Source organism: Amycolatopsis sp. NBC_01286 (genome assembly GCF_035982555.1).
Classification (GTDB): Bacteria; Actinomycetota; Actinomycetes; order Mycobacteriales; family Pseudonocardiaceae; genus Amycolatopsis.
In genome coordinates, this window is the sequence record NZ_CP108428.1 from 6,626,386 (window position 1) to 6,741,728 (window position 115,343).

At 72.0% G+C, this 115,343-nt stretch carries 87 protein-coding genes and 3 pseudogenes (2 of these 90 only partly in view); 43 read left to right on the top strand and 47 right to left on the bottom strand.

Annotated features, from left to right (window positions below):
* From OG570_RS31350 to OG570_RS31395, 10 genes are all read right to left on the bottom strand, one after another.
* Positions 1–365: the 5' end (the start) of an ABC transporter family substrate-binding protein gene (locus tag OG570_RS31350; RefSeq protein ID WP_326950396.1), read on the bottom strand. It extends 1,315 nt beyond the left edge of the window; only the first 365 of its 1,680 coding nucleotides appear in the window; it begins with the start codon at positions 363–365; the stop codon falls past the left edge of the window.
* 54 nt (positions 366–419) lie between these two features.
* The gene (locus OG570_RS31355; RefSeq protein WP_326952696.1) at positions 420–2,555 is read right to left on the bottom strand and encodes an ABC transporter ATP-binding protein; all 2,136 of its coding nucleotides are present in this window, start codon (positions 2,553–2,555) and stop codon (positions 420–422) included.
* On the bottom strand, positions 2,552–3,553 hold the full coding sequence (locus OG570_RS31360) for an ABC transporter permease (RefSeq protein ID WP_326950394.1): 1,002 nt from the start codon (positions 3,551–3,553) through the stop codon (positions 2,552–2,554). Before OG570_RS31360 ends, OG570_RS31355 begins: the two co-directional genes overlap by 4 nt.
* Positions 3,553–4,533: an ABC transporter permease gene (locus tag OG570_RS31365; RefSeq protein ID WP_326950393.1), complete on the bottom strand. Its 981-nt coding sequence runs from the start codon at positions 4,531–4,533 to the stop codon at positions 3,553–3,555. Before OG570_RS31365 ends, OG570_RS31360 begins: the two co-directional genes overlap by 1 nt.
* Positions 4,534–4,854: 321 nt before the next feature.
* On the bottom strand, positions 4,855–6,858 hold the full coding sequence (locus tag OG570_RS31370) for a glycoside hydrolase family 31 protein (RefSeq protein ID WP_326952697.1): 2,004 nt from the start codon (positions 6,856–6,858) through the stop codon (positions 4,855–4,857).
* A 10-nt stretch (positions 6,859–6,868) separates the two neighbouring features.
* A complete protein-coding gene (locus tag OG570_RS31375) occupies positions 6,869–7,609 on the bottom strand; it encodes a carbohydrate ABC transporter permease (RefSeq protein WP_326960214.1) in 741 nt (246 codons plus the stop codon).
* Positions 7,610–7,662: 53 nt separating this feature from the next.
* Positions 7,663–8,583, bottom strand: a complete 921-nt coding sequence (locus OG570_RS31380) for a carbohydrate ABC transporter permease (protein WP_326952698.1) — start codon at positions 8,581–8,583, stop codon at positions 7,663–7,665.
* Positions 8,580–9,803, bottom strand: a complete 1,224-nt coding sequence (locus OG570_RS31385; RefSeq protein ID WP_326952699.1) for a sugar ABC transporter substrate-binding protein — start codon at positions 9,801–9,803, stop codon at positions 8,580–8,582. The genes OG570_RS31380 and OG570_RS31385 overlap by 4 nt, the downstream gene beginning before the upstream one ends.
* Before the next feature lie 34 nt (positions 9,804–9,837).
* Entirely contained in the window at positions 9,838–10,845 is a 1,008-nt protein-coding gene (locus OG570_RS31390; protein ID WP_326952700.1) for a LacI family DNA-binding transcriptional regulator, read from the bottom strand.
* A 319-nt stretch (positions 10,846–11,164) separates the two neighbouring features.
* Positions 11,165–11,989 carry an SAM-dependent methyltransferase gene (locus tag OG570_RS31395; RefSeq protein ID WP_326952701.1) on the bottom strand — a complete coding sequence of 275 codons (825 nt, stop codon included), beginning with the start codon at positions 11,987–11,989 and terminating at the stop codon, positions 11,165–11,167.
* Positions 11,990–12,142: 153 nt separating this feature from the next.
* Between OG570_RS31395 and OG570_RS31400 the strand changes: the two genes are divergently transcribed.
* From OG570_RS31400 to OG570_RS31415, 4 genes and pseudogenes are all read left to right on the top strand, one after another.
* Positions 12,143–13,477: a cytochrome P450 gene (locus OG570_RS31400; RefSeq protein WP_326952702.1), complete on the top strand. Its 1,335-nt coding sequence runs from the start codon at positions 12,143–12,145 to the stop codon at positions 13,475–13,477.
* A 73-nt stretch (positions 13,478–13,550) separates the two neighbouring features.
* Entirely contained in the window at positions 13,551–14,642 is a 1,092-nt protein-coding gene (locus tag OG570_RS31405) for an alpha/beta hydrolase (RefSeq protein WP_326952703.1), read from the top strand.
* A gap of 89 nt (positions 14,643–14,731) precedes the next feature.
* Positions 14,732–16,843: a putative bifunctional diguanylate cyclase/phosphodiesterase gene (locus tag OG570_RS31410; RefSeq protein WP_326952704.1), complete on the top strand. Its 2,112-nt coding sequence runs from the start codon at positions 14,732–14,734 to the stop codon at positions 16,841–16,843.
* Positions 16,844–16,991: 148 nt separating this feature from the next.
* Positions 16,992–17,441 (top strand): annotated as a pseudogene (locus tag OG570_RS31415) (transposase); the annotation flags it as partial.
* Between the two features lie 48 nt (positions 17,442–17,489).
* Here OG570_RS31415 and OG570_RS31420 read toward each other — a convergent pair.
* Together OG570_RS31420 and OG570_RS31430 are read right to left on the bottom strand one after the other, a co-directional pair.
* A complete protein-coding gene (locus OG570_RS31420) occupies positions 17,490–18,437 on the bottom strand; it encodes a cold-shock protein (RefSeq protein WP_442788201.1) in 948 nt (315 codons plus the stop codon).
* Positions 18,438–18,690: 253 nt separating this feature from the next.
* The gene (locus tag OG570_RS31430; protein ID WP_326952705.1) at positions 18,691–19,353 is read right to left on the bottom strand and encodes a nitroreductase family protein; all 663 of its coding nucleotides are present in this window, start codon (positions 19,351–19,353) and stop codon (positions 18,691–18,693) included.
* A gap of 233 nt (positions 19,354–19,586) precedes the next feature.
* Between OG570_RS31430 and OG570_RS31435 the strand changes: the two genes are divergently transcribed.
* From OG570_RS31435 to OG570_RS31445, 3 genes are all read left to right on the top strand, one after another.
* Positions 19,587–20,021 carry a hypothetical protein gene (locus tag OG570_RS31435; RefSeq protein ID WP_326950384.1) on the top strand — a complete coding sequence of 145 codons (435 nt, stop codon included), beginning with the start codon at positions 19,587–19,589 and terminating at the stop codon, positions 20,019–20,021.
* A 44-nt stretch (positions 20,022–20,065) separates the two neighbouring features.
* On the top strand, positions 20,066–22,165 hold the full coding sequence (locus tag OG570_RS31440; RefSeq protein WP_326950383.1) for a (Fe-S)-binding protein: 2,100 nt from the start codon (positions 20,066–20,068) through the stop codon (positions 22,163–22,165).
* Positions 22,166–22,228: 63 nt separating this feature from the next.
* Positions 22,229–22,774: an FHA domain-containing protein gene (locus tag OG570_RS31445; RefSeq protein WP_326952706.1), complete on the top strand. Its 546-nt coding sequence runs from the start codon at positions 22,229–22,231 to the stop codon at positions 22,772–22,774.
* Here the strand turns inward: OG570_RS31445 and OG570_RS31450 are convergent.
* Together OG570_RS31450 and OG570_RS31455 are read right to left on the bottom strand one after the other, a co-directional pair.
* Entirely contained in the window at positions 22,752–24,071 is a 1,320-nt protein-coding gene (locus OG570_RS31450) for an MFS transporter (RefSeq protein WP_326952707.1), read from the bottom strand. The two genes, OG570_RS31445 and OG570_RS31450, sit on opposite strands and share 23 nt — an antisense overlap.
* A 105-nt stretch (positions 24,072–24,176) precedes the next feature.
* On the bottom strand, positions 24,177–24,389 hold the full coding sequence (locus OG570_RS31455; RefSeq protein ID WP_326952708.1) for a hypothetical protein: 213 nt from the start codon (positions 24,387–24,389) through the stop codon (positions 24,177–24,179).
* Positions 24,390–24,924: 535 nt separating this feature from the next.
* Between OG570_RS31455 and OG570_RS31460 the strand changes: the two genes are divergently transcribed.
* From OG570_RS31460 to OG570_RS31480, 5 genes are all read left to right on the top strand, one after another.
* Positions 24,925–26,229 (top strand): sugar ABC transporter substrate-binding protein, encoded by a 1,305-nt coding sequence (locus OG570_RS31460; protein ID WP_326950380.1) that lies wholly within the window; start codon positions 24,925–24,927, stop codon positions 26,227–26,229.
* Entirely contained in the window at positions 26,226–27,212 is a 987-nt protein-coding gene (locus OG570_RS31465; protein ID WP_326952709.1) for a carbohydrate ABC transporter permease, read from the top strand. Before OG570_RS31460 ends, OG570_RS31465 begins: the two co-directional genes overlap by 4 nt.
* Positions 27,209–28,039 carry a carbohydrate ABC transporter permease gene (locus OG570_RS31470; RefSeq protein WP_247052525.1) on the top strand — a complete coding sequence of 277 codons (831 nt, stop codon included), beginning with the start codon at positions 27,209–27,211 and terminating at the stop codon, positions 28,037–28,039. Before OG570_RS31465 ends, OG570_RS31470 begins: the two co-directional genes overlap by 4 nt.
* A 3-nt stretch (positions 28,040–28,042) precedes the next feature.
* Positions 28,043–29,488: a glycoside hydrolase family 3 protein gene (locus OG570_RS31475; RefSeq protein ID WP_326952710.1), complete on the top strand. Its 1,446-nt coding sequence runs from the start codon at positions 28,043–28,045 to the stop codon at positions 29,486–29,488.
* A gap of 145 nt (positions 29,489–29,633) precedes the next feature.
* Positions 29,634–30,404, top strand: coding sequence for a hypothetical protein (locus OG570_RS31480; protein WP_326952712.1), 771 nt, complete (start codon positions 29,634–29,636; stop codon positions 30,402–30,404).
* A 93-nt stretch (positions 30,405–30,497) separates the two neighbouring features.
* Here the strand turns inward: OG570_RS31480 and OG570_RS31485 are convergent, their stop codons facing one another.
* Complete coding sequence (locus OG570_RS31485; protein WP_326952713.1) at positions 30,498–31,028, bottom strand: ArsR/SmtB family transcription factor; 531 nt, start codon at positions 31,026–31,028, stop codon at positions 30,498–30,500.
* 76 nt (positions 31,029–31,104) lie between these two features.
* Between OG570_RS31485 and OG570_RS31490 the strand changes: the two genes are divergently transcribed.
* A complete protein-coding gene (locus OG570_RS31490; protein WP_326952714.1) occupies positions 31,105–32,334 on the top strand; it encodes an MFS transporter in 1,230 nt (409 codons plus the stop codon).
* A gap of 3 nt (positions 32,335–32,337) precedes the next feature.
* Here OG570_RS31490 and OG570_RS31495 read toward each other — a convergent pair whose 3' ends face one another.
* The 5 genes from OG570_RS31495 to OG570_RS31515 all read right to left on the bottom strand — a co-directional run bounded on the left by OG570_RS31495 (position 32,338) and on the right by OG570_RS31515 (position 38,407).
* The gene (locus OG570_RS31495) at positions 32,338–34,365 is read right to left on the bottom strand and encodes a YcaO-like family protein (RefSeq protein ID WP_326952715.1); all 2,028 of its coding nucleotides are present in this window, start codon (positions 34,363–34,365) and stop codon (positions 32,338–32,340) included.
* A gap of 267 nt (positions 34,366–34,632) precedes the next feature.
* Positions 34,633–36,069, bottom strand: a complete 1,437-nt coding sequence (locus OG570_RS31500; protein WP_326950373.1) for a DUF1996 domain-containing protein — start codon at positions 36,067–36,069, stop codon at positions 34,633–34,635.
* 686 nt (positions 36,070–36,755) lie between these two features.
* Positions 36,756–37,265, bottom strand: coding sequence for an AAA family ATPase (locus OG570_RS31505; protein ID WP_326952716.1), 510 nt, complete (start codon positions 37,263–37,265; stop codon positions 36,756–36,758).
* Between the two features lie 27 nt (positions 37,266–37,292).
* A complete protein-coding gene (locus OG570_RS31510) occupies positions 37,293–37,778 on the bottom strand; it encodes a hypothetical protein (RefSeq protein ID WP_247052517.1) in 486 nt (161 codons plus the stop codon).
* Positions 37,775–38,407, bottom strand: coding sequence for a sigma-70 family RNA polymerase sigma factor (locus tag OG570_RS31515; protein WP_326952717.1), 633 nt, complete (start codon positions 38,405–38,407; stop codon positions 37,775–37,777). The genes OG570_RS31510 and OG570_RS31515 overlap by 4 nt, the downstream gene beginning before the upstream one ends.
* A 246-nt stretch (positions 38,408–38,653) precedes the next feature.
* Here OG570_RS31515 and OG570_RS31520 point away from each other — a divergent pair, with 246 nt between their 5' ends.
* The 4 genes from OG570_RS31520 to OG570_RS31535 all read left to right on the top strand — a co-directional run bounded on the left by OG570_RS31520 (position 38,654) and on the right by OG570_RS31535 (position 41,934).
* Entirely contained in the window at positions 38,654–39,061 is a 408-nt protein-coding gene (locus OG570_RS31520; protein ID WP_326950370.1) for a pyridoxamine 5'-phosphate oxidase family protein, read from the top strand.
* A 150-nt stretch (positions 39,062–39,211) separates the two neighbouring features.
* Entirely contained in the window at positions 39,212–40,723 is a 1,512-nt protein-coding gene (locus OG570_RS31525) for a GAF domain-containing sensor histidine kinase (protein WP_326960218.1), read from the top strand.
* Complete coding sequence (locus OG570_RS31530) at positions 40,723–41,382, top strand: response regulator (RefSeq protein ID WP_247052514.1); 660 nt, start codon at positions 40,723–40,725, stop codon at positions 41,380–41,382. The genes OG570_RS31525 and OG570_RS31530 overlap by 1 nt, the downstream gene beginning before the upstream one ends.
* Before the next feature lie 120 nt (positions 41,383–41,502).
* Entirely contained in the window at positions 41,503–41,934 is a 432-nt protein-coding gene (locus OG570_RS31535; protein ID WP_247052513.1) for a hypothetical protein, read from the top strand.
* 35 nt (positions 41,935–41,969) lie between these two features.
* Here OG570_RS31535 and OG570_RS31540 read toward each other — a convergent pair whose 3' ends face one another.
* Positions 41,970–42,743: a maleylpyruvate isomerase family mycothiol-dependent enzyme gene (locus OG570_RS31540; protein ID WP_326952718.1), complete on the bottom strand. Its 774-nt coding sequence runs from the start codon at positions 42,741–42,743 to the stop codon at positions 41,970–41,972.
* Between the two features lie 168 nt (positions 42,744–42,911).
* On the opposite strand from OG570_RS31540, the gene OG570_RS31545 reads away from it, so the two are divergent.
* Complete coding sequence (locus tag OG570_RS31545; RefSeq protein ID WP_326952719.1) at positions 42,912–43,376, top strand: hypothetical protein; 465 nt, start codon at positions 42,912–42,914, stop codon at positions 43,374–43,376.
* A 45-nt stretch (positions 43,377–43,421) separates the two neighbouring features.
* On the opposite strand, the gene OG570_RS31550 is transcribed toward OG570_RS31545, so the two are convergent.
* Positions 43,422–43,865: a hypothetical protein gene (locus OG570_RS31550; RefSeq protein WP_326950367.1), complete on the bottom strand. Its 444-nt coding sequence runs from the start codon at positions 43,863–43,865 to the stop codon at positions 43,422–43,424.
* A 148-nt stretch (positions 43,866–44,013) separates the two neighbouring features.
* Between OG570_RS31550 and OG570_RS31555 the strand changes: the two genes are divergently transcribed.
* The gene (locus OG570_RS31555; RefSeq protein ID WP_326952720.1) at positions 44,014–46,785 is read left to right on the top strand and encodes an AfsR/SARP family transcriptional regulator; all 2,772 of its coding nucleotides are present in this window, start codon (positions 44,014–44,016) and stop codon (positions 46,783–46,785) included.
* Between the two features lie 6 nt (positions 46,786–46,791).
* Here the strand turns inward: OG570_RS31555 and folE are convergent, their stop codons facing one another.
* Entirely contained in the window at positions 46,792–47,397 is a 606-nt protein-coding gene (folE, locus tag OG570_RS31560; RefSeq protein ID WP_247064365.1) for a GTP cyclohydrolase I FolE, read from the bottom strand.
* Between the two features lie 105 nt (positions 47,398–47,502).
* On the opposite strand from folE, the gene OG570_RS31565 reads away from it, so the two are divergent.
* Positions 47,503–48,159, top strand: coding sequence for a helix-turn-helix transcriptional regulator (locus OG570_RS31565; RefSeq protein ID WP_326952721.1), 657 nt, complete (start codon positions 47,503–47,505; stop codon positions 48,157–48,159).
* Here the strand turns inward: OG570_RS31565 and OG570_RS31570 are convergent.
* The 8 genes and pseudogenes from OG570_RS31570 to OG570_RS31610 all read right to left on the bottom strand — a co-directional run.
* Positions 48,156–48,896, bottom strand: a pseudogene (locus OG570_RS31570) (sulfite exporter TauE/SafE family protein); the annotation flags it as partial. The gene OG570_RS31565 and the pseudogene OG570_RS31570 sit on opposite strands and share 4 nt — an antisense overlap.
* Positions 48,897–48,947: 51 nt before the next feature.
* Positions 48,948–49,694, bottom strand: coding sequence for a GntR family transcriptional regulator (locus OG570_RS31580; RefSeq protein WP_326952722.1), 747 nt, complete (start codon positions 49,692–49,694; stop codon positions 48,948–48,950).
* Complete coding sequence (locus OG570_RS31585) at positions 49,691–51,202, bottom strand: beta-N-acetylhexosaminidase (protein ID WP_326952723.1); 1,512 nt, start codon at positions 51,200–51,202, stop codon at positions 49,691–49,693. Before OG570_RS31585 ends, OG570_RS31580 begins: the two co-directional genes overlap by 4 nt.
* Positions 51,202–52,023: a carbohydrate ABC transporter permease gene (locus OG570_RS31590; protein WP_247052508.1), complete on the bottom strand. Its 822-nt coding sequence runs from the start codon at positions 52,021–52,023 to the stop codon at positions 51,202–51,204. The genes OG570_RS31585 and OG570_RS31590 overlap by 1 nt, the downstream gene beginning before the upstream one ends.
* Positions 52,023–52,970 (bottom strand): carbohydrate ABC transporter permease, encoded by a 948-nt coding sequence (locus tag OG570_RS31595; RefSeq protein ID WP_326952724.1) that lies wholly within the window; start codon positions 52,968–52,970, stop codon positions 52,023–52,025. Before OG570_RS31595 ends, OG570_RS31590 begins: the two co-directional genes overlap by 1 nt.
* A gap of 73 nt (positions 52,971–53,043) precedes the next feature.
* Positions 53,044–54,330, bottom strand: a complete 1,287-nt coding sequence (locus OG570_RS31600; RefSeq protein ID WP_326952725.1) for an extracellular solute-binding protein — start codon at positions 54,328–54,330, stop codon at positions 53,044–53,046.
* A 134-nt stretch (positions 54,331–54,464) separates the two neighbouring features.
* Positions 54,465–55,028 carry a 3'-5' exonuclease gene (locus OG570_RS31605; RefSeq protein ID WP_326952726.1) on the bottom strand — a complete coding sequence of 188 codons (564 nt, stop codon included), beginning with the start codon at positions 55,026–55,028 and terminating at the stop codon, positions 54,465–54,467.
* A 542-nt stretch (positions 55,029–55,570) separates the two neighbouring features.
* A complete protein-coding gene (locus OG570_RS31610) occupies positions 55,571–56,512 on the bottom strand; it encodes an acyl-ACP desaturase (protein ID WP_326950359.1) in 942 nt (313 codons plus the stop codon).
* A 133-nt stretch (positions 56,513–56,645) separates the two neighbouring features.
* On the opposite strand from OG570_RS31610, the gene OG570_RS31615 reads away from it, so the two are divergent.
* Both OG570_RS31615 and OG570_RS31620 read left to right on the top strand, forming a co-directional pair.
* Entirely contained in the window at positions 56,646–57,662 is a 1,017-nt protein-coding gene (locus OG570_RS31615) for a LacI family DNA-binding transcriptional regulator (protein ID WP_326952727.1), read from the top strand.
* A 203-nt stretch (positions 57,663–57,865) separates the two neighbouring features.
* Positions 57,866–61,954, top strand: coding sequence for a beta-galactosidase (locus OG570_RS31620; RefSeq protein ID WP_326952728.1), 4,089 nt, complete (start codon positions 57,866–57,868; stop codon positions 61,952–61,954).
* On the opposite strand, the gene OG570_RS31625 is transcribed toward OG570_RS31620, so the two are convergent.
* Together OG570_RS31625 and OG570_RS31630 are read right to left on the bottom strand one after the other, a co-directional pair.
* Positions 61,935–62,639, bottom strand: a complete 705-nt coding sequence (locus OG570_RS31625) for a DUF6008 family protein (RefSeq protein WP_326950355.1) — start codon at positions 62,637–62,639, stop codon at positions 61,935–61,937. The genes OG570_RS31620 and OG570_RS31625 overlap by 20 nt on opposite strands.
* A 116-nt stretch (positions 62,640–62,755) precedes the next feature.
* The gene (locus tag OG570_RS31630; protein ID WP_326952729.1) at positions 62,756–63,370 is read right to left on the bottom strand and encodes a LysE family transporter; all 615 of its coding nucleotides are present in this window, start codon (positions 63,368–63,370) and stop codon (positions 62,756–62,758) included.
* Between the two features lie 263 nt (positions 63,371–63,633).
* On the opposite strand from OG570_RS31630, the gene OG570_RS31635 reads away from it, so the two are divergent.
* Entirely contained in the window at positions 63,634–64,428 is a 795-nt protein-coding gene (locus tag OG570_RS31635) for an SDR family NAD(P)-dependent oxidoreductase (protein ID WP_326952730.1), read from the top strand.
* 238 nt (positions 64,429–64,666) lie between these two features.
* Here OG570_RS31635 and OG570_RS31640 read toward each other — a convergent pair whose 3' ends face one another.
* Both OG570_RS31640 and OG570_RS31645 read right to left on the bottom strand, forming a co-directional pair.
* Positions 64,667–66,145 (bottom strand): cellulose binding domain-containing protein, encoded by a 1,479-nt coding sequence (locus OG570_RS31640; RefSeq protein ID WP_326952731.1) that lies wholly within the window; start codon positions 66,143–66,145, stop codon positions 64,667–64,669.
* A 121-nt stretch (positions 66,146–66,266) separates the two neighbouring features.
* Entirely contained in the window at positions 66,267–68,312 is a 2,046-nt protein-coding gene (locus OG570_RS31645; RefSeq protein ID WP_326952732.1) for a phosphocholine-specific phospholipase C, read from the bottom strand.
* A gap of 235 nt (positions 68,313–68,547) precedes the next feature.
* Here OG570_RS31645 and OG570_RS31650 point away from each other — a divergent pair, with 235 nt between their 5' ends.
* The 11 genes and pseudogenes from OG570_RS31650 (at position 68,548) to mmsB (ending at position 81,156) form a co-directional block, all read left to right on the top strand.
* Positions 68,548–68,793 (top strand): hypothetical protein, encoded by a 246-nt coding sequence (locus tag OG570_RS31650; protein WP_326952733.1) that lies wholly within the window; start codon positions 68,548–68,550, stop codon positions 68,791–68,793.
* A 189-nt stretch (positions 68,794–68,982) separates the two neighbouring features.
* A pseudogene (locus OG570_RS31655) lies at positions 68,983–69,831 on the top strand (glycoside hydrolase family 16 protein); the annotation flags it as partial.
* 188 nt (positions 69,832–70,019) lie between these two features.
* A complete protein-coding gene (locus tag OG570_RS31660) occupies positions 70,020–70,943 on the top strand; it encodes a D-alanyl-D-alanine carboxypeptidase family protein (RefSeq protein WP_326952734.1) in 924 nt (307 codons plus the stop codon).
* Complete coding sequence (locus OG570_RS31665; RefSeq protein WP_326952735.1) at positions 70,940–71,911, top strand: endonuclease/exonuclease/phosphatase family protein; 972 nt, start codon at positions 70,940–70,942, stop codon at positions 71,909–71,911. The genes OG570_RS31660 and OG570_RS31665 overlap by 4 nt, the downstream gene beginning before the upstream one ends.
* Positions 71,912–72,354: 443 nt before the next feature.
* A complete protein-coding gene (locus OG570_RS31670; protein WP_326950347.1) occupies positions 72,355–73,386 on the top strand; it encodes a LacI family DNA-binding transcriptional regulator in 1,032 nt (343 codons plus the stop codon).
* Positions 73,387–73,452: 66 nt separating this feature from the next.
* Positions 73,453–75,084: a ribulokinase gene (gene araB, locus OG570_RS31675; RefSeq protein ID WP_326952736.1), complete on the top strand. Its 1,632-nt coding sequence runs from the start codon at positions 73,453–73,455 to the stop codon at positions 75,082–75,084.
* Positions 75,084–75,761 (top strand): L-ribulose-5-phosphate 4-epimerase, encoded by a 678-nt coding sequence (locus tag OG570_RS31680; protein ID WP_326950345.1) that lies wholly within the window; start codon positions 75,084–75,086, stop codon positions 75,759–75,761. The genes araB and OG570_RS31680 overlap by 1 nt, the downstream gene beginning before the upstream one ends.
* A gap of 17 nt (positions 75,762–75,778) precedes the next feature.
* Positions 75,779–77,287 carry an L-arabinose isomerase gene (gene araA / locus OG570_RS31685; RefSeq protein WP_326952737.1) on the top strand — a complete coding sequence of 503 codons (1,509 nt, stop codon included), beginning with the start codon at positions 75,779–75,781 and terminating at the stop codon, positions 77,285–77,287.
* Between the two features lie 28 nt (positions 77,288–77,315).
* Positions 77,316–78,422, top strand: coding sequence for a multiple monosaccharide ABC transporter substrate-binding protein (chvE, locus tag OG570_RS31690; RefSeq protein ID WP_326952738.1), 1,107 nt, complete (start codon positions 77,316–77,318; stop codon positions 78,420–78,422).
* Positions 78,419–79,939, top strand: a complete 1,521-nt coding sequence (mmsA, locus tag OG570_RS31695) for a multiple monosaccharide ABC transporter ATP-binding protein (RefSeq protein WP_326950342.1) — start codon at positions 78,419–78,421, stop codon at positions 79,937–79,939. Before chvE ends, mmsA begins: the two co-directional genes overlap by 4 nt.
* Complete coding sequence (gene mmsB / locus OG570_RS31700) at positions 79,936–81,156, top strand: multiple monosaccharide ABC transporter permease (RefSeq protein ID WP_326950341.1); 1,221 nt, start codon at positions 79,936–79,938, stop codon at positions 81,154–81,156. The genes mmsA and mmsB overlap by 4 nt, the downstream gene beginning before the upstream one ends.
* A 66-nt stretch (positions 81,157–81,222) precedes the next feature.
* On the opposite strand, the gene OG570_RS31705 is transcribed toward mmsB, so the two are convergent.
* Positions 81,223–82,722 (bottom strand): DUF1996 domain-containing protein, encoded by a 1,500-nt coding sequence (locus OG570_RS31705; protein WP_326950340.1) that lies wholly within the window; start codon positions 82,720–82,722, stop codon positions 81,223–81,225.
* A gap of 247 nt (positions 82,723–82,969) precedes the next feature.
* Between OG570_RS31705 and OG570_RS31710 the strand changes: the two genes are divergently transcribed.
* Both OG570_RS31710 and OG570_RS31715 read left to right on the top strand, forming a co-directional pair.
* On the top strand, positions 82,970–83,377 hold the full coding sequence (locus OG570_RS31710) for a YunG family protein (RefSeq protein ID WP_326952739.1): 408 nt from the start codon (positions 82,970–82,972) through the stop codon (positions 83,375–83,377).
* 19 nt (positions 83,378–83,396) lie between these two features.
* On the top strand, positions 83,397–84,143 hold the full coding sequence (locus OG570_RS31715; RefSeq protein ID WP_326952740.1) for a class I SAM-dependent methyltransferase: 747 nt from the start codon (positions 83,397–83,399) through the stop codon (positions 84,141–84,143).
* Here OG570_RS31715 and glpK (OG570_RS31720) read toward each other — a convergent pair.
* Both glpK (OG570_RS31720) and OG570_RS31725 read right to left on the bottom strand, forming a co-directional pair.
* Positions 84,107–86,056 (bottom strand): glycerol kinase GlpK, encoded by a 1,950-nt coding sequence (gene glpK, locus OG570_RS31720; protein ID WP_326952741.1) that lies wholly within the window; start codon positions 86,054–86,056, stop codon positions 84,107–84,109. The genes OG570_RS31715 and glpK (OG570_RS31720) overlap by 37 nt on opposite strands.
* A 46-nt stretch (positions 86,057–86,102) precedes the next feature.
* Entirely contained in the window at positions 86,103–86,855 is a 753-nt protein-coding gene (locus OG570_RS31725) for an IclR family transcriptional regulator (protein ID WP_247052482.1), read from the bottom strand.
* Positions 86,856–87,006: 151 nt separating this feature from the next.
* Between OG570_RS31725 and OG570_RS31730 the strand changes: the two genes are divergently transcribed.
* Genes OG570_RS31730 through glpD form a run of 3 tightly spaced genes read left to right on the top strand, consistent with a single transcriptional unit; the run spans position 87,007 to position 91,067 of the window.
* Positions 87,007–87,825, top strand: a complete 819-nt coding sequence (locus tag OG570_RS31730; RefSeq protein WP_326952742.1) for an MIP/aquaporin family protein — start codon at positions 87,007–87,009, stop codon at positions 87,823–87,825.
* Between the two features lie 13 nt (positions 87,826–87,838).
* Complete coding sequence (gene glpK, locus OG570_RS31735) at positions 87,839–89,356, top strand: glycerol kinase GlpK (RefSeq protein WP_326952743.1); 1,518 nt, start codon at positions 87,839–87,841, stop codon at positions 89,354–89,356.
* A 7-nt stretch (positions 89,357–89,363) separates the two neighbouring features.
* Positions 89,364–91,067: a glycerol-3-phosphate dehydrogenase gene (gene glpD, locus OG570_RS31740; protein WP_326952744.1), complete on the top strand. Its 1,704-nt coding sequence runs from the start codon at positions 89,364–89,366 to the stop codon at positions 91,065–91,067.
* Positions 91,068–91,150: 83 nt separating this feature from the next.
* On the opposite strand, the gene OG570_RS31745 is transcribed toward glpD, so the two are convergent.
* Positions 91,151–92,014, bottom strand: a complete 864-nt coding sequence (locus OG570_RS31745) for an aminoglycoside phosphotransferase family protein (protein WP_326952745.1) — start codon at positions 92,012–92,014, stop codon at positions 91,151–91,153.
* A 91-nt stretch (positions 92,015–92,105) separates the two neighbouring features.
* Between OG570_RS31745 and argG the strand changes: the two genes are divergently transcribed.
* Positions 92,106–93,563, top strand: a complete 1,458-nt coding sequence (gene argG / locus OG570_RS31750) for an argininosuccinate synthase (RefSeq protein ID WP_247052477.1) — start codon at positions 92,106–92,108, stop codon at positions 93,561–93,563.
* An 85-nt stretch (positions 93,564–93,648) separates the two neighbouring features.
* Here argG and OG570_RS31755 read toward each other — a convergent pair whose 3' ends face one another.
* Positions 93,649–94,668 (bottom strand): medium chain dehydrogenase/reductase family protein, encoded by a 1,020-nt coding sequence (locus tag OG570_RS31755; protein ID WP_326952746.1) that lies wholly within the window; start codon positions 94,666–94,668, stop codon positions 93,649–93,651.
* An 80-nt stretch (positions 94,669–94,748) separates the two neighbouring features.
* A complete protein-coding gene (locus OG570_RS31760; protein ID WP_326952747.1) occupies positions 94,749–95,309 on the bottom strand; it encodes a TetR/AcrR family transcriptional regulator in 561 nt (186 codons plus the stop codon).
* 166 nt (positions 95,310–95,475) lie between these two features.
* Between OG570_RS31760 and OG570_RS31765 the strand changes: the two genes are divergently transcribed.
* Positions 95,476–96,009, top strand: coding sequence for a hypothetical protein (locus OG570_RS31765; RefSeq protein WP_326952748.1), 534 nt, complete (start codon positions 95,476–95,478; stop codon positions 96,007–96,009).
* Here OG570_RS31765 and OG570_RS31770 read toward each other — a convergent pair.
* The 6 genes from OG570_RS31770 to OG570_RS31795 form a co-directional block, all read right to left on the bottom strand.
* Entirely contained in the window at positions 95,999–96,871 is an 873-nt protein-coding gene (locus OG570_RS31770; RefSeq protein WP_326952749.1) for a TauD/TfdA dioxygenase family protein, read from the bottom strand. The genes OG570_RS31765 and OG570_RS31770 overlap by 11 nt on opposite strands.
* Before the next feature lie 21 nt (positions 96,872–96,892).
* Complete coding sequence (locus tag OG570_RS31775; RefSeq protein WP_326952750.1) at positions 96,893–97,486, bottom strand: hypothetical protein; 594 nt, start codon at positions 97,484–97,486, stop codon at positions 96,893–96,895.
* 61 nt (positions 97,487–97,547) lie between these two features.
* Complete coding sequence (locus tag OG570_RS31780) at positions 97,548–98,594, bottom strand: GSCFA domain-containing protein (RefSeq protein ID WP_326952751.1); 1,047 nt, start codon at positions 98,592–98,594, stop codon at positions 97,548–97,550.
* Positions 98,591–107,050 (bottom strand): non-ribosomal peptide synthetase, encoded by an 8,460-nt coding sequence (locus OG570_RS31785; RefSeq protein ID WP_326952752.1) that lies wholly within the window; start codon positions 107,048–107,050, stop codon positions 98,591–98,593. Before OG570_RS31785 ends, OG570_RS31780 begins: the two co-directional genes overlap by 4 nt.
* Complete coding sequence (locus OG570_RS31790) at positions 107,047–110,859, bottom strand: non-ribosomal peptide synthetase (RefSeq protein ID WP_326952753.1); 3,813 nt, start codon at positions 110,857–110,859, stop codon at positions 107,047–107,049. Before OG570_RS31790 ends, OG570_RS31785 begins: the two co-directional genes overlap by 4 nt.
* A gap of 228 nt (positions 110,860–111,087) precedes the next feature.
* On the bottom strand, positions 111,088–111,789 hold the full coding sequence (locus OG570_RS31795; protein ID WP_326952754.1) for a S1 family peptidase: 702 nt from the start codon (positions 111,787–111,789) through the stop codon (positions 111,088–111,090).
* A gap of 243 nt (positions 111,790–112,032) precedes the next feature.
* Between OG570_RS31795 and OG570_RS31800 the strand changes: the two genes are divergently transcribed.
* Both OG570_RS31800 and OG570_RS31805 read left to right on the top strand, forming a co-directional pair.
* Positions 112,033–114,849: an AfsR/SARP family transcriptional regulator gene (locus OG570_RS31800; protein WP_326952755.1), complete on the top strand. Its 2,817-nt coding sequence runs from the start codon at positions 112,033–112,035 to the stop codon at positions 114,847–114,849.
* A 94-nt stretch (positions 114,850–114,943) separates the two neighbouring features.
* Positions 114,944–115,343, top strand: partial view of a serine hydrolase domain-containing protein gene (locus OG570_RS31805; protein WP_326952756.1) — the start only. The gene runs 743 nt beyond the window's last position; 400 of the gene's 1,143 nt are visible here — the first part of the coding sequence; it begins with the start codon at positions 114,944–114,946; the stop codon falls past the right edge of the window.

Sequence of the window (115,343 nt, forward strand, 5' to 3'; positions counted from 1 at the left end):
TTGTACTCGACGACCTGCGGGTCGGTGCTCACGAGCTTGACCGACGTGACGTAGTTCGGGTTCTCACTGACCGTCGCGTCGGCGTTCTGCGTGAAGACGTACGGGAAGACCGCGCCGAACATGCTCTGGCCGTCGAGCGGCGTGCCGTCGACCTGGTTGACGTTCCAGTTGTCGGGCAGCTGGTCGACCGGCCACTTGAAGTCGCCGCCGTCCTTGACCTGGTCGAGCGGCTTCTCGTTGATGTCGGCCGTCTTCACGCCCTGGGCGCCCTGGTCCTGGAGCGCGTTGTTCCCGCCACCAGAGCTGCCACTGCAGGCGGCGAGGGCGAGGGTCAGCGCCACCACCGGGGCGATGACGGCAGCCATCCTCCGTCGGTTCATCGGGTACCTCTCTTTTCCTGTGTGCCAAGGGATGCGTGGCTACACGACTTCGCGGGTCTGGGCGTAGTGGCAGGCGACGTCGTGGTCGGCGGCGCGCGGTTCGCGCGGCGGCTCGACCTCGACGCACTGCGTGCGGTCCTCGTCGGAGAGCTGGGCGAACACGAAGCAGCGGGTCCGGAACCGGCAGCCGGACGGCGGGTCCGCCGGGCTGGGCAGGTCGCCGGTGAGGATGATCCGGGTCCGCTCGCGTTCCTTGACCGGGTCCGGGATCGGGATGGCGGACAGCAGCGCCTGGGTGTAGGGGTGCTGCGGCTGTTCGAACACGGTGCGGACGTCGCCGATCTCGACGATCTTGCCCAGGTACATCACCGCCACCCGGTCGGCGATGTGGCGCACCACCGACAGGTCGTGCGCCACGAACAGGTACGACAGGCCGAGCTTCGCCTTCAGTTCATCGAGCAGGTTGATCACGCCCGCCTGGATGGACACGTCCAGCGCCGAGACCGGCTCGTCGAGCACGATCAGCTTCGGCTCCAGGGCGAGCGCCCGGGCGATCCCGATGCGCTGGCGTTGCCCGCCGGAGAACTCCGCGGGGTAGCGTTCGGCGTGCTCGGCCCGCAGCCCCACCAGGCTCAGCAGTTCGGGGATCCGCTTGTCGATCGCGGCCCGGTCGTAGCCGTGCACCCGCATCGGCTCGGCGATGATGTCGCCGATCGGCAGCCGCGGGTCCAGCGCGGCCATCGGGTCCTGGAAGACCACCTGCAGGTCCCGCCGGATCGCCTTGCGGGCCTTGGCGTCGAGCTTCGCGACGTCCTTGCCGAGCACGGCGACCGAGCCCGCGGCCGGGCTCACCAGCTCGAGGATCTCCATCAGCGTGGTGGACTTCCCGCAGCCGGATTCGCCGACCAGGCCGAGGGTTTCGCCCTCGACGATGTCGAAGCTGATCCCGTCGACGGCCTGCACGCTGCCGACCCGCCGCTTGAGGATCTGGCCCTTGGTCACCGGGTAGTGCTTGACCAGGTCCCGGACGTCGAGCACGGTCGTGCGCTCGGCCCGCGGCAGCGCCGCCAGCGGCGGTTCGCCGACCAGCTCGGCGCCGTAGACCTCGGCCGCGCCGGCGTCCGGCCGGTCGAGGACGTCGGTGTGGATGCAGGCCGCGCGGTGCGAGGTGTCGACGCCGGCGTCGGGGCGCCCGGGCGTGAGGGTGAGCAGCTCCGGTTCCGCCGCGGTGCAGTCGTCGGTCACCAGCGGGCAGCGCGGCGAGAACGGGCAGCCCGGCGGCAGGCTGACCAGCGACGGCGGCTGGCCCTCGATCGGCACCAGCGGCTGCTTCTCGTGCGCGTCCACCCGGGGGATCGAGCCCAGCAGCCCGAGGGTGTAGGGCATCCGCGGCCGGGCGTAGATCGTCTCCACCGGACCCTGCTCGACCGCGCGCCCGGCGTACATCACCATCAGCCGGTCGGCGAACCCGGCGACCACGCCGAGGTCGTGGGTGATGATCACGATGCCGGCGCCGGTGACCTCCTGCGCGGTCTTGAGCACCTCCAGCACCTGTGCCTGCACGGTGACGTCCAGCGCAGTCGTCGGCTCGTCGGCGATGATCAGGTCCGGGTCGTTGGCGATCGCGATGGCGATCACCGCCCGCTGCCGCATGCCGCCGGAGAACTCGTGCGGGAACGCCTTCGCGCGCTGCGCGGCGTTCGGGATCCCGACCAGGTCCAGCAGCTCGACCGCGCGGGCGTTCGCCTGCGCCTTGGTGACCACGCCCTTGCCGTGCACCAGCAGGGCTTCGGCGATCTGCGCGCCGACCGGGTAGACCGGGGTGAGCGCGGACAGCGGGTCCTGGAAGACCATCGAGATCTTCTTGCCGCGCAGCCGGGACAGCTCGGTGTCGGAGCGGCCGATGATCTCGCTGCCCTGGAACCGGATCGACCCGGAGATCCGCGCCTGCGGCGGCAGCAGGCCCATCACCGCCAGCGAGGACACGGACTTGCCCGAGCCGGACTCGCCGACGATGCCGAGGACCTCGCCCGCGGCGACCTGGTAGGACAGCCCGCGCACGGCGTGCACCCGGCCCGACTCGGACGGGAACGACACGTCGAGGCCGGCCACCTCCAGCACGGTCCCGGTCGGCTTCCCGGTCTCCGCGCCCAGGGCGAGTGCGGTGCTGCTCATGAAACGGCTCCAGCGGAAACGGTGGTGGTCTTCGTGGCGGCCTCGACGCGCTTGCGCTCCTTGCGCCGCGACCGGCTCGACGCCGGGTCCAGCGCGTCGCGCAGGCCGTCCCCGGCGAAGTTCACCGCGAGCACGGTGACGACGAGGAAGCCCGCCGGGATGTAGAACAGCCACGGGAACGTGCGGACGGCGTCGGACCCGGCCGCGATCAGTGTGCCGAGCGAGACGTCCGGGGCCTGCACACCAAAGCCGAAGAACGACAGCGACGTCTCGGTGATGATCGCGACGCCGACGTTGATCGTGGCGTCGATGATGAGCAGGGAGGCCATGTTCGGCACGATGTGTTTGGCGATGATCCGCCGCGCCGGCTGGCCCATGAACCGGGCGGCCTTGACGAACTCCCGCTCGCGCAGGGTCAGCGTCATGCCGCGGACGATCCGGGCGGTGATCATCCACTGGAACAACGCGATCAGCCCGACCAGGATCAGCCAGGTCTTGCCGCGGAAGGCCGGCGAGAGGATCGAGATGATCAGGAACGGCGGCAGGATCAGCAGCAGGTCGACGACCCACATGGAGATCCGGTCGGTCCAGCCGCCGAAGTAGCCCGCCGCGGCCCCGACGACCGAGGCGACGCCGGTGGAGAACAACGCGGCCAGCAGCCCGATGGTCAGCGACTTCTGCAGCCCGCGCATGGTCTGCGCGAACATGTCGCCGCCGATCTGGTTGGTGCCGAACCAGTGCGAGCCGTCCGGTGGCAGCAGGTACGACGTCGGGTCCAGCTCGTCGTAGGCCCACGGCGAGTACCAGGTGTAGGTGAACGCCAGCAGGTAGAACAGCACGATCAGGGCGAGTGCGGCGACGGCCGCGCGGTTGCGCAGGAAGCGGCGCAGCACGAGCTTGCCGCGCCCGGCACCCGCCGCGGCCGGGCCGGCCGCCAGGTCGACGGGGGCGCCCGCGGGGGTGGCGGTCGCCTCGGCTTCGTTCACGGAGGCGGACATCAGATCCTCACCCTCGGGTCGAGCACGGCGTACAGCACGTCCGACAGCCAGCCGGCGAACAGCACGCAGACGGCGATGAACAGCGTCACCGTCGCCACGATGTTGGTGTCCTGCTTCTGGATCCCGGTGACCAGCCAGTCGCCCATGCCGTACCAGCCGAAGATCTTCTCGGTGAAGATGCCGCCGGTGATGAGCAGGCCGAACCCGAACGCGAACAGCGTCGCCATCGGGATCAGCGCGGTGCGCAGGCCGTGCTTGAACAGCGCGCGGCGCCGGGTCAGGCCCTTGGCCTGCGCGGTCCGCAGGAAGTCCGAGCCGAGCACGTCGAGCATCGCCGAGCGCTGGTAGCGGCTGTAGTAGGCGACCTGGGTGAGCACGATCGCCAGTGTCGGCACGATCAGGTGCTGCACGCGGTCGAGCAGCGCCTCCCCGAAGCCGCCGCTCAGCCCGCTGGAGTTCTCGCCCTGGACGATGAAGAACTGGTAGCCGTCGAGCAGGTTGTCGTTCACCGACTGGGCGCCGGCCTTGAGGATCGTCGCGATCACGAAGACCGGGGTGGAGAGCACCACGAAGGAGAACGTCGTCGCGAGGTAGTCGCTGATCTTGTACTGGCGGATGGCGCTGACCACGCCGACCAGCACGCCGATCACGATGCCGATGGTGATGCCCAGGACGAACAACCGCAGGCTGACGCCCATCCGGCGCAGCAGTTCGTCGGTGATCGGCTGGTCGGTGATGGTCCGCCCGAAGTTGCCCTGCAGGACCCCGCCGAGCCAGGTGAAGAACCGCTCGGGGATCGGCTGGTTCAGGTAGAGCTCCGCGGCTTTGGCGTCGATCGTCGCCTGCGGGGGCGGCGGGTTGCGCAGCTTGAGCCCGTCGAGCGGGCTGAAAGCCAGCGAGGCCAGGGAAAACGCCGCGAACGTGGCGACCAGGCAGAGTGCGATGTAGTTGACGAGCCGGCGCAGGAGGAACCCGATCACCGTGGTCCCGCCTCGCCCGGGGCGGGGAGCCGCCGGTTCCGCGGGCCGCTCGCCCGCCGCTCGCTCGATGGAGTTCTCGTCGAAACCACTTGCCGCTACTGCCCTTCATGAGTCATTACGCCCGTCGTCGGCGCAGCATAAGGGGAGCGGACGGTTCATTTCGCGCCCGGCGAACAATCCGATAGTTACGATCCGGCCCTGAATGTGAGCGTCTCGTTATCTTTCGCCGGATACCCGACGTAGGTATGTAGCGCGTGTCGCGCGCGGGGGTGTAGCGGCCCGATCGGCAACCGGACGAACAGCCTGTAAGGGACAGTGGCCTCAGGGTTTCCCGACGGGCAGGCACGCGTTGTCGCGCAGGAACAGCGGGATGCGCTCCGCCGGAGCGGCCGCCTCGACGCTCGTCCCGCCCGGGTGCCGGTCACCGGTGACCGCGTCCGTCCACAGTGCACCTTCGGGCAGGTACACCGGCCGGCCGGTGGCGCCGGCCTCGAGCACCGGCGCCACCAGCAGGTCCGGGCCCAGCAGGAACTGGTCGTCGGCGTCCCACGCGCCGGCGTCGGCGGGGAAGTCCACGAACAGCGGCCGCATCGGCGGCACGCCCTGCTCGTGCGCCACCCGCATCTGCGCCATCAGGTAGGGCCGCAGCCGTTCCCGCAGCCGCAGCGCGTCCTCGATGGCGGCCAGCGCTTCGGGACCGTACGACCAGGCCTCGTTGGGGCCGCCGGTCATCTCCGGCCCGAACGGCGGGCGCGGGTCGCGGAAGCCGTGCAGCCGCAGCAGCGGGCAGCAGACGCCGTACTGGAACCAGCGGACCAGCAGCTCCCGGTACGCCGGCGCGTCCGGGTCGCCGCCGTGGAAACCGCCGATGTCCGTGGTCCACCACGGGATCCCGGACAGCGCGACGTTCAGGCCGGCCCGCACCTGCGCCCGCAGCGACGCCCAGGTGGCCGGGACGTCACCGGACCACAGCGCGGCGCCGTAGCGCTGGCTGCCGGCCCACGCCGAGCGGCTGAGCAGCACGACCTCGTCGTCGCCCTCGCCGCGGATGCCGTCGTGGAACGCCTGCGCGTGGACCTGCGGGTAGAGGTTGACGACCTCCGGGCCAGGCCCGGCGTGGAAGGCGAGGTTGTGCGGGTGGCCGGGCCGGATCTCCGGCTCGTCGCCGTCCAGCCACCACGCGCGCACGCCCAGGTCGTAGTAGTTCTCCTTGACCTTCTCCCACAGGAACCACCGGGCCGCCGGGTTCGTCGGGTCGTAGAACGCCACCGGCAGCTCGACGTCGAAGCCCTTGTCCTTCCACGGCGCGTGGGCCGCGACCCCGCTCTCGGTGGCGACGAGCAGGCCGTTCTCGTGCATCTCGGCGTGGTTCTCCGACAGCGGGCTGACCGACGGCCAGACCGACACCATCAGCTTGACACCGAGCTTATCCAGCTCCCGCACCATCCCGGCCGGATCGGGCCACTCGGCCGGGTCGAACTTCCAGTCGCCGAGGTGCGTCCAGTGGAAGAAGTCCGCGACGATCACCGACAGGGGCAGGCCGCGCTCGTGGTACTCGCGGGCCACGGCCAGCAGCTCGTCCTGGGTGCGGTAGCGCAGCTTCGACTGCCAGAACCCGGCCGCCCACGCCGGCAGCATCGGCGCGTGCCCGGTCGCGTCGGCGTAGTGGCCGAGGATTTGCCGCGGGTTGTCGCCGGTGGTGACCCAGTAGTCGAGCTGGCGGGCGTCGTCGGCGACCCAGCGGGTGCCGTTGCCGGCCAGCTCGACCCGGCCGGCGGCGGGGCTGTTCCAGAGGAACCCGTAGCCGCGGCTGGACAGCAGGAACGGCACCGACACCTCGCCGTTGCGCTGCACCAGGTCCAGGACCAGGCCCTTCTGGTCGAGCCGGCCGTGCGGGTGCTGGCCGAGGCCGTAGAGCCGCTCGTCGTCGTAGGCCGTGAAGCGCTGTTCGAGCCGGCCGTAACCGTTGCCCGACGGCGTGAAGACCCGGGCGCCGGGCCACCAGAAGTGCGCGCGCTGCTCGGACAGCAGCTCCGCGCCGGTGTCCGTGCGGACGAACCGCAGCTGCGCGTCGACCCCGGTGTCGGTCTCGGCGATCTCGACGAGCGCGGTGAGCGCGCCGTTCACCACCCAGGCGGACCGCCCGTCCGCGCCCGCGCTGCCGGCGGACGGCTTCGCGGGCAGGAGCGCGCCGGGGACGTCGTCGAGGATCCGGTGCCGGCCCACCCGGACGCGCAGGCTGTCGGCGCCCCACGGTTCGATGAGCAGCACCTCGTGCCGGACGCGGACTTCGAGCGAGCGGCCGTCTTCGGTCGTGGCGATCACGGGGGTCTCCTCAATCCTTGACGGCGCCGCTGGTCAGGCCGGCGACGACGTAGCGCTGGGCGACGACGAGCAGGACGGCCGCCGGGATCGCGGCGAGGACGGCGGTGGCCATGACGCCGTTCCAGTCGGCGGACTGGTTGCCGACGAACCGGTAGATGCCCACCGTGATCGGCTCGAACGCCTGCCCGGTGGTGAGGGTGACGGCGAACAGGAAGTCCGCCCAGGCGAACAGGAACGCGAACAGCCCGGCGGTGACCAGCGCGTTGCGGCTGACCGGGAGGATGATCGAGAAGAACGTCCGCCAGTACCCGGCACCGTCCACCCGGGATGCTTCGGTCAGCTCCCTCGGCACGGAGATCATGAAGGCGCGCAACAGGAGTACCGCGAACGGGATGGTCGCGGTGGCGTCGGCCAGCACCAGCCCGAGGTAGCTGTCGATGAGCCCGAGGTTGCCGAACACCGTGTACAGCGCGTTCGCCATCACGATGCCCGGGATCAGCTGCACGATGAGCAGCACGAACACCAGCACCGGCCCGCCGCGGACCTTCAGCTGCGCCAGCGCGTACGCCGCGGGTGCCGCCACCAGCAGCGACACGGCCACGGTGCCGAGCGCGACGACGACGCTGGAGACGAGGTTCGGCCCCTGCGTCGCGAGGGCCTTGCGGTAGCCGTCGAGCGTGCCGCCGACCGGGAAGAACGCCGGGTCCGGCCGCAGGAGCGCGCCGCTGGGCTGCAGGGACGCGTTGAGCATCCAGTACAGCGGGAACAGCAGCACCGCGACGATCACCACGCCGGCCGCGGTCTTCACGCCGCCGCCTCGGCCAGTGACGCCTTCGCCGAGCGCAGGTAGAGCAGGCCGAACGCGGTCGCCACCAGGATCAGCAGGTTGCCGACGGCGGCGCCCTGCCCGAACGCGAAGTCGTGGAAGGACAGCCGGTAGGACCACGTGGTGAGCGTCTGGGTCGCGTTCGCCGGCCCGCCGCCGGTGACGACCATGATGACGTCGAACACCTTGATCGTGTAGACCAGCCCGAGCATCAGCACGATCCCGGTGACCGGGCGCAGCAGCGGCCAGGTGACGTACCGGAACCGCTGCCACGCGCCGGCGCCGTCGAGCGCGGCGGCCTCGTGCAGCGACGCCGGGATCGCGCGCAGCCCGCCGTGCAGGATGACCAGGTTGAACGGGATGCCGATCCAGATGTTGGTGAGGATCACCGCGGGCAACGCCCAGGTCGTGCTGCTCAGCCACGGCACCGCGCCGACGCCGATCAGCCGCAGCCCGGCGTTGAGCACGCCGTGGTCCTGGTCGAACATCCACCGCCACACCGCGCCGCTGACCACGAGCGGCAGCAGCCAGGGGAGCAGGAGCAGCGACCGCAGCAGCGCGCTGCCGAGGAACCGGCCGGCGAAGAACACGGCCAGCGCGAGGCCGATGCCGAACTGGAAGACGAGCGAGCCGGCCGTGAACAGCACCGTGTTGAGCACCGCCGTCGAGAAGAGCGGGGCGGTCAGCACGGCGGCGTAGTCGGCCAGGCCGACGAAGGGCGCTTCGCCGGTGTAGAACGACTTCACCGTGTAGTCCTGAGTGCTCATCACCAGGTTCGCGACCAGCGGGTACCCGAAGAAGACCACGACGTAGACCACGGCGGGCAGCAGGAACGCCCACGCGGTGAACGGGTTCTCCCGCCGCGGTCTTCGCCGCGGCACCGGGGCCGCGAGCGTCACGACCCGGCCGCCTGCTGCGCGGTCCTCAGCGCCTGGTCGGCGGGCAGCTTCCCGGTCAGCGACGCCTGGATCGCGTCGGCCAGCGCCTGCGAGACCTTCGGGTACTTCTCGCCGAGCTCCGCGGTGCGGGAGCGGGCCGAGCCGGCCTCGTCGACGAACGCCCGCATCTCCGGCTGCTCCGCGCCGAACTTCGCGGCCACGGCCGTCTTCGACGGGACGTAGGCGTGGGCCTTGCTCCACTGCAGCATGGCCGGCTCGGCGAGGATGCAGGTCAGCACCTTCCCGGCGGCCTGCTGGGTCGGCCCGCCGGTCACCGGCACCGTGCCGACCTCACCGCCGAGGGCGACCACGGGCTTGGCGCCCGCCTTCGGCACCGGGATCGGCACGACGCCGTAGTGCAGCGACTTCTCGCCGTCGAGCCGGGCGAGGTTCCACGAGCCGTTGACCATCATCGCCGCGTTGCCCGCGACGAACTGGTCGGCGACGTCGTTCTGGTTCCACGTCACCACGGACTTCGACGCCGACCCGCTCGTCACGAGGCCGGTGACGTAGGCCAGCGCCTGCGTGCTCTGCGGCGAGTCCAGCCGGGACAGTTCGGCGCCGTTGCTCCAGAAGAACGGGAGGAACTGCCAAGTGCCCTCCTCCGACGGGATCGCGGAGAAGGCGAGGCCGTACTTGCCGTCCTTGGTCAGCGTCGCCGCGGCGGTCTTCAGGTCGTCCCAGGTGGACGGCGGGCGCACCCCGGCCGCGTCGAGGAGGTCCTTGTTGTAGATCAGCGCCAGGCCGTTGACGCCGGGCGCGGCGCCGTAGATCTTGCCCTGGTAGGTGCCGGCCTTGACGATGCCCGGGTAGTAGCCGTCCGCGGAGATGCCGTAGTCCGACAGCGGGGTCAGCGCGCCGGTGGCGGCGACCTGCTGCAGCGTCGGGTTGTCCGTGAAGAGCAGATCCGGCAGTGTCTTCGAGCTCGCGCCCTGCAGGATCTTCGGCAGCATCTGCGCGGTCGGCACCTTCTGCCGCTCGATCCTGATCCCGGTCCGCGCGGCACAGGCGTCGAGGACCTGCTGCCACGCCGCGGATCCCTGCTCGTCGGCGTAGTAGTCGAGCTCGGTGACCGACGTCGCGGCCGGGGCGTCCGACGGCTGCGGAGCGGGGCTGGGGCTGCAGGCGGCGAGGAGCGCGGCGCTCGCGACCAGCAAAAGGGCGCGACGGGCTACGGACATGGTGATTCTCCTTCGACGGCGGAGCAGAGCCGGGTCAGGTGCGCGGCGCGCCCGTGCTCTCGCGCCGGGTCAGCCGCGGGTCGAGCAGCCGGATCTCCGGCGTGGTGTGACCGCCGAGCCGGCGCATGGTCATCTCCACGGCCTGGGCGCCGACCTCGTCGGCCGGGATGGCGACGGAGGTCAGCGTGACCGGGTGCTGCTCGGCCATGCTGTCCGGGCAGACGGCGATCACCGAAATGTCCTGCGGGACACGGAGACCGCGCTGGCGCAGGTGCGTGAGGAGTCCCGGCAGGACGGCTTCGTTGTGCACGACGAGGCCGGTCAGGCCGGGGTCGGCGGCGAGCAGGTCGTCCACACAGGCGCTCACGGCTTCGTAGGAGTGCGCGCACGGCCGGTTCGTCGCGCGGACGCCCCGGCTCCGCGCGGTTTCGTCGAAGCCCTGCAGGAACCGCGTCGCGTAGCTGGTGCCACGCCGGTAGACGGCGGGGGAGGGGCCGATCAGCGCGACCGAGCGGTGGCCGAGGTCGGCCAGGTGCGCGACGCACGCCGACCCGGCGGCGGTGAAGTCGAGGTCGACGCAGCTCAGCCCGGCCGGGTGGTCGGGCACGCCGATCAGCACCACCGGCAGGTCGAGCGCGATGAGCATCGGCACCCGCGGGTCGGCGGCCTCGACGTCCATCACCATCAGCGCGTCCGCGATCGCCGACGACGCGACCCGCTGCAGCGCGGCGGGTCCCTCGTCCTTGGTGAGCAGCAACAGGTCCTGGTCGTGGGCGCGGGCCGCGGTGACCGCCGCGGCGACGAACTCCATCACGACGGCGACGTTGAGGTCCGTGCGCAGCGGCACGACCAGGGCAAGCACGTTCGTCTTGCTGCTCGCGAGCGCGCGGGCTCCCGCGTGCGGGTGGTAGCCGAGCTTGCGGATGCTTTCTTCGACCAGCCGCCGGGTCTTCGGCGAGATCGAGCGCTTGCCGCTGATCACGTACGACACCGTGCTGGGGGCCACCCCCGCGGCATTGGCGACGTCGTTGATCGTGACCACGGGCGGCCTCCTGGAGACATGGGGCAGGGGAAGAGCGAGTCGAAGCGCATCGACGATGGCACGAAGGTAGGGGAGACCCGCCCGGAACACAAGAACTATTGCCAGTCGGCCAACAATTCGATTCACCTTCGACCTGAGTGTCACACGTCGAATTCGTCGAACACTCTTGCTGTCCGATGTTTCAGCAGGTCGGGGCGGGGTTCTTTGGGAAATCGAGATTACCTGGGAGCGTGCCCAGGAAGACTTGACCTTGCCCGGATCGGGTGCTTATGGCGGCCGCCGATCGAATCGTTTCGACGAATCCTCAGGCGGGTCCGCCTTACAGCGAATCCGGTTTCCGGCCTACTCCCGCGTAAGGCAGGACGTTGATCGCCGGATCGTCGGACATGTCGCCCGCCCCCTCGGGGTTCCACATCGCGCAGCCGACCAGGCCCGGTTCGACCAGGTCGAAGCCGTCGAAGAAGCGCAGGACCTGGTCGTGGGTGCGCGGGAACGGCTGGTTCTGCGGGCTCTGCCGGGTGGTGTAGACCTGTACCGCCTCGTCGAGCCCGGTCGACTCGGTGTCCGCCGCGACGTGCGTCAGTGCCAGGAAGCTGCCGGGCGCCAGCCGTTCGCGGTAGCGGGCGAGGATGCTCACCGGATCCCACTCGTCGGGCACGAAGTGCAGCAGCAGCAACATGAACAGACCGGTCGGCTGGTCCGGGTCGAGCAGCTCGCCCGCGCCCGCGAAGATCTCGTCGACGTCGCGCAGGTCCGCTTGGAGCACCGTGCAGCGGTCGTTGTCCTGCAGCAGCAGCTCGCTGTGCGCCACCGCGACCGACTCCCGGTCGACGTAGACCACGCGGCACGACGGGTCGGCCTGCTGGACGATCTCGTGCAGGTTCCCCACGGTCGGGATGCCCGCGCCGACGTCGAGGAACTGCCGGATCCCGGCGTCGACCATGAACTTCGCCGCGCGCCGCAGGAACGCGCGGTTGAGGCGCGCCGCGTCGCGGATACCCGGCATGATCTTGAGGATCTGCTCCCCGAGCGCGCGGTCGGCGGCGAAGTTGTGGTCGCCGTCGAGCCAGAAGTCGTACACCCGCGCGGGGTTCGGCACCGTGGTGTCGACCTCCGACGGTACCCAGTCCAGTTCCCCGGTCACCCTGACCTCCACCCCTCGCGGATCCGTTGTCGGCATTCGGTTTGCCGGGCATTTCGGTGGACGGCATCCGGTTGACGGCGGAGTGTAGACCCGCTCAGCCGTTCGTGTGGCGGCACTGCCGGTGTTCCGCCCGCCGGTCCTAGGGTGTGCCCGGTGACGAACGACCCGCGCGCCGTCCCCGGTCGCTGGCCGGTGCTCGGGCACACCGTGCCGCTGCTCCGCGACCCGTTGAAGCTGTTCACTTCCCTGCCCGCGTACGGGGACGTCGTCGAACTGCGGCTCGGGCCGCTCCCCGTGCACGTCGTCACCACGCCCGAACTGGCCTGGCGGGTGCTGGCCACCGACGCCGACAAGTTCGACAAGGGCCTGGTCTTCGACAAGATGCGCCCGCTCTTCGGCGACGGCCTGGCCACGTCGAACGGCGAGCACAACCGCCGGCAGCGCCGGATGGTCATGCCCGCCTTCGGCCGGACGCGGATCGCGGGCTACGCCGAGAACACGATGACCGCGCTGGCCGGCGACCTGGCCGGGTCCTGGCGGCCGGGCGAGGTCGTCGAGTTCGACCAGCGGATGCAGGACCTGGTGCTGACCATCGCCGGGCAGACGCTGTTCTCGACCGCCCTCGGCGACGACGTGCTCGCCGAGATCCGCCGCTCGATCCCGGTCATGCTGAAGTACGTGCTGGTCCGGGCGTTCTCGCCGAAGTTCGTGGAACGGCTGCCGATCCCGGCCAACCGCCGGTTCGACGCCGCCGCGGCCCGGCTGCGCGAGGTGATCGGCGCGACCGTCGTCGCCGCGCGGAAGGAGGGCGCCGACCACGGCGACCTGCTGTCGATGCTGCTGGCGGCGCGGGACGAGGACACCGGCGAGGCCATGTCCGACCGGCAGGTGCACGACGAGGTCATCACGATCCTCACCACCGGCGCCGAAACGACCGCCGTGGCGCTGGCCTGGTTCTTCCACGAGCTCGGGCAGCACCCGGACGTCGAGCGCCGGTTCCACGCGGAGGTCGACGAGGTCCTCGGCGGCCGTCCCGCGCGCTTCGACGACCTGCCGGAACTGGTCTACACGCACCAGATCGTCAACGAGATCGTCCGGCGCACCCCGCCGCTGATCCTCATGCGCCGGGCCCGTGAAGACGTCGAACTCGGCGGTGTCGTCATCCGCGCGGGCAGCGAGGTCGCGGTCAGCCAGCACACGCTGCACCGGGATCCGCGCTGGTTCCCCGATCCCGGCCGGTTCGACCCCGATCGGTGGACGCCCGGAGAGACCGCGGAACTGCCGAAGGGCGCGTACATCCCGTTCGGCGCCGGGGCGCGGCTGTGCCCCGGGCACGTGTTCGCGCCGACCGAGATCGGCATCGTCGCCGCGACCATCGGCGCCCGCTGGCGGCTGGTCCCGGTGCCGGGCAAGAAGGTCCACGCGCAGCTCAAGGCCACGATGCAGCCCAACCGGCTGCCGATGACGGTCGTGCCCCGGCGGACCTGACGGTGCCCGATCGGCTACCGGGTGTAGTGTGCCGGGGTCCTCAGCTCGTCACCCGTCCGGAGGGAAGAACGGCGTGAGACTGCCGGTCAAGCTGACGTCGGCGTTGGTCGCCGGCGTCGTCCTGCTCGGGTCCCTGACCGCCGCGGTACCCGCCGAAGCGGCCGCGATCTCCTGCGCCGACACGGATCTGCCGGTCACCGGGCCCGGGCTGCCGCCGCTCGTGCCGGGCGCGCCCGCGTCGGTGCACGGCCGGTTGTGCCTGCCCGCCGGTGCTGTGCCGGACGCCGTCCAGCTGCTCGTGCACGGCGGCACGTACAACAGCGCGTACTGGGACCTGCCCTACCAGCCGGAGCGCTACTCCTACCAGCGCGACATGGCTTCGCACGGCTACGCGACGTTCGCCGCGGACCAGCTCGGCGCCGGCGGCAGCAGCCGTCCGCTCAGCCTGCCGCTGACGGTGCAGGCCGAGGCCGAGGCGCTGCACGAGGTGGTCGGCCACCTGCGCGCCGGGCACGTCGGCGGCGCCGCGTTCGCGAAGGTCGTCATCGTCGGGCACTCGGTCGGGTCCGGGGTCGTCGCCGTCGAGGCGGGGACGTACCACGACGTCGACGGCGTGGTCCTGACCGGCATCACGCACCTGCCCGCGCTGCCGGTGCTGGCCCTGGGCGCGGCGCTCGGGCTGCAGCCGGCGCTGCTCGACGGCCAGCTGGCGCACCTCGGCAGCGACCCGCTGTACTTCACGACGCGCCCGGGTGCGCGGGCCGGGCTGTTCTACGCGGCCGGCGACGCCGACCCGGGCGTGATCGCGGCCGACGAAGCCACGAAGGACCAGGTCTCGGTGCCGGGGATGGGCACGGTGGCGTTGTTCGGCATCGTGCTGCCCGCCACGTGGGGCATCACCGTGCCGGTTTTCCAGGTGGTCGGCGAAAAGGACGCGCTTTTCTGCGGGCTGCTCGCGCTTCGCGACTGTTCGAGCGCGGCGACACTGCGGCCCCAGGAGGCGCCGTACTACCGGGATCCGTCGAAACTGTCGATGTTCGTGCTCCCGGGCGCGGGGCATTCCGTTGCCCTGCACCAAAATGCCGGACTGTACCGGGACGCCACCCGATCGTGGCTGCGTGACCGGATCGGCGTAACCGCACAGGGTTACCACTCGATTGGATGAACACTGATCAGTGCGCGTGACGCCTTTTCGCGCCAAGATATATCGGTTCCCCGAGCCGGAGTGCGCACTAGACCCTTGGACAGGCTGAAGTGACTGCTCCCCATCCCCACGGTGGCGCCCCGCGCGCGAAGCCGTCCGCCGAACGAGCGGCCAGACGGCTCCGTACCCTCGCGCGCAAGTGGGGCTACCTGGTCAGCACCACGGCGTACCTGCCGCACACGCCCGACGAGATCGAGCGGGAGCTGTCGATCCTCACCGGCTGGCTCTTCGAGGCGGTCGCGAGCGACCCGCCGGGTGTCGGCGAAGCCGCGGCGGCGGGCGGGCGCCTGGTCGAGCTGCGCTGCGTCGGCCCGGAAAGCCTGCGCCGCAGCATGGAGGTGCTCGGCAAGGCCCTGCTGCGCGAGCCGGAGCTGCACGGCGTCGCCAAGCTGCCGGAGCGGGTCGTGCAGGTGCTCGGCGCGCTGAGCTCCGGCTACAGCGAAGCGCTGCGCGAGGACATCCAGAAGCGGCAGGAAGGCCTGAGCCGCGCGTTGCTGAAGGTGGAGCAGGAGACCCGGCGCAAGCAGGTCGTCACGCGCGCGCAGTTCGAGGAGGTCTTCGCCGGCTCGGCCAGCGGCGTCGCGGTCAGCGACCTGGACGGCCGGGTGCTGCGCGTCAACCCGGCGCTCGCCAAGACGCTCGGCCGCACGCCGGCCGAGCTCGCCGGGCGTACCCTGTTCGAGTTCGTCCACCCGGACGACGTCGAGGTGCTGCGCGAGGGCTACGCGGACCTGCTGTCCGGCCGGCTGCACCGGCTGCGGGCCGGTCGCCGGCTGGTCGGCCGGGACGGCGAGCCGATGTGGGCCACGTTCGTGGCGGCGGTGGTCCGCGACGCCGTCGGCGACGCCCAGCAGCTGCTCACCCTCGTCGACGACGACACCGAAGTGGCGCTGCTGCAACGGCGGCTCAGCCACCAGGCCCTGCACGACGTCCTCACCGGGCTGCCGAACCGGCAGTTCTTCGGCACCCGCCTGGAGAACGCGCTGCGCGAGGCCGACCAGGCCCGCGGCGTCACGCTGTTCCACCTCGACCTCGACGGCTTCTCGCTGATCACCGGCGGGCTCGGCCAGGACCTCGGCGACAAGCTCCTGCGCGGCGTCGCGGCGAAGCTGAAAGTGGTGTTCGAGGGCGAGGACGCGCTCATCGCCCGGATCGGCGGCGACGAGTTCGGCGTGGTGGTGCGCAACGGCGACGACACCCCGGACGTCGGGACCATGGTCCGCCGGATCAACCACGAGCTCGCCGAGCCGGACTACGTCGACGGCCGCCACGGCGTCGCCCTCTCGGCCAGCATCGGCGTCGTGCACCGGCCGCCGCGCGACATCGCGCCGGCCGAGCTGCTCCGCGCGTCGGACCTGACGCTGCGCCGCGCCCAGCGCGCGGGCAACCAGTGGGGCCTGTTCGACCGCGAGCTGGATCACCGTGACCGCCACGAGTTCGGCCTCGCGGCGTCGATGGCGGGTGCCTGGGAGAACGGCGACGTCGAGATCGCCTACCGGGCGCTGGTGAACCTGGCCGACGAAGACGAGCCGGCCGCGATCGAGGCGCGGCTGCGCTGGACCCACCCGGTCGAGGGCGAGCTGTCGCACGAGACGTGCGTGCGGCTGGCCGGCGAGACCGGGCTGGCGCTGCCGCTGGGCACGTGGCTCCTGCGCACGGCGGCCGAGCACCTGACGGCGGCGGGCATCGAGGTGCCGCTGGTCGTCGAGCTCGGCCCGCACCAGGCCGCGGACCCCGACCTGGTCGGCGAGGTCCGCGGCGTGCTGGCCGACACGGGCATGCCGGCGGACCGCCTCCGCCCCGGCTTCCCGGCGTCGAGCTTGCTCGCCGAGACGGGCGACGCGGTCGACAACCTGAAGGTGCTCGCGGAGATCGGCATCCCGGCCGAGATCCATGCCTTCGGCGCGGCGGGCGACGTCACGTTCCTGACGGACCTCCCGATCCGCACGGTCCGCGTCGCACCGTCCCTGGTGGCGCGCCGCGGTCACCCGCTGGTGGAGCGGTCACTGGCCTCCCTGATCGAGGTGGCCCACCTGACGGGCGCGAAGGTGACGGTGGCCGGCGTGGAGACGCGCGAGCAGGCGGCGTGGTGGCGGGAGCGGGGCGTGGACTACGCGTCGGGCCCGGCGTTCGCCGACCTGCCGGACGGCCTGCGCTCGTAGACCTGGTCTCAAAACTCAAGGGTGTGTCACTGCGCAACCTGCCGGTCCTGGTCGTCGATCGTGAGCAGTCGTGGCGAAGACGACGCAGCAGCGGCGGGTCGAAGACCGGCTCTGAGAGCTGATCGAACCCCTGATCCCGTCCCGACCACCGCTGCACATCATGTTGCCGGCGGCAAACACCCACGACAGCATGCTGTTCGAGCCGCTGCTGGACACGAACCCGACCGTGCGCGGCCACCACGGCCGGGCGGGCCGGCCACGATGCCGACCGGACAAGCTGCACGCCGACAAGGGCTACGACTTCCGCCGCTGCCGCCGCTACCTGACCCGCCGCGGTATCAAGGTCCGTATCGCCCGGCGCGGGATTGAGGGCAAGTCCCGCCTCGGCCGGGTCCGCTGGGTCGTCGAACGCACCATCTCCTGGCTGCTGCGGTTCAAACGCCTCGGGCTGCGCTACAACCGGACCGAACGCACCACGGTGGCTTCCGAGCGCGGAGCAGGTCCTCGGGTCGGCACGGGGCCCCCGTCACCACGAGGGAGATCGATCTCCTGGAGGAGGCTGCAGCCGCGTTGCCGACGGCACCATCGACGGGGATGAACGAGCACTCTCGCCGGGAAGTGATCAGCCATCGGTGGGGCCGCCTCGTCAGAGGCGTTCGATGCGGTCGGCCTGCGGGCCCCGGTCGCTCTGACGCACCGCGTACCGGACCCGGTCACCCTTCTGCAGCGGCTCCGACCCCATGATCACGGACGCGTGGGCGAAGAGATCGTCGCCGCCCGCGTCCGGGGTGATGAAGCCGAAGCCGCGGTCGTCGTCGTAGCGCGCGACGACGCCCTCGCCGCCTCGTGCGGGCACGTCTCGCGCCGCCGGCCCTGCGGCCGCGGCAGGTGCCGACCGCTGCGGCGCCGTCTGGGGCTCGGCGCCCCGGACCAGGTGCACGTCGCGGGCCTGCGGGCCCTTGTCTCCACTGGCCACCTCGTAGGCGACGCGGTCGCCCTCCGCGAGCCACGTCAGCCCCTCGGCCAGGGCCCGGGCGTGAACGAAGACGTCCCCGGCGCCGGAGTCGGGGTTGATGAAGCCGAAGCCCTTGTCCTCGTCGTACCAGGCCACCGTGCCGTCGGCACCGTCCGCGGTACCAGCCGCAGCGGGTGAGCCGGCCCCTGCTCCCAGCGGGATCACGTGCCCGGCCTGCGGGCCGCGCTCGCCTTCGACGATCAGGAAGGCCACCCGCTGCCCCTCGGTGACCACGCCGCCGGTCACGATGGCGGAGCTGTGCACGAAGAGGTCGGCGCCGCCGCCGTCCGGCGACGCGAAGCCGTACCCCTTGCCCGGCTCGTACCAGTTGATGGTGCCGAGCAGGCCCACGGCGCTGCCGGTGGCCGCATCGGCGGTGACGCGAACGCGCAGCGCCTCGGGCCCGCGGTCGTTCTCGCCGACCTCGAACACGACGGCCTGACCCTCGCGGAGCACTTTCGTGCCGCCGTCCCCGACGATCTCGGAGGCGTGCACGAACACGTCCGGCGAGCCGTCCTCGGGCGCGAGGAAGCCGAAACCCCGTTCGGCGTCGAACCAACGGACGGTCCCTTGCGGCATCAAAGACTCCAGGTCGAGAGAGCGGGCACTGGCCCCCAGTCTCTCTGACGGACCTCGGGTCCGTCGGGCCGGGTCCACAGGCGGGCCGTTGGTTCACCTAGCGACACGCCGAGTTCTAAGCGCCAGACCAGGACCTGGCTGGGACTCGCGCGGTGGCGCGGGTGGTCGTGAGTGGCAATTCGGGTTAGAACCCTCATTGCCACTCACGAGCAGCGGGCGCGGCGTTCGCGGACCTGCCGGACGGCCTGCGTCCTCAGATCCGCACCAGCACCTCGTCCAGGGACTTGCGCCGCAGGTCCGGGACCACGCAGTCGTCCGCCGGGTAGCCGACCGGGATGACCGCGAACGCCCGTTCGTTGCGGGGGCGGCCCAGCAGGTCGCCCAGGAAGCGCATCGGGGACGGTGTGTGCGTGAGCGCGGCCAGCCCGGCCACCTGCAACGCCGTCAGCAGCATGCCGACCGCGATGCCCACCGACTCGTCGACGTAGTAGTGCTTGTGGGTGCCGCCGTCCTCGTCGACGGCGAACCGCTGCTGGAACACGACGATCAGGTACGGCGCGTCGGTCAGGTGCGGCTTCACCGCGTCCGTGCCCAGCGGCCGCAACGCGTCCAGCCACGCCTCGCCGAGCCGGCCGTCGTAGGAGATCTTCTCTTCGGCTTCCGCCGCCTCGCGGATCCGCCGGCGCACCGCGGGGTCCGACACGAGGACGAACGTCCACGGCTGCTGGTGCGCGCCGCTGGGGGCGGTGGAGGCCACGGCGATCGCGTCGAGCACGGCGTCCTCGGGGACCGGGTCGGGGGAGAACATCCGGACCGAGCGGCGCTGCTCCATGCGCTGCCGGAGTTCGGCGACGTTCGACGTGGCTTCGGCGGCGGGCAGGCGGGCGGGCCGGTAGGGGACCGGGTGATAGGTCATGCCCGGAATTGTGGCGGGGAACACCCTCGACGCAGCAGGGCCGAACGTACGATTTCCGGCCCTGTGGCGTTCGGCCAGCGGACAGTTAGGGCTGCCTTGCCTCCGATATTACGCCGAAGAGCGCAACAGAAGTGGGCCGTTCGGTCCTGTCGCGTGAAGTGACCCCGTCATTACTCTCCAGTAGAACGAAGTGGTGCCGATCACAGCCGTTCACAGTCGCCGGAGGAGGCCCCATGGCGTCGCGCGTCCGACAACCGGTCTCCGAAGACCGGCGCGATCCGCGGCTCAGGCACATCACCGGCTGTCTCACCTGCACCCTCAAATGCGCCTACTGCGGCCTCCCGGTCCGGCTCGCCGGGCCGGGTGATCACCCCGGCTACGGCGTCGTCGAACAGGTCGCCGGCGACGGGCCCAGCCCGGACCTGGTGCTGCTGCACCGGTTCTGCCGCAGCGCACTCGGCCGCTGCCGGACGCGGGGGTGCGTGCTGCGGCGCGCCCACCTCGGCCGCGCGACGGAGCAGTACGAAACCGGCCGCCGCCGTCCCGGGCGCTACCAGCGCCTCGGCGTCCGCCGGTCGCCCGACCTCGATCTGTACCGGAAACACTGGCGGGTCGCGAAGATGCGGTACGCGTGCAAAGCGTGCCGCTACTACACCGGCTCGCACTGAGCCGTCCCCCAGCGCCTTCCCGCCACGCACGTCACGGAGGACTCGTGCTCGTTCGCCTCATCCTCGGTCTGCTCATGACCGTCGTCGGTCTCGCCGTCGCCGGCAAGCGGGTGGTCTTCCTGTACCACCTGATCAAGGCGGGCCAGCCCGACACCAAACGCTCCGACGACCTGGGGGCCCGCGTCTTCGCGCAGGTGCGCGAGGTGTTCGGTCAGCGCAAGCTCCTGAAGTGGTCCGTGCCCGGCCTGGCGCACCTGTTCACATTCTGGGGCTTCGTGATCCTCGCCTCGGTGTACCTCGAGGCGTACGGCGCGCTGTTCGACGAGCGGTTCGCCATCCCGTGGATCGGCCACTGGGCGGTGCTCGGCTTCCTGCAGGACTTCATCGCCGTGATGGTGGCCGTCTCGCTGGGCGTGTTCGCGGTGATCCGGATCCGGCAGGCGCCCGAGCGCAAGGACCGGGCGTCGCGCTTCTACGGCTCGCACACCGGCGGCGCGTGGCTGATCCTGATCATGATCTTCAACGTCGTCTGGACGATGTTCTTCTTCCGCGGCTCGTCGTCGGCGTCCGGCAACTTCCCGTACGACTCGGGCGCGTACGTCTCGCTCGGCGTCGGGAACCTCCTCGAACCGCTCGGGCACGCGACGACCGAGGTGCTCGAGACGGTCGGCCTGCTGCTGCACATCGGCGTCATGCTGGTGTTCCTGTCGATCGTGCTCTACTCCAAGCACCTGCACATCTTCGTGGCGCCGATCAACGTCTCGGCCAAGCGGCTGCCGGACGCGCTCGGCCCGCTGCTGCCGATGGAGTCCGCCGGCAAGCCGATCGACTTCGAGGACCCGGGCGAGGACGACACCTTCGGCCGCGGCAAGATCGGCGACTTCACGTGGAAGGGCCTGCTGGACTTCTCGACGTGCACCGAGTGTGGCCGCTGCCAGTCGCAGTGCCCGGCGTGGAACACCGGGAAGCCGTTGTCCCCCAAGCTGCTCATCATGGGCCTGCGCGACAACATGTTCGAGGAGGCGCCCTACATCCTCAGCGGCGAGGAGCACGCGGACGCGCGCCCGCTCGTCGGGACCGAAGCCGACAACGGCGTCATCGACCCGGACGTCCTCTGGTCCTGCACCACCTGCGGCGCGTGCGTCGAGCAGTGCCCGGTGGACATCGAGCACGTCGACCACATCGTCGACATGCGCCGCTACCAGGTGATGATCGAGTCGGCGTTCCCGACCGAGCTCGGCGGCCTCTTCAAGAACCTGGAGACCAAGGGCAACCCCTGGGGCCAGAACAACTCCGAGCGGCTGGCCTGGACGAAGGACCTCCCGTTCGACGTCCCGGTGTTCGACGGCGAGCTGGCCGACGACGTCGAGTACGTCTACTGGGTCGGCTGCGCGGGCGCGTTCGACGACAACGCCCGCAAGACCGTCCGCGCCACGGCGGAGCTGCTGCACATCGCCGGCGTGAAGTACACCGTGCTGGGCAAGGAGGAGTCCTGCACCGGCGACCCGGCGCGGCGCGCGGGCAACGAGTTCCTGTTCCAGATGATGGCCCAGCAGACGGCGGAGACGCTCAACGCCGTGTTCGAGGGCCGGGAGCCGCGGCTGCGCAAGATCGTCACGACGTGCCCGCACTGCCTCAACACGCTCAGTCGCGAGTACCCGGACCTGGACGGGCACTACGAGGTCGTCCACCACACGCAGCTGCTCAACCGCCTGGTGCGCGGCGGCCAGCTGACGCCCGTCAAGGCCGCCGAGGACGGCCCCAAGGTGACGTATCACGACCCGTGTTACCTCGGGCGGCACAACAAGGTCTACACACCGCCGCGCGAGCTGGTCGGCGCGACGGGCGCCAAGCTCGAGGAGATGCCCCGCCACGCGGATCGCGCCCTCTGCTGCGGCGCGGGCGGCGCGCGGATGTGGATGGAAGAGCAGATCGGCAAGCGCATCAACCTGGAGCGCGTCGACGAGGCCATCGCCACCGACGCCGAGACGATCGTGACCGGCTGCCCGTTCTGCCGCTCCATGCTCACCGACGGGCTGGTCCAGCGCCAGAGCGAGCAGAAAGCGGAGAACGTCGACGTCCGCGACGTCGCCCAGCTGCTGCTGGAGCGGGTCAAGGCCCCGGAGGCCGCGCCGAAACCCTGACCTTCGCGTATCTTCCGCCCGTTTCCCGGCTCTGTCCGGAGTCGGGGAACGGTGGGAGGGGCGATGGGACAACGGGAAGCGGCGACGGTCGAGACCGTCGGCGGCGCCGTGGCGAGACTGGCGGTGCGCCGCGGCTCGTGGCTGGTCGGGCGCGGGCCGGACGCGCACCTGAGGCTGTACTCGGACCGGGTGAGCCCGCGGCACGCCTGGCTCCGCCGCGACGCGCGCGGCACGTGGGTAGCCGACGCGGGGTCGCGGGCCGGGACCCGGGTCAACGGGGACGCGCTCGCCCCGGGCCGGGCCCGGCTGCTGCGCGACGGCGACCGGCTGGAGTTCGGGCCGATCACCGCCGTCTACAGCGACACCGCGCCGGCGGACGAGGCCGCGCCGCCGGTGTTCTCGAAGGTGGCCCGGACGGCGGGGACCGGCCGGGTGGCGCTGGTGCTCGGGCCGGTCCTGGTGGTGACCGGGTTCGGGCTGGGTGCGTCCAGGCTGCTCCGGTACTTCGCGGCCGGACCGGAGGTGGGCCTGGGCGGCACCCTGCTGACCGTGGGCGTCGTGGTGACGGTGCTCGGACTGGTGCTGGCTAACCGTCCACAGTGGAAGTGATCACCGCGGGCTTCGCGGTGTCCGCCGGCGTCTTGCTCCCGAGTTCCGCGGTCGGCACCCGGTAGGTCTCGCGGGCCGTCGCGGCGGCTGTCGCGGCCACCACGCAGACCGCCGCCGTGAAGATGGAGACGCCCAGCCAGTCCGACTTGCCGGAGCCGATCGCCGCGACCACGCTCGGGGCGAAACCCGCGACCGCGAAGCCGATCTGGGTGCCGATCGCCATGCCCGAGAGGCGGACGCGCGCGCTGAACATCTCGCCGTACAGCGACGGCCAGACGCCGTTGACGCCCGAGTACGCGACGCCGAACAGGACGATGCCGAGCACGAACAGCAGCGCGTACGAGCCGATCGAGATCGACCACAGGTAGGGGAAGATCAGCACGCCGCAGGCGAGGCAGCCGGTGATGAACACCGGCTTGCGGCCGACCCGGTCGGCGAGCCGCGCCAGCAGCGGGATCGCCGCCAGGGCCACGATGTTCGCGAGCACACCCACCCAGAGCATGGGGGTGCGCGCCAGGCCGATCGTGTTGACCGCGTAGCTCAGCGCGAAGACGGTGAAGATCGTGCTGACCGAGGCGATCGTCGCCGCGACGATCACGCGCAGGACGTCGGCCCAGTGCGTGCGGAAGAGGACCGCCACCGGCAGCTTCGCGACGTCGGTGCGGGCGAACACCGGGGTCTCGTCGAGCTTGCGGCGGATGACGAACCCGACGACCACGACGGCCGCGCTGCACCAGAACGGGATCCGCCAGCCCCAGGTCAGCAGGTCGGCCTGGGGGAGCGCGGCGACCGGCAGGAAGATCGCGGTGGCCAGGATCTGCCCGGCCTGCGTGCCGCTCAGGGTGAAGCTGGTGAAGTAGGCGCGCTGTCGCTCCGGGGCGTGTTCGAGCGACATCGAGTTCGCGCCTGCCTGCTCGCCGGCCGCGGAAAGTCCCTGCATCAGGCGGAGAACGACCAGCAGGATCGGCGCGAGCACGCCGACGGTGGCGTAGGTGGGCAGGCAGCCGACGGCGAACGTCGAGAAGCCCATCAGGAGCAAGGTGAACACCAGGACGCGCTTGCGGCCGAAGCGGTCGCCGACGTGCCCGAGGATGAACGCGCCGACCGGCCGGGCGGCGTAGCCGACGCCGAACGTGGCCAGCGCGAGCAGGGTGCCGGTCGCGGGGGAGGAGGCGGGGAAGAAGACCTTGTTGAACACCAGTGCGGCGGCGGTGCCGTAGATGAAGAAGTCGTAGTACTCGAGCGCACTGCCGATCCAGGCGGCCAGCGCCGCCTTGCGGGGCATCGATGCGGTCACGGGGTGCTCCTGACGTCCGTGCTTCATTGCTCAGAGTCGGCGGGGAAGCGGTGCCAATGTACGATCTGGTTAGTTAACACAGAGTGCGAGAAGGTGCCCTGAGTGTCAAGAGATCCTTTTCGGGCGGCTCGTCGCCGGGGCGGGCATGTCGCGGCCGAAGCTCGCCTGGAACTCGGGGCGGTTCGCCGGCCGGAACACGCGGAGCGAGCTGATCAGCAGGTGGATGTCCGGCGGGTCCGCATCCGCGCGGAACCGGCCGGTAACTCTGAACGCACTGGTTCGTACACCAACCCGAAGGGGTGCTCTCGCCCGAGGCATGGTCGTGCTGCAGGTCGCCCGGAATGCCGCGTTACGCGCGAACCCGGTGCCGCACGACCCTGACGAACACGGCCAGTACCCGCATTTCTTCCGCGCTCGCGGGCGCGCGCGTGTTCTGCGACGTGGTCCGGCGTATCAGCGGTTTCGGTGGCGTCGACGCGCCGGTGCGGACGGCCACGCGCCGCGGCCGGCGGCACCCGGTCCCACCAGTCGAAACGCTCGCCGAACCGCCGCCCCGGGGCGCTCCCGGGGCGGCTTTCTTTCGCCCGTACCGCGATATTCCGGCGTGTGGGAATACCCGTTCGGGCCGGTGAAAAACGTCCGGGACGCCTTCCTATTCGGGCGACTTCCGTCACCTTTCTCCCCGGCGCCGGTAACGGTGCGACTACTCCCCGTCAGAGTGCCTGGAGCGATTACAACGTCTTGGCAACCGCCTTGACAGGGCCTGTGGTACGTACCACTCTAACCCCAACATTGGTCTACACCATTTGGGGCGCCTGGCCACCGTGGCCGGGCATCGAAAGGACGGCAACGAGTGAAACGCTGGCTCAAGCTGGCGGCGGGCGCCGCCGCACTGACCCTCGTGACCGCGGGCTGCGCGGGTTCCAGCGGCACCGACACCGCCGCTTCGTCGAGCGGTGCTCCCGCGCAGATCACCGGGGACGTCACGGTCTGGCTGATGACGGGTTCCGCGCCGGCCACGCTGACCGACGCGCTCAACAAGGAGTTCGAGGCCGCCCACCCGGGCGCCAAGGTCAAGTACGAAGTCCAGCAGTGGGACGGCATCCAGCAGAAGCTGACCACCGCGCTGGCGAGTGGCGCTCCGCCGGACGTCATCGAGATCGGCAACACCCAGACGGCGGCGTTCGCCTCGCAGGACGGCGTGCTGACCGACCTGACCGCCGACAAGGACAGCTTCAACGGTGCGCAGTGGCTGAAGGGCCTCGCGGACTCGGGTGCCTACGACGGCAAGACCTACGGCGTGCCGTTCTACGCGGCCAACCGTGAGGTCATCTACCGCAAGGACATGTTCGAGCAGGCCGGCATCACCAAGACGCCGACGTCGAACGACGAGTGGATCGACGCGATCACCAAGCTGAAGACGAAGTTCGGGTCCGACCCCGACTTCCAGCCCTTGTACATGCCGGGCCAGAACTGGTACGCGCTGCTCTCGTTCATCTGGGACAACGGTGGCGACATCGCCCAGGCCGACGGCAAGAACTTCAAGGCGACGCTGGACAGCGCCGGCGCGAAGGCGGGCCTGGACTTCTACAAGAAGCTCGTCGACACCTCCGGCACCAAGGCGCCGAAGGACGCCGACGAGGCCAAGCCGCAGCAGGCGACCGTCTACGGTGCCGGCAAGGTGGCCATGATGATCGGTCTTCCGTGGGAGCTGCCGACCGCGGCCAAGACGGACCCGAGCCTGACCGCCAAGACGGGCGCGTTCGCGATCCCGAGCAAGACCGCCGGCCAGAGCGCCCCGGTCTTCCTGGGCGGCTCCAACCTGGCGATCCCGGCCAACAGCAAGAACGTGGCCGCCGCCAAGGAGTACATCAAGCTGCTCTCCAGCCCGAAGTACCAGAGCCAGCTGGCCGCCGCGGGCGTCGTGCCCGGCACGTCGACCGACCTGACCGGCCTGGACAAGGACCCGCTGGGCACCGTGATGGCGAAGGCCTCCACCAACGGCAAGGCCGTGCCGGCCAGCCCGAAGTGGGGTGACGTGGAGTCCGGCCAGAACCCGGTCAAGGACATGCTGACCGCGTACCTGACCGGCAAGAAGACGCTCGACCAGGCGACCGCCGACGCCAACGCAGCGCTGAACAAGCTCATCGGCGGATGACAGCGACCGCCAATGTGACGATGCCGGCGGGGGCGACCCCGCCGGCATCGCCGCGCGCCACGCGGGCCAAGAAGCGCAGGAAGAGCCGGTTCGGCGACCGGATCCTCCCGTACCTGCTGCTCCTGCCCGCGCTCGCCGCGATCCTCGTGCTGCTCGCCTGGCCGCTGGTCCAGGTGCTCGCGATCAGTTTCCGCAAGCTCGACATCGGCCAGCTGATCTCCGGCAAGACCGTGTGGATCGGCTTCGACAACTACACCAACACGCTGTCGGACCCGGAGTTCTGGACCATCACGGTCCGGACGCTGGTGTTCACCGCGTCCATCGTGGCCGCCACCATCCTCGGTGGCCTGCTGCTGGCCGTGCTGATGCGTCACCTCGACCCGGTCGTGCGGATCATCGTGCAGGTGACGCTCGTGCTGGCCTGGGCGACCCCGGTGATCGCGACGACCACGGTGTTCCAGTGGATCTTCGACGAGCAGTACGGCATCCTCAACAAGACCCTCGACCGGCTCGGGTTCCACAGCTTCATCGGGTTCTCCTGGTTCTCCAGCGGCCCGAGCACGCTGTCGGTGATCGGGCTGCTCATCGTCTGGCAGGCCGTGCCGTTCGTGACGTTCTCGCTCTACGCGGGGCTCATCGGCGTCCCGCGCGAGCAGTACGAGGCCGCCGGCATCGACGGCGCCGGGCCGTGGCAGACGTTCCGCGCGGTCACCTGGCCCGCCATCCGGCCGATCACCACGATGGTGACCTTCCTGTCGGTGTTGTGGGACTTCAACGCCTTCGCCCAGATCTGGGCGATCCGCGAGGGCGGCCCGGACGGCGGGAGCACCACGCTGGCCGTCGTGCTGTACCTCAAGGGCATCGCGGGCAACCACTTCGGCGCGGCGGGCGCGATCGCGACCCTGATGCTGATCGTGCTGGCCCTCATCACCGGCCGGTACATCCAGCTGCTCACCCGGACCAAGGAAGGTGATCTGGCGTGAAGAAGTCGCTGTCACAGCGAATCGTGCTCTCGGTCGTCGGCCTCCTCGTGGCGCTGGCGGTCGTCTTCCCGACGTACTGGATGTTCGTCACGTCGCTGCGCACGCCCGGTGAGATCCTCTCGCCCAAGTACGACCTGATCCCGACGTCGTTCTCCTTCGGCAACTTCGCCACCGCGCTGACCAAGGACAACTTCCCGACCTACCTGCTCAACAGCCTGATCGTCACGGTCGGGTCGGTGCTGTGCGCGCTGGTCGCGGGGACGCTGGCGGCCATCCCGCTCTCGCGGCTGCGGTTCACCGGCCGCAAGGGCTTCCTGGTCCTGGTCATGGTGGCGCAGCTGGCGCCGGTGTCGGCGCTGTTCATCCCGCTGTTCCTGCTGATGCGGGACGCCGGGCTGCTCAACACGCTGCCGTCGCTGCTGCTGATCTACTTCGCCACCACGCTGCCGTTCACGGTCTGGATGCTCTACGGCTTCGTCAACGGGATCCCGTACGAGCTGGAAGAGGCCGCGATGATCGACGGCTGCAGCCAGACCGGCGCGTTCCGCCGGGTGACGCTGCCGCTGCTCGGGCCGGGGCTGGTCACGACGTCGGTGTTCAGCTTCATCACGGCGTGGAACGAGTACCTGTTCGCCCTGGTGTTCATCAGGGACAAGCAGAAGGAGACGCTGCCGGTGTGGCTGGCGTCGTTCCGCACGGCGTTCGCCACCGACTGGGGCGGCGTGATGGCCGCGTCGGTGATCTACGCGATCCCGGCGCTGGTGTTCTTCCTGATCGTGCAGCGCAAGCTCGTGTCCGGCGTGACCGCCGGCGCCGTGAAGGGGTAGCTGTTGTCTTCACCCGAGAAACTCGCCGAGGCCGTCCTCCTGCCCGGGTTCGCCGGGACCACCGCGCCCGGCTGGCTGCGCAGCCGCGTGGCCGACGGGCTCGGCGGGGTGATCCTGTTCGGCCGCAACGTCGTCGACGACGAGCAGGTCGCCGCGCTCACCGCCCAGCTGCGGGGCGAGCGTGACGGCGTCGTCGTCGGCATCGACGAGGAGGGCGGCGACGTGACCCGCCTCGACGTCAACACCGGGTCGTTCGTGCCGGGGCCGCTGGCCCTCGGCGCGGCCGACGACCCGGAGCTGACCACGGCGGTCGCCGCCGCGCTGGGCGAACGGCTCGCGGCCTGCGGCGTCACGATCAACCTGGCGCCGTGCGCGGACCTGACCCTGGCGGCCGAGGACCCGATCATCGGCGTCCGGGCGTTCGGGTCCGACCCGGTGAAGGCGTCCCCGCACGTCGCGGCGTACGTCACCGGCCTGCAGAAGTACGGCGTCGCGGCGTGCGCCAAGCACTTCCCGGGCCACGGCGCGGCGACGGAGGACTCGCACGTCGCGCTGCCGGTGCTGCCGCGGACGCCGGAAGAGCTGCGCGAGATCGAGCTGGTCCCGTTCGCCGCGGCGATCCGGGCCGGCGTGCGCGCGGTGATGACCGGTCACCTGGTCGTGCGGGCCTGGGGCGACGAACCGGCCACGCTCAACCGGGTGGCGCTCACCGACGTCCTGCGCGGCGAGCTGGGCTTCACCGGCGCGATCATCACCGACGCGCTGGAGATGGGCGCGGTGTCCGGCGCGTACGGCCGCCACGACGGCCTCGGCCACTCGGCGGTCCGGGCGCTGATCGCCGGCGCGGACGCGCTCTGCATCGGCGGCGCGGCCTTCGAGGCCGACGCCCTGGACGCCATCAACGCGGCGATCGTGGCCGCGGTGGCGTCGGGGGAGCTGCCCCTCGAACGGCTGGCGGACGCGGCCGAGCGGACGGCCTCGCTGGGCACCGACCCGGCCCCGGCGACGGTCGGCCCGGTCGACCGGCGGCTCGGCCTGGAAGCGGCCCGCAAGGCCCTGCGCGTCACCGGTGAACCGCGGCTGGACGGCCCGCCCCTGGTGGTGGACGTCCAGACCGAGCCGACCATCGCGGCCGGCCCGATGCCGTGGGGCCTCGGCGCGCACCTGGCCGAGCTGGTGCCGGGGACGCGGGCGATCACCGCCGGCCCGGCCGACCTCGACGTGATCCTCGAAGCGGCGCAAGGGTTCTCGAGCGTCGTCGTCGTGACGCGCGAGGCGCACCGGCACCCGCGGGTGCGGGAGCTGCTGACGGCGCTGGGGGAGTCTGCTGTGGACTTCATCCGCGTCGAGACGGGCGCGCCGGGACCGCTCACCGGGGACGGCCCGCGGCTGGACACGTTCAGCGGCTCGTACGTCAGCCTGCGCGCGGCGGCCGAGTACCTGGCCTGAGTTCGCTCCACCGGACAGGCCCCGCCTTCCCCGGCGGGGCCTGTCCCTTTTGCCGTATCTCCACGAGCCGCCCGGGCGTTTGTACGGGGCTTGTACCGGCGCTCGTCACTCTGTCGGCACAACGGAAACGACGGAGGACGGACTCATGAGGATTCGCATCGGCAAGCGGGCGGCCGGGGTGGTCGGCATCGCCGCGGCGATCGTGCTGGTCGGCGCCACCCCGGCGCTCGCGGCCACCGGCACGGTGCACACCGACTCGGGCGCGCCGCTGACCGTGCGCTCGGCGCCGAGCACGGGCGCGGGCTCGAACGGCACGGTCGCCGACGGCACCGCCGTCGACATCGACTGCCAGACCACCGGCGAGTCGGTCACCGGCAAGTACGGCACAAGTACCGTCTGGGATCACGTCCCGAGCGGATTTATCACTGACACCTACGTCTACACCGGCTCCGACGGCCGCATCGCGCCGGACTGCACCGACGTCCCGACCCCGCCGGCGGCGACCTGCTCGACGTCCGGGCTGGGCGACGCGAACACGTGCGCCCAGGCCGTCACCAAGGCGAAGTCGCGGGTGCACACCAACAACGACCCGGCCTACGACGGCTGGTGCGACCGCATCAACGCCCAGAACTACGGCTTCTCCGCGAGCGGCTCGACCACGGCGTACGTGCACTGGACGCAGATCCCCGGCCAGTACAAGCACGCGGGCAGCACCGACGTCCCGGCCGGCGGCCTCGCGTTCTTCTCCAACGGCGGCTCGGGCCACACGATGATCTCCATCGGTGGCGGCAAGTTCCTGTCGAACGACATCAACGGCGCGGGCACCTACACCGAGACCACGATCGCGCAGATCAAGAGCAAGTGGGGTCAGACCTACCTCGGCTGGTCGCAGCCGTGGTTCAAGGTGAACCACTGACCGCCTGACGCGCACCGCGGCAAAGCCGTGAATGCCACATTGACGGACACTAGGTCCCTCGATGTGGCATTCACGGCTTTCGGGTAAAGCGGGTCAGCTGCCGGGTTTCAGGTGGTGCAGCACGAAGATCCCGCCCAGGGCCGGGCGGTCCAGGCGTTCGTGGTCGGTCGCCACGTACTCGTCCAGGACCGCCAGGATGCGCCGGTCCAGCTCCCGGACCTCGTCGGGGGACAGGTGCAGCAGGAACTTCTCGTGCACCGCCACCGACTCCGGACCCGAGGCCCGCAGCTCCTCCTGGAAGATCTCGATCGGCGCGAACCGCGTCTCGGGGTCGGCGCCGGCCAGCGGGCCGTCCAGCCACCACGTCTCGTTGTTCGACCGGTACGGCTTCTCCAGCGCGCCGCTGGTCCCCGTGCGGACCGGGGCCGGCTCCAGCAGTCCGGCGGCGACCAGCTGGCGCACGTGGTGCAGGACCGTGCCGGGATCGCGGTCGAGGCGGTCGGCGAGCTGCTTGTTCGTCAGCTCCTCGACCAGGCACATCCGCATGATCCGCAGGCGCAGCGGGTGGCCGAGGGCCTTCGCCTCCCGCGGGGTCGCCGGCCGCCGCCGGCGGGGTTCGGTCATGAACGCAGCGTAGTCCATCGATCGAGTTCCGACACATCGATGGAGAATTCCCCATCGATGTGTAATCCTCGATCGTATGGAGACGAAGGGCCTGGGCAGCACCTATTGGCGGCTGTGGACGGCGGCGGGGCTGTCGAGCCTCGCCGACGGCGTCCTGAAGGTCGCGTTGCCGCTGGTGGCCGTCGGCTACACGCGGTCGCCGGCCCTGATCGCCGGGCTGGCCTTCGCCTTCACCGTGCCGTGGCTGCTCTTCGCGCTGCCCGCCGGCGCGCTGGTCGACCGGATCGACCGCCGGCGGGCGATGCTCGGCGCGAACCTGGTGCGCGGTGGGCTGCTCGCCGTCGTCACGCTCATGACCGTCTTCGGCGGCGGGTCGATCTGGGCCCTGTACGTCGTCGCCGCGGGGGTCGGGTTCGCCGAGACCGTCTACGACACGGCCGCGCAGTCGATCGTCCCGCAGGTCGTCGGGCGCGAGCGGCTCTCGGCCGCCAACGGCCGGATGTACGCCGCCGAGCAGACGGCCAACGAGTTCGCCGGCCCGCCGCTGGCCGGGCTGCTCGTCGCGGCCGGGGTGTTCGCCGCGTTCGTGACGCCGATGGCGTTGTGGGCGGTGGCCGTGGCGGCGTTGCTCCTGGTGCGCGGGACCTACCGGATCGAGCGGCCCGGGCACACCACCCTGCGCGCGGACATCGCCGAAGGCGTGCGGTTCCTGGTGCGGCACAAGGTGTTGCGGACGTTCTCGGTCATGGTCGGCACCTTCAACTTCGCCACCGGCGCGACCTTCGCGGTGTTCGTGCTCTACGCGGTCGGCCCGGGCTCGGCGATGGGCCTGTCCGAGCCGGCCTTCGGCCTGGTGATGGCCACCAACGCCGCGGGCGGCCTCGCCGGGTCGTTCCTCGCCGAACCGGTGGAGCGCCTGATCGGCCGGATCGGCACGCTCTGGGTGTCCTGGCTCGCCGGCGGCCTGACGATCGGCGTGCTCGCGGTGACGACGAACCCCGTCGCCGTCGCCGCCGGGTTCTTCCTCGGCGGCCTGGGGATCGTGATGTCCAACGTCGTCATGGTGTCCCTGCGCCAGCGCCTCACCCCCGACCGCCTGCTCGGCCGGCTCAACAGCAGCTACCGGCTGGTGGCGTGGGGCACCAAGTCCCTCGGCGCCCTCGCGGCCGGCGTGCTCTCCCAGACCCTCGGCCTGCACGCGGTGTTCGCCGTGATGGCCGTGCTGGCGTTCGCCGTCGTGGCCGGGCTCTCCGTGGTGACGGAGAACGCGCTCACGGCCGCGGAACGCGAAGCCCTGCGCTCGTGAGCGTCACGCGTGCGGGAACGGGAAGACGTTCAGCCGCTCCTCGGGCAACGGCGCCGGCCGCCAGCCGAGGTCGACCGCGGCACGCCGGATCCGCCCGGCGCCCCAGTACGGCGCGCCGGCCGGGAAGCGGGGCACCAGCCCCGGCACGATCGTGTGCGCGGCGTGGAACCCGGCGCTCGCGACGTCCCGCGTGGTCAGGTCGACGCTGATCACCTCGAAACCCCGCTCCTCGACGCGTTCCCGGTAGGCCTTGAGCCCCCGCTCGCCCACCGACGGCAACCCCTCCCACGGGCGCACCGGCAGGTCGAGCACCCACGGCGCCACCCGGGTCACGGCCCGCGGGTCGAGGGCCGCGTCGGCGTGCTGCCGCGCGAACCCGTCGGCGAGCGCTTGCTTGGCCGCCTCGAACGCGTCGGGCCGGGTGGCGGTGCCGATGGACAGCCGGCGCCGGGCCCGGTCGAGCACGGCCGCCGCGACGACCGGGACGCCGAACTCGTTGTCCAGCGGGATCAGCGTGACGTCGTGGGTATCGGCGGTGTCGGCGATCAGCGCGCGGAGCTCGGCCGGGACCGGCAGCCGGCGCAACCGCGGCGTGTTGGCCCACCAGAGCATCGTCGTGTCCTGCTCGAGCACCGCTTCCAGGCCCGAGGTCACGGCGTGTTCCCTGCTCGTCCCCCCGGCGAGGCCGGCGAGCAGGGGATCGGTGAACCGGGCGCCGTCGGGCTCGGGCCGGTCGGAGACGAGGCACGCGGGGACCCACAGCGCCTCCCGCGTCGTGTGGGAAAAGGCTTCGATCCACGCGCATTCCGTGTCGGGCGTCAGCGGCGCGAAGGGAAACCCGGGGACGGCGTACTGCCGCGGTGAGTACAGGTTCAGGCGACGCGGGTCGAGCGCGGGCACGCCCTGCCGGCACAGCCGCAGGTAGCTGGCGTGCCGCAGCTCGCGGTCCGCGGGCAGCCAGCTGCCGCAGTAGCGTTCGACGGCCTTGCCGATCGCGGCGTCGCGGGCGACGTCGAAGTCGTGCCACGACGTGCCGACCGCCCGGCGGTCGTTGGCCCAGTCGGCGACCCGGTGCATGTCGGCGACGTCCACGGCGCACACCTTCAGGCGGGCGGGCAGGCCGGGAGCGGGCGGGATCTCGTGGACGGCGGTCACGATGCCGGTCCGGTCGTCGACGAGCAGGTCCGGGCGCGGGCCGCGCGCCTCGATCGCGCGGGTGCGGTCCGGGAACGGCAAGACGGGCCGGGGGAGCACGCTCAGCCGGACGGGGTCGAGCTCGAGCTCGCCGGTGGTCGTCTCGGCGGGTTCGCCGGCGAGCCAGCGCTCCAGCTGGACGGCGAGCACGGTCAGCATCCAGCGGGCGTCGATCGGGCGGAACCGCCGGCCGGGCGGCGGGTCGGCGGTGGCGAAGGCGTCGATCACGCGCGGGTCGGGGGCCGCGGACCGCCGCCGGTCGAGCACGTCGGCGAAGTCGGGGCCGGGGCCGCCGGGGGTGATCGCGGGCCCGGCGATGCCCTGGCCGCGTTCACAGCGGAACGGCAGCAGCCGTACGCCGCGGTCGGCGCAGAACGCGTCGAGGGCGGTGAGCTCGGAGTACGCCGGGTGGGTGAACGCGGCGACGACGACGGCGTCGGCCGGGTTGACGGGGAAGGGACCGTCGACGTCGGAGAGCGTCTGGACCCGCGCGTACCCGGCCGGGGCGAGGATCTGCGCGAGCGGCGCGGTCAGCTCGGGCGTCCCGGCGATGAGGACGGTGGTCGCGGCCACGCGGCTCGCGCCGTCCGTCGCGGGGCGGAGGCCGCCTTCGTCGGTGAGGACGTCGAGCAGTTCCGCGTAGCCGGGGTTCACCCCGGCGAGCAGCTCGGCCCGGGTGCGGGTGCCGTCGCAGCGCGCGATCCACGCGCGGACCTCCGCGGCCGGCACCGGGATCGGGTACTGGCCACCGTTCGGTGTGATGAGCAGGCACAGGGCCGGCTCGAGGTCGTGGACCTCGACCCCGGTCAGTTCCGGGCGGACGTCGTCGGAAGGCATGGCGGATCCCTTGTCGGAACGGAGCGTGCCGCGGCCCCGGGGGCGGGGGCCGCGGCACCGGGGGAGCTGGGCTGCGACTGCGTTCCCTTCTGTGCGGTTGTGCTGTTGGTGCCAGTTTCGGCCGCGGGCGTGCGCGGTGACGTCTCCTGGAGTGCGATCCGCACGTCCCGGTCCGTGCGGAATCCACGGCCGCCGCGTGCGGGGCGCACGCGAAAGCGCCCCGCCGCCCGGAGTGGACGGCGGGGCGCTTCGGACTGTCCGCTGTGGTCAGGCCCGGCAGGTCCGGCCGCGGTTGACGCAGTTGACCAGGCCGCTCATGATCCGCTGCGACATCACGTTCGCGAAGTCGTCGTGGTCGGAGAGCGGGTTGTGGTGCTCCTGCGGGAAGGAGTCCACTTTGTACTGCTTCTTGACCTGGATGTCGTGCGGGATGTCGTAGGTCAGCGTGATCTGCAGCTGCGGCACGGCCTTGAAGCCCTTCGGGCACCAGCCGGCCTGGTCCGGGAACACGATGTGCGTGCGGTGGTTGGCACTGTCGATGTTCTGCCCGTCCCAGCAGCTCGGGAACGTGTGGATGCGCTTGACCTTGCTGTTCTGCGGGCAGATCGGGTACTTGTCGGTGACGCGGTTCTCGAAGCCGCTGCACGTCCAGCTCGCGCGGGCGTTGGCCGGCCCGTTGGTCGACACCTTCGCGTCGCCGTAGAGCACGCGCAGGAACTTCGGCATGGCCACGACCTTGCCCGTCGGGCTGCCCCGGAACGTGAGCTGGACCTTCTGCGGCCGCTGGATCACGCCGTCGTTCTCGGGCAGCTCGTTGTTCTCGTCCTGGCCCGGCAGCGCGCCGCCCGCGGTGGTGCTCGGCGGGGGAGTCGCGCCGGTGCCCGGGTCCTTGCCCGGCTTCGGCGCGCACGGCGCGAGCCCGCCCAGGTCGCGCGGCTTCTGCGTGAAGCGGCCGATCGCGATGGCGATGCGCTCCAGGATCGCGGCGCGCCGGTCCTTGAGCGGCGTCAGGATCGCGTTGCGCACGAAGTCCGCGCCACCCTGGCCCTGCGTCGAGGCGACGCGCTGGTTGGCCTCGTCGGTCTGGCCGTCGAGCTGGTCCAGGTTGCTCTCGACCTCGGCCATCGCCTGGTCGGGCACGTCCGGCAGCTTGCTGGCGACGTCGGGGCAGGCGACCTGGACGGTCTTCGCCTCCTGGTCGGCCTGGGCCCGGTCGCCGTCCGGCGCCTTCGCGGGCTCGTTCTTCGCCTCTTCCTCGCCGGTGTCGATGCGCACGACCGGCCAGTAGTAGGCGGACTTGTCGCCGTTGCGGCAGGTGGTGCCGGCCTTGACGAGGCTCTTGTTGTTCGAGTCGGCGTTCGTCGAGAGGTTGCCGACGTAGTCGTGCAGGTGCTGGGCGCCGTTGCGGACGCCGGGCTGGGCGATGAAGTTGTCGGGGTTGAAGTGGCCGTTCTCGTTGCGGCCGCAGTCGACGGTGAACGTGCCCGTCGCCGCGCCGCTGACCGGCCGCGGGTCGAACTGGTTCGGCGCCACCTTCAGGATGTCGACGAAGAGCGCGGGATCGACCTCGTCGGCGCTGGCCTGTCCGGTGTTGCCGGTCGTGGTGGCGACGACGATGCCGCCGACGGCCATCGCGAGGGCGAGACCGCCGGTGGCGATCTTCGTTCTGCGCGAAAGCCGATGCCGTCCTTGGGTGCGGGACATGGATCCTCCGGGTGTCGGGCTGGCGGGAAACGCGACACTGACCGGTACGAGCCCAGGGGCGTACCAGTCAGGAAAGGCGTCTGCAGGGGAGGAACGACGACCGGCCGCCCACTGACCCGACATCAGTGGGACGTGTGGTCACCTGCCCGTGACCACGCCGTCGACCGGGTGGTTATCGTTCCGTTATGGACGCTACACCGGGGTTTGACACCGGGCAAGAAGGTGTTTCCGACCATCACGAACCGTCAGGTCCGGTTTCCGTTTCCGTAGTCGGACGTGGTCGTGAATGGTCCCCGGAAATGCGCGAAGAATGGCGTGCGCGAATAGCGCCGTGCACAGGACGCGCTCGCGGCGGCCCGCGGGTGCGTCACGCTGGGTAGCCGTTCGTGTACGCTGGTTGCGCTCTCAAGTAGTTGGTGACGGCGGCCATCCTGGGGCCTGGACCGGGTGGTTGTCCAGCTTCCGGGGGTGTGGCGAAACCCGCGGAAAATTCTTTGAACCGATCCGAACCGGCAGCCGTATCCCTCAGTGAAGCACCTCGAATGCCCGCCGGTCGCCGGCCCGGCGATATCCCTGGTGCACGCCCGGGAAGTGCGTTCAACGGGTGTCCCCGCATTCGGCGACGCTCTTTGTTCGTCGCCGCTCGGGAATTCAGTGCGGCGCCGCCGGAACCGCGGCAATCGACGTCAAGGCCGCGCAGCCGCTTCGATGAGCGCGGCCGCCTCGGCGGCCGACCGCTCGGCGGTGTCGACGACGAGGCGGTCACGCGTCCACGGCTCGTACTCGCGGGCCACGATCTGCGGCCACGTCGGCGGCACGTGGCCGGGGATGCCGGTGTCGCGGGTTTCCGCGCGGCGCCGGTGTTCCACCGGGTCCGAGCAGACGATCTCGGTCTCCAGTACCCGCGCCCGGTGCGCCGTTCCGGTGTCCCGCCAGGCGTTCCGGGTGATCTCGACGGAGTTCACGCACTCGGCGATCACGCTGACGCCGGTCCGCAGCAGGTCCGCGGCGACGTCGTAGGCGACGACGTACCCGACCGGCCCGAGCGGGTTGCCCAGCGGCGTGCTGCGGACGATCGCCTGCTCGATCGTGTCGACGCGCAGGTAGGAGAACCCGGTGCGGCGGGCCAGTTCGGTCGCCACGGTGGTCTTCCCGGACGCCGGCAGCCCGCCGACGACGATCAGCACTGGAGGCACCCGCGCATGATCGCACGGGGCGGCCGGTCAGTCCGGGTACCGCCCGCCGAGCCGTCGCCAGTGCTCGGCCAGCGCCGGCCGCACGGGGGCCGCCAGCACCTCGGCGAGCTGCGCTTCGGCTTCCCGGGCGGTGTTTTCGGCCGCCTTCCGCAGTTTCTCGTCGAGCTGGGCGGCCAGCTCGCCCGATCCCGGGTAGGCCTGCTCGATCAACCGCATCGCGACACTCTCCCGCAGGCCCGCCTGGGCGTCGTCGATGGCGAGCTGGTCGCTGCGCAGGCCGTCGGCCCGGCCCAGGTCGACGGTGTGCCGGGCGTCGAGGACCAGCCCGGCCGGCGACGCCACCCCGTGGCGGACCGCGATCCGCAGCAGATCGGCACCGAAGGCCCGTTCCGCGGGTGCCCAGGGCAACGCGTCCAGCTCGGCCGGGGCGCGCGAGACCGCGTCGCCGGGCGCGGCGCACCAGGACACGGTGCCCGGCGGGCTCAAGCGGTAGAGCATCCGGGGTCCCGTCACGAGGTGGATTCGGCGCTCTTCTTCGCCTGCAGGTTCCGCCGCAGGGTCGTGAGCGCCCGGTGCTGGGCCACGCGGACCGCGCCCGCGCTGCTCAACCCCACCGCCACCGCCGTCTCCTCCGCGGTCATGCCCAGGATGATGCGCAGCACCAGGATCTCGCGCTGGCGCGGCGGGAGCGTGTCGAGCAGGCCGGACGACCAGTCGAGCGCGGCGGAGCGCTGGACCTCCTCGCCCGTCGGGTCGGTGCCTTCCGCGCCCTCCGAGCGGCCGGCGGGCGGCTCCGCGACCGGGCTGGTGCGGTCGCGGGAGCGGCGGCGGTGGAAGTCGGCGATCTTGTGCGCGGCGATGCCGAAGACGAACGGCAGGAACCCGTCGAGCTCGTACCGGTAGCCGGGCAGCGCGCGCACCACCGCGAGCAGCACGTCCTGGGCGCAGTCCTCGGCGTCGGACGAGCCGTCCTGCCACGACCCGAGCCGGCCGAGGCAGTAGCGGAACACGATCGGCCGCAGCTCGCGCAGCAGCCCCGCCACCGCGGCCCGGTTGCCGGCGACGGCCTGCCGGACGAGCGCGGTGTCGAGCGAGAACGTCGCCGCGGGCGGGGAGTCACCCCCGGCGGAATGCGGCGGCATCGGCCTCACCTCTTCCTTCGGACGCACGCCGGCAACGGACGGTCACGACGGTAGGTCGCGCCGCGTGTCCGCCACACCGGCCGGGCGCCCGTGCGGACCCGGGTCTTTCGGCACTGGCGGACGGCGCCGTCGTAGGGGTTTCGGAGCCGGGCCGGGCGTGGCCGGGTCGAACGGCCCTACCGGCGACCCTCGGCAACGGATCACGCTGGTGGCCGGGAATATTCATAGGAGAAGCACAGGGACGAGATGGCTGACGATGTGGGCTTCGGGCTCTTGCTCGACCGGGCGCAGTGCCTCGCGCTGCTCCGGACGGCGAGCCTCGGCCGGGTGATCTTCACCCACCGGGCGATGCCGGCCGTCCGCCCGGTGCGGTTCACCGTCGTCGGGGAGAGCGTCGTGTTCGCCGTGCCCGAAGGCAGTCCCCTCTACGCCGGCGCGCGCGACGCCGTCGTCGCGTTCGAGGCCGACGACTTCGCCGCCGACCTCGGCGCGGGCTGGTTCGTCAGCCTGCTCGGCCGGGCCGGCGAGTTCCGGGACTCCTCGGCCGCCGAGATCGCCTGCCTGTGCCCGTGTCCGTCCCAGGCCGGGCGGCGGTTCCTGCAGATCCCGGTCGAGGCGATCACCGGTCACCGAATGGCCTGCCCGGCCGAGTAACAACGCCGTGGCACCGAACGACCCACCGGATGGACGAACCGGCTTGGGCCGGCACGGGCAGTGACCTGTGGCACCCTTGACGGCCCGGGGAGACCCCCGGGAGTGGGCGACGCCAGCGGAGTCGACAAGAAAGTGGCGGACGAAATCGGCATGCCGGCGATCCTCGCCGCGGTGGCCGGGATCGCGCGGGAGCTGGAGATACCGGCGTTGCTCGAACGCGCGGTGACGACGGTGTGCGAGCTGGTCGGGGCGCGCCACGGCCGCGTCGAGGTGACCGGACCCGAGGGCGGTGTGGCCGAGTACGGCCGGCCAGGTGACGGCACGAGCGACGGCGCGGTCGAGATCCCCGTGCGCGCCGGGCCCAAGACCTTCGGCACGTTCCGGATCGAGCCCGGCGAAGGCGGCTTCGCCGGCCGCCGGCGTGAAGTGCTGGGCGCGCTCACCGCGGCGACCGGGATGGCCGTCGAGAAAGCGCTGCTCGTCGACGGGATGCGCCGCCGCGAACGCTGGCTCGAGGCCTCCTACGACGTCACCAAGGCCCTGCTCGGCGCGCAGGGCCTGCGCGCCACCCTGCGGCTGATCGCCGAACGCGCCCGCGTCGTGGCCGGCGGCACCGGCGGCGCGATCGCGCTGCCCGCGGGGCCGGGCCTGCTGGTGTTCGACGTCGTCGAGCCGCCGGGGGAGGACTCCGACCGCCTCACCGGGCTGACCATCCCGACCGAGGGCACCGCGACCGGGATCGCGTTCACCACGCGCCGGCCGATCGTCGTGCGGGACTACGGCGAGCACGTCCAGAACGAGCAGCGCGACCGCACCGGGCCGATGCCCGCCATGATCAAGGACCTGGACTCGGCGATCTCGGTGCCGCTGATCGTCGGCGAGGAGACCCTCGGGGTGCTGCTCGTGGCGAAGTTCCGCGACCGCTCGCCCTTCACCGACTCCGACGTCCAGCTGGCCGAGACGTTCGCCGGGCACGCCGCGCTCGCCGTCGAGTTCTCCCGGGCGCAGGAGGCCCGCCAGCAGCTCGCCGTCTTCGAGGACCGCGACCGGATCGCGCGCGACCTGCACGACCTGGTGATCCAGCGGCTGTTCGCGACCGGGCTCGGGCTCGAGGGCGTCAGCAGGCTGATCTCGGACCCCGGGGTCGGCGCGCGCGTCGCGGGGTTCGCCCACGACCTCGACGGCACGATCCGCGAGATCCGCAACAGCATCTTCTCCCTGCAGGCACCCGCGCAGGCGCAGGGCAGCCTGCGCGCGGAGCTGCTGCGGGTGGCGGTCGACGCCCGGGACACGCTGGGCTTCGAACCGCGCGTCGGCTTCGACGGGCCGCTCGACGCCGCCGTGCCGGACGCGGTCCGCTCCGACCTGATCGCGTCGCTGCGGGAAGCCCTGACGAACGTCGCCCGCCACGCCGGCGCGACGTCGTGCTCGGTCGAGGTCACCGTGGACGGGCTCGGCACCCGGCTGAGCCTGGTGGTGCGCGACGACGGGACCGGGCCGCCCCCGGGCGCCGGGCGGGTCAGCGGGCTCGCCAACCTGGCGGCCCGGGCCGCGCGGTGGGGCGGGACGTGTGCGCTGGTGGCCGCCGGCGACGGCGGCTCCCGGCTGGAGTGGACGGCCGGGCTGCCGGCCCGGTCGGCCGGCGAACAAGGGACTGCGTGATGACGATTTCGGTGTTCCTGCTCGACGACCACGAGCTGGTCCGCACCGGGCTGAAGACCGTCTTCGAGTCCGAGCCGGACATCGAAGTGGTCGGCGAGGCCGGCACGGCCGCCGAGGCCCTGGTCCGGATCCCGCAGGTCCGGCCGGACGTGGCCATCCTGGACGTCCGGCTGCCCGACGGCCAGGGCGTCGAGGTCTGCCGCGAGATCCGCTCGACGCTCGAGCCGCCGCCCGCCTGCCTGATGCTCACGTCCTATTCGGACGACGACGCCCTGTTCGGCGCCATCATGGCCGGCGCGGCCGGGTACATGCTCAAGCAGGTCTCCGGCCGGTCCCTGATCGACGCCGTCCGCACGGTGGCCGTCGGCGGCTCGCTGCTGGACGCCACGCTCACCGCGTCCGTCATGAACAGGTTGCGGGGGGAGACGGCCTCGGCCCCGGATCCGCGGTACGAGCAGCTCAGCCCGCAGGAGCGGCGGGTGCTCGACCTGGTGGCCGAAGGCCTGACCAACCGGCAGATCGCGGAACGGCTTTTCCTGGCGGAAAAGACCGTCAAGAACTACGTTTCTTCCGTGCTGCACAAACTCGGCGTCGAGCGGCGGACGTCGGCCGCGGTCTACGTGTCCCAACGGCGCAACGAACCGGGACGATCGGGCTGATCTCACGACCGATCGGACGAAACCGGTGGGGCGTCCGACGTATCTGGGCGCGAATGGAGTACACCTGTCGGGGTGACCGCACGGGCCGCACGGGACTCGTCGCGGGGTGGAGGGGACGGCATGTCGGGGTTTTCGAGCGGGGACTACGTCACACAGCAGATCCACGCGCTCGCGAAAGCGGTGCGCGAGGAAGGGGCCGGCGGCGTCGGCACCCACAGCTTCCAGCTGGCCGAGCACCTGGCCGCGGAAGGCGGCGTCCACCGCGGCGACATCCTGACCGCGACGGCGACGCTGCTGGCCATGACGGCGTGGTGCGACGGAGCGGCCGACGCGGCGCTGCGGTTCGCGGAACTGGCGGGCGAGTGCGACGACGACTCCCGCGAACTGGTGACGCACCTGCTGACACTGGAGATCGGCGCCGACCAGGGCTGGCTGCCGGAGGCCCAGGTGGAGGCGCTGCTGGAGTACGCCCGCCGCAACCGCCGGCGCGACCTCGTCACCCGGGTGCAGGCGCTGGCCACGGGCCCGGGAGGCCGGCACCGCCGGGACTAGCGGCATCTCGGCCACCGACCGTTGTCGGACGCGCCCTACCGCTCCGCGTCCCAGTCCACGAGCTGGTCGAAGATCCGCCGGTCGCCGTCGAGCGTGAGGGTGTCCAGCGGAATCCGGCCGTAGAAGGCCAGGACGAGGTCATGGGCCGTGCCCCGGGCGGTCGCGTCCGGGACGTCGCCGGTCGCGGATGCCGGCAGGCGGTCGGCCCGTGCGCCGTCGGCGGCGAGCCGGTGGCGCCAGGACCGGCCCTCGGCGGCGTGGTAGTCGACGACCGCGGGCTCGTGCGGCCAGGCGACCGTTGTGGTGCAGAAGGTGGACAGGAACTCCTCGGCCCCGTCGAGGGCCACCTCGTCCGGCAGCGGCTGCGGCGCGCCCACGGTGACCTGGGCGTCGTAGGTGTGCACCGCGACCTCGTGGAGCTGGCGCCGGGCGACGGCACCACAGGTCCGCGGCGACTGCGTCTTGCCCCACCACGCCCAGCAACCCCGATCCGGCCCGGCCTCGCGCAGCGCCCCGAGCAGCTCCCGCGTCGCCGCGGCCGACCAGGCCAGCAGAGCCTCGCGCTCCCGGGGCGGCGCCGAGGCGTCCCGCGGCGCGGCCTTGGCCGTGGCACCGGGCCCGGCGGCGATGGTGGCCGCCCAGGCGCGGCGGCCCTCGCCCAGGTGCCGCACCAGGTCGAACAGCGTCCACTCGGGACAGGTCGGCACCCGCACATCAAGGCCGGCCGCGGCGCCCACCGCGGCACGGAAGGCCGCCGAGCGTTCGTCGATCAGCCGCAACAGGTCGGGAAAGTCCAGCGTGGTGTGCACGGAGGCTGTCTAGCACCGCGCTCCGGCGCCCGGCCGGCGATTTCCACGGCCGGCACCCTGACCTGCGCGTTGCAGGATTCTCGCAAGGAAGCCTGCACCTCGGTCCGCCAGCCTGACGCCGAGGCCCCGCCTGAACCGGGCGCGGCCCGTCGAGGGTGGAGGTTCCAGGTGCGGATCAAGAGACGGATCGCGACCGCGGTCGCGATCATCGGGCTGGTGGCGACCACCGCGTTCGGTGGCGCGGCCACGGCGTCGGCCCAGACATTCCCGGACAAGGCGCCGCCCGGGTACGCGGGCCCGTTCCCCACCTGCAAGGGGGCCTTCCTGGAGCAGATCGACATTCCGCAGACCACCGGGTACATCAGGGTCTACTACTCGTCCGAGGGCAGCGGCACGTTCTGCGCGATGACCTTCGACAACCTCGACGGCAAGCACCACATCGAGGTGGTCCTCCAGCACGCCGGCTGGACGACCCAGTGGTACGACTCCGACGACGACTACGAAACCTACGCGGGCGGGATCTACGTCTCCGACGCGAACACCCTGTGCGCGAAGGTCTACGGGGAAGTGACCGTGAACGGGGTGCCCCACCCCAGCGGGTGGAACACGATCTGCAAACCACCGGTGGCGTGACCCGAGGGCGCCGGGGTCGCTGATCCCGGCGCCGTCGGCGAGGCGTCAGCTGATCACCACGCAACTCGCGCGGTTCTGCCAGTTGATGCTGCCGAGCCGGAGATCGGCGCTCTGGTCGATCCACGTGCTGCGGGTGCCGCTGCTGGGGCAGTCCCGCGCGTCGTAGAGCCGGACGTCGCAGGAGTGCGCGGTGTGCACCGAACTCGCTCGGTTGTCCCAGCCCCAGCCGTTGAGGTTGTACAGGCCCTCGGTGTCGGTGGTGGACGCCGTGCAGTTGCCGTAGCGGTAGAACGTGATGCAGCTTCCGGAGTAGCCGGTGTTGTCGTAGAGCGTGAACGCGGAGACCGTGCCGTCGGCGTTGCCGACGGCCGTGCACGCCAATGGCGCGGCCGACGCCACCTGGTTCCCGACCGGCCCCACGGCCAGCGCTCCCGCGGCGACGGCCGCCACGCCGAGTACCCGGGCCGCTGCCCGCACCTTCGTACGCATCCTCTGATCCCCTCCCCGCGCCGGCGGTCCCGGCGCAACGTCGAGGTGATCGTGGAGGGCCGATCGTGTGATTTGCTTGCGGAGTTCCTGCATTTCGCCGGTCGAGCGGCTATGCCTGGTTCGGTGGGTCCGATCCGGGGAGGGTTCGGTGACAGTTCTTCGCGTGCTCGGCGAGATCGCCGTCGAGGTCGACGGCCGCCCCGTCGACCTCGGGACCACCCGGCAACGCTGCCTGCTCGCGGCGCTGGCCGTCGACGCCGGCCGGGTCGTTCCGGCCGACCGGCTGGTCGAGCGGATCTGGGGTCCCGACCTGCCGCGCCGGGGCCGGGCGACGCTCTACAGCTACGTCTCCCGGCTGAGGCAGGCGCTGGCCGAAGTGGACGGCCTGGACATCGTGCGGCGATCCGGCGGGTACGTCCTGACGACCGGCGACGACGGGCCGGTGCTGGACCTTCCGCTGTTCCGGGCGTTGTGCGCCCGAGCCCGGACCGAACCCGATCCGGCGGCGGCACCCGGGCTGTTGAGCCGGGCTCTGGACCTGTGGCACGGGGAGGCGCTCACCGGCCTCGACTGCGCGTGGGCCGACGCAGAACGCCGGCAGCTGAGCGAAGAACGGCTCGCCGCGCAACGCGCCCTCGTCGACGCCCGGCTGCGGGCGGGCGAGGGTGACGCGCTGGTCGCCGAGCTCGCCACGCGGGTCCTCGACCATCCGCTCGACGAGCACGTCGCCGGGCAGTACATGCGCGCCCTGCACCAGGCCGGGCGCGGCGCCGACGCGCTGGAGCACTACCACCGGATCCGGACGCGGCTGGTGGAAGAGCTGGGCACCGACCCGGGAACCGCGCTCCAGGACCTGCAGCAGACCCTGCTGAGCACCACGCGCACAGCCGGGGGCACTCCCGCGGTGTGCCACCAGCTCCCGCGAGCACCCCGGCCGTTCGTCGGCCGCGACGACGACCTGGCCCGCCTGGACGCCGTGCTGGACCCGCGCGAGCCCGGCGGCACGGTGGTCATCTCGGCGATCGCCGGTGCGGGCGGCATCGGCAAGACGTGGCTGGCCCTGCACTGGGCCCACCGCCACACCGACCGGTTCCCCGACGGCCAGCTGTACGTGGACCTGCGCGGCTTCAGTCCCGACCACGCGCCGATGGCGCCGGCCGCCGCGATCCGCGGGTTCCTCGACGCGCTCGGGGTCGAACCCCGGCAGGTGCCGATCGACCCGCACGCCGGCGCGGCGCTGTTCCGCAACCTCGTCACCGGCCGGCGGATGCTGCTCGTGCTGGACAACGCCGCGGACACCACCCAGGTCACCCCGCTGCTGCCGGGCGGGGACACCTGCACCGTCCTGGTGACCGGCCGCACCCAGCTCACCGGACTGGTCACCGGGCACGCGGCCCACCACCTCCGCCTCGACGTCCTGACCGAGGACGAAGCCCGCCTGCTGCTCACCAGCCGGCTCGGCGCCGCCCGCACGACGGCCGAAGCGGCGGCGGCGGATCGGCTGATCGCCTTCTGCGGCGGGTTCCCGCTGGCGCTGGGCATCGTCGCCGCGCGCGCCCAGCTGCGGCCGGACCTCCCGTTGAGCGTGCTGGCCGGCGAACTGCGGGACGCCGGGCTCCAGGCCCTCGCCGACGACGACCCCACCGCCAGCCTGCCCACCGTGCTGTCGTGGTCGCTCGACGCACTGGCGCCGGAGCAGGCGAGCGCGTTCGCCCTGCTCGGAGTCGCACCCGGGCCCGACCTCGGACCCGAAGCCGCCGCTGCCCTGCTAGACCGGCCCCCGGCGGACACCCAGCGGATCCTGCGCGGACTGGAACAGGCGTCACTGCTCACCCGGACCGGCCGCGGCCGCTACCGGCTCCACGATCTGATCCGCCGGCACGCCACCCTCACGGCGGCCGGGCTTCCCGCACACGTCCGCGCCGCCGCGCAGTACCGGGTCGTCGACTTCTACCTGCACACCGCGTACCGCGCCGACCGGCTCCTGAACCCGCACCGCGAACCGGGACACCCGGCGCCGGCCGCTCCCCGGCACGCCGTCCCCGAGCTGCCCGACGACGCGGCGGCGCTGAGCTGGTTCGACACCGAGCACGCTTGCCTGCTGGCGGCCCTGGACACCGCGTCCGGGAACCGGCGCCACCGGACGGCGTGGGACCTGGCCTGGGCGCTCGAGACGTTCCACCGGCGGCAGGGCCACCTGCACGACCGGCTCGGCACCTGGCAGGTCGCGATGACGGCGGCCGGGCACCTCGCCGACCCGGCGACCCGGATCCTCACCCACCGCCTGCTCGGCCGCGCCCACGCCGACCTGGGCGCTCACACGCAGGCGAACGTCCACCTGCAGGAAGCACTGACCCTGGCCGAGCGGCACGACGACACGACCAACCAGGCCCACACCCACCGGACCCTCGCCGCCGCGTGGGGCGCGCAAGGCGACCACCACAAGGCCCGCGAGCACGCCAGGCAGGCGTTGCGCATCAGCCGGGACGTCGGCAACCCCGACTGGGAAGCCGGTGCGCTCAACGCGATCGGCTGGTACGCGGCCCAGCTCGGCGCCTACGACGAAGCCCGCGAACACTGCGAAGCCGCCCTGGACCTGTTCCGCCGTCAAGGAAACGCCGAGGGGGAGGCGACCACTTCGGACAGTCTCGGCTACATCGCGCACCGCGTCGGGAACCACGCCGAGGCCGTCGGCCACTACCGCGAGGCCATCGGCCGGCTTCGCGAAATCGGTTCCACCAACGAAGAAGCCGGCACCCTCGACCGGCTCGGCACCGCGTACGCGGCACTCGGACGCCACAGCGAAGCCGCCGAGACGTGGCGGGATGCGCTCACACTCTGCCGACGCCAAGGCCGTGACGAAGACGCCCGGCGCGTGCAGCGGCAGCTCGACGCGCTCGAGCGGACCCCGGTGCGCTGACCGCCGCTAGGCGACGACGCCGGTCAGTGCGAAGAACTCCTGCCGCGTCTTGGGTTCTTCGCGCACCAGGCCGTGCAGCGACGACGTGACGGTGAGCGCGCCGCTCGCCCGGACCCCGCGCAGGGACATGCAGAGGTGCTCGGCTTCGATCACCACGCCGACGCCCTTCGGCGCCAGGTGCTCCTGGAGCCAGTCGGCGACCTGCTTGGTCAGCCGCTCCTGCACCTGCAGGTCGCGGGCGAACAGCTCGACGACCCGGGCGAGCTTCGAGAGGCCGAGGATGCGCTCGCCCGGCAGGTAGCCCACGTGCGCGACGCCGCGGAAGGGCAGCATGTGGTGCTCGCACAGGGACTGCACCGGGATGCTCTTGGCGAGCACGAGCTCGTCGTAGCCCTCGTCGTTGGGGAACGTCGTCAGCTTGAAGTCGCGGGGCCGCAGCATCTCCGCGTAGGCGTTCGCCACCCGCCGCGGGGTGTCGCCGAGGTGCTCCGAGGTCGGGTCCTTGCCCAGCGCCCGCAGCAGGTCGGCCACCGCGCGTTCGGCCGCGTGGAGGTCGAACGCGTCGCGGTCGGGGACGACACCGAGGTGCCGGAGGGGAACCGGTTCGCTCATGGGTTCGGCTGTCACGGGGAGCCCCTTCGTTCTAAAACCAAGTCGTACCGACGTTAGAAGGCCGCCCGGGTTTTCGTCAACGGTTATTTGTTTTAGAATGCGGTGATGCGAGAACCCCAGGCCGGTGCGCTGGCCGCGGTCGCCGCGCTCGACGAGCCCACCCGGCGCCGGCTGTACGACTACGTCGTCCGCCAGCCCGGGCCGGTGAGCCGCGACGACGTCGCCGCCGCCCTGAGTGTGCCCCGGCCGACCGTCGCGTTCCACCTCGACCGCCTGGTGGACGCCCAGCTCCTCGCCGTCGGGCACGAACGCCGCACCGGCCGCACCGGGCCGGGGGCCGGACGCCCGGCGAAGCTGTACCGCCGCTCGGACCGGCAGGTGACGGTCTCGCTGCCGGAACGCGACTACGAGCTGGCCGGCCACCTCCTGGCGACGGCGGTCGAGGAAGCCGGCGAGACCGGTGGCTCGGCCCGGGAGATCCTGGCGCTGCGCGCCCGGGAGCTGGGGGAGCGGCGGGGGGCCGCCGCGGCCGATCTCACGGCGGCACTCGAGGCGCACGGGTTCGAGCCCCGGACCGAGGACGGCGAGGTGGCGCTGGGGAACTGCCCGTTTCACCGGCTGGCCCGGGCGCACCCGGAACTGGTCTGCGAGATGAACCTCGCGCTGGTGGCTGGCCTGCTGACCGGCGTGGGTGCGCCGGAGCTGACCGCCCGGCCCGACCCGCGGCCGGGCCGGTGCTGCGTGCGGCTGACTGCGTCTTAGCTGCGTGCGGCCAGGACGAACAGGAACGCGCCGAAGACGACCAGCGCCGCCGACACGACGCGGTGGAGGTGCTGCTGCCGCAGCCTTTTCGCCAGCCGCGTGCCGACGAGCGCGCCGGCGCCGGCGATGCCGCCGAGCAGCGTGCCGAGTCCGAAGTGGACGGAGCCGTGCGCGGCGTAGCCGAGCGTCGCGAAGCCGACGAGCGGCAGCTGGATCAGCTGCCCGGCCGCGACGGTCGTCAACGCCGGGACGCCCAGCGCCAGCAGCGCCGGGACGAGCAGCACCGGCCCGCCGGTCCCGGTCAGCGCCGAGCCGAACCCGACGACCACGCCGATCGCGATGGTCGCGGCGACGGGCAGGTCGTCGCGCACCCGGGACGTCTTCGCGCGGAACCACAGGTTGTACGCGCCGGAACCGGCCGTCACGACGGCGAGCACCAGCCACAGCACGGCGGCCGGGAGCAGCCCGTTCACCAGCGCCCCGGCGGCCGCGGCGGGCGCCGCGCCGAGGGTGAGCAGGCCGCCGAACCGCCACGGCATGGCCTGCTGGCGGGCGTACCCGAGGGTGCCGACGAGCCCGGTGAACAGGAAGGCCCAGCTGCTGGTCCCGGCCGCGGCGTGGACGTCGAGCCCGCCGAGCCAGGTGAGCGCGGGCGGCAGCAGCACCCCGCCGACGCCGACGGTCCCGATCAGCACCCCGACGGGCACCGCGACCAGCAGGACGACCCACACGCCCCCGACGGTAGTACGGCCCCCGGGACCTGCTTCGCCGAGCCGGTCCGTGACCGCTCAGCCGGAGTCGGCGTCGAACCGCAGCTTCGAGGTGATCCGGTAGCGGTCGCCGCGGTACACCGAGCGGGTCAGCTCGACGATGCGGCCGGCGGTGTCGCGGGTGACCCGCTCGACCTGCAGGATCGGCGCGTACACCGGGACGTCCAGCAGCTCGGCCTGCTCGGGGTTGGTCACGGCCGGTTCCATCGTCTGCTCGGCCTCGGCCACGGTGATCCCGAACCGCTCCCGCAGCAGCCGGTAGAAGTTCCCGGCCTCCATGTCGGCCGGCGCCAGCCCGGGCACGAGCTCGGCGGGCAGGTCGAGGCGCTCGATGGCGATCGGCTCCTCGTCGACGTAGCGCACGCGCGTCACCCGCAGGACCGGCGCGCCACCGGCGACCTCCAGCCGCGCGGCGCGCGGGGCGCTCGCGGGCGCCGTCGTGAACGCGACGACCTCGCTGGTCCAGTTCCCCTCCGCCGGCGGCACGCCCAGGCCCGCGGCGCTGCCGGCGAGCTCCTGGGTGACCTTGTGCGGGCTGGTGAACGTGCCGCGGCCGCGCTGGCGGACCAGCAGGCCGGTGCGGGTGAGCTCGTCGATGGCCGCGCGGACGGTCGGGCGGGACACACCCAGCTCCTGCGCCAGGTCGCGCTCCGAGGCCAGCCCGGTGCCCGGCCCGGCCTTCTCGATGACGTTCAGCAGGTGGCGGCGGACCCGGTCCCGTTTCGCGGTGGGCGGCCGGTCGGGTCCGAGCGCGTCTGCGGTCAAGTTCTCGGCTTTCGGAGTGCGGGGAGCCCGCCCGGGAACCGGACGCGCTCCTTCGGCAGGGCGTTCAGCGCGCGCAGCAGATCCAGGTGACCGGCCAAGCGGGCTTCGAAGTCAGCATAGTCGCGCGGGCCGGGGGACCAGGCCGACTCGGCGAGCGCGCACAGCCGCGGGAAGGCCAGCTGCCGCACGTGGTCGGGGGTCGGCGCGTGCTCGGTCCACAGCTGCGCCTGCGTGCCGATGACGCCGGGCCGGCCGCCGTTGTCCGGGTCGGCGGCGGGCAGGTTCCCGTCGAGGGGGTCGTAGGCGTGGACGTCGGCCAGGGTGGTGACGAGCTCGCGCGGCGGCTCGCCCGGCCCGTCGGTCTGCGGGTAGTCGAAGTAAGTGGACGTGTGCGGCGCCATGATCACCTGGTGGCCGCGGGCGACGGCCTGCGCGCCGTGAGCGGCGTCGCGCCAGCTGGCCACGGTCATCGCCGGCGGCAGGGTGCCCGGCGAGCGGCCCGTTTCGTCCCAGCAGACCGACTGCCGGCCCAGCTCGCCGAGGAACCCGTGCAGCTCGCCGAGGAACCAGGCGTGCAGCTCGGCGGTGTCCCGCAACCCGAGCGCCTTCGCGCGGGCGAGGGCGGCGGGCGCGGTCTCCCACTGCGTCGTCGGGCATTCGTCGCCGCCGATGTGCAGGTGCCGCGAGGGGAAGATCTCCGCGGTCTGCGCCAGGACGTCGCGGCAGAAGTCCAGGGCCGCGTCGTGCATGCCGAGGATGTCGGGGCTGATGCCCCATCCGGTCCACACCGGCTGCCGCCGCTGCGGGTGGTTGCCGAGCTCCGGGTAGGCGGCCAGCGCCGCCCGGACGTGCCCGGGCAGGTCGATCTCCGGCACCACCCGCACGCCGCGGGCGGCCGCGTGGCCGACCAGCCCGCGCAGCTCGGCGCGGGTGTAGAAACCGCCGTGCGGGACGCCGTCGAAGACCGTGCTGCCGGCCGCGCCGACCATCGACTCGCTGCGCCACGCGCCGACGTCGGTCAGCTTGGGGCGGCCGTCGATCTCGAGCCGCCAGCCCTGGTCGTCGGTGAGGTGCAGGTGCAGCACGTTGTACTTGTGCAGGGCGATGAGGTCGACGAACTCGTACAGGAAGTCCAGGGGCATGAAGTGCCGGGCGACGTCGAGCAGCACCCCGCGCCAGGCCAGCCGCGGCCGGTCGCGGATCCGCAGGCACGGCCAGCGGTCCGGGCCGAGCTGCCGCAGCGTCTGGACGCCGTGGAACAGCCCGGCTTCCGCGCTCGCCACGAGCGTCACGAGGTCTTCGGCGACGTCCAGCTCGTACTCTTCCGGCCCGAGCCCGGGCCGCAGGTTCAGCCGGATCTCCGTGCCGTGGCCCGCGCCGAAGAAGCCGGTCAGGAGGTCGGCCGCGCGCCCGGCACCGGGACCGGCGACGACGCGCACGCCGCCGTCGAGCGTGAAGAACCCGTTGTGCCGCACCAGTTCCGCGGGCCGGGGGACCAAGGAGAGCACTAGCCCTTCACCGCGCCCGCGGTCATGCCCTCGACGAGGTGGCGCTGGACGAGCGCGAAGAACACGACCACCGGCAACGCGAACAGCGTCGACGCGGCGATCAGGCCGCCGTAGTCCGTCCCGGTGCTGGTGCTGAACGAGACCAGCCACACCGGCAGCGTGTACCCGGACTGGTCCTTCATGATCACGTAGGCGAACAGGAAGTCGTTCCAGGCCGTGATGAACGCGAACACGCTGGTCGCGATGAGCCCCGGCAGCACGAGCGGCAGCAGCACCGAGCCCATGATGCGCCCGCGCGTCGCGCCGTCGACCATGGCCGCTTCCTCGAGCTCGACCGGGATGCCGTGCAGGAAGCCCCGCAACGTCCAGATCGTGAACGGCAGCACCAGCGCCACGTAGGTGAGGGTGAGCCCGAACAGGTTGTTCAGCAGGTGCGCGCTCTTGAGGCCGAGGAACAGCGGGATGACCAGGGCGGGCACCGGCACCATCTGCAGGATCAGCACGCCGATGAGGAAGCTGCGGCGGCCGAAGAACCGGAACCGCGTCAACGCCGTCGCCGCCAGGAACGCCACGACGATCGCCAGCAGGACCACCGACACCGTCACGACGACGCTGTTGAGGAGGTCGCGGGTGAAGCCCGGTTTCGCGAGCGCGTCGGCGAAGTTGCCGAGGGTGAAGTGCACCGGGAGGAACTGCGGCGTCGGGCTCAGGATGTCGCCGCGCGGCTTGAAGGCCGTGTTCACCATCCAGTAGACCGGGAACACCCACACCAGGCAGAACAGCGTCGCCATGGCGTTGGTCCCGATCCGGCGTCCCCGCATCACAGGTCCTCTCCCGTTCGCACCAGCCGGCGCACGTACACGATGGTCATGGCCAGCAGCAGCAGGACCGAGACGACGGCGATCGCCGCGCCCTGGCCGAAGGAGTTGGTGCTGAAGGCCCGGGTGAAAGTCCAGATCCCGAGCGTCGTCGTGCCCTGGCTGGGGCCGCCCTGGGTGAGGATCCAGATCTGGTTGAACACGGTGAAGTCCCAGATCACCGAGAGGATCGTGACCAGGCCGAAGATCGGCTGCAGGAACGGCCAGGTGATCGTCAGGTGCACCCGCCACGGCCCGGCACCGTCCAAAGTGGCCGCTTCGTAGTACGAGCGGGGGATCTGCGTCAGCCCGGCGTGCAGGGTGAGCGCCACGAACGGCACCGACTGCCACACCACCAGCAGCCAGACGAGCGTGAACGCCGACGCCGGGGTCGTCGTCCAGTCGTGCTGGGTGAAGTCGCCGAGGCCCAGCTGTGAGAGCAGCCAGTTCACCACGCCGTAGCCCGGCTGGAAGAGCCACTGCCAGACCAGGGTGGACGCCACGTTCGGCAACGCCCACGCGGCGATCAGGCTCATCGTGACGGCGACCCGCATCCGGGGCCCGAGCCGCCGCAGCATCAGCGCGACGCCCGTGCCGATCACGAGCGTCCCGGCGACGAGCGCGACGCAGAACCCGACCGTGCGCAGCAGCACCGGGACCAGCTGGTCGTCGCCGAGCACCGCGGCGTAGTTGTCCCAGCCCGCCCACCCGGCCGTGCCGGTGAGCAGGGCGCGCAGGCCGTACCCCTGGAACGAGATCAGCAGCAGCCGGACCAGCGGATACCCCAGCACCAGCCCGAGGACGACGACCGCGGGCAGGAGCAGGCCGTAGGGCAGCAGCGGACGTCGTCGCTTCCGCCGCGGCGCGGGCCGCGGCGCCACGACCGGCGCGGGTCGCTTCAGGACCTTCACGGCGTTCCTCCATCAAGGTGGGTGGGACGCCTGCGGTCAGGGGACGGCAGTCCACCGCGGACGTCCCACCCGGTCACGGGGCGGCGTTGAGCGCTTGGCCCAAGTGGGCGTCGAAGTCCCGCGCCGCGTCGGCCACGGACTTGCGGCCGGTCGCGATGTCGGCGAAGAAGGTGTTGACGGACTTGTCGCTCTCGATGGTCGCCCAGCCCGGGGTGGCCGGCGTGGCGCCGCTCGACTTCGCGGCGGCGTAGAACGCGGCCCGGATCGGCGGCAGCGTCGGCGTCACCTGGTCGATGATCTGCGGCGACACCGGCGTCCAGCCGTCGATGCCGACGATGGCGTCCCGCTGGACGGCCGGGCTCGCCGCGGCCTTCAGGTAGGCGAGGGCGAGGTCCTGGTTCTTGCTCTTCGCGGCGATCCCGAGGTCGGACCCGCCGAGGAAGACCGGCTGGCTCTTGCCCGGCGTCGCGCTGGGGAAGGGGAACGTGCCGAGCCGGTCCTTCAGCTCGGGCTTGTTCTTCAGCACGGTGTTCACGCTGGTGTCGAGGATGGCCCCGGCGCCACCGGCGGCGAACATCGCGGCCTGGTCGGGTGCCTTGGTGTCGACGTTGCGCGACGCGGGCGTCGAGTAGGCGGCCTGGAAGTCCTTCCACGCCTGGAGCCCGCGCTGCGCGGCGGGCGACTCGAGCGCGCCGGCCCACTTGCCGCCGGACTCGGTGGCCAGCTCGCCGCCCGCGTCCCAGACGAACTGCAGCGCGCCGTACCAGTACTGCCCGGGGAAGTGGAACGCGGAGAAGCCCGGTTCCGGGTGCTTGGCCTTGATCTTGTCGAGGTCGGCGGTGAGCTCGGCGAACGTCGTGGGCGGCGCGGCGACCCCGGCGTCGGCCCAGAGCTGCTTGTCGTAGATCACCGCGCGGTTGCCGGCGAACAGCGGCGCGGCGTAGATCTTTCCGTCCACAGTGGCCGGTGCCGCCAGGCCCGGGAGCCAGGTCTGGCCGGCGGCGAGGTCGTCGCGGTGCCCGGTGAGGTCGGCCAGCGCGCCGTTGGCGGCGAACAGCGAGACGTCGGTGTTGCCGATCTCGATCACGTCCGGCGTGGTGTCCTGCGCCAGCGCCGTGCTGATCTTGGTGTTGATGTTGTCCCACTCTTGGATCTGCACGGTCACCTTCGCGCCGGTGGCCTTCTCGAACGCGGTGTTGATCGCGGCGGTGGCCTGGTCGCTCAGGTCGCCGTTCATCAGCCACACGGTGAGCTGCCCGCCACCCGGCGCGGCGGCCGGTCCGGCCGAGGTGCCGCAGGCGGTCAGGGCGAGAGCGAAGGTGAGCGAACCGGCCACGGCGGCCAGGGAGCGTCTGTTCACGGGGGCAACCTCCTCGGGTGGTGAGGAGCTTGCAGGTGACCATTGGTAAAGTCAACGAAGTTAGGTCGTTTGGTCTAGACCTTGTTGTTTCTCGACGTGCAGGTCCCAGCGTTGCGTCGACTGGTGACCATTGGTCACTTCTGAGGATGCTGCGGCCAGGCACCGCGGCCGATGAGGTGCAGGACGAGCGCCGAGACGTTCCACGCGTCGTCGTCCCCGCGGTGGTGCCGGCCCTCCAGGGGCAGCCCGGCCATGGCCAGCGCGCGGTCCATGCCGACGGGCCGGGCCAGCCGGTAGGCGCGCGCGAAGCGGGCCTTCGCGTTGAGGTGACGCAGGCCGAAGGGATAGGTCGCCGGGTCGGCCGCGCACTGGCGCTCGAACTGACGGCGGTCGTAGTCGCCCCAGCTGGCCCAGCCGCGCCGGGTCGTGGCGTGCTCGGCCGCGAGGATCCGGCACGCCTCGGCGAAGCTGACGCCGGCGTCGACGTCGGCCTGGGTGAGCCCGGTCAGCTCGGTGCAGAAAGCGCCGACGGCCGAGCGCTCCGGACGCACCAGGATCCGGTGCCGATCAAGCCGAGCCCGCCGCGCGGGGTCGACGACGGTGAGACCGATCTCGATGATCTCGGAGGCTTGCCCGGCCGGCGGCTCGCCGGCCCAGCACGTCGCCTCGACATCGACGACGTTGAGCAGGGAAGCCACTCCCGCAGCGTATCGGGCGCCCGGCAGGGACGGCTCGGGAAGATCCGCACGTTTCGGAGCCGGGCTGCGCGACGGGTGCGGTCCGGCCGCCGTGGTCGACTGGGCGCGCCCGCCGACGGCCCCGGCCGGGCGGTCGGCCTCGCGGGGGTGGGACCGCGCGGAAAGATCCGCACGTTTCGGAGCCGGGCTGCGCGACGGGTGCGGTCCGGCCGCCGTGGTCGACTGGGCGCGCCCGCCGACGGCCCCGGCCGGGCGGTCGGCCTCGCGGGGGTGGGACCGCGCGGAAAGATCCGCACGTTTCGGAGCCGGGCTGCGCGACGGGTGCGGTCCGGCCGCCGTGGTCGACTGGGCGCGCCCGCCGACGGCCCCGGCCGGGCGGTCGGCCTCGCGGGGGTGGGACCGCGCGGAAAGATCCGCACGTTCCGGAGCCAGGCCGCGCGGCGGGCGCGCGGTCCGGCCGCCGCGCCTCCGCAACGGTGCGGGTGGGGCGGTCGACCGAGACTCGCGGCGCCGCCCCGAAGAGCCCGCCGCCGCAGCCTGCGTCAGACCGCCGGCACTCCACGAGCAGCCGCCCGGGCGGCAGCGGCGTCGCGGCGTTCCTCGAAGCGGGATGCCTGGGCGTTGAGCGTCTTGAGGAAGTCCGCCAGTTCCTGGCGCGCGGTCTCGCCGACCTCGCCGAGGCCGGTCAGGTCGAAGATCTTCCAGTAGCGCAGCAGCGGCATCACGACGTCGTCGTGGTGGATGCGCAGGTCGTAGATGCCCGCCTTGGCGATCAGGGCCGCCTTGCGGACGAAGCTGGGGATGACCGCGCCGGGCATCGCGAAGTCGAGGACCTCGTCGGTGATGGCGCGGACCATGGCGTCGGGGGAGATCTCCAGCGCGGCCTTGACCAGGTTGCGGTAGAAGACCATGTGCAGGTTCTCGTCCGTGGACACCCGGGCGAGCAGCTTCTCGGCCAGCGGGTCCTGCGTGTAGCGGCCGGTGTTGCGGTGCGACAGGCGCGTCGCGAGCTCCTGGAACGACACGTACGCGCAGACGTGCAGCAGCGGCTTGTCGCCGGTCTCGTACCCGGCCTGCATGGTCTCCATGCGCATCCGCTCGAGCTCGACCGGATCGACCGCCCGCGTCACGAGCAGGTAGTCGCGGATGGCGATGCCGTGGCGGCCCTCTTCGGCGGTCCAGCGGTGGACCCAGGTGCCCCAGGCGCCGTCGCGGCCGAAGGCGCGCTCGATCTCGCGGTGGTAGCTGGGGAGGTTGTCCTCGGTGAGGAGGTTGACCTCGAGCGCGGTCCGGGCGATCGGCGTGACCCGCGACTGCTCCGGGTCCCACGCCTCCCCGCCGAGGTCGGCGAAGTCACGCCCCTGGCTCCAGGGGACGTACTCGTGCGGCATCCACTCCTGGGCGGCCGCGAGGTGGCGGTTGAGGTTTTCCTCGACCGTGCCCTCCAGCTCGAACATCAGGCGCGTGCTTTCGGGGACCGGCATTACGAACGTCCTTCCGTCACCTACGCGACCGTAACTTACGGTGCCGTAGGTAATGGCAACGTACGCGGGCCCCGGACGGTTCCCGGGACTGGATATCGTGAACGCGGCGGGGGTACGAACGGGAGGGGGCCAGGTGGCGGAACGGACGCGGCCGGGGGAGCGCCAGCCGAGCCTGGCCGATGTCGCGGGCCTGGCCGGTGTGTCGCACATGACCGTTTCCCGGGTGGTCAACGAGAGCGGACCGGTGCACCCGGACACCCGCGCGCGGGTGCTGGCCGCCGTGCAGAAGCTCGGCTACCGGCCCAACTCGGCCGCCCGGACGCTGGTCACGGGCCGGTCCGGCACGCTCGGCGTCGTCGCGCTGGAGTCCAACCTCTACGGCCCGGCGAGCACCCTCTACGGCATCGAGAACGCCGCCCGCGAGGCCGGTTACGGCGTCGCGATCTGCAGCGTCAGCCGTCCAGGAAGGTCGTCGATCGGCGACGCGGTGGAGAACCTGCGGCGCCAGGCCGTCGAGGGGATCGTCGTCATCGCGCCGCACGTGACGGCGGGGCGTGCCCTGGCGGCGGCGCCCGCGGACATCCCGGTGGTCGCGGTCGGCGGCGGCGAGGGCGCGCCGGTCCCGGTGATCTCCGTCGACCAGTACGACGGCGCCCGCCGCGCCACCGAGCACCTCCTGGCCCTGGGGCACCAGACGGTCTGGCACCTGGCCGGTCCCGAGGACTGGCTGGAGGCGCGCGACCGCGAACGCGGCTGGCGCGAGACCCTCGAACGCCACGACCTGCGGGTCCCCGACGTCGTCCGCGGCGACTGGAGCCCGCGCTCGGGCTACGACGCCGGCCGCGCGCTCGCCGGGGTGCGCGGGCTCGGCGCCGTCTTCTCGGCCAACGACCAGATGGCGCTGGGCCTGCTGCGGGCGTTCACCGAGGCGGGCCTGCGGGTCCCGGCGGACGTCCAGGTGGCGGGCTTCGACGACGTCCCCGAGGCGGCGTACTTCTCCCCGCCGCTGACCACGGTCCGCCAGGACTTCATCGAGGTCGGCCGCCGCACGTTCGGGCTCCTGGAGACCCGCATGGCCGGCGGCGAGATCGGTGCGCGCCACCTCGTGCCCGCGGAGCTGATCGTGCGCGAGAGCACCGGCCCGCGCTGACCCCGGCCCTCGTGAGTGTTCAGGGCGGTTAGAACCGCCCTGAACACTCACGACCTGCGTCCGTCTGCACTACCGACCGACCTCCGGCTTGATCCATCCTGGTGTCGTATCTTGACCGCTTCTGTTGAGGTTCCCTAGCGTTCGTGTTCGATTCTGCGTGAATCCGACATTCTGGTTCACCGTCGATCCAGGAGGACCTCGCCATGCGCACCGCCCGGACGCTGTTCGCCGCCCTGCTTTCGGTCGTCTTCGCGCTGGCCGGGGTGCTCGTCCCGCAGCAGGCGTCGGCCGCGCCGCCGCCGAAGGCCGCCCACACCGTCACCTACGACGGCTACTCGTTCCTGGTCGACGGGACCCGCACCTACCTGTGGTCCGGCGAGTTCCACTCCTACCGGTTGCCCAGCCCCGACCTGTGGCTCGACATCTTCCAGAAGATGAAGGCCGCCGGCTTCAACGCGACGTCGCTCTACTTCGACTGGGGCTACCACTCGCCGCGCCAGGGCGTCTACGACTTCAGCGGCGTCCGCGACCTCGACAAGCTCCTCGACATGGCCCAGCAGGCCGGGCTCTACGTCATCGCGCGGCCCGGCCCGTACATCAACGCCGAGGTCGACGGCGGCGGCTTCCCGACCTGGCTGTCCACCACCCCCGGCCACACCCGCAGCGCCGACCCGGTCTACCTGAAGTACTCCGACGAGTGGCAGACGCAGATCGACCGGATCATCGCGCGCCACCAGCTGACCAACGGCACCGGCAGCGTGCTGGCCTACCAGGTCGAGAACGAGTACTACAACGGCGACGCCGACGGCCGCGCCTACATGCGGCACCTGGAGGACAAAGCCCACGCCGACGGCATCACGGTTCCCCTGGTGGGCAACAACAACGGCACCTTCAACGCCGGTGACGCCGCCCTCGACGTCGACGCCGCCGACTCCTACCCGCAGGGCTTCGACTGCTCCAACCCGGACAAGTGGAACGGCGTCCCGGACATCAGCTACGACCACGTCCCCGGGAAACCGCTGATCACCGCGGAGTTCCAGGGCGGCGCGTTCGACCCGTGGGGCGGGCCCGGCTACGCGAAGTGCGCCCAGCTGATCAACGACAAGTTCGCGAACGTCTTCTACAAGCAGAACATCGCCGTCGGCGCCACCGGCCAGAGCTTCTACATGCTGCACGGCGGCACGTCCTGGGGCTGGAGCGCGATCCCGCAGAACTACACGTCCTACGACTACGGCGCGGCGATCACCGAAGCCCGCCAGTACGACCCGAAATACACCGAAGACAAGCTGATCGGCTACTTCACCCAGTCCGTCGCGCCGCTGACGAAGACCGACGGCCTCGCCGCGGCGCCGTTGACCGACCCGGCGCTCACCGACACCGCCCGGATCAACCCGGACACCCGCACCCAGTTCCACACGCTGCGCCACACCGACTCGACGTCGAACGCGAAGAACACCACGAGCCTGGCCCTCGACCTCGCCGCGCGCGCCGGTTACAGCTACGACGACCGCGCGACCGAGGTCGGCTACACCGGCACCTGGACCCACGCCGGGCCCGAGGTCGACTACACCGGCGGCGACTACCAGCACACGGAGTCGTTCTCCGAGGTCACCGGCGACAGCGTGAGCATTCCCTTCACCGGCACCGGGATCCGCTGGGTCACCTCGAAGGACCCGAGCCACGGCATCGCCGACGTCTACCTCGACGACGTCAAGGTCAGCACCGTCGACCTCTACGCGGCGAGCAAGCAGAACCAGGTCACCGGCTACGAGGTGCGCGGCCTGCCCGCCGGGGCGCACACGCTCAGGATCGCCGTGACCGGGCAGAAGAACGCGCAGGCGACCGGGCCGTTCGTCGTCGTGGACGCCGTCGACCTGCTGTCGGCGAGCACCGACTACTACCCGGTCGTCCCGCAGCAGCCCGGCACCGGACTCACGCTCGACGGGCGCCAGTCCAAGATCGTCGTCGCCGGCTACGACCTCGGGCAGACGCGGATGCAGTACTCGACGTCGGAGATCATGACGTCCGCGACGATCGGCGGCCGCGACCTCGCGGTGCTCTACGGCGACCACGGCGGGCCGGGCGAAACCGTCCTGCGGTTCGCGCAGCAGCCCAAGGTCCAGGTCCTCGACGGCGCCGCCACCAGCACCTGGGACGCCGCCAGCGGCGACCTGCGGCTGAACTACACCCACGACGGCCTGACCCGGGTGCTCGTCACGGCCCCCGGCAAGCGGCCGCTGCTCCTGCTGCTCGCGGACAAGGCGACGGCGGGGACGTTCTGGCGCCAGGACGCCGCCGCCGGTCCGGTGCTCGTGCGCGGCACCGACCTGCTGCGCACGGCGACCGCCCGGCCGGGCTCGCTCGACCTGACCGGCGACACCGGCACCGACGGCGCGTTCGAGGTCTTCGGTGCGGGGAACGTCACTTGGAACGGGCAGCCGGTGAGCACCCGGCCGACGTCCAGTGGCAGCCGCACGGGCACCCTGCCGACGGCGAAACCGGTGACCCTGCCCGCCCTGACCGGCTGGAAGCACCAGCAGGAGTCACCGGAGAGCGCGCCGGGCTTCGACGACTCGGCGTGGCCGGTCGCCGACAAGACGACCAGCAACAGCAGCACCGCCGTCGGCACGAAACCGGTGCTCTTCGCCGACGACTACGGCTTCCACACCGGCAACACCTGGTACCGCGGCCGCTTCACCGGCGACGGCAAGCAGAGCGGCATCACGCTGAACAGCCAGAGCGGGGGACCGGCGGGCGCGTTCTCGGCGTGGCTGAACGGCGTCTTCCTCGGCAGTTCGACGACCCAGCAGCACACCTTCACGTTCCCGGCCGGTGCGCTGCGGGCAGGGGACAACGAGATCTCCGTCCTCACCGTGAACATGGGGCACGAGGAGGACTACGGCGCGGCCAACGGCAGCAAGGCCGCGCGCGGCCTGACGTCGGCGCGGCTGACCGGGTCCGCGCTGACGTCGGTGACCTGGCGGCTGCAGGGCGTCCGGGGCGGGGAGCAGGGCCTCGACACCGTCCGCGGCCCGCTCAACACCGGCGGCCTGTACGGCGAGCGGGCCGGCTGGTCGCTGCCCGGGTTCCCGGACGCGGCGTGGAAGCCGGCGACGCTCCCCGCGAAGGACAGCACGCCGGGCGTCTCGTGGTACCGGACCACCGCGAACCTCGACCTGCCGCGCGGTCAGGACACCTCGCTCGGCCTGACGATCACCGACGACCCGGGGCGGCAGTACCGGGCGCTGCTGTTCGTCAACGGCTGGCAGCTCGGCCAGTACGTCAACTACCTGGGGCCGCAGCACAGCTTCCCGATCCCGAACGGGATCCTGAACCCGAACGGCCACAACACGATCGCCGTCGCGGTGTGGAACCTGGATGGCAGCACGGGCGGCCTCGGGAACGTCACCTGGACGAACTACGGCTCGCACCGCTCGCCGTTGTCCATGCGGCAGAACGCCTCGCCCGGCTACGACGGCCGGTACCCGATGCCGCCGGCACCGACGGCCGCGGTCTCGCTGTCGGTGCCGGACACCGCGACGGCAGGGCAGTCGTTCACGGCGTCGGCCACCGTCCGGGTGCCGGCGGGCGCGCCGCCGGCGTCGGACGTCCGGCCGGTGCTGACCGCGCCCGCCGGGTGGACGATCGGCGCGGCCTCACCGCCCTCGGTCGCGCGGATCGACGGCGGCGCCTCGGCGACGTTCACCTGGCCGGTCACCGCACCCTCCACAGTGGACACGTCGGCGCTCTCGGTGCGCGTCGGCTACCGGCAGGCCGGGCGGCCGGGGAGCGTGACGGACGAGCGGATCGTCGGTGCGGTCCCGGCCGCGCCGCCCGCCGGGCAGGACGCCGTGAGCGACCTGCCGTTCCTGACCGCGGCCAACGGCTGGGGCCCGGTGGAGCGCGACACGAGCAACGGCGAGGCGAACGCGGGCGACGGCAAGCCGATGACGATCGCCGGGACCGCGTACGCGAAGGGCCTGGGCGTCCACGCGCCGGGCGATGTCCAGCTCTACCTGGCCGGCGCCTGCACCCGCTTGACCGCCTCGGTCGGCGTCGACGGCGAAGTCGGCTCGGCGGGCAGCGTCAGCTTCAGCGTCTCGGTGGACGGCACGACCCGGGTGACCACGCCGGTCGTGCGCGGCGGCCAGGCGGCGGTCCCGATCGACGTCGACGTCACCGGCGCGCAGGTCCTGGACCTGCAGGTGACCGACGGCGGCGACGGCAACGGCAACGACCACGCGGACTGGGGCCAGCCGGTGCTGACCTGCGTCACGCCGCCTGTTCGGTGAGGACGGGCGCCGGGCGCAGCGAGTACGTCGCGCGGACCGCCCGGCGCTCCTTCCACAGGTGGTACAGCGCCAGCCCGAAGATGACCGTGCCGATGACGTTCGCGATGAAGTGCCACCAGACGCGGTAGGTGGTCAGGCCCGGGCCCGGGTCGATGAGGCCGAAGAACGTCGACAGGCCGATCGCACGCGAACCGAACGCGACCGACACCGTCAGCGCGAGGTGCTCCAGCCCGTGGATGCCCTGCATCCAGACGCCCATCTTGCCCCAGCGGTGCGCCTGGGTCTTCGTGGCGCGGCGGGTGATCACCATGACGCCGGCCAGCCCGGCGAGGAAGATGAAGTTCCCGGTCAGGTGCAGCAGTTCCATGCCGAAGGTCGGCCGGTTCGGCAGGACCATCTGCAGGCCGTTGGCCAGGCCGGTGCCCCACGGCGTCATCCAGGACGGCGAGTTCGGGTGGCCGAGCCAGTACCCGACCTGGGCGACGTGCTCCTGGAGGTGCCCGAGCTGCCCGATCACCCCGACGCCGATCAGCGCCACCGAGCCGCGGTAGACCCACGGGCGCACCGGCCCGCGGTTGGCGTAGGCCAGGACACCGACGGCCGCCCACATGGCGAGCGCCCACAGCACGATCAGTATCGCGCCGGCGGTGTCCCACCCCGACATCGACGACATGGGCATGGTCATGACGGCCTCCAGTTCCCCCGGTCTCGATCAGAGACTAACCGGACGGCGGCAGCCGAACTTCTTCCACCGTGCCCCCGCAGAATCGGGCAAACCGTTACAGGACAACGCTTTTCGGGTCACGACCGGACAAGCCGGACGGCGAGCGCGGTGATCACCGCACTCGACGCGAGCGCCGTCACGAGCCGGCCGCGCGGCCCGGTCAGAACCCGCCCGAGCAACGCCCCGCCCCCGGCGAGGAGCGCTTGCCAGCTCGCCGACGCGGCGAACGCGGCCAGCACGAACACCGCCTGGTCGAGGGTGGTGACGGCGGTGCCGGCCCGGTCGCCGATCACCAGCGCGGTGAAGTAGACGACTGTGGTCGGGTTGACCAGGGTGATCCCGAGCAGGCCGACGTACGCGCGCCCGGCGCCGAGCCGGGTCACCGGCCGGTCCGCCGTCGGCCCGCGTCGTAGGGCCTGCACGGCGCCACGGACGGCCAGCGTGATCAGGATCGCCGCCGAGGCCAGCTTGAGCGGCTGCGCGATCGGCGTGATCACCCCGGCGATCGCGGCGCCGCCGAGGACCGCGACCAGCGCGTACACGCCGTCGGCGGTCGCGACACCGAGCGCGGCGGCGAGGCCGGTGGTGAGCGACGTCCGGGCGGTGAGCGCGACGAGGTAGGTCGCCACGGCACCGACCGGGATGGCGATGCCGTAGCCGGCCAGCAGCCCGGCGACCAGCGCGCCGGTCACGACGCGAAGGTGTCGGACCTCCGCGGACGGCACGGCTGCTGCTGGACCGGCGCGGCGATCGCGGCGACGGTCGGCAGGAGCGGCATGCGGTGCGTGGTCATGGCGCAGATGGTGGCGCCGATCCGCCGACGACGGCAACCGCTTTTCGCGGCCGTCGTCCGTTCCGGCCGTTCCGTGGGCCGGTTCGGCTTCAGCCGGTGGGCCCGCTGGGGCTGTGCTTCAATCGGCCGGAAGCACGGTGGCGCGAGAAAGGGCTTTCACGCATGCGGGTCGACCTCAGTGGGAAGACGGCACTGATCACCGGGTCCACCCAGGGCATCGGGTCGGCGATCGCGAAGGGGCTGGCCGCCGCGGGGGCGCGGGTCGCGATCAACGGCCGCGGCTCCGACGGCGTCCAGGCCGCCATCACGCGGCTGAAGCAGGAGCTGCCCGACGCCGACCTGGTCGCCGCCCACGGAGACGTCTCGGAGGAGGCCGGCGCGGCCCAGGTCGTCGAGGCCGTGCCCGACGCCGACATCCTCGTCAACAACCTCGGCATCTTCGGCGCCCAGGAGCCCCTGGAGATCACCGACGCCGACTGGCGGCGCTACTTCGAGGTCAACGTCCTCGCCGCGGTCCGGCTCACGCGCGCCTACCTGCCCGGGATGACCGAGCGCGGCTGGGGCCGGATCCAGTACATCGCCAGCGACTCCGCGATCGTGATCCCGGCCGAGATGATCCACTATGGAGTGTCGAAGACGGCGCTGCTCGGCGTCTCCCGCGGGTTCGCCAAGCACGCGGCCGGCACCGGCGTCACCGTCAACGCGGTCATCGCGGGCCCGACGCACACCGGCGGCGTCGAGGACTTCGTCTACGAGCTGGTCGGCAAGGACCGGCCGTGGGACGAGGCCCAGCGCGAGTTCATGAAGAAGCACCGGCCGCAGTCGTTGCTGCAGCGGCTGATCGAGCCCGAAGAGATCGCGAACCTGGTGGTGTACCTGAGTTCGACGTTCGCGTCGGCGACCACCGGCGCGGCCGTCCGCGTCGACGGCGGGTACGTGGACTCGATCGTGCCGTGAGTGCGGTGCCGGGGTACCCCGCGCGGGGGTCGCCCGGTCGAGCGCGCCGCCTGTCGGGATCCGGCCGCGTGGTTCATGATCATCAGTATGGAGCAGACCAGGACACCAGTGGGCGTACGGCGGGTGCTCTTCGGAGCGGTGATGGTCGCGGCCCTGGTGGCCGCCGCCTGGGTGGCGCTCTGGCTGGCGATGCACCTCTGACCGCCGCCGGGCGGTACCCGGCGGCGGTCAGAGGCCGCTACGGGGTGACGGTGATGTTCGTCAGGCCGGACGTCGCGTTCGTGACCGTGTTGGACGCGTACACCACGTTCGGGTTGGCCGCGCACTTCGAGACCGAGCTGATCTTGATCGCGTAGGCGCCGACCCCGCCGAGGTCGGACTTGTTGTTGCGCCAGACGTTGCCGCAGCCGTTGTCGAACGACGGTGACGTGCTGGTGTTGTGGTTCTCGTAGCCGTTGGCGAACACGCCCGGCGGGGCGAACGTGCCCGTGTTGTTCTCGATCGTGTAGCCGATGCCCTTGACGTCGATCCAGGAGTCCGCCGAGTTCTCGCCGGAGATGCCGCGGCCGTCGAAGGTGTTGCCGCGGATCAGCCCACCCGTGGTGCCTTCCTTGACGTCGATCGGCTCGGCCGCGATGAACGGGCCGATGCGGTTGTCCAGCACCTGGATCCGGTCGCCGCGGTCGACGCCGCCGGAGTTGCCGTGGCAGGCCCAGTTCGAGTTGGCCGAGCCGAGGTAGACGCCTTCGCCGTAGCCCGGCTGCACCAGGCCCGTGTAGGTGATGGTCGAGTTCTTCAGCACGCTGTCGGCCGACGAACGCCGGAAGTGCACCGCCTCCTCGTCGACGTGGTTGACGTTCACGCCGTCGATCGTGGTGTGCGGCGAGTTGTCGACGACGATGCCCTTCTTCGCCTCCTGCACGGTGAAGCCGGTCAGGTTCCAGTACGGCGCGCCCGACAGCCACAGGCCGTAACCGGAGTCCCAGCCCGCGGTCGGCACCGGGCAGTCCGGCGCGTCCCCGCTCGGGCCGTCGTTGATCAGGATCGCGCCGGCCGGGCCGGACAGCGTGATCGGCTTCGCCGCCGTGCCCGCCTTCGTCGTGACGAACGAGCCGCGGTACGTGCCGGCCGCGAGCTTGATCGCCTGCCCCGGCGCCGCGGTGGCCAGCGCGGCCTGCAGCTGGGCGGCCGTCGAGACGTTCACGGTGTCACCGCTCGGCGGCGGAGTGGTCGTCGTGGTCGGCGGTGGCGTGGTGGTGCTTGTCGTCGGGGTCGTCGGCGTGGTCGTGACCGGGCCGCCGCCGGCGCACGACGCGCCGTTGATCGTGCACGCGGCGGGCACGCCGGCGCCGGCGACGTTGAAGCCGAAGCTCGCGGTGGCGCCGGGCTTGACCGTGCCGTTGAACCCGGCGTTGGTGAACTTGTAGTGCTGCCCGCTCTGGGTCTTCACCGAGCTCCAGGAGCTGCTCACCGACGACCCGGCGGGCAGGTCGAACTCGACGGTCCAGCCGGTCGAGGCCGCGTCACCGCGGTTGGCGATCGTGTACTCGCCGCCGTAACCGCCGGTCCAGACCGAGGTCTGCGCGAACGTGGCGGACAGGTTCGCCGCCGCGGCCTGCGCGGGGCCGCCGCCGGTGAGCGCGACGGCGGCGACAGTGGCGGCAACGGTTGCGGCGCCGAGGAAAGCGGCACGGCGGAGCGGACTTCGTCGGGACACCCGTGACCTCCGGGAGAGGGGTTACAGCGGAGGTGTTGCGGCGTACACCCGGACTGTCCCTTTATAGGTCACGGATGTGACATGCGTCAACAAACTGAACGCCCATCACGGATGTGAACGACTACCCCGTGACGCTCGGCGCGCCCGTCTCGATGTGCCCGCTGAACCGGCGCAGGAACTTCGGGTCGGCGTCGAGCGTGGCCGAGAGGTCGTACCAGCCGGACCCGTAGCTGACGGCGTTCCAGTCGTCGGTCACCGTCTGGCCCGCGGCCAGCGCGTACGTCCACGGCCCGTCGGTGCGGTAGTGGTTCGCGGTCACCGTGACCTTGACGGCCGTCGTGCCGCCGTTGCGCAGGGTCAGCCGCAGCTTGTGGTCGGCGGTGTAGCCGGCGGTGACGTCGACCCCGGCGCCCGCGCTGTTCGCGTCCCCGGCGAAGACCCAGCGGAACCGGTTCGGCCCGTGCACCGCGACGCCGTACTTGCCGCCGCCGTAGGCCTGGATCCGCCACGTGTCGCTGACCTGCTTGCCCGCGGCGACGTCGTAGCCCCACGGGCCGTCGGTCTGGCCGTCGTTGCGGTACGCGGTGAGCTGGACGGCCGCCGTGCCCTGGTTGGCGAACGTCGTGGTCAGGATCTGGTGGTCGGCGCTCAGCGACGTCGTCACGAGCGGCTGGTAGGGGAGCGCGCGGGCCGGGCGGGTGCCCGCTTCCTGCACCGGCGCCTGCTGCTTCCCGGTCGCCGGCGGCGCGGGTTTCGGCAGCTTGCGCTGGGTGTCGTCGGCCTGCTTGCGCAGCGCCGCGGTGTCGGGCAGCAGCGGGATCCGGACGTCGGTGGTGCCGAAGTCGAAGCAGCCCGTCAGGTCGCCGCACAGCGCCCGGCGCCACGCGCTGATGTTCGGCTCGGCGACGCCGGTCCAGCGTTCGAGGAAGCGGATCACGGACGTGTGGTCGGCGACCTCCGAGCTGACCCAGCCGCCGCGGCTCCACGGCGAGATCACCGTCATCGGCACCCGCGCGCCGAGGCCGATCGGCTGGCCGCCGATGTACTCGCCCGCGGTGCCGGGCGGCGCGATCGGCGGGGCGACGTGGTCGAAGAAGCCGTCGTTCTCGTCGTAGTTGATCAGGACCACTGTGGACTCCCACAGTTTCGGGTTGGCCCACAAGGCGTTCAGCACGGTCTGGGTGTACGCGGCGCCGTCGACCGGCCGCGCCTCCGGGTGTTCGCAGTAGCCGTAGGGCGCGACGATCCACGAGACGCGGGGGAGTGAGCCGCTCGCGCAGTCGGCGGTGAACTCCGACAGGACGTGGCTGACGTCCTTGCCCTTCCCGGAATCCGGGCCCCAGGTCTTGAACACACTGCCCCGTTCGGACAGTTCGCTCGCGTAGTCCTGGTGGTAGGCTTTGAACAGCCAGAGCGGGTTGTCGCCGTAGTCGCCGACGAACGAGCCGCCCGCGTCGCCGACCTCCTTGCTGGCGTACACCTTCCACGAAACCCCGTGCTGCTGCAGGCGTTCCGGGTAGGTCGTCCAGCTGAACACCGGCTTGTAGTCGGCCGGGTTGTAGTTCGCCGGGCCGCCGCCGTGGCCGTCGGCGTCGATCGTGCCGGTGAACAGGTAGAGCCGGTTGGGCGTGGTCGGGCCCTGCACCGAGCAGTGGTAGTGGTCGCAGACGGTGAACGCGTCGGCCAGCGCCCGGTGGAACGGGATGTCCCCCTGGCCGAAGTACCCCATGGTCATCTCGCCCTTGGCGGGGACCCACGCGTTGTTCGCGCCGCCCGCGACGGCCTGGTGCTGATCGGCCCAGCCGTGGCCGAGGTCGCCGAGGTCCTGACCGTCCACCTTGGACGTGTCGACGCGGAAGGGCAGCAGGTACTTGCCGTCGGTGCGGCCGGAGTCGGGCTGGTGGAAGACGTCCTGGCCGTTCGGTTGCACGATCGCCGAGCGGTCGCCGAAGCCGCGGACGCCCTTCATGGTGCCGTAGTAGTGGTCGAACGAGCGGTTCTCCTGCATCAGGACCACGACGTGCTCGACGTCGGACAGGCTGCCGCTCGCGCGCGGTTCGGCGAGCGCCTCGGCCATGCCCGGCGGCAGGGCGCCGAGGGCGCCGGCGGCGGCGACACCGCCGAGGAAGCTGCGGCGGGTGAGTCCGGAGCGGTGCGGGTCGGCCATCACGGGAGCCTCCAGGGGGACCTCGGCGGGGCAGCGACAGCCAGCCTAAGTGATCGAAGCTGTTCGCAACTACCTACGTTCGGACGTAATCGAGCAGCGACTGTTCATGTTCTGTTCGGTTCGCGGTCCCGTCCCGTGACACTTTCCGGTGACCTGGAGGTGAAGCGGTTCGCCGCGGGGAATCTCTCCCAGCACAAACCCCTGGCGTACAGGGGAATTCCGGGAGGAGAGCACCATGAGGAATCGTATCGCCGCCATCGCGGCCGCGGCCGCGCTCACCGTTTCCGCGGCTGTCGGCCTGGCCGCGCCGGCATCGGCGGACCCCGTGCCGGGCAACCCGAACCAGTTCTACGCCTACTGCGCGGTCGACCTGCTCGGCGTGCCGCTCAACTGCGCGTCGACCGACGCCGAGCACGCGTCGCACATCTGCCGGTACGTGGCCACCGGCGTCGGCCTCGGACTGGACTGCATCCAGCGCTGAGCCGCTCCGACCGGCACCGATTGCCCGAAAGTACCCGATGGTCCGGACCATCGGGTACTCGTCGGAAAATGTCCGACCGGTTAGCCTTGTTCTTCGCCAGGCACCCGTGGATACTTTGTTGCCATCCACAACAAATAGGGTGCCGGTGAGCCGCCAGCCGTCGCCCGCGGACCGAGAGGGGCGACAACGATGTCGACCGAGAACTCCGCCCGATGGCGGCGGACCGCCCGCCTGCTGGTGGCGCCCGCGGCGCTGCTCGTGGCCGGCGCACTGGTGGCCGCACCGCAGAGCCAGGCCGCTTCGGCCGTCCCCGCCAACCTGCTCGCCAGCTTCAGCGACGACTTCGACGGCCCGGCCGGTGCCGGCGTCGACGGGTCGAAGTGGGGCCACGAGACCGGGGACAACGTCAACAACCACGAACGGCAGTGGTACACCGACGGCACCGCCAACGCGGCGCTCGACGGGCAAGGCCACCTCGTGATCACCGCGAAGAAGGAAAGCAGCGGGAACAACTGCTGGTACGGGCCCTGCGAGTACACCTCGGCGCGGCTCAACAGCTCCGGCAAGTTCGCCGCGTCCTCCGGGCACATCGAAGCCCGGATGAAGCTGCCGCGCGGGCAGGGCATGTGGCCCGCGTTCTGGATGCTCGGCACCGACATCGGCAGCGCCGGCTGGCCCAACTGCGGTGAGATCGACATCATGGAGAACGTCGGGTTCGAGCCGAACACCGTGCACGGCACGATCCACGGCCCCGGCTACTCCGGTTCGGCCGGGATCGGCGCGCCCTACAGCGGGCCGAACTTCTCCGACGACTTCCACACCTACGCGATCGACTGGTCCACGGACAAGATCGTCTGGTCCGTCGACGGGAACGCCTACCAGACCCGCACGCCCGCCGACGTCGGCGGCAACCAGTGGGCGTTCAACCACGAGTTCTTCCTCATCCTCAACCTGGCGGTCGGCGGCTACTGGCCCGGCGACCCCGACGGCAGCACCCAGTTCCCGCAGCAGCTCGTCGTGGACTACGTCCACGTGAGCTGATCGCGCGGTGCGGGGCGGGCCCTCTGCCGTGCGCGCGGCAGAGGGCCTCCCGCGCCACTTTTGGTACAGAACCGGGACACTTCTGGTTCAGACCTGTCGAACAACCCCGACGGGACGGCGATCTTCTCCGGACAGAGTGATCGGTGTGCGCTCGAGTGGCGCACCCCGGCACCCGGAGGAGATCCATGGCCCGCTTTCGCATCCCGCCCGTCGCCGGCGGCCTCGCCGCCGCGGCGGCGGTGGCGCTCGCCGCGACCTGCTGGGTGGTCTTCCCGCCGTCGGTGGCGGGTCAGGCGAATCCGGCCCGCCCGAACGTCACCCTGGCGCTGCCGTGGCCCGCGGAAGGCCAGGCGAGTGCCGAAGTCCAGGGCCTGGGCACGCTCGGCAGCCGCGGGGAGCGGACGCCGGTGCCGATCGCCAGCGTCACGAAGGTGATGACCGCCTACGTCGTGCTCAAGGACCATCCGCTCGCCCCGGGTGACGCGGGCCCGCGGATCACCGTCGACCAGCAGGCCGAGACCGAGTCGACGTCGGCCGAGGAGTCGTCCGCGCCGGTCCGCGCGGGCCGCACGATCAGCGAGCGCGACCTGCTGGCCCTGATGCTCATCCCGTCCGGCAACAACGTCGCGCGCTTGCTGGCCCGGTGGGACGCCGGGAGCCAGGACGCGTTCGTCGCGAAGATGAACCGCGAAGCCTCGGCGCTCGGCATGACCAGTACCACCTACACCGGCGCCAGCGGCGTCGAAGACTCCACGACGAGCACCGCCGAGGACCAGCTGCTGCTCGCCCGCGAGGTGATGAAGGACGACACCGTCCGCTCGATCGTCGCGACGCCGAGTCTCAAGGTCGACGGCGTGCCGGGCGCGGTCGTCAACACGAACACCCTGCTCGGCCGCTCCGGCGTGATCGGGCTGAAGACAGGCTCGTCGACCGCGGCCGGCGGGGCGCTGATGTGGGCGGCCCGGGCGTCGAGCGGCGCGCTGATCCTCGGGGTGGTGCTGCACCAGAGCCCCGGCGGGACGCCGTCGGCCGGGTTGCAGGCCGCGCTGGCCACCAGCGAGACGCTCATCGCCGCGATCCAGCGGGAGCTCCCGGCGGCGACCCGATGACCGCGGTGACCGAACCGATCACCGTGCCGCCCGCGCCGGAGCGTCGTCCCGGACCCTGGCGACGTGGCCGCGTCATCGCGGTGTTCGCCGTGCTGACGGCGGTGCTGCTGCTCGCGCACCCGCTGGTGCCGAACTGGGCGGGCAACGCCGGTTCGCTGCTGGAGACCGTCCTGCCGTGGGTCGGTTTGCTCGTGGTCCCGCTGCTCGTGGCGGCGCTGATCCGGCGGTCGGCGCTGGCGTTGGTGGCGCTGCTGCTGCCCGCGCTCGTCTGGGGCGCGTCGTTCGGCGGCCGCGTCTTCGACAAGCGGGAGAGCGGCGGGAACTTCACGATCGTCTCGCACAACGTCAACGACGAGAACCCGGACCCGGCGGGCACCGCGCGCGCCCTGGCGGCGTCCGGCGCGCAGGTGATCGCGCTGGAGGAGCTGAAGCGGTCCGAGGTGCCGAAGTACGAAGACGCGCTCGCCGCCGCGTACCCGCACCACTCGGTGCAGGGGACGGTCGGGATCTGGAGCACCTACCCGATCCACGACACGGAACCGGTGGCGATCATGCCGTGGACCCGAGCCTTGCGGACCACTGTGGACAGTCCACAAGGGCCGGTCGCGGTGTACGTGGCGCACCTGCCGTCGGTGCGGGTGCGGCTCGACTCGGGCTTCACGGCGAACGGCCGTGACACCGCACTGGGCCTGCTTTCCGACGCTGTCGCTTCCGACCCCGCCGCGCGCAAGGTCCTGGTCGGCGACTTCAACGGCACGACCGACGACCGCGCCCTCACCCCGATCACGAGCCGGATGCAGGCGGCCCAGGACGAAGCCGGCGACGGCTTCGGCTTCAGCTGGCCGGCGTCGCTGCCGCTGGCCCGGATCGACCAGATCTTCGTGACCGGCGTCCGCCCGGTGGCGGCCTGGACCCTCCCCGCCACCGGCTCCGACCACCTCCCGGTCGCCGCCACCCTGACCCTGTAACCGTCGTGAGTGGGAAACAGTGTTAGAACACTGTTTCCCACTCACGACCGCCGGCCGCGCGAGGCGACCTTCGGTGGGTTGTTCACGAAACCGCGTGATCAGAGCCGGAACTCGCGTGATGGGGCCCGGAACTCGCGTGATCGGAGCCGTGACTCGCGAGTTCCGGCCTCAGCCACGTGAGTTCCGGCCTTGATCACGCGAGATGCGGGTCTGAACACGGCGGTTCCGGCTTTGAACACCGCGGTCGCGGGCCGGTGGTGGTGGGTTCTTCACCGAAAATGCTGGTCGAACGCGTCGAAATCGCCGGTGGACCGGCGGGGCACGTGACGAGACCGTTACGCGGGCCGGGCTTGACCGGACGAGTGTTATCGCTAACACTGACTCCTCGCCGTCACCTGAACGAGTGACGGGGACCACGCCGATGTGGACGAAAGGGGCAGTCGGTGGCCGAACGATCCCGCCCTGGCGGCCCCCTCAACGGGACCCGGCAGCCGAGCCTGACCGACGTCGCCGGCCGCGCCGGGGTCTCGCACATGACCGTGTCGCGCGTCATCAACGGGACCGGCCCGGTGCGGCCCGCGACCCGCGCCCGGGTGCTCGCCGCGATCGAGGAACTGGGCTACCGCCCGAACTCCGCGGCCCGCGCGCTGGTCACCGGGCGCACCGGCACCCTCGGCGTCCTCGCGCTCGAGTCCAATCTGTACGGTCCGGCCAGCACGCTCTACGGCATCGAGAACGCCGCCCGTGAAGCCGGGTTCGCGATCACGATCTCCAGCGTCAGCCGCCCGGGCCGGTCGTCGATCGCGGACGCCGTCGAGAACCTGCGCGGCCAGGCGGTCGAAGGCATCATCGTCATCGCGCCGCACGTCACCGCCGGGCGGGCCCTCGAGGCCGCGCCCGAGGACATCCCGGTCGTCGCCGTCGGCGGCGGGGACGACGCGCCGGTCCCGGTGATCGCCGTCGACCAGCGCGACGGCGCCCGCCGCGCCACCGAACACCTCCTCGCCCTGGGCCACCGCACGGTCTGGCACATCGCCGGACCGGAGGACTGGCTGGAGGCCCGCGACCGCGAGGCCGGCTGGCGCGAGACCCTCGAACGCCACGGCGCCCCGGTGCCCAAGGTCGTCCGCGGCGACTGGAGCTCGCGCTCCGGCTACGACGCGGGACGGGTGCTGGCCGGGGAAAAGGACCTGGACGCCGTGTTCGCCGGCAACGACCAGATGGCCCTCGGCCTGCTGCGCGCGTTCGCCGAAGCCGGGATCTCGGTGCCGCGTGACGTCCGCGTCGCGGGCTTCGACGACGTACCCGAGGCGGCGTACTTCACGCCGCCGCTGACCACGGTCCGGCAGGACTTCATCGAACTCGGCCGGCGCACGTTCGGCCTGCTCGTCGCGCGGATGAGCGGCGGCGAACGGCACGACCGCGCGCTGGTCGCGCCCGAGCTGATCGTGCGCGAGAGCACCGGACCGCGATAGCGGGCCCGGCCGATCCCTGTGTGTCCCCTGCGACTGTTAGCGCTAACAGAAGGAAGTGAACCGGCAGTGTCAGCAGAACCCCTCGTCGTCGGCATCGACTACGGCACGCTCTCCGGGCGCGCGGTCGTCGTGCGCGTGCGGGACGGTGCCGAGCTGGGCAGCGCCGTGACGGAGTACCGCCACGGCGTCGTCGACCGCGAGCTCCCGGCGACCGGGCGGGCGCTGCCGCCGGAGTGGGCGCTGCAGGTGCCCGCGGACTACGTCGACGTCCTGCGCACCGCCGTCCCCGCCGCCCTGGCCGCGGCCGGCGCGAACCCCGCCGACGTCGTCGGCGTCGCCACCGACTTCACCGCCTGCACGATGGTTCCGGCCACAGTGGACGGAACGCCGCTGTGCGAGCTGCCGGAGTTCGCGGCCGAGCCGCACGCGTACGTGAAGCTGTGGCGCCACCACGCCGCCCAGCCGCAGGCCGACCGGATCAACGAGCTGGCCCGGGCGCGCGGCGAGAAGTGGCTGCCGCGCTACGGCGGGCTGATCTCGTCGGAGTGGGAGTTCGCCAAGGGCCTCGAGGTGTTCGAAGAGGCCCCGGACGTCTACGCGGCGATGCGCCACTGGGTCGAGGCGGCCGACTGGATCGTCTGGCAGCTGACCGGCACCTACGTCCGCAACGCCTGCACGGCCGGCTACAAGGGCATCCTGCAGGACGGCCAGTACCCCAGCCGCGACTTCCTCCGCGAACTCGCGCCGGGCTTCGAGTCGTTCGTGGCCGACAAGCTCGACCACCCGCTCGGGCAGCTGGGTTCGCGCGCCGGGTCCCTCACCGCCGGAGCCGCCGCCTGGACCGGCCTGCCCGAGGGGATCGCGGTCGCCGTCGGGAACGTCGACGCGCACGTCACCGCCCCCGCCGCGCGGGCCGTCGAACCCGGGCAGCTCGTCGCGATCATGGGCACCTCGACGTGCCACGTCGTCAACGGCGCCGACCTGCGCGAGGTCCCCGGCATGTGCGGCGTCGTCGACGGCGGGATCGTGCCCGGGCTGTGGGGGTACGAAGCCGGCCAGAGCGGCGTCGGCGACATCTTCGGCTGGTTCGCCGAGCACTTCGCCCGCGACAGCCACGACGAGCTCACCCGGCTCGCGGCCCGGCAGGAGGTCGGCGAACACGGCCTGCTCGCGCTGGACTGGCACAGCGGCAACCGCTCGGTGCTGGTCGACCACGACCTCTCCGGCGTCATCGTCGGGCAGACCCTGGCCACCCGCGCCGAGGACGTCTACCGCGCGCTGCTGGAGGCCACCGCGTTCGGCACCCGCAAGATCGTCGAGACGTTCACCGAGGCCGGCATCCCGATCACCGAGCTGATCGTCGCGGGCGGGCTGACGAAGAACGCCCTGCTGATGCAGATCTACGCCGACGTCACCAACCTGCCGCTGTCGGTCGTCGGCTCGGCGCAGGCACCCGCGCTCGGCTCCGCGATCCACGCCGCCGTCGCGGCCGGGGCCTACCCGGACATCCGCGCGGCGGCCGAGGCGATGGGCTCGGCCCGCTCCGCCGTCTACCAGCCGGTGCCCACGCACGTCAGCGCCTACGACGAGCTGTACGCCGAGTACACGACCCTGCACGACTACTTCGGCCGCGGCGCCAACGACGTCATGCACCGCCTGGCGGCCCGTCGGCGAGCGGTCGCGAAAGGACGGTCCTGATGTCCCTGACCGGCGAAGTCCTCGACACCGTCGCGGAACTGCGGGCGACCGTGGCGAGCCTGCACGGCGAGCTGACCCGCAACGCGCTGGTCATCTGGACCGCGGGCAACGTCTCGGCGCGGGTGCCCGGCCGGGACCTGATGGTCATCAAGCCCTCCGGGGTGTCCTACGACGACCTGTCGGCCGACACCATGGTCGTCACCGACCTGCACGGCGAGCTGGTGCACGGTGACCTGGCGCCGTCGTCCGACACCGCCGCGCACGCCTACGTCTACCGCGAGATGCCGGAGATCGGCGGGGTCGTCCACACGCACTCGACCTACGCGACGGCGTGGGCCGCGCGCGGCGAGCCGATCCCGTGCGTGCTCACGATGATCGCCGACGAGTTCGGCGGCGACGTCCCGGTCGGGCCGTTCGCGCTGATCGGCGACGACTCGATCGGCCGCGGCATCGTCGAGACGCTGCGCACGAGCCGGTCGAAGGCCGTGCTGATGCGCAGCCACGGCCCGTTCACCGTCGGCCGCACCGCCCGCGACGCCGTCAAGGCGGCCGTGATGGTCGAGGACGTCGCCCGCACCGTGCACAAGGCCTTCGAGCTGGGCACGCCCGAACCCCTGCCGCCCGAGGACGTCGACCGGCTCTACGCCCGGTACCAGAACGTCTACGGCCAGCAATGATCTCGATGAGGAGAACGATGACTTCCGCGGCCAAACCGCAGCTCTGGTTCCTGACCGGGAGCCAGGCCCTCTACGGCGAGGAGACCCTCGAGCAGGTCGCCGGCCAGTCCCTGCGCATCCAGCAGCTGCTGGCGGGCGCCGGCGGGCTGCCGGCCGAGATCGTCGGCAAGCCGGTGCTGACCGAGGCGTCGTCGATCCGCCGGGTGCTGCAGGAGGCCAACGCCGACGCCGCGTGCGTCGGCGTGATCGCCTGGATGCACACGTTCTCGCCGGCGAAGATGTGGATCACCGGGCTGGACGCGCTGCGCAAGCCGTTGCTGCACCTGCACACCCAGCTCAACGAGGCGCTCCCGTGGTCCACGATCGACATGGACTTCATGAACCTCAACCAGGCCGCGCACGGCGACCGCGAGTTCGGCTACGTCCAGACGCGGCTCGGCATCCCGCGCAAGACCGTGGCCGGGCACGTCACCGACCCGGTCGTCGTCGCCCGGATCGACGCGTGGGCGCGCGCCGCGATCGGCGCCGCTCACCTGCGGAACCTGCGCCTGGCCCGCTTCGGCGACAACATGCGCGACGTCGCGGTCACCGAGGGGGACAAGGTCGAGGCCGAGCTGCGGTTCGGCGTCTCGGTCAACACCTACGGCGTCAACGACCTGGTCGAGCTGGTCGACGACGTGTCCGAAAAGGACACAGTGGACGATCTGCTCGAGCGGTACGCCGAGGACTACGCCATCGTTCCGGAGCTGGCCGCCGGGGGAGCGCGGCACGAGTCGCTGCGGTACGCGGCGAAGATCGAGGCCGGGCTGCGGAAGTTCCTCGACGACGGCGGGTTCGGCGCGTTCACGACGAACTTCGAGGACCTCGGCGGCCTCCGGCAGCTGCCGGGCCTGGCGGTCCAGCGGCTGATGGCCGACGGTTACGGCTTCGGCGGCGAAGGCGACTGGAAGACGTCCGCGCTGCTCGCCGCGGTCAAGGCGATGGGCACCGGCACCGGGCGCGGGACGTCGTTCATGGAGGACTACACCTACCACTTCGGGCCGGGCACGCCGAAGATCCTCGGCGCGCACATGCTGGAAGTCTGTCCCAGCATCGCCGCGGCGACGCCGTCGTGCGAGATCCACCCGCTCGGCATCGGCGGCCGCGAAGACCCGGTCCGGCTGGTGTTCGACGCCGCCCCCGGGCCCGGCGTCACCCTCGGCCTGGTCGACGTCGGCGACCGGTTCCGCCTGGTGGCCAACGAGATCGACGTCGTCCCGCCCGACGAGCCGCTGCCGAACCTGCCGGTCGCGCGGGCCGTGTGGCAGCCCGCGCCGACCCTGGCGACGTCCGCGGAGTCGTGGATCACCGCGGGCGGCCCGCACCACACCGTGCTCACCCAGGCCGTGGGCACCGAGACGCTGCGCGACTTCGCGAACCTGCTCGGCGTCGAGCTGCTCGTGATCGACAAGGACACCACTCCGCACGGCTTCGCGGACCGCATTCGCTGGAACCAGGCGTACTACCGGCTGGCTCAAGGCTTCTGAAAAGGCTTCTGAGAAAGGAAGAGGAACAATGAAGTTCACCAGAACAATGGCGGGGATCGCCGCCGCGGGGCTCGTGCTCGCGCTCTCGGCGTGCGGTTCGAGCCAGAAAACCGCCGACCAGGCGCCGGCCGCCAGTGCCGGTGGCGCGGCGGGCAGCCTGGTCGGCGTCACCATGCCGACGAAGTCGTCGGAACGCTGGATCCACGACGGTGACAACATCAAGGCCGCGCTGGAGAAGCTCGGCTACAAGGTCGACCTGCAGTACGCCGAGAACGACATCCCGACGCAGGTCAACCAGATCGAGAACCAGATCACCAAGGGCGCGAAGCTCCTGGTCATCGCCTCGATCGACGGCACCGCGATCACCACGCAGCTGCAGGAGGCCGCCGACAAGAAGATCCCGGTGATCGCCTACGACCGGCTGATCCGCAACTCGCCGAACGTCGACTACTACGCCACCTTCGACAACTTCAAGGTCGGCGTCGACCAGGCGAACTCGCTGGTCAAGGGCCTCGGCACCGGCGCCGGTCCGTTCAACGTCGAACTGTTCGCCGGCTCGCCCGACGACAACAACGCGACGTTCTTCTTCAACGGCGCGATGTCCGTGCTCAAGCCGCTGATCGACAGCGGCAAGCTCGTCGTCAAGAGCGGCCAGACCGACTTCGCCCGCGCGGCGATCCTGCGCTGGGACCCGGCCACCGCGCAGCAGCGCATGGAGAACCTGCTCACCTCGACCTACACCGGCGGCGCCAAGGTTTCCGGTGTCCTCTCGCCGTACGACGGCTTGTCGATCGGCATCCTCTCGGCGCTGAAGAGCAACGGCTACGGCTCCGCCGGCCAGCCGTACCCGGTGGTCACCGGGCAGGACGCCGAGGTCGCGTCGGTCAAGTCCATCATCGCCGGCGAGCAGTACTCGACGATCTTCAAGGACACCCGCATCCTCGCCGACACCACGGTGAAGATGGCCGACGCCGCGCTCAAGGGCGGCAAGCCCGAGGTCAACAACACCACCGACTACGACAACGGCAAGAAGGTCGTGCCGTCGTTCCTGCTGCAGCCGGTGACCGTGGACAAGGCGAACTACCAGAAGGAGCTCGTCGACTCCGGCTACTACACGGCAGGTCAGCTGAAATGACCGAACTGCTCGGCATGCGCGGGATCACCAAGACCTTCCCCGGGGTGAAGGCGCTGTCGGACGTCACGCTGTCGGTGAACAGCGGCGAGATCCACGCGATCTGCGGGGAGAACGGTGCCGGGAAGTCCACCTTGATGAAGGTGCTTTCCGGCGTCTACCCGCACGGGACGTACGACGGCGAGATCCACTTCGACGGGCAGCGGTGTGAGTTCGGTTCGGTGCGCGACAGTGAGCGGCGCGGAATCGTGATCATCCACCAAGAGCTCGCGCTGTGCGGGCAGCTTTCGATCGCGGAGAACATCTTTCTCGGCAACGAACGGAACAAGCGGGGCTGGATCGACTGGAACCGCACCAACCACGAGGCCGACGCGCTCCTGAAGCGCGTCGGCCTCGTGGAGGCCCCCGTGACGCCGGTGCGGGACCTCGGCGTCGGCAAGCAGCAGCTCGTCGAGATCGCCAAGGCCCTGTCCAAAGAGGTCCGGTTGCTGATCCTCGACGAGCCGACCGCGGCGCTCAACGACGAGGATTCGGCGCACCTGCTGGAGCTGCTGCGCGAACTGCGGGCCGACGGCGTCACGTGCGTGATCATCTCGCACAAGCTCGGCGAGGTGACCGCGATCGCCGACACCGTCACGATCCTGCGGGACGGGCGCACCATCGACACCCTCGACGCGGCCGGCCTGACCGAGGAACGCATCATCACCGGCATGGTCGGGCGCGATCTCGAGCACCGGTTCCCGCCCCGGGAGCCGGACATCGGCGACGAGGTGCTGCGGATCGAGGACTGGACGGTGCACAGCCCGACGCAGGCGGGCCGGGTGGTCGTCGACCACGCGAACCTCAGCCTGCGCCGCGGCGAGGTCGTCGGGCTGGCCGGGCTGATGGGCGCCGGACGCACCGAGCTCGCGATGAGCGTGTTCGGCCGCTCGTACGGCAAGGACATCTCGGGGCGGGTGTTCAAGCACGGCGAGGAGATCGACGTCCGGACGGTGCGCGACGCCGTCCGCCACGGCATCGCCTACGCCACCGAGGACCGCAAGCGCTACGGGCTCAACCTCATCGAGGACGTCCAGCGCAACGTGTCCGCGGCGGGGCTGGGCAAGCTGGCCAAGCGGGGCTGGGTCAACGAGCACGCCGAGCACGACACGGCCAACGGGTTCCGCCGGGACCTGCGGATCAAGGCGCCGACCGTGCAGAGCGTGACCGGGAAGCTCTCCGGCGGCAACCAGCAGAAGGTCGTGCTGGCCAAGTGGATCTTCACCGACCCGGACGTGCTGATCCTCGACGAGCCGACCCGCGGCATCGACGTCGGCGCGAAGTTCGAGATCTACTCGATCATCAACGAACTGGCCGCGCAGGGGAAGGCCGTGCTGGTCATCTCCTCCGAGCTGCCGGAGCTGCTCGGGCTCTGCGACCGGATCTACGCGCTGTCGGCCGGGCGGATCACCGGCCAGGCGACCCGTGAACAAGCCACCCAGGAACTGCTCATGCACTACATGACGAAGGAACGGGAATGACCACGACCGAAGCGCGGCCCGACGCGCCACCGGTCGAGCACTCCGCCCGGCGGATCTCGATCAACCCGCGCCAGAGCGGCATCTACGTCGCGTTCGCGCTGATCGTGGTGCTGTTCGAGGTGCTCACCGGTGGTGCGCTGCTGGAGCCGCAGAACATCTCCAACATCATCGTGCAGAACTCCTACGTGCTGATCCTCGCGATCGGGATGATCCTGGTGATCATCTCCGGGCACATCGACCTGTCGGCCGGGTCGGCGGTCGCGATGACCGGCGCGGTGTCGGCGGTGCTGATGGTGAACTGGCACCTGCCGTGGTTCCTCGCGGTGCTGATCACGCTCGTCGTCGGCGCCGTGATCGGCGCCTGGCAGGGCTACTGGGTCGCCTACTTCGGGATCCCGGCGTTCATCGTGACGCTGGCGGGGATGCTCGTGTTCCGCGCGCTGACCCTGACGGTGCTGGGCAACCAGGGCATCGGCCCGTTCCCGGACGCGATCCGCACGTTGTCGAACGGCTTCACCGACGGCTACCTGGGCAACATCGCCCTCGGCCCGCTCGGCGGCGCCGACCTGGTGTCGCTGCTCGCCGGGGTCGCGGCCGTCGCCGGGATCGCGTTCACCCAGTGGCGCAAGCGCTCGGCCCGGCTGGGCTACGGCCAGGACGTCGACCCGTTCGCGATCTTCGTGCTGAAGATCGCCGGTGTCGCGGTGATCGTGCTCGCGCTGGTGGTGCAGCTGGCCCGGTTCAAGAACCTGCCGTGGGTGCTGATCCTGCTGGCGGCGCTGGTGCTCGGCTACTCGCTGGTGGCAGGCAAGTCGGTGTTCGGCCGGCACATCTACGCCATCGGTGGCAACCTGCAGGCCGCGACGCTCTCGGGCGTCAAGGTCAAGTCGGTGACGTTCTGGATCTTCGTCAACATGGGCGTGCTGGCGGCGCTGGCCGGGATCATCTTCGCCGGCCGGTTGAACCAGGCGGGCCCGACGGCGGGCGTCAACTTCGAGCTGGACGCGATCGCGGCGGCGTTCATCGGCGGCGCGGCGGTGCAGGGCGGCGTCGGCAAGGTGGTCGGCGCGATCACCGGCGGCCTGATCATGGCGGTCATCAACAACGGGATGTCGTTGATCGGCGCGCCGAGCGAGCGGGTGATGCTGGTGAAGGGCGTCGTCCTGCTGGCCGCGGTGGCCTACGACATCTGGACGAAGCGCCGCGCGGCCTCGTAGCCCCAAAGCCGTGAATGCCACATTGAGGGACGTAGTGTCCCTCAATGTGGCATTCACGGACAGTCGTTATTGCGAGCAGCGGTGGCCGCTGTTGATGCACTTGACGACCTGGTTCATCAGGCACTGGCCCATGACGTTGGCGAAGTCGTCGTGGTCCGAGCGGGGGTTGTGGCTCTCCTGCGGGAAAGCGTCCACTTTGTACTGACCCTTGACCTGGATGTCGTGCGGGATGTTGTAGACGAGCTTGATCACCAGCTGCGGCACGTTCTTGAAGCCCTGCGGGCACTTGCCCTGCTGGTCGGCGAACACGATGTGCGTGCGGTGGTTCGTGCTGTCGATGTTCTTGCCGTCCCAGCAGTTCGGGAAGGCGTGGATCCGCTCGACCTTGCTGTTGGCCGGGCAGATCGGGTAGTGGTCGGTCAGCCGGTCCTCGAACCCGGTGCAGGTCCAGCTCGGCTTGGCGTTGGCCGGGCCGTTGGTGCTCTGCTTCGCGTCCCCGTAGAGGATGCGCAGGAACTGCGGCATCGCGACGACCTTCCGCGCCCCACCACTGGTGAACGTGATGGTCGCGGACTGGACGCGCTGGATCTCGCCGTCGTTGCCGGCGACCTCGTTCTGGTCGTTCACGCCGGGCAGTTCCGCGGCCGCGCCGTCGGTCTGCTTCTGCTGCTTCTGGCCGGCCGACGCGTTCTTGTCGCCGTTGCTGGCCTGGCCGCCGTTGTCGAGACCGCCCTGGCCGCCCTGCTTGAGCGCGCACGCGGCGAGCCCGCCGAGGTTGGTCGGCTTGGCGGCGTTGCGCCCGATCGCCGTGGCGATCCGGTTCAGCACCGCGGTCCGCTTGTCCTTGAGCGGGCCGACGACGGCGTTCTGGACGTCCTGCGGCGTCTTGAGGTCACCCTTGGCGATCCGCTTGTTCGCCTCGTCGATCTGCTGGTCGATCTGGGTGAGGTTGTTGTTCACCTCGTCCATCGCCTGGTCGGGGACGTCTTCGGGCAGCTGGCTCGCGACGTCCGGGCAGTCGACCTGCGTGGACGCGTTGTCCTTGGCCGCACCGGCGCGATCGCTCGCCGGCACACTGGCCGGCGGGTTCGCCTCGGCTTCCTCGTCCTCACCGGTGTCGATGCGGACAACCGGCCAGTAGTAGGCGGACTTGTCGCCGTTCTTGCAGGTGGTACCGGCCTTCGACAGGCTCTTGTTGTTCGAGTCGGCGTTGGTGGAGAGGTTGCCGACGTAGTCGTGCAGGTGCTGGGCACCGTTGCGTACGCCCGGCTGGGCGATGAAGTTGTCGGGGTTGAAGTGGCCGTTTTCGTTGCGGCCGCAGTTCACCGTGAACGTGCCGCGCGCGCCTTTCTGCTGCAGCGCCTTGTTCACGAAGTTGCCGGCGGGGACCTTCGCGATGTCCAGGAAGAACGACGGGTCGGCGGGGTCGGCGCTGGCTTCACCGGTCTTGCCGGCGGTGGTCGCGACGACGATGCCGCCGACGGCGATCGCGAGAGCGAGACCGCCGGTGGCGATCTTCGTTCTGCGGGAGACGCGGTGCCGGCCCGTGGCGGGGGATCGGGACATGGAGTTGTTCACCTCGTTAGGTTTTCCGGGCACGGCGAAGAAAGCTGCGTGCCCGGCTGGGAGAACGCGCGGAACCCGGGGGAGTGGCACCGCACGCGGTTGTCGGGGACCGCGCCCGGTGTCACTGGTTCCGGCATTGGCTGAAACGGCCAGAAGTCGGGGGTGGTTCAAACCGCGATTCCGCCGTTATCGTTTCGTTACCTTGGCTTCGGTCGCTACTGTTGAGGTGACGCGAGCCGGAGGACGGATGACTGCTGTGTGGTCGTTGACCGAGCTGGAGGTCGTGTTCCGGCTGTGCTGGGACGAGCGGACGTGCGATCCGTCGGACACGTGGGATGCGATGAACCCCGCGGGCGGGCACTGCAGCGTCACTGCGATGGCCGTGGCGGAACTCCTCGGCGGCGTCCTGCTCTGCTCGGAGGTGTTCCGGCCCGACGGCGAGCGCGCCGGCCTGCACTACTGGAACCGCCTGCCCAGCGGCCTGGAACTCGACCTCACCCGCGAACAGTTCCGCGACGGCGAGGAGTTCGGCCCGGTGTCCGAGCACGAGCCGATCCGCCGTCCCACCGCCCGGATGGCGACGCGCTACGACCTCTTCGCGGCCCGCGTGCGCGCTCGGCTGGGCAGCTCGGTACCGGAGGGAATCCCGGCCTGAATGGTGCAGGATGGGCCGTATGGCTCAGGGGACGAGTGGATACGACGGTTTCGCCGGGACGTACGCGGTCGAGAACGAGACCAGCCTCATGAACGCCTACTACGAACGACCCGCGGCCCTGGCTCTCGCCGGCGACGTGGCCGGACGGCGGATCCTCGACGCCGGCTGCGGCTCGGGCCCGCTGTTCGTGGCGTTGCGCGACCGGGGTGCCGTCGTGTCCGGCTTCGACCAGAGCGCCGGGATGGTCGAGCAGGCGCGGCAACGGCTCGGTGGCGACGCGGACCTGCGCGTCGCCGACCTGGCCGACCCGCTGCCCTTCCCCGACGCCGCGTTCGACGACGTCATGGCGTCCCTGGTGCTGCACTACCTGGAGGACTGGAAGCCGACGCTGGCCGAGCTGCACCGCGTGCTGCGCACCGGCGGGCGGCTCATCGCGTCGGTCAACCACCCGATGATGGTCAACCTCACGCACCGCGCGGAAGGTCCCCGGCCCGACTACTTCGAGCGCTACACCTGGACCGACGAGTTCGTGCTGCAGGGCCGGCCCTGCAGGATGACGTTCTGGAACAAGCCACTGCACGCGATGACTGACGCCTTCACCGAGGCCGGTTTCAGGATCTCCGTCATCCACGAGCCGCACCCCACGCCGGAGGCGCGGGAGGTGTATCCCGACGACTTCCCGATCCTGGACACCTTCCCGACCTTCCTGTTCTTCGTCCTGGAGGCAGGTCAGAGCCGCAGGCGGTCGCCCAGCTCGCGGATGTAGGCCGGGTCGCCGCTGCCCAGGTCCAGCTGGCGGTGGCGTTCCGCGGCGAACGCCCGGCCCAGTGCCGTCCGGTCCGATGTGGACATCGTGGCGCGCAGGTCGTTCAGCAGCCCGCGTTCTTCGCCGCGGACGTGGGTGTCGACGAGGTTCTCCAGGCGCTGCAACGCCTTCTCGACGTCGTCGGGGTCGAGGGCGGCCAGGAGGTCGTCGGCGAACAGCTCGCCGGGTGCTTCCGGGCGGACGATGCGCTCGGTCGCCGTCGCGTGGGCGACCAGCAGCGCCGCCAGCTCGGCGACCAGGGCCGGGCGGTCGGCCTCGGTGTTGCGCAGGTCGCGGAACAGCTGCTCGAACCGGCGGTGGTCGGCCAGCAGGACCTCGACCAGGTCCGAGCCGGGCGCGACGGCGGCCGGGCCGGGGCGCATCCAGCCGAACGTCAGCTCGACGGCCTGGCGCCAGTGCCCGTACTCGGTGGTGCGCCGCGCCGGGTCCATCGCCGGCAGCCACTGCCCGGCCCGGTGCCAGTTGCGCCGCAGGCCCTCCAGGTCCGGCCAGTACCCGACGGACAGGCCCGCCGCGTAGGCCGCGCCCAGCGACACCGTCTCGGCCACCATCGGCCGGACGACCGGGACGTCGAGGACGTCGGCGACGAACTGCATGAGCAGGTTGTCCGCGGTCATCCCGCCGTCGACCTTGAGCGTCTTCAGCGCCAGGCCGGAGTCGGCGTTCATCGCGTCGACGACCTCGCGAGTCTGCCAGCCGGTGGCCTCCAGCACCGCCCGCGCGAGGTGGCCCTTGGTGATGTACGACGTCAGCCCGGCGATCACGCCGCGCGCCTCGCTGTGCCAGTGCGGCGCGAAGAGCCCGGAGAACGCGGGGACGATGTAGCAGCCGCCGTTGTCCTCGACCGTCCGCGCCAGGGTCTCGATCTCCGGCGCGCTGCCGATCAGCTCGAGGCCGTCGCGGAACCATTGCACCAGCGACCCGGTGACGGCGATCGAGCCTTCCAGCGCGTACACGGCCGGCTCGTCGCCGATCTTGAAGCCGACGGTGGTGAGCATGCCGTGGGTGGACAGCACCGGCGTCGGGCCGGTGTTGAGCAGCAGGAAGCTGCCCGTGCCGTAGGTGCACTTCGCCTCGCCGGGCGCGAAGCAGGTCTGGCCGAACAGCGCGGCCTGCTGGTCGCCGAGCGCGGCGGCGATCCGGATGCCGGGCACGACACGGCTGGTGGTGCCGTACACCTCGGTCGAGGAGCGGATCTCCGGCAGCATCGCGCGCGGGACGTCGAAGAAGTCGAGCAGCTCGACGTCCCAGTTCAGCGTGCGCAGGTTCATCAGCATGGTGCGCGAGGCGTTGGTGACGTCGGTGACGTGCACGCCGCCCTCGCCGCCGCCGGTGAGGTTCCAGATCAGCCAGCTCTCGATGGTGCCGAAGAGGACGTCGCCGCGCTCGGCGCGTTCGCGCAGGCCGGGGGTGCGGTCCAGGAGCCAGCGGATGCGGGGCGCCGAGAAGTAGGTGGCCAGGGGGAGGCCGCACAGCTGCCGGACGCGGTCCGCGCCGGGCTCGCGGGCGAGCTGGTCGAGCATCGCGTCGGTGCGGGTGTCCTGCCAGACGATCGCTCGCCCGACGGGGTTGCCGGTGCGCCGGTCCCACACGACGGTGGTCTCGCGCTGGTTGGCGATGCCCAGGCCGACGACCTGGTCCGCGGTCGCCCCGGCGTCGGCGAGGGCCTGCGGGACGATCCGGGACACGTTGCGCCAGATCTCGGTGGCGTCGTGCTCGACCCAGCCGGGCCGGGGGAAGTGCTGCTGGTGCTCCCGCTGCACGACGGACACGAGCCGGCCGCGGGCGTCGAACAGGATGCACCGGGTGGAGGTGGTGCCCTGGTCGATGGACATCACGTACCGCTGGACCACGGACGCACCTCCTGCACGATCGAGTGGCCGTGCCGGTGCGGCCGGGTCACCATCGGGACGCGCCCAGGTCGCGGGACACCGCGCGGGCCGCGTCGCGGACGTGGCCCAGCAAGCGGGGGGCGGGGCTGCCGTCGGGCTCGCAGATGCGGTCCGCCGCGCCCGACACGCCGATCGCGCCGACCACGATGCCGCCGTGGCCGCGGATCGGGGCGGCGATGCCCGCCTCGTCCGAGATCATCTCGCCGTTCTCCGCCGCCCAGCCCGCCTCGCGGACCTTCGCGCACTCGCGCTTGATCGCCGTCTGGGTGACCAGCGTGCGGCGCGTGTACGCCTCCGTGGTGGCCTTCAGCGTCGTGTCGTAGGCCAGCAGCACCTTGCCGAGCGACGTCGCGTGCAGCGGCAGCAGCGTGCCGACGTCCAGAGTCTGCAGGCTGTCGTCCGGGCGGAACACGTGGTGCACGACCAGCACCCGGCCCTCCAGCGGCGCGCCGATCCGGACGGCCTCGCCGCTGCGGGACGCCAGGGCGTCGGCCCAGTTGATCGCGCGGGAGCGCAGCTCGTTGACGTCGAGGTAGCTCGTGCCCAGGTGCAGCAGCGTGGCGCCGAGCTGGTACTTGCCCGTGTCGCGGTCCTGCTCGACGAACCCGACACCCTGCAGCGTCCGCAGGATGCCGTGCGCCGTGCCCTTGGCCAGTTCGAGGGATTCGGCGATCTCGCCGACGCCGAGACGGCCCGAGCCCCGCGCCAGCAGCCGCAGGATCGCGGCCGCGCGCTCGATGGACTGGATCGGACCCGGCATGCCGGCGACCCTAGCCCGACCGGCCCCGATTCGACAATGTCGAACATCGTCTTCGCCCGTTCGACAATGCCGACCGGCCTCCGTTGACCCGCTGTGACGGGCGGGCTTGGCTGGACGAACCAGGGGGAACTGGTCCTTTGTGGAGGAAGCAATGGTGCGAAACCTCAAGGCCCACGGACTCGCGGGCGAGATGGCTGCGGAGTTCGTGGGGACGATGATCCTCATCCTGTTCGGGTGCGGGGTGGTGGCGCAGGTCGCCGCCGCGGGCATCGGGGACCACGACAGCATCGCCTGGGCGTGGGGCATCGGCGTCACGCTCGGTGTCTACGTCGCTTCACGGGTGAGTGGCGCGCACCTCAACCCGGCCATCACCGTCGCCCTCGCCGTGTTCAAGGGGTTCTCCTGGCGCAAGGTCGCCCCCTACGCCCTCGCGCAGACCGCCGGCGCGTTCGTCGCCGCCATGCTGGTGCGCTGGAACTACACCGAGGTCCTGAACGCCAAGGACCCCGGCCTGACGATCAAGACCCAGGGGGTGTTCTCCACCCTGCCGGGCAACGGCACGCTCCCGGTGGGTGACTGGGGTGCCTTCCGCGACCAGATCATCGGCACCGCGATCCTCGCCCTGGTCATCTTCGCCATCACCGACCTGCGCAACACCTCGCCCGGCGCGAACCTGGCCCCGGTCGTCATCGGCTTCCTGGTCGTGGCCATCGGGATGGCCTGGGGCACCGACGCCGGCTACGCGATCAACCCCGCCCGCGACTTCGGTCCCCGGCTGGCGTCCTGGCTCACCGGCTACGACACGGCGTTCACCGATCAGTACGGCTTCCCCTATTGGTGGATCCCGATCGTGGCACCGGTGATCGGCGCGGTCATCGGCGGCGCGATCTACAAGTACCTGATCGAGCGGTTCCTCCCGACGGACCAGTTCGACACCGTGTCTGCCAAGGACCTCGAGCCCGCTGCCTGAGAAGGGGAACACCATGCCTGACTTCGTCGGCGCCGTAGACCAGGGCACCACCAGCACCCGCTTCATGATCTTCGACCACGGCGGCAACGAGATCGCCCGCCACCAGCTGGAGCACGAGCAGATCCTGCCCAAGCCCGGCTGGGTCGAGCACGACGCCACCGAGATCTGGGAACGTACCCGCTCGGTCATCGCCACCGCGCTCAACAAGGCCAACCTCACCGCGGGCGACCTGGCCTCGCTCGGCATCACCAACCAGCGCGAGACCACCGTCGTGTGGAACCGCCGCACCGGCCGCCCCTACGGCCACGCCATCGTCTGGCAGGACACCCGCACCGACCGGATCGCCTCGGCGCTGGAACGCTCCGGCAAGGGCGACGTCATCCGCCGCAAGGCCGGCCTCCCGCCCGCGACGTACTTCTCCGGCGGCAAGCTGCAGTGGATCCTCGAAAACGTCGACGGCGTCCGCGAAGCCGCCGAAGCGGGTGACGCGCTCTTCGGCACCACCGACTCGTGGCTCATCTGGAACCTCACCGGCGGCCCGGACGGCGGCGTCCACGTCACCGACCCGACCAACGCGTCGCGCACCATGCTGATGGACCTCGAAACCCTCGACTGGGACGACGAACTGCTGTCGTTCTTCGACGTCCCGCGCCGGATGCTGCCGAAGATCCGGCCGTCGTCGAACCCGGGCTTCTTCGGCACGACCCGCGCGGACGGCCCGTTCGGCGGCGAGGTCCCGATCGCCGGCGTGCTCGGCGACCAGCAGGCGGCCACCGTCGGGCAGGTCTGCTTCCGGCCCGGCGAGGCCAAGAACACCTACGGCACCGGCAACTTCCTGCTGCTCAACACCGGCCACGAGCTGGTCCGCTCGAAGCACGGCCTGCTCACGACGCTGTGCTACCAGTTCGGCGACGAGAAGCCGGTGTACGCGCTGGAGGGCTCGATCGCCGTCACCGGCTCGGCCGTGCAGTGGCTGCGCGACCAGCTGGGCATCATCAGCGGCGCGGCGCAGAGCGAAAGCCTGGCCCGCCAGGTCGAGGACAACGGCGGCGTCTACTTCGTCCCGGCGTTCTCGGGGCTCTTTGCGCCCTACTGGCGTTCGGACGCGCGCGGCGCGATCGTCGGCCTGACCCGCGCGACGACCAACGCGCACATCGCCCGGGCGACGCTGGAAGCGATCTGCTACCAGACCCGCGACGTCGTCGACGCGATGCAGAACGACTCCGGCGTCACGCTCGACGTGTTGCGAGTGGACGGTGGCGTCACCGCGAACGAGCTGTGCATGCAGCTGCAGGCGGACATCCTCGGCGTGCCGGTGTCGAAGCCGGTCGTCGCCGAGACCACCGCGCTCGGCGCCGCCTACGCGGCCGGGCTGGCCGTCGGTTTCTGGCGGTCGGCCGACGAGCTGGAGCAGAACTGGAACGAGGACAAGCGCTGGGAGCCGTCGTGGACGGACGACCAGCGCGCGGAGGGCTACGCGGGCTGGCAGAAGGCCGTCGGCCGGACGCTCGACTGGGTAGATGTGGAGTGAGGACAAGATGAAGAGGAACACCACGACACCGCTTTCGCCGGTGTACCGCGCGGAAACGCTGCGCAAGCTGGCCCGCGAAGAGGTCGACGTGCTCGTCGTCGGCGGGGGCGTGACCGGCGCGGGTGTCGCGCTCGACGCGGCGTCGCGCGGGCTGTCCGTCGCGCTCGTCGAGGCGCGGGACTTCGCCGCCGGGACGTCCAGCCGGTCGTCCAAGCTGATCCACGGTGGCCTGCGTTACCTGGAGCAGCTGGACTTCAAGCTGGTGCGCGAGGCGCTCAAGGAACGCGGCCTGCTGCTGCAGACCCTGGCGCCGCACCTGGTCCGGCCGGTGAAGTTCCTGGTGCCGCTGACGCACCGGGTGTGGGAGCGTGGCTACATCGGCGCCGGCGTCACGCTGTACGACACGCTCGGCGGGGCCCGCGCGCTGCCGCGGCACCGGCACCTGTCCAAGCGCGGCGCGTTCAAGGTGGCGCCGGCCCTGGCCGACGACGCCCTGGTCGGCGCGATCCAGTACTACGACGCCCAGGTCGACGACGCGCGCCACACGATGACCATCGCGCGGACCGCCGCCGAGCAGGGCGCTTCGGTGCTGACGCGGGCGCGGGTGACGTCGTTGCTGCGTGACGGCGAGCGGGTCGTCGGCGCGAAGGTCGTGGACCGCGAGAGCGGCGCCGAGATCGAGGTGCGCGCTCGCACCGTCATCGCGGCCACCGGCGTGTGGAGCGACGACATGTCCGAGGCGGCCGGGATCCCCGCGCCGTTCACCGTGCGCGCGTCGAAGGGCGTCCACCTCGTGGTGCCGCGGGAGAAGATCGACCTCGACACCGGGTTGATCCTGCGCACCGAGAAGAGCGTGCTGTTCGTGATCCCGTGGGGCAAGCACTGGCTCGTCGGCACCACCGACACCGAGTGGGACCTCGACCGCGAGCACCCGGCGGCGAGCCGCGCGGACGTCGACTACGTGCTGGAGCACCTCAACGCCGTGCTGCGCACGCCGGTCACGCACGACGACATCGAAGGCGTCTACGCCGGTCTTCGCCCGCTGCTGGCGGCGAAGGCGGCCGCGACGACGAAGCTGTCGCGGGAGCACGCGGTGGCGCACCCGGTGCCGGGCCTGGTGATCGTGGCCGGCGGCAAGTACACGACGTACCGGGTGATGGCCGCGGACGCCGTCGACGTCGCGGTCGAGGAGGTCGGCCGCCCGACGCCGCCGTCGTGGACCGACCGGCTGCCGATCGTCGGTGCGGCGGGTTACCACGAGCTGTGGGACGGCCGGTTCGCGCTGGCGTCGCGGGCGGGCCTGCCGGTGGCGCGGATCGAGCACCTGCTGGGGCGGTACGGCTCGGCGATCGAGGACGTCCTGACGTCGATCGCGGAGCGCCCGGAGCTGGGCGCGCCGCTGCCGGGCGCGGCGGAGTACCTGAAGGCGGAGGTGGTGTACGCGGTCTCGCACGAGGGCGCGCTGCACTTGGAGGACGTCCTCACCCGCCGGACGCGGATCTCCATCGAGGAACGCGACCGCGGCGTCACGGCGGCCCCGTGGGTCGCGGAGCTGATGGCGCCGCTGCTGGGCTGGGACGCGCACCGCCAGTCCCGCGAGGTGACGAACTACCTCGCCCGCGTCGAGGCGGAGCGCACGGCGCAGGAGGCGCCGGACGACGAGGCGGCGAACGCCAGCCGCCTCACGGCCCCGGCCCTCCTCCCGAGCTGACCTGCACCCCCGCACCCCCCCCCGCAAGCTCCGGAAAGCCGTGAAGGCCTCCTTACCGGCTCTTATGGCCGGTAAGGAGGCCTTCACGGCTTTGGACCGCAGCCGAGTTCGGCGAGGACGTAGCGGGCGTTGGCGGAGATGACGGGGTTCGTGTGGCGGTAGTAGGGGAGCTGGATCACGGCCATCGACAGCGCGCGGCCGCGGCCGCGCGCCCAGGCCGCGTCGTCGGCGCCGACGGCGTCGCGGAAGGCCGGGCGCGTGGCCGCCGTGAGCAGGTTCCACGCCGGGATCAGGTCGCAGGCCGGGTCGCCGATGCCCGCGGTGGCCCAGTCGAGGACGGCCGTGAGGTGTCCATTGTGGACCAGCAGGTTGCTCGGCATGAGGTCTCCGTGGACCCAGCCGTTCGCTGGGACCGGGGCGTCCAGGGCCTCGGACCACACCGTGAGGGCGGCTGAGGCGTCGAACGGCTCGTCGGTCCCGCGTAGTTCCTCCACGGCGTCGTGGGTCGCGGGGTCGAGGAGCGCCAAGGGGCCGCCGCGGTAGGCCGGGGGACCGTCCGCCTTCGTGCTCCGCACCGCGAGGACGAACTCCGCCAGCGCCTCCGGGGCGAATGGGTGGCCTTCGACCGCGGGCTCGCCGTTGAGCCACCGATGCACCGCCCACGGCCACGGGTAGCCCTCGCCGGGTTCGCCGATTCCGGCGACGACCGGGACCGCCACCGGCAGGCCGTCGAGCGTCGCCAGCAGCCGCTTCTCCTTCGCGACGTCCGCGGCGCCCCCGGCGGTCCGGGGGAGGCGGACGGTGAAGTCGTCACCGAGGCGGTGGACGGCGTTGACCGTGCCGCCCGACGCGAGCGGCGTGACCGGGAGTGCGGCCCACTGGGGGAACTGCGCGCGCACGAGACGCCGGACGAGGGCGGTGCTGATCGTGGGCTCGTCGGGGTGCATGCCGCTACCGAATCAGCAGGTCAGGCCGGGGTCAACGGGTTTCCGCGACCCCGAATTGCACGATGATGCATCGCCGTGCATAATCATTCGCATGTCCAAGGTGCTCACTTCCCTGCCCGTCGGCGAACGTGTCGGTATCGCCTTCTCCGGTGGCCTCGACACTTCCGTGGCCGTCGCGTGGATGCGCGACAAAGGCGCTGTCCCCTGCACCTACACCGCCGACATCGGCCAGGCCGACGAGCCCGACATCGGGTCGGTGCCCGGGCGGGCCCACGCTTACGGCGCGGAGGTCGCGCGGCTGGTCGACTGCCGGGAAGCCCTCGTCGAAGAGGGGCTCGCGGCGCTGACGTGCGGCGCGTTCCACATCCGCTCCGGCGGCCGCAGCTACTTCAACACCACCCCGCTGGGGCGCGCCGTCACCGGCACCCTGCTGGTGCGGGCCATGCTCGAGGACGACGTCCAGATCTGGGGCGACGGCTCCACCTTCAAGGGCAACGACATCGAGCGGTTCTACCGCTACGGCCTGCTCGCCAACCCCTCCCTGCGGATCTACAAGCCGTGGCTGGACGCCGCCTTCGTCACCGAGCTCGGTGGCCGCAAGGAGATGTCGGAGTGGCTGCTGGCGCACGACCTGCCCTACCGCGACAGCACGGAGAAGGCGTACTCGACCGACGCCAACATCTGGGGCGCGACCCACGAGGCGAAGTCGCTGGAGCACCTCGACACCGGTCTCGAGATCGTCCAGCCCATCATGGGCGTGAAGTTCTGGGACCCCGAGGTCGAGATCGCGGCCGAAGACGTCACCATCGGCTTCGAGCAGGGCCGGCCGGTGACGATCAACGGCAAGGAGTTCGCCTCCGCCGTCGACCTGGTGCTGGAGGCCAACGCCGTCGGTGGCCGGCACGGCCTGGGCATGTCCGACCAGATCGAGAACCGGATCATCGAGGCCAAGAGCCGCGGCATCTACGAGGCGCCGGGCATGGCGCTGCTGCACGCCGCCTACGAGCGGCTGGTCAACGCCGTCCACAACGAGGACACCGTCGCCAGCTACCACAACGAGGGCCGCCGCCTCGGCCGGCTGATGTACGAAGGCCGCTGGCTCGACCCGCAGGCGATGATGCTGCGCGAGTCGCTGCAGCGCTGGGTCGGCACCGCGATCACCGGCGAGGTGACGCTCCGGCTGCGCCGCGGCGAGGACTACTCGATCGTCGACACGACGGGCCCGGCGTTCAGCTACCACCCCGACAAGCTGTCGATGGAGCGGACCACGGACTCGGCGTTCGGCCCGGTGGACCGCATCGGCCAGCTGACCATGCGCAACCTCGACATCGCCGACTCCCGCGCCAAGCTGGAGCAGTACGCCAGCCTCGGCATGGTCGGCGGCACGGCGCACACCCACCCGAAGCTGATCGGCGCCGCCCAGGCGGCCTCGACGGGCCTGATCGGCGCGATGGCCGAGGGTGGCGCCGAGGTGATCGCCTCCCGCGGCAAGGCCTCGGGCGGCGACGAGCTGCTGGACCAGGCCGCCATGGAGTCCGGCACTGACTGACGTGCTGACCCACTGACCTGCTGGCGAGAGAAGAGACCCGGCCGCATCGGTCGGGTCTCTTTTCGTCCGCGGGATGCGTGACTGGTCATTCACTCGACGGCACGAGAACGACCTTGCCCGTGACCGTGCCCGACTCCGCGAGGGTCAGCGCCTTCGCGACGTCCGTCAGCGGGAACCTCGCCGCCACCTGGGCCTTCACGGCACCCGTTGCCGCCAGGTCGAATACCGCCGTGAGGTCCTCCGCCAGGCGGGCGCGGAACTTCGGGAGGTTTCGCTTGCCGCCCCAGACGTTGTAGAAGTGGGTGCGGCGGCGGTTCGGGAGCGCCTGCCACCACAGCAGGCGGCCGACCAGCTTGAGCACCGCCGGGCGCGGGTTGCCGCCTGTGTCCTTCGTCGACGCGCTGCCGTACGCCACCAGCGTGCCGCCCGGGGCCAGCAGGCGGAACGAGTCCACGATGCCGGGGCCGCCGACGTGGTCGAAGACGGCGTCGACGCCGCCGGGCGCCAGCGCGCGGACCTGGGCCGGGACGTCGCCGCGGTAGTCGAGGGCCGTGGCGCCCAGTGCGGTCACGACGTCGGCGTTGCGGGCGGACGCCGTCCCGATCACGTGGATCCCGGCGGCGCGGGCGAGCTGGACCAGCGTGGTGCCGACGCCGCCGCTGGCGCCGTGGACCAGGATCGTGCCGCCCGGCCGGACGCGGGCCTTGCGGTGCAGCATCTGCCAGGCCGTGATCCCGTTGACCACGAACGTCTCGGCGTCGGCCGCGTCCAGCCCGGCCGGCACCGGCACGAGGTCGGCCGCGTCCACGACGAGGTGGCTGCTCCAGCCGCCGATCTTGGTCATGGCGGCCACCCGGCGGCCGACGAGCGCCGGGTCGGCCGCTTCGAGCACCGTGCCGACGACGTCGTAGCCGGGCACGAACGGGAACGACGGCTGGTCGTAGTACTTGCCGCGCCGCATCTGCTGCTCGGCGAACGAGATCCCGCTGGCCTCGACGCGCAGGAGCGCCTGGCCCGGGCCCGGCGCCGGCAGCTCGCGGGTGGTGACGCGCAGGCCGTCCGGCTCGACGAGGCCGGGGAGGACGATTTCGGTGGTCGTGGTCATGGGACTGTCCTTTCAAGGGTGGTGCGTGACTGGTCAATCACTCTTGGGCCGTGCAGAAACTCCCCAGGTGGGGAGGGGATTCAGTGGTGGCGGATGCCGGCGGACAGGACGGCCGTCCAGTCGCCGGGGTGCTCGTCCAGGTCGAGGGTCGTGATGAGGTGGCAGAGCTGGCCGTAGGCGATGAACCGCTGGACCTGCTCGTCCGGCGCGCCCGAGCGGGAGCGCGCGAACTCGGTCACCTTGGCGAGGCCGCGGCGCACGGCGTCGGCGATCTCCGGGGTGTCCGTGGCCGACTGGGCGTGCACCTGCAGCATCAGCAGGTTCCGGTCGGCGATCAGTTCGGCGTAGGCGCCGCCCATCTCGTACAGGACGGCTTCCGGTTCGGCGTCTCCGGCGCGGGCGGCGCCGTTCGAGAGCGCGTGCACGACCTGCTCGTAACACCGGTCGAGCGCCGCCACGAACAGGGAAACCTTGCCAGGGAACAACTTGAACACGTAGGCGGGGGAGATGGCCGCCCGGGTCGCCACCGTGCTGATCGGCGTGCTGTGGAACCCGCTCCGCGCGAACTCGGCGATGGCCGCGTCGACCACGGCGTCCCGCCGGGCGTCCGAGGTGGAGAGGGTGGCACCGCGCTTCGTCATGTGAGTGACCGTACACTCACTCTTCTCGGCAGGCAAGCCGGGTGCCCGGGAACACAGCGACGCGGAGTGCGACGCGTCCGCGGGCACGGCAGGATCGAGGCCATGAGGACCACTGACGGGAGCGCGATCGTCCCGGAACCGCGGCGGGCCTGACCGAGTGTCTACTGTGGACACAGTGGGGCCGGCGGCCTGGCCGGAGCGGGTGGTGGGCGAACTCCTCGACGGCGGCCTGATCGTCGTCCACCACTGGTACGGGCACACGGTCTGGCCGCTGCTGGGGCACGCCGACGTCGCCGCGCTCCACCTGCGTGGGACGCCGGTGCCGGCGGAGACCTGGCGCGCGACCCTGGAACCCGCGCTACGCGACGTCTACCGCCGTGCCTACCCCTACGACGACGCGTACGCGACGGCGGCCGCGGCGGCCGGTGGGTTCGCCCTGGCCCACGGCTACAGCGAAGCCGAGGCCACCGAGTACGGCGAGACCTACGCCGCGACGAACACCGACGCCAACGTCACAGCGCACGCCGACGCCAACGCGGCGGCGAACGCGGCCGCGCTGGCCGCCGCGTTCGCCGCCGAAGACGTCACGGCCTACGCCGCGACCTACCCGGCCGCGTTCGTGCGGGCGTGCGTGCTCGCCGGCGGTCCCGGAGCCCGGCAGCGGCTGGCCGACGGGCTCCGGGCGAGCCTCACCCCTTGAGCGGGCCGCCGTTGATCGCGATGCGCTGCCCGTAGCGGGTGTGCGGGAAGTAGTCGTACACCGCGTGGTGCTGGGCGCAGCGGTTGTCCCAGAACACCAGCGTGTTCGGTTCCCAGCGCACCCGGCAGGCCAGCATCGGCCGGTTCGGCACGAGCGCGAACAGCATGTCGAGCACCGCGCGGCTCTCGTCGGCCGACAGCTGCGGGATGTGCGAGGTGTAGGCCGGGTTGACGTAGAGCAGCTTGCGGTCGGTCTCCGGGTGCCGCACGACCAGCGGGTGCTCGCTGCACGGCGGCTCGTAGCCCGGCGGGATCGGGTGGCCGCGGAAGGCGAGCGCGCCGTCGTGGACCGCGGTGAGCCCGTCCAGCAGCGACTTCATCGTCGGCGACAGCATGTCGTAGGCCAGGTACATGTTGGCGAAGAGCGTGTCGCCGCCGCTGCCGGGCTCCGGGATCTCCGTGATGTGCAGCATCGAACCGAGTGACGGCTCGGCGTCCGCGGTGCCGTCGGCGTGCCAGCCGTTGCCGAACACGTTCGCCGCCTCGGGGCTGGTCGCGACCTCGAGGATGTACGGGTCGCCGTGCTCCGGCGGCGGGTTCACCGGGCGCAGCTCGCCGAAGCTCGCGGCCAGCCGCTTGTGGTCCTCGGCGGTGATGACCTGGTCGCGGAACACCAGCACGTGGTGGTCCAGGAACGCGGTCTTCAGCTCGGTGAGCTGCTCGTCGGTCAGCTCCGTGCCGAGGTCGAGGCCGGTGACCTCGGCTCCGATCACGGGGGTCAGCCCCCGCACCGCCAGCGTCCGGTACTCCCGCGCCGGGCGCGTCGTGATCGCCTTGACGGCGTCGAGTTCGTACTGCTCCATGGTTTCCTTTCCTCCCGGGTCTCAGAGTCCCAGATCGAGCAGTTCGGCCAGGACGATCCGTCCCCAGGCCAGGTTTCCGTGGATTTCGTCGTCCGCTTCGCACAGCTCGGGCCGCTGGAACCCGCTCGTGCCGGTGATCCTCCCGCGCAGGTCGGCCACCTCGACGCCGAGGCCCTCGACCGCGAGGCGGACGGTCTCCTGCGCGGCCAGGAACACCGCGGCGTCCGACTGGCCGGGCACCCGCTGCGGCGGCAGCACGGCGATCACGCGCACGCCGAGGTCGCGCGCGTGGCGGTAGAAGGCGAGCGCGTCGCGGACCGTCGCGAGGACGATCGCGTCGAACAGCGCGCTGCCCAGGAACCCGGGCGGGAAGCCGTCGCCGGTCCGGTAGAGGTGCCAGTTCTCCTTGGTGGCCACGAAGTGCGCGGCGAACCCGAACGTCGTCACCAGCGGGACGCCCAGCTCGCCGAGCCCGGCGACGCCGAGTTCGCCGAGGAAGCCGCGGTAGTGCTTCTCGGCTTCGGGCCGGTGGAACTCGACGTCGGCGTCGCGCGCGGTGAAGAAGCGGTCGGTGAACTCGCGGCCGGCGCCGATCGGGCCGCCGAGGAACGGCAACCCGGCCGCCCGCGCCGCGCGGCCGATCGGGCTCGCGTGGGAGTCGCCGAGCAGCAGGAACCTAGCGGGGGCCTCGGGGGCCGTAGTAGTCGAGGACGGCGTCGTCACAGGCATCTCCTCCCTTCACCCGCGGCGCGCGGCGCTCCTGGACCGGTGCGGTCGCCGGGCCCCGCAGCGCGGCCGTGAAGTGCCCCATCACGAACTCGACGCCCTCGGCGGTGACCTCGCGCAGGTTGGGCTCGTAGAAGCCGCTGCGGAACGGCTGCCCGGCGATCAGCTCGTACGCCGGGAAGTAGTCGACGTGGTCGTGCTCGTGGGCCAGCTGCCCGGCGACGCTCCGCAGCACGGACTTCGCGTGAGTGTTCGCGACGAGCGCGTGCTGCGTGCCCGCGGTGGCCGTAAGCGGCACGGGGGAGACCGTGAGCACGAACCGGAGGTCCGGGTTCACCGCGCGGGCCAGGGCGAAGACGTCGAGCAGGTCTTGGTGCACGTCGGCGAAGGTGAAGGTGCGCAGGGTGTGGCGGGTGTCGTCGAACGTGCCGCGGACCGTGCCCGGGCAGGACGGGTAGACGGTGCCGTCGGCGTCGCCCCAGGCCTCGGTCAGGCCGAGGGTGAAGATCAGGCAGCGGGCCCGGGCGACCCCGCGGCGGATCGCGGCGAGGGTCTCCTCGCGGGCGGCGAACACATCGTCGGCGGAGGCGAACCCGGCGGGCTCGACGGACGGACGGTACGGGTCGAAGCACCGGCCGTCCCCGGTCCACACCGTGTCCGGCGCCTTCTCGTGGCCGAAGGCCCAGGCGAGCCACTGCCGCAACACGGCGGCGGTGTAGATATTGCCGGTGCGGAAGGAGAACTCGCCGAAGTGCCGGGCGCGGCGCTCGTCGCGGGTCAGGCCCGGCGGCGGCGGTTCGGCGTCGAAGAAGTTCATCCCGTGGTCGATCAGCCCGCGCCCGAGCCGGGCGGCGAAGCAGGAGCCCGCGGTGAGCACCGGGTCGTCCTGGCCGATCGCGAACTTGGGCGTCCAGACACCGCCGATCGCGGCGGGCTCCGGTTCGGCGACGGCGGTCCGCCAGAACGCGCGGGCCGGCTGGGACTCGTACGGGTTCACTCGGCTCCGATCGTGATCGCGTCGGCCACGGCGCTGACGTGCGGGGCCCGCACGATGCCGTAGTGGGTGGCGGGCAGCTGCCGCCAGTCGCTCGGTTCGGGCAGGATCGTGTGCCAGCCGTCCGGGTCGGCGGCGGGCGGCAGGCCGGGTTCGACGTCGGCGGCGATCCAGACGTGGCTGGGGGTCGTCGCGAGCTTCGGCAGTTCGTGGCCGGTCATGCTCCGCAGGTTCGCACGGCAGGCGCGGGCGAGGCGTCGCGCGTGCTCGCCCGCCGTGCCACCGGACGCGCCGAGCTCGCGCTCGAACACGGCTTCCAGGCGGGATTCGTCGTAGTCCGCGAAGCTCGCGCCCGGGGCGGGCGGGTCGATCAGGTGCAGCGCCCGCACCGGACGTCCGCCCAGCTCGGCCTCGGCGGCCATACCGGTCGCGACCCACGCGCCGAACGACCAGCCCGCCAGCTGCCAGCGCCACTCGTCGTCGGGGAAGCGCGCCAGCAGCGCGGCGTGGTAGCGGCGGGCGCGCTCGGCGACCGGCCAGCCCGGCGGCTCGGGCCGGCTCAGCGCCGGGTCGGCGATGACGCAGACGGTCAGCTCCGGTCCGAGTTCTTTCACCAGCGGGCGGTACGCGTGGACGTCCCCGCCGACCGGGTGGACCAGGCACACGACGTCACGGCCGGTGCCCTCCTGCCACACCTGGACGGCGACGTCCTCGGGGCCGGCGGCCTCCGACAGCCGGGCCAGCAGGCCGGTGAGCGTCACTTCCGGGCCGAGCCAGGCCAGCTCGAGGTCGACGCCGAAGAGCCGTTTCACCGAGTCGACGACGTCGAGCAGCATCAGCGAATCGGCGCCGAGGTCGTAGAGCGGGACGTCCGGGTCCAGCGCGTCGACGCCGAGCAGCACGCGCACCTCCTCCGCCAGTTCCGCGGCGGGGTCTTCCTGCGGCGCGGTGACGGCGACCGGTTCGCGCTCGTGGAAGCCGCGGGCGTCGGCGAGGTCGGTCGTCGACACCAGGAGCTGCGGGAGCCCGGCGTCAAGAGCACTGGCGAAGACGCGCTTGCCCTCCTCGGCGGTCATGCCGACGGCGAGGTGGGCCTGGTGGCGGGCGTCGGTCCGCAGGGCGGTGACGGCCATGCCGGTGTCGCGCCAGACGTCCCAGCCGAGGCTCAGCCGGACGGTCGGCGCGTCCGGGGCGTGGTGGGCGAGGGCGTCGAGGAAGCCGTTGGCGGCGGCGTAGTCGAGCTGGCCGGTGCCGCCGAACTGCGCGGAGAGCGACGAGCAGTAGACGGCGAGGGCGGGCCGGTGGCGTTCGATGAGCCGCTCCACCAGCAGCGCGCCGGCGAGCTTGGCGTCCTGGCCGGTGGTGTCGCCTCGGGTCGCGATGAGGCCGCCCGCCGCGACCCCGGCGGCGTGGACGATCCCGGCCAGCGGCGTGTCGATCCGGATGTCGTCGGTGGTGAGGTCGGCTTCGAGGAGGTCGACGCGGTCGGCCCACGGCTCGAGCGGTGCGGGCAGGCGCGGGTTGCGGGCGGCGAGCACGACCCGGCCGGTGGTCCTGGTCAGCAGGACCTCGGCGACGGCGGTGCCGATGCCGCCGGTGCCGCCGAGGACGAGGTACGTGCCGTCTGCGGTCCGGCTGCCGCCGGGCGTGACCGGGGAGGTGCTTTGTTCCCACCAGAAGCCGTGCCGGAGGGCGACCCGCGCGGGCGGGGTGGGGCCGGTGAGGAGACCCGCGACCGCGGTGTCCCAGTCGCCCGCGACGTCGACCCAGTGCCCGGGGACGCCGGTTTCCTGCGGTCCGACGGCGGTGACCCCGGCGAGCAGCCCGGCTTCGGGGCGGGTGACGTCGGTGTTCGCGGGCGCGGCCCCGGCGGAGAGCCACCAGGTGCGCAGCTCGCGGGTCCCGGCGGCGCGCAGCAGGGCGGCGGGGGTATCGACGCAGGCCCAGCGCGCGTGGGCGAGGGCGGTTTCGCCGACCGGGCCGCCGATGCCGAGGGGGAGGGTGTGCAGCCAGTCGACGTCCCCGTCGAGGGCGGCGAGCACCTGGCCGAGCTGGGTCGCGTCGGCCGGATCGGCTTCGAAGAGGTCCGGCCCCGGGCGGGCGAACGACGTGGCGGCGTGCACGCGAACGACCCGGGTGTAGGCGGCGTCGAGGGCCGGGGCCGGCAGGGGGCCGTCGCTGGAGATGACGAGCACGCGGTCGACGGGGGTTTGCGCGGGGGTGGCCCGCCGGAGCCGCACCCAGGTGGGCTGGTGGAGCCACTCGGCTTCGGGAAGCCGCTGGACGGCGGGCTTGCGCGGGAAGTCGAAGTCTTCGCGGGCGAAGGAGGGCGGCGGGAAGTCCCACGGAGCCGGGGAAGCGGGGATGCCCCAGTCGACCGGCTCGCCGCGCAGCCAGGCCGCCGCGAGTTCCGCCGGGTGATCGCGCGGTGTGCTCGGGCCCGTGGGCTCTGCTTCGCGTGGCTCGGCCGTGCGCAGCCACTTCACTGCCGCCGACGCGTCGTCGCACGCCGCGGCGATGCGCCAGCGGTACTCCTTCCGGCCCGTCTGCAGGTGGCGCACCACGTCCACAAAGGACTCCGGGTGCGCCTCCAGGTACTCGGCCACCCGCAGGGCGTCTTCGCGCAAAGCCGACGCGCTGCTCGCCGACAGCACGACCACCGGCGCGGGAGCCGGACGGGACACGACGGCCGGGTCCGCCTCCAGGACCAGGTGGGCGTTCGTGCCGCCGATGCCGAAGCTGCTCACCCCCGCCACCCGCGGACCGTCGGGCCACGGCTCCGCGGCCGTCGGCACCCGGAACGGGCCCAGCTCCAGCGCCGGGTTCGGCGCGTGGAAGTCCACTGTCGGCGGGATCAGTCCATGGTGGACGGACAGCGTCGCGCGGATCAGGCCGACGACCCCGGCCGCCGCGCCCAGGTGGCCGATCTGGCTCTTCACCGACGACAACGCGCACTCGGCCGACGGATCCAGCGCCTGCCGCAGCGCCGCGACCTCGATCGGGTCGCCCAGCCGGGTGCCCGTCCCGTGGGTTTCCACGTAGCCGAGGGAAGAACGCCCGGCGCGGCGGAGCGCGGCCCGGATCACCTCGCGCTGGCCGGCCGGCGACGGGGCGGTGTAACCCTGCTTCACGGCGCCGTCGTTGTTGATCGCCGAGCCCGTGATCACCGCGTACACCGTGTCGCCGTCGCGACGCGCGTGGCTCAGCGGCTTCAGCACCACGACGCCGACGCCGCTCGCGCCGACCGTGCCGCCCGCGTCGTCGCTGAACGGGCGGCAGTGCCCGTCCGCCGAGAAGATGTGCTGCGGCCGGTACCGGTAACCCCCGGAAAGGGTGACGTCGACCAGGACGCCGCCCGCCAGCATGACGTCCGCCTCGCCGGTGCGCAGCAGCCCGGCCGCCTGGTGGACCGCGACCAGCGAACTCGAACACGCCGTCTGGGTGGTCAGCGCCGGCCCGGTCAGGTTCAGGTGGTACGCGGCCTTCGTCGCGAGGAAGTCCTTCTCGTGGTGCAGCGCCAGCTGGAAACCGTCCGGCAGCGCGGCCGGGTCGCCTTCGCGTAGCAGCGACTGGAAGTACGTGTCCTCGCCGCACCCGGCGACCAGCCCGACACCCTCGCCCGACGTGATCCCCGCGTGGGCCAGCGCCTCGACGCAGCTCATCAGCAGATGCCGCTGCTGCGGGTCCATCAGCGCGGCGTCGCGGCGGCTGATCCCGAAGTGCTCCGGGTCGAACGCCAAGGGCCCGTCGAGGATGCTGCGCGCGCCGACCAGGCCGTCGGCGGCGGCGAAGTGCTCGATGCCGCGGCCGCCGGACCGCACGAGGTCCCAGAACGCGGCCAGGTCCGGCGCACCCGGCACCCGGAGCGCCATGCCGATCACCGCGATCGGCTCGTCGGCGGCCTCAGCACCGGAAGCCACGGCCGCCGGAACCGCCGCCTCGGACAGCAGCCGCGCCAGGTCGCGGACCGTGACGTGCTCGAACAGGTCCGCCGCGGTGAACCGCAGGCCCTCCTCGGCGCAGCGCAGGTGGAACCGCATCAGCCCGAGGCTGGATGCGCCTGCCGCGAAGAACGTCTCGTCCGCGCCGATCGACGCGCCCGTCACCTCTTCGAACAGCTCGGCCAGCTGCCGCGAGACGCCCGACAGCCCGGACCGGCGGCCGCGGTGCAGCTCCTCGCCGGGCGTCCGCAGCGCGGCTTCCCGGTCGAGCTTCCCGCTCGGCGTCCGCGGCAGGGCCGGGACGACGCGGAAGCGGTCGACGCGCGCGTGCGGCGGCAGCAACGGCTTGAGGTGCGAGGACAGCTCGGCGGCCGACGGCGTCCGGTGGCATTCGAGGCAGGCCAGCAGGCTCTCGCCGTCGTGGGCCACGACCGCGTTGACGACTTCAGGGTGCCGCAGCAGCGCGGCTTCGACCTGCCCCAGTTCGAGGCGGTACCCGCTGACCTTGAGCTGGTGGTCGGCCCGGCCGTCGAAGTGCAGGAGCCCGTCGCGGCCGAAGTGCGCGAGGTCGCCGCTGCGGTAGAACAGCTCCGGCGTCTCGACGAACTTCCCGGGGACGTCCCCGAGGTAGCAGCGGGTCGTCATCAGCCCGCCGATGAGCAGCTCACCGATCCGGCCGGGCGCGCCCGCCGTGCCGGCGACCCGCAGCACCGCGCCCGCCACCGGGCGGCCGATCGCCGGGCGCTCGGGCCAGGTCATCGGGTCGCCGTCGAGCGTCAGCGCGCTGACGACGTGCGTCTCGGTCGGGCCGTAGTGGTTGTGCAGCCGTGCGCCGGGCAGGCCGGCGAACCAGCGGCGGATCGCGCCGGTGCACACGAGCTGCTCGCCCGCCGTGATCACGTCCCGCAGCCGCGACGGGTAGCTCCCGAGCCGCACGCCGTGCTCGGCCAGCAGCTGCAACGCGACGTACGGCAGGAAGATCCGCTCGATGCCCGCGGACTCCAGCTGCGCCAGCAGCGCCGGGACGTCGTGCCGCCACCCCGGGCGGACCGGGTGCAGGCACCCGCCGCCGCACAAGGTCGTGAAGATCTCCTGGAACGACACGTCGAACGACAGCATCGAGAACTGCTGGGTCACCGCGGGCGGCGCCGCCTGCCACTGCACGAGGTTCGCCAGGGTGCGGTCCGGGACGCGCACGCCCTTGGGCACGCCGGTCGAGCCGGACGTGAACAGCGTGTAGAGCGGCCGGCCGGCGTGCCGGGCCGGGACGTCCGGCGCCGGGCCGTCGGAGAGCGTGACGAACTGCCGCTCGATCCCGGCGTCGATCTCGTCGAACGCGGTACCCGGGGCGAGCAGCACACAACGCGGCCGGACCTGGTCGAGGACCTGGCGCAGCAACGCCGGCGGGTAGGCCGGGTCCAGCGGCACGGCGGTGATGTTGAGCCGGGCCAGCGCGAGCAGCGCGACGACGTGCTCGGCGGACGGCTCGAAGTACAACGCGACGTCGGTGGCGTCCCCGGGCAGCACGGCGGCGAGCCGGGCCGCGTGTGCGTCCAGCTCCGCGTAGGTCATGGTGCCCAGCGCCGGGGCGTCCGGGGTCCGCGCGACCTGCCGCGCGAAGCCCTCGGCCATCGTTTCCCAGTCCAGCTGCGCCTCTTCACCACGGCCGTGGTCGGGCAGGCTCCGCCGGTACAGTGCGGCCAGCTCCGCGGGGGTCGCCGGGCCCGCGTCGAGCAGGTCGAAAGCGCGGGAGAACAGCTCGCCGAGCGCTTCGGCCTCCGCCTCGGTGAAGTGGCCTTCGGCGTACTCCCAGAGGCAGTCGAAGCCGCCGGGACGCTCGACCACCGACATCGTCAGCGCGCACTTCGCCTCGGCCGCCTCGATCCACTGTGGACTCACCGTGCAGCCCGGCAGGCTCAACGCGCCGAAGTCGGTGTTCTCCAGCACGAACAGGTAGTCGAACGCCGTGGCGACGTCGGCGAACGCGACGTCCTGCCGGTCGAGCACCGCGCCCGACGCCGTGCCGAGCCGCCGCAGCTGGGGGCGCAGGTCCTCGTCCGGGTCGACGGACAGGGGGAGCAGCACGGTGTTGGCGAACATGCCGACGCTGTCCTCGAACTCCCGGACCGGCCGGTTCGCCACCGGCGCGGCGATCCGCGGGCCGGTCTGCCCGGTGACGCCGTAGAGGCTCCAGGCGAAGACGCCGAGCAGCAGCTGGAACCGCGTCAGGCCCAGTTCGGCGCACCACCGGTCGACGCGCTCGGTGTCGACGGTGTTCCGGCGCAACCGGCCGGCCATCGACGCGGTGAGCGACGGCTGGTCGTCGAGTCCACTGTGGAGCAACAGCAGCTCGTCGCGCTGGGCGAGGTAGGCGGGGGAGGAGAACCACTCCGTCTGCCAAAGAGCGAAATCCAGCGGCGTCCGGGAAGCCGTCGGAGCCGCGCCGGACAGCTCGCGGAACAGGACGTTCAAGGACCAGCCGTCGACCGCGATGTGGTGCAGGGAAAGCAGGAGCCGCTCGCCGTCCCAGGCGGCCCGGAACGGCCGGGGCACGGCCAGGTCGAAGGGTGCGGTGAAGAAGCCGTCCCCAGCCTCGGTCCACGGGTCGTAGGCCGGGCCGGCCACCTGACGCAGGCCGTCGGGCGTCGCCTCGAACGCGGTCCGCAGCGCGACGTGCCGCTCGACCAGGCCGCGCAGCCCCCGGCGGAGTGCGTCAACGTCGACCGGTCCGGTGATCCGGAACGCCAGCGGCACGTGGTACGCCGTGGACGCCGGATTCCGCTGCTGCAGCAGCCAGAGCCGTTGCTGCTCGCTCGTCGCGGGGGCGGACGTCAAGCCCGCCGGAGGCGCGGCTACCGGGTACTGCGCCGTCCCGGCCCCGGCGATCGCCGCCGCGAGGTCGGCGAACGTCCCTTGCCGCACCGCGGAGTGCGGGAGTTCGGTGCCCCACCGCTCCTGGACGGCGAACCGCAGCCGCAACGCCTTGAGCGAGTCGCCGCCGGAGGTGAGCCACGTGTCGCCGGGCCGCGGGTCGCGGGTCCCGAGGACGTCCGCCACGACGTCGAGGACCTCTTGCTGCCACGGCGTCGCGGGTTCGCCGGTACCCGGCCGCCGCCACGGCGCGAGGCCGAGCGCCAGCAACGCGGCCTCGTCGACCTTGTCGTTCGCGGTGCGCGGCAGGGCGTCGACGCGGAAGACGTGGTGCGGGCGCATGTAGGCCGGCACCGACGCGGTCAGGTGCGCGTCGAAGTCCGGGTAGGCCAGGTCCCCGGCCACGACGAACGTGAACAGCTCGACCGGCCCGGCCCCGTGGCGCGCGGCGACGTGGGCCTGCCGGACCGCCGGGTGGGCGAGGATCCGGCGTTCCAGCTCGCCCGGCTCGATCCGGAAGCCGCGCACCTTCACCTGCCGGTCCGTGCGCCCGACGTAGGCGAAGGTGCCGTCCGGCAGTTCGCGGACCAGGTCACCGGTGCGGTAGAACCGCTCGCCGTCGCGCTCGACGAACCGCTGCGCGGTTTCGTCCGGCAGGTTGCGGTAGCCCGCGGCGACCCCGGCGCCCGAGAGGTACAGCTCGCCGTCGACCACGAGCGCGCCGGTGTCCGGCAGCGGCCGGCCGATCGGCACGATGTCGCCGTCGAAGCCGCGCGGGATCGGGTGGCTCAGCGCGAACGTCGTCGTCTCGGTCGGCCCGTAGCCGTTGTGCAGCCGCGTGGCCGAGTCCGGGTTGGCGGCGTACCAGCGGCGGATCAGCGGCGCGTTGAGCTGCTCACCGCCGATCAGCACCCGGGCCACGGTCGAGAAGCAGTCCGGCACCGTCTCGGCGACGGCGTTGAACAGCGACGCCGTGACGAACATCGTGTCGACGCGTTCCCGGACCAGCGCGGCGGCGAACGCACGCGGGTCGCGGACGGTCTCGTCGTCGAGCACCACGCAGGTGCCGCCGGTCAGCAGCGGCGGCCAGACCTCGAAGCTGATCGCGTCGAAGGCCGGGTTGGCCAGGCTCGCGTACCGGGCGCCGGGTTCGAGCCAGGCCGGGTCGGCCAGCCGCAGGATCCCGGCGTCGCGGACCTCGACGCCCTTGGGCCGCCCGGTCGTGCCGGAGGTGTAGAAGAGGAACGACGTCGCGGCGGCCTCGGCCGGTTCGTCCGGGACGGCGGGAGCGGCGAGCAGCTCGGCCGGGGTGAGCGGCGGCAGCCCGGGCAGGCCGTCGTGGACGACGGCGACCGCGCCCGAGTCGGCGATCATGTGGTCCCGGCGCTCCGGCGGGCTCTGCCGGTCGAGCGGCACGACCTGCCCGCCGAGGCGCAGCACGCCGAGCATGACGAGGACCAGGTCCGCCGAGCGCGGCAGGCCCACCGCGACGGCGTCGCCGGGGCGGACACCGCGGCGGGACAACGACTCCGCGACGGCCGCGGCGCCGGCGTCCAGCTCGGCGTAGGTCAGTGCGCGGGTGCCGTCGGACACCGCGACGGCGTCCGGCGTCCGCAGGGCCTGGTCGTGGACGCGGCGGGCGATCATCGGGCCGCCAGCTCGGTCAGCTCGGCGGTGATCACGTCGGCGACCTGCGGGAGGGCGTCGCTCTCCAGCATGTCCCAGTGCCCGCAGTCGGCCGGTTCGATCCGGTACTCGCCGGTCGCGCGGCGGCGCCAGAACTCGTCCGAACCGGGGATCGTGTCCTCGCCCACGGCTTGGACGAACACCAGCCGCGCGGCCGACTCGCCGGGCTCGTGGTCGCGCGCGGTCAGCCGGTTGTGGTTGTACGTGCGGTGGTAGCGGTCGATCTGGGCGTCGTCGATGCCGGGGTACATCCCGTTGAAGCGCACCAGTTTCTCCCGGAATTCGGACGCGGGCACGGGCTCGATCGCGGCGCGCGCGGCCGGGTCGTCGGTGGCGTTGGTGTCGAGCAGCACGACGCTCACCCGCGGGTGGTCCGCCAGCTGCCGGCCCATCTCGTGAGCGATCAGGCCGCCGTACGACAGTCCACAAAGGACCAGCGACTCGTCCGGCCGCGGATCGACGAGCCGCAGGTACTCCGCGGCCATCGCCTCGACGCTCGGCAGCGCCTCTTCGCCGGGGTTGAGACCGGGGGACTGGATGCCGAGGACGCCGGTGTCGTCCGGGAGCAGGGCGCTCAGCGGCAGGTAGCAGAACGCCGTCCCGCCCGCGGGGTGCACGCAGACGACGCGTTGCCGCCCGGCACCGCGGCGGAACTCGATCAGGCTGCCGCCGCCGGGCGGGCTGTCCGCGCGCAGCAGCGCGGCCTGGGCCTCGATGGTCGGGTGCACGATGACGTCGCGGATCGGCAGCTCGCGGCCGAACTCCTCGCCGACCGCGTGGGCCAGCTTGATGGCCGAGATCGACGTGCCGCCGACGTCGAAGAAGTCGTCCGAGATCCCGATCGCCGGGTGCAGCAGCAGTGAGCGCCAGATCCGCAGCAGCGCGAGTTCGACGTGGTCGCGCGGGGCGGCCGTGTTCACGACCGCGGGAGCCATCGAGCGGGCGTGCGCGAGTAAGGCGTCGCGGTCCAGCTTTCCGCTGCGGCCCAGGGGAAGCCGGTCGAACTCGGCGAAGACGGACGGGATCATGTAGTCCGGCAGCCGGTCGGCCAGCGCGGCCCGCCACTCGTGCGGGGTCCGGCCGCCGCCGCCCGCGATCCCCGCGACCAGGCGGGGTTCGCCGGTGCGATCGACCAGGACCGCGGCCTCCCGGACGCCGGGGACGGCCAGCAGCGCGGCCGTCACCTCACCCGGTTCGATGCGGAACCCGCGCAGCTTGATCTGGTCGTCGCGGCGGCCCGCGTACTCGGCTTCGCCGCCAGGCAGCCAGCGGGCCAGGTCGCCGGTCCGGTACATCCGCTCCCCGGGCACGAACGGGTCGGGCACGAACTGCGCCGCCGTCAGGCCGGGCCGGTTCAGGTAGCCGCGCGCGAGGCAGTCGCCGGCGAGGAAGACCTCACCCGCGACACCCGGCGGGACCGGCCGCAGCCGCTCGTCCAGCAGGTACAGCCGCGAACCGGGCAGCGGCCGGCCGATCGGGGCGGGCCGGTCCAGGGGCCGCGGGTCGAAGTGTGCGGTCGCGTACAGCGTCGCCTCGGTCGGCCCGTACCCGAAGCAGATCCGCAGGCCGGGCAGGGTTTCCTCGAAGCGGGCCAACGCGGCTTCCGACAGCGACTCGACGCCGGTCAGCAGCTGCCGCAGCGCGAGCCCGGCGAGCCGTGACGGGTCTTCGTCGATCCAGCGGACGTAGGCGGGCGGCAGGAACGCCTGGACGACGCGGTGTTCACGCAACCACCCCAGCAATGCCGCCGGGTCGGGCCGGACCTCTTCGGGCACCACGTGCAGCACCGCGCCGGTGGTCAGCGGGAGCAGCAGCTCGTGCACGGACGCGTCGAAGCCGATGCTGGACCACGCCGACGTCGGCTCGCCCGGCGTCGCGCCGAACCGGCCGAGCCACTGGTCGAACAGGGCCAGCACGCTGCCGTGGGTGACGGCGACGCCCTTCGGCCGGCCGGTCGAGCCGGACGTGTAGATGACGTAGGCCAGGTCCGCGCGCCCGGTCCGGACGACGGGCCGGGTGGTGGCGTGGCCTTCGGCCTCGACGGCGGTGACGGACAGCCAGCCGTCGGGCCGGTCGAGCGCGTCGCTGAGCACGAACGCCGGGCGCGCGTCCTCGACCATCGCCGCCAGCCGCGCGGCCGGCTGGGCGGGGTCGAGGGGCAGGTAGGCCGCGCCGGCCTCGAGGATTCCCAGCACGGCCACCACCAGCTCGGCCGAACGTCCACTGTGGACGCCGACGACCTGGCCGGGCCGCACGCCGCGGGCGTGCAGCGCGTTCGCCAGCCGGGTGGCCCGCCGGTCCAGCTCGGCGTAGCTGACCGTCTTCCCGTCGCAGACCAGCGCGGGCGCGTCCGGGTGGGCGTCGGCCTCGGTCGTGAACCGCTCGACGAGCCCGCCGGGCCGGTATTCGGGCGCCGGGCCGGTGCTCCAGTTCGCCAGGATCTCGTGGCGCTCGGCGTCGTCGAGCAGCTCGTAGCTCGCGACCTCGTCGCCGGGCCGCTCGGCCAGCTGCGTCAGCAGCCGGACGAGGTAACGGGCGTACCGCTCGGCCGTCTCGTGGTCGAACAGGGCGACGGCGTAGTCGAGCTGCCCGGCGACGCCGCCGGCCTCGTCGGCCAGGGCCAGGGTCAGGTCGAACTTCGCCGGGGCGTACCGGTCGTCGATGGGGTCGACGCCGACGCCGGGCAGCGCCAGGACGCCGTGCTGGGTCGGCACCCAGGCGAACCCGTTCTGGAACAACGGCGTGTGCGCCGGGCTGCGCGGCGGGTTCACCAGCTCGACGACCCGTTCCAGCGGCAGCTCGGCGTGGTCGAGCGCGCCCCGCAGCGTCGCGCGGACCTGCTTGAGCAGGCCGGCGCCGGTGGGGGAGCCGGCGAAGCCGGTCCGCACCGGGAGGGTGTTGACGAAGAAGCCGAGCACACCGGCGTTGACGCCGCCCTTGCCGCGGTTCAGGGCCGGCACGCCGACAACGATGTCAGCCTGGGCGGAAAGCCGCGAGAGCAGCAGCGACCAGCCGGTCAGGATGGTCGAGAAGAGGGTGGTGCCGTGAGCGCGGGCCACCGCTTTCAACGCCGTCGTCAGGTCTTCGCCGAGGCTGATCGGCACCCGGGCCCCGCGGTGGTCCTGCACGGCCGGGCGCGGCCGGTCGGTGGGCAGCTCCAGCAGGGGCGGCACGCCGTCGAGCCGGTCGCGCCAGTACGCCTCGTGCGGCGCCGGTCCCGGCCCGGCCAGCCAGTCCTGCTGCTCGCGGGCGTAGTCGCGGTACTGGCGCGGCTCGGGCAGCTCCGCGGGTTCACCGCGCAGGAGCGCGGTGTAGAGCACACCAAGCTCCCGCAACAGGATCGTGCGCGACGCGCCGTCGAAGACGACGTGGTGGACGGTCATCAGCAGGACGTGGTGCTCGGGTCCCACGACGAGCAGCCGCGCCCGGGCCAGCGGGGCGCGGCCCAGGTCGAACGGCGTGAGCGGGTCGGCGCGCCGCAGCTCGTCGAGGTCGTCGGGCCGGCCGGTGACGTCGGTCACGGTGAGCGGTAGCCCGGCCTCGACGGGCTCGACCACCTGTCCGGGGAGCCCTGCGTCAACGACGATCCGGGTCCGCAGCGACTCGTGCCGGGCGGCGAGCGCGTCGAGGGCCCGGGCCAGCACGTCGCGGTCGAGCGGCCCCCGCAGGGCGAACGCCATGGCCTCGTTGTAGGCCGGGCCGGCGCCGTCCAGCTGGGACAACGTCCAGATCCGCTGCTGCGCGGACGACAGCGGGGCGGGAACCTGCATGGAGGTGCGGCCTTTCCGGACGGGACGGTGCGCACCGGGCCCGCGCGTGCGCCGCTGCATCCGTGGCCGGAAAACGCTGTCTGCCTGTCCGGACAGTTAACACCACACCATCGGGTGAACACGAGTTGTGTAGCAGGTTTGCCCGAACTTCCCCGTGTAGCGGTGTGTTCGCCGGTCGAACCACGCAAAAGCGGCACCTCCCGGGGAGGTGCCGCTTTTTGTGGTGCCTCAGACGCCCGCGGTCGCGGAGATCCAGTCGCGGTACTTCGTGATGTTGATGTACGCGGTGTACGACTGGCGGTCACTCGTGGAGGCGACGCCGACCTGCTTGCCGCCGGCGTACATCGGGCCGCCCGAGTCGCCGCCCGCGGTGATGCCGTCACCGCGGTTCGCGCAGACCGAGACGCCGGCCGCGCCGTCCGGGCAGTCGATCGAGGTGACGCTGACCTTGGCCACCTTCAGCAGCTGCGACTGGCACTCGATCTCGGGCTTGTCGGTGCAGGTCGCGCCCCAGCCGTAGACCTCGGCCTGGTCGCCGACGTTGACGTCGCCTTCGGAGCCGAGCGGCGCGTAGTCCGTCTGCACCTGCTGGTCGATCTGCACCAGCGCGATGTCGGAGTCCGGCGCCTCGTGCACCGACGTCGCGTTGACGGTGGTGCCCTTCGTCTGGTCCAGGTCCCCGACGTGGAAGCTGATCTGCTGGCCGTCCGCGCCCTGGGTGCAGTGGCGCGCGGTCAGGATCCAGTCCGGCGCGATGATCGTCGCGGAGCAGATCTCCTGGCCACCCGCGAACATCCGGGCCGCCGCGTGGAGCGAGTCGGCGTTGCCGCCGTCGATGATGGCCGGCTGGGCGGCCAGGGACGGGGCGGCGGTCGCCAGGGCCGACAGCAGGATGCCGGAGACGAGCACGCCGGTTCGCGCAATACGCACTTTAGGATCAACCTCCATCCGCGGGCGGGGCCTCGCGGTGACGGGCGGTCAAGGACCCACCCACCGTCACCGCTGTGAGTGAATCTCGGAACCCGACGATGGTCGGTAAGGGAAATACGCGACTTTCGTCGTGGGCCGGACGGCGCAGCCTGGGATCGGCAATCGAGTGACATCCGCGCGACGTGCCCGCGATGTCGGCGATTCGCCCACCGGCCCCGCATCGCCTGGCTAAAGTCCGCCGTCGTGGGGGCGGTCGTCGTGATGGGGTACGACATGGGCGCTGAAGTGCGGTTCCACCTGCTCGGGCCGCTCACCGTGACGGTCGGCGGCCGCGCGCTGCCGCTCGGCGGCGCGAAGCAACGGGCCCTGCTGGCCCACCTGCTGCTCAACGCGAACCGGCTGGTCCCGCCCGGTCAGCTCATCGACACGATCTGGCCGAGCGACCCGCCGACGTCGGCCACGGCCAACCTGCAGACCTACGTGTGGCGGCTGCGCCGGCTGCTGCCGGAGACCACCCTGCGCACCCACGGCCCGGGCTACTCGCTGGCCGTCGAGCCCGGCGACGTCGACGCGCACGACTTCGCCCGGCTCGTCGCCGACGCCGCCCGCGCGGCCAAGGACGGCGCCCCCGAGACCGCGCTGACGCTGCTGGCCGAGGCGGAAGCGCTGTGGCGGGGCGATCCGCTGTCCGACCTGCCGACGGCGCCCGCCTGGGACGCCGAGCTCGGCCGGCTCACCGAGAACCGCTTCGCCGCCGTCGAGGAACGGCTTTCGCTGCAGGTGCTGCTGGGCCGCTACGACCCGGCGATCGCCGAGCTGACCGTCCTGCTCGCCGAGCACCCGTACCGGGAACGCCTGTGGCAGCAGTACCTGCTCGCGCTGACGGGCGTGGGCCGCCGCGCCGACGCCCTGCGGGCGTACACGACGGCGCGGGAGCGGCTGGTCACCGAGCTCGGTGTCGAACCGGGGCCGGAACTGCGGGCCCTGCAGGCCGCGATCCTGGCCGGGCGACCCGTGGTGGCGGCCGGCGCCGACGGTTCGGCCCCCTTGCGCCAGCTCCCGGCGGACCTGCCCGACTTCACCGGCCGCGACGACTACGTCCGCGACCTGGAAGCCGCGCTGGGCGCGGGGCCGGCGCCGGTGGTGCTGACCGGCGCGCCCGGCACCGGCAAGACGGCGCTGGCCATGCACGTCGCCCACCGCCTCGCGGACCGGTTCCCCGACGGCCAGCTCTACATCGACCTCGCCGGCACCGGCGCGCCGCGCGACCCGGCCGAGGTGCTCGCCGACTTCCTGCACGCACTGGGCGTCACCGGCACCGCCGTCCCGGCCGGGCTCGGCCAGCGGGCCGCGTTGTTCCGCTCCCGGCTGGCCGGACGCCGGGTGCTGCTCGTGCTCGACGACACCGCCACCGCCGCCCAGGTCCGCCCGCTGCTGCCCGGCGACGCCGGCTGCGCCGTGCTCGTCACGACCCGCGGCCGGCTGCCGGAGCTGGCCGGCGCGAAGCACGTCGAGCTGAGCGTGTTCGGCGAGCGGGAGGCGCAGCGGCTGCTGGCCGGGGTCGCCGGCGTCGACCGGATCGACGGCGAACCGGCCGAAGCCGCAGCGATCGTGGCCTGCTGCGGCTACCTGCCGCTGGCCATCCGGATCGCCGGCGCGCGGCTGGCCGGGCGGCAGGCGTGGAGCCTGCGGACGCTGCACGACCGGCTGGCCGGCGAAGCGGGCCGGCTCAGCGAGCTGCGCGTCGGCGACCTCGGCGTCCGGTCCAGCTTCGAGCTGAGCCTGCGCCAGCTCGACCCGGCCGCGCGGACGGCGTTCTGCCGCACGGCCGTGCTGGGCGCGCAGGACTTTTCGAGCTGGGTGTTCGACGCGCTCCTGGACCGCCGCGGCACGCACGACGTGCTCGACGTGCTCGTCGACGCCAACCTCGTCTCGCTGGTCGGGCTGGACGCGAGCGGGCAGCCGCGCTACCGGCTGCACGACCTGCTTCGCTGCTACGCGGCGGAACTGCTGGACGCCGAGCCCGCCGCGGTGCGCCGGGACGCGCTCGCCCGCGTCCTGTGCGGACTGCTGGCGCTGGCGAAGGCCGCGGCGGCGGCGCTGCCACCCGCGTTCGGCGCGATGACCGGGCCCTCGCTCGGCCCGCTGCCCCCGGACGCGGCCCGGCTGGTGGCCGATCCGCTGGCCTGGTTCACCGCCGAACGCAAGCTGCTGGCCGCCGCGGTCCAGCTCGCCGCCGACGCCGGGCTGGACGAGCTCGCGTGGCAGCTGACCGCGACCGCTGTCCCGTTCTACGACCTGCGCGGCGCCTACGACGACTGGCGGCGCAGCCACCTGACCGCCCAAGCCGCGGCGCGGGCCGCCGGCAACCGGGCGGGCGAGGCGGTGCTGGCCCGCGGGCTCGGCCAGATCGGCGTCTACAACGACGAATACCCCGCCGCCGTCATGGACCTGGAGCGGTCCGCGGCCCTGTTCGCCGAGCTCGGCGACGTCCGCGGCGAGGCCCTGGCGGTGGCCGGGCTCGGCACCGTGGCCCGCATCCGTGACCGGCCGCGGGATGCGCTGGACTGCTACGGCCGGGCCTTGGCCGGCCTGGAGCGGGCGGGCGACCGCAGCGGCGTGGCCCAGATGCGCAACTCCATCGGCGCGGCCCACGTGCGGCTGGCCGAGTTCACCGAAGCGGCCGACTGGCTGGGCCGCGCCCGCGACCTGGCCCGCGAGATGGGCGACGCGCACCGCGAAGCCAGGGTCCTCACCGAGTTCGGCACCCTGCACCGCGACACCGGGCGGCTGCCGGAGTCGCTGGCCTGCCTGCGGCTCGCGCTGGGCATCTTCGAGGACCTCGACGACGAACGCTGCGTCGCGTACGCGCTCCTCGGCATCGCCCAGACGCTCCTCGCGGTGGGCGAGCCGGTCCAGGCACGCGGGGTGTGCGACCGCGCGCTGCGCGTCTTCCGCGAGTCCGGCAACCGCCAGGGCGAGACGACGGGCCTGGCCCTGCTGGACCAGGCCCGGCACCGGCGCAGCCCGGCCCCGGTCGTGAGTGGCAATGCGGGTTAGAACCCTCATTGCCACTCACGACCCGCGACGGCGCTCGGGTGGGCTCCCCGGCTCGCTGGGCTAGCCTCGGGCGACCGCCGACCCGGGGAGCACCATGAGCCTGCGCGAGATCCTGCAGCGGCACGTCGACGCCGGCGCGCTGCCCGGTGCGGTCGGCGTCGTGGCCCGGCCCGGCCACGTCGAGGTCGCGGCCGTCGGCTCGGTCGACGTCGAGGGCAGCACGCCGATGGCCGAGGACAGCCTGTTCCGGTTCGCCTCGCTCACCAAGCCCGTCGCCGCCGCCGCCGTCCTGGCCCTGGTCGACGACGGCCGGCTCGCCCTCGACGACCCGATCGGCCGGTGGCTGCCCGAGCTGGCCGACCCGAAGGTCGTGCGCACCCCGGCGGGTCCCGTCGACGACCTCGTGCCGGCGAACCGGCCGATCACCGTCTTCGACGTGCTCACCAGCCAGGCCGGCTGGGGGTTCGCGTCCGACTTCTCGCTGCCGGCGATGC

Excerpts from the sequence above, each read along its gene's own strand:
- OG570_RS31355 (WP_326952696.1), bottom strand. The coding sequence starts at position 2,555 with ATGAGCAGCACCGCACTCGCCCTGGGCGCGGAGACCGGGAAGCCGACC.
- OG570_RS31360 (WP_326950394.1), bottom strand. The coding sequence starts at position 3,553 with ATGTCCGCCTCCGTGAACGAAGCCGAGGCGACCGCCACCCCCGCGGGC.
- OG570_RS31375 (WP_326960214.1), bottom strand. The coding sequence starts at position 7,609 with ATGCTCAACGCGTCCCTGCAGCCCAGCGGCGCGCTCCTGCGGCCGGAC.
- OG570_RS31385 (WP_326952699.1), bottom strand. The coding sequence starts at position 9,803 with ATGTCCGTAGCCCGTCGCGCCCTTTTGCTGGTCGCGAGCGCCGCGCTC.
- OG570_RS31420 (WP_442788201.1), bottom strand. The coding sequence starts at position 18,437 with ATGCCGCAAGGGACCGTCCGTTGGTTCGACGCCGAACGGGGTTTCGGC.
- OG570_RS31430 (WP_326952705.1), bottom strand. The coding sequence starts at position 19,353 with ATGACCTATCACCCGGTCCCCTACCGGCCCGCCCGCCTGCCCGCCGCC.
- OG570_RS31435 (WP_326950384.1), top strand. The coding sequence starts at position 19,587 with ATGGCGTCGCGCGTCCGACAACCGGTCTCCGAAGACCGGCGCGATCCG.
- OG570_RS31445 (WP_326952706.1), top strand. The coding sequence starts at position 22,229 with ATGGGACAACGGGAAGCGGCGACGGTCGAGACCGTCGGCGGCGCCGTG.
- OG570_RS31455 (WP_326952708.1), bottom strand. The coding sequence starts at position 24,389 with ATGCCTCGGGCGAGAGCACCCCTTCGGGTTGGTGTACGAACCAGTGCG.
- OG570_RS31465 (WP_326952709.1), top strand. The coding sequence starts at position 26,226 with ATGACAGCGACCGCCAATGTGACGATGCCGGCGGGGGCGACCCCGCCG.
- OG570_RS31480 (WP_326952712.1), top strand. The coding sequence starts at position 29,634 with ATGAGGATTCGCATCGGCAAGCGGGCGGCCGGGGTGGTCGGCATCGCC.
- OG570_RS31485 (WP_326952713.1), bottom strand. The coding sequence starts at position 31,028 with ATGACCGAACCCCGCCGGCGGCGGCCGGCGACCCCGCGGGAGGCGAAG.
- OG570_RS31490 (WP_326952714.1), top strand. The coding sequence starts at position 31,105 with ATGGAGACGAAGGGCCTGGGCAGCACCTATTGGCGGCTGTGGACGGCG.
- OG570_RS31495 (WP_326952715.1), bottom strand. The coding sequence starts at position 34,365 with ATGCCTTCCGACGACGTCCGCCCGGAACTGACCGGGGTCGAGGTCCAC.
- OG570_RS31500 (WP_326950373.1), bottom strand. The coding sequence starts at position 36,069 with ATGTCCCGCACCCAAGGACGGCATCGGCTTTCGCGCAGAACGAAGATC.
- OG570_RS31515 (WP_326952717.1), bottom strand. The coding sequence starts at position 38,407 with ATGCCGCCGCATTCCGCCGGGGGTGACTCCCCGCCCGCGGCGACGTTC.
- OG570_RS31520 (WP_326950370.1), top strand. The coding sequence starts at position 38,654 with ATGGCTGACGATGTGGGCTTCGGGCTCTTGCTCGACCGGGCGCAGTGC.
- OG570_RS31525 (WP_326960218.1), top strand. The coding sequence starts at position 39,212 with ATGCCGGCGATCCTCGCCGCGGTGGCCGGGATCGCGCGGGAGCTGGAG.
- OG570_RS31530 (WP_247052514.1), top strand. The coding sequence starts at position 40,723 with ATGACGATTTCGGTGTTCCTGCTCGACGACCACGAGCTGGTCCGCACC.
- OG570_RS31535 (WP_247052513.1), top strand. The coding sequence starts at position 41,503 with ATGTCGGGGTTTTCGAGCGGGGACTACGTCACACAGCAGATCCACGCG.
- OG570_RS31550 (WP_326950367.1), bottom strand. The coding sequence starts at position 43,865 with ATGCGTACGAAGGTGCGGGCAGCGGCCCGGGTACTCGGCGTGGCGGCC.
- folE (WP_247064365.1), bottom strand. The coding sequence starts at position 47,397 with ATGAGCGAACCGGTTCCCCTCCGGCACCTCGGTGTCGTCCCCGACCGC.
- OG570_RS31565 (WP_326952721.1), top strand. The coding sequence starts at position 47,503 with ATGCGAGAACCCCAGGCCGGTGCGCTGGCCGCGGTCGCCGCGCTCGAC.
- OG570_RS31590 (WP_247052508.1), bottom strand. The coding sequence starts at position 52,023 with ATGCGGGGACGCCGGATCGGGACCAACGCCATGGCGACGCTGTTCTGC.
- OG570_RS31610 (WP_326950359.1), bottom strand. The coding sequence starts at position 56,512 with ATGCCGGTCCCCGAAAGCACGCGCCTGATGTTCGAGCTGGAGGGCACG.
- OG570_RS31620 (WP_326952728.1), top strand. The coding sequence starts at position 57,866 with ATGCGCACCGCCCGGACGCTGTTCGCCGCCCTGCTTTCGGTCGTCTTC.
- OG570_RS31625 (WP_326950355.1), bottom strand. The coding sequence starts at position 62,639 with ATGACCATGCCCATGTCGTCGATGTCGGGGTGGGACACCGCCGGCGCG.
- OG570_RS31635 (WP_326952730.1), top strand. The coding sequence starts at position 63,634 with ATGCGGGTCGACCTCAGTGGGAAGACGGCACTGATCACCGGGTCCACC.
- OG570_RS31645 (WP_326952732.1), bottom strand. The coding sequence starts at position 68,312 with ATGGCCGACCCGCACCGCTCCGGACTCACCCGCCGCAGCTTCCTCGGC.
- OG570_RS31650 (WP_326952733.1), top strand. The coding sequence starts at position 68,548 with ATGAGGAATCGTATCGCCGCCATCGCGGCCGCGGCCGCGCTCACCGTT.
- OG570_RS31660 (WP_326952734.1), top strand. The coding sequence starts at position 70,020 with ATGGCCCGCTTTCGCATCCCGCCCGTCGCCGGCGGCCTCGCCGCCGCG.
- OG570_RS31665 (WP_326952735.1), top strand. The coding sequence starts at position 70,940 with ATGACCGCGGTGACCGAACCGATCACCGTGCCGCCCGCGCCGGAGCGT.
- OG570_RS31680 (WP_326950345.1), top strand. The coding sequence starts at position 75,084 with ATGTCCCTGACCGGCGAAGTCCTCGACACCGTCGCGGAACTGCGGGCG.
- araA (WP_326952737.1), top strand. The coding sequence starts at position 75,779 with ATGACTTCCGCGGCCAAACCGCAGCTCTGGTTCCTGACCGGGAGCCAG.
- chvE (WP_326952738.1), top strand. The coding sequence starts at position 77,316 with ATGAAGTTCACCAGAACAATGGCGGGGATCGCCGCCGCGGGGCTCGTG.
- mmsA (WP_326950342.1), top strand. The coding sequence starts at position 78,419 with ATGACCGAACTGCTCGGCATGCGCGGGATCACCAAGACCTTCCCCGGG.
- mmsB (WP_326950341.1), top strand. The coding sequence starts at position 79,936 with ATGACCACGACCGAAGCGCGGCCCGACGCGCCACCGGTCGAGCACTCC.
- OG570_RS31705 (WP_326950340.1), bottom strand. The coding sequence starts at position 82,722 with ATGTCCCGATCCCCCGCCACGGGCCGGCACCGCGTCTCCCGCAGAACG.
- OG570_RS31710 (WP_326952739.1), top strand. The coding sequence starts at position 82,970 with ATGACTGCTGTGTGGTCGTTGACCGAGCTGGAGGTCGTGTTCCGGCTG.
- OG570_RS31715 (WP_326952740.1), top strand. The coding sequence starts at position 83,397 with ATGGCTCAGGGGACGAGTGGATACGACGGTTTCGCCGGGACGTACGCG.
- OG570_RS31725 (WP_247052482.1), bottom strand. The coding sequence starts at position 86,855 with ATGCCGGGTCCGATCCAGTCCATCGAGCGCGCGGCCGCGATCCTGCGG.
- OG570_RS31730 (WP_326952742.1), top strand. The coding sequence starts at position 87,007 with ATGGTGCGAAACCTCAAGGCCCACGGACTCGCGGGCGAGATGGCTGCG.
- glpK (WP_326952743.1), top strand. The coding sequence starts at position 87,839 with ATGCCTGACTTCGTCGGCGCCGTAGACCAGGGCACCACCAGCACCCGC.
- glpD (WP_326952744.1), top strand. The coding sequence starts at position 89,364 with ATGAAGAGGAACACCACGACACCGCTTTCGCCGGTGTACCGCGCGGAA.
- OG570_RS31745 (WP_326952745.1), bottom strand. The coding sequence starts at position 92,014 with ATGCACCCCGACGAGCCCACGATCAGCACCGCCCTCGTCCGGCGTCTC.
- argG (WP_247052477.1), top strand. The coding sequence starts at position 92,106 with ATGTCCAAGGTGCTCACTTCCCTGCCCGTCGGCGAACGTGTCGGTATC.
- OG570_RS31755 (WP_326952746.1), bottom strand. The coding sequence starts at position 94,668 with ATGACCACGACCACCGAAATCGTCCTCCCCGGCCTCGTCGAGCCGGAC.
- OG570_RS31760 (WP_326952747.1), bottom strand. The coding sequence starts at position 95,309 with ATGACGAAGCGCGGTGCCACCCTCTCCACCTCGGACGCCCGGCGGGAC.
- OG570_RS31770 (WP_326952749.1), bottom strand. The coding sequence starts at position 96,871 with ATGGAGCAGTACGAACTCGACGCCGTCAAGGCGATCACGACGCGCCCG.
- OG570_RS31785 (WP_326952752.1), bottom strand. The coding sequence starts at position 107,050 with ATGATCGCCCGCCGCGTCCACGACCAGGCCCTGCGGACGCCGGACGCC.
- OG570_RS31790 (WP_326952753.1), bottom strand. The coding sequence starts at position 110,859 with ATGCAGGTTCCCGCCCCGCTGTCGTCCGCGCAGCAGCGGATCTGGACG.